This window comes from Agrobacterium sp. MA01 (assembly GCF_009650195.1).
In the GTDB taxonomy this organism is placed as follows: Bacteria; Pseudomonadota; Alphaproteobacteria; order Rhizobiales; family Rhizobiaceae; genus Allorhizobium.
In genome coordinates this window covers 3388843-3500000 of the sequence record NZ_CP045854.1, presented here as the reverse complement: position 1 = coordinate 3500000, position 111158 = coordinate 3388843, and the positions used below count along the sequence as shown (strand labels likewise).

The following is a 111158-nucleotide window of genomic DNA, read 5'->3' as shown; positions in this document are numbered from 1 at the left end:
AACTGGAGGGCCGAACCCATATCTGTTGCAATAGATCGGGATGACTTGTGGCTAGGGGTGAAAGGCCAATCAAACTCGGAGATAGCTGGTTCTCCGCGAAATCTATTTAGGTAGAGCGTCGACCGAATACCCCAGGGGGTAGAGCACTGGATGGGCTATGGGGACTCACCGTCTTACTGATCCTAACCAAACTCCGAATACCTGGGAGTACTAGTCGGCAGACACACGGCGGGTGCTAACGTCCGTCGTGAAGAGGGCAACAACCCTGACCTCCAGCTAAGGTCCCCAAGTCATGGCTAAGTGGGAAAGGATGTGAGGATCCCAAAACAACCAGGATGTTGGCTTAGAAGCAGCCATCATTTAAAGAAAGCGTAACAGCTCACTGGTCTAAATAAGGGTCTTTGCGCCGAAAATGTAACGGGGCTAAAGCCATGCACCGAAGCTGAGGATTTGCAGTTTACTGCAAGTGGTAGCGGAGCGTTCCGTAAGCCTGTGAAGGGGTACCCGTGAGGGGCCCTGGAGGTATCGGAAGTGCGAATGTTGACATGAGTAACGATAAAGGGGGTGAGAGACCCCCTCGCCGAAAGACCAAGGGTTCCTGCTTAAAGTTAATCTGAGCAGGGTTAGCCGGCCCCTAAGATGAGGCAGAAATGCGTAGTCGATGGGAACCACGTTAATATTCGTGGGCCTGGTGGTAGTGACGGATCGCGTAACTTGTTCATTCTTATTGGATTGAATGGGCGAGGAAGCGGTTCCAGGAAATAGCTCCACCGTACAGACCGTACCCGAAACCGACACAGGTGGTCAGGTAGAGTATACCAAGGCGCTTGAGAGAACTATGTTGAAGGAACTCGGCAAATTGCACGCGTAACTTCGGAAGAAGCGTGACCCCTTTATACGCAAGTGTAATGGGGTGGCACAGACCAGGGGGTAGCGACTGTTTATCAAAAACACAGGGCTCTGCGAAGTCGCAAGACGACGTATAGGGTCTGACGCCTGCCCGGTGCTGGAAGGTTAAGAGGAGAGGTGCAAGCTTTGAATCGAAGCCCCAGTAAACGGCGGCCGTAACTATAACGGTCCTAAGGTAGCGAAATTCCTTGTCGGGTAAGTTCCGACCTGCACGAATGGCGTAACGACTTCCCCGCTGTCTCCAACATAGACTCAGTGAAATTGAATTCCCCGTGAAGATGCGGGGTTCCTGCGGTCAGACGGAAAGACCCCGTGCACCTTTACTATAGCTTTACACTGGCATTCGTGTCGGCATGTGTAGGATAGGTGGTAGGCTTTGAAGCAGGGACGCCAGTTTCTGTGGAGCCATCCTTGAAATACCACCCTTATCGTCATGGATGTCTAACCGCGGTCCGTCATCCGGATCCGGGACAGTGTATGGTGGGTAGTTTGACTGGGGCGGTCGCCTCCGAAAGAGTAACGGAGGCGCGCGATGGTGGGCTCAGACCGGTCGGAAATCGGTCGTCGAGTGCAATGGCATAAGCCCGCCTGACTGCGAGACTGACAAGTCGAGCAGAGACGAAAGTCGGTCATAGTGATCCGGTGGTCCCGTGTGGAAGGGCCATCGCTCAACGGATAAAAGGTACGCCGGGGATAACAGGCTGATGACCCCCAAGAGTCCATATCGACGGGGTTGTTTGGCACCTCGATGTCGGCTCATCGCATCCTGGGGCTGGAGCAGGTCCCAAGGGTTTGGCTGTTCGCCAATTAAAGCGGTACGTGAGCTGGGTTCAGAACGTCGTGAGACAGTTCGGTCCCTATCTGCCGTGGGTGTAGGAATATTGACAGGATCTGTCCCTAGTACGAGAGGACCGGGATGGACATATCTCTGGTGGACCTGTTGTCCTGCCAAGGGCATAGCAGGGTAGCTATATATGGAAGGGATAACCGCTGAAGGCATCTAAGCGGGAAACCCACCTGAAAACGAGTATTCCCTATCAGAGCCGTGGAAGACGACCACGTTGATAGGACGGGTGTGGAAGTGCAGTAATGCATGAAGCTTACCGTTACTAATAGCTCGATTGGCTTGATCGTTCTCATTGACCATGCTCATCGGCCCGGACATCCGGGCGATGATGCCAAATACGTGTTCAAAAAGACAAACAGGTAATCCCTGTGCCAGCTTCTCAACAACATTGCCCTTAGCCGACCTGGTGGTCATGGCGGGGTGGCTGCACCCGTTCCCATTCCGAACACGGCCGTGAAACGCCCCAGCGCCAATGGTACTTCGTCTCAAGACGCGGGAGAGTAGGTCGCTGCCAGGTCTGCTAAAGGCAATGTTGTCAGGTTTTGTAAAAGCAAATACCTCACGTTTTGCTCACCGCAGAACCACAATCTTCTCAACACACAATCGGCCCAAGCCGAAAACATCGGGCCGCATAAAGCGGCCCTTTTTGCTTGGTAAGAACTCTCAAGCGCAACAATCATAGTTGCGCTCTTGGCGCGGGGTGGAGCAGCCCGGTAGCTCGTCAGGCTCATAACCTGAAGGCCGCAGGTTCAAATCCTGCCCCCGCAACCAGTTTGTTCACTTATCTCTCAGATCGGACAGATCAAACGTCTTACCGCCTCCATGCGATGGGGGCGGTTTCTGGCGTTTAGAGCGCGTCCACTGAACGCGGAATCGCGTTGAGGACTCCCTTGGTCGCCGAATTCTGATTCCATCGCTCCGACTGGTGATTTGGTCGGAGGCAATATGACCCGGGCTTTCAGTGATGATCTGCGTAGCCGCGTTCTGGCTGCGTCACGGGATGGCATGTCGGCGCGTTCAGCGGCAGCCCGATTTGGGATTGGGGTTTCGACAGCTATCGCCTGGATTGCGAGTGCGCGAGCTGGTCTGTTGACCCCGGCGAAGCAGGGCCGACGCGGCGGCTCACGCCTGGATAGTCACGAGCACTTCATCTTCGGCATGATCGAAGAGGAAAAGGACATCACGCTCAATGAGATGGTCCGGCGATTGCATGAGGAAAGAGCCGTATCGATCGGCCGCAGTGCGCTTGATGTCTGGCTGCGAAAGCGCGGCTGGACTTTCAAAAAAAGACCGCACATGCACTGGAGCAGGAGCGTCCCGACCTCCTGAAACGTCGCGAGGAGTGGTTCGACGGCCAGCTCGATCTCGATCCGGCGCGCCTCGTCTTCATCGATGAAACCGGCCTGAGCACGAAGATGTCACGGCTTCGCGGACGCGCTCTTTGTGGAGAACGATGCCGCTCCCCGATCCCGGACGGCCATTGGAAAACAACGACATTTACCGGAGCGCTCAGGCTATCCGGCATGACAGCGCCCATGGCCCTCGACGGCGCGATGAACGGCGTCGCATTCCAAGCCTATGTCGAACAGGTTCTCATTCCAACCTTGGTGCCGGGCGACATCGTCATCATGGACAACCTGCCGGCACACAAAACGGAGGGGGTGCGTCTCGCAATCGAAGGCGCAGGGTGCCGGTTACTCTACCTTCCGCCCTACAGTCCAGACTTCAACCCCATCGAGAAAGCCTTCGCCAAGCTCAAAGCAGTCTTGCGCGCCAAAGCCGAGCGGACCGTCGAGGGCTTATGGAATACCGTTGGCCAGATCGTAACAATGTTCGAGCCGCAAGAATGCGCCAACTACTTCAAATCCTGCGGATATGACCCCGAGTAAAGTGGACACGCTCTAGACTGTCATCCCGAAATCAGATGCGTGAGCTGCGATTTCGTTTCGGCAGGCCCCTGAACATCTGGGGTAGTCGAACCGCGCTTTCGAATTTTGTGATGGTCGATGCACGTTTCAGAGATCTATGACGAGGCACAAGAAACTCTGGGTGGACACGTTTGAGGTCGGACCGGACTGTGCAGATGATCGCCTTTAGGTGATCTCCCTGGGATCCAGTTCTTCAGGTCCCACCCTCTCGCGTGGCGCAGTCGGGAAACCGTCGTCTCTCCTCAATTGGTCTGAACCGCATGGATAACCTCACGGAACCGGCAAGCCAAAGGGTCGTCGGTTTTAGCGACGGCGCCATTTCCCAAGTGGGTGGACGGGGCGCCGTGTTCGACAGAAATCCCTGCGCTGAAAGCGTCGCCACGCATTTTGGCCAGACGACGCGGCTAGCGGGTCCGATCCTGATGGGCCATCTCTCGAACTTCGCCATGACGACGACGACTTTGCTTCTCTTCGGCTGGCTGGGCAGTGCCTCCCTCGCCGCGGCAGGTCTAGCGATCCGTGTGGCTGTCAGCACGAATATTCTGGCGGGAATCCTTCTTGTCGCCGGCGTCGCCGCCTCCGGCGCCAATGGCGGACGGGACGCCAAGCGCGTTTCCGGTTTCTACTGGAACGGTCTCTATCTGGCGCTGGCACTGTCGGTCCTGTCCTTCGCGTGGATGACCGTAGCGCCCGGCCTGCTTGCCGTGCTCGGCCAACCTCCAGAGGTCGTGGCCGAAGCCGAAAGGATACTTCACGTCTTGCGTTGGGGCGAACCGGCAAATCTTCTGCGTCTCGGGTTGATGCGCACCATGCTTCCAGCGCTAGGCATGACGTGGATCCTGTATGCGCTCACGCCTCTCTCCCTCGTGCTCTATGTCGTCGCGGGGTTTGGTCTCGTTTTTGGCTTTTCTGGTCTGCCGCCAATGGGTGCAATCGGAATTCCCGTCGCTCTGGTCGGCGTGACGTGGCTGACGGCGCCGGTCATGCTGGCCGCCGTTCATTGCGGGCGCAGTCGTTCTCTCATTCCCTTCACACGGATCCGACTGTCGCTATTGCGGGAGCTTATCCGGGCTGGCCTGCCGATCGGGACTTTGCAGGGCGTCGACGGGATCTTCTTCCTTATCGCGACAGTCGTGGTTGGCCAGTTCGGAGCTGCTGCGCTTGCCGCACACCAGATCGCGTTGAATTTCGGCACAATCGCCTATTCGCTGGCGGTTTCATTTGGTGACGCCGCAGCATTGCGGATCAGCTATCGGCGAGGTGCACTGGCCTTCCAGGACGCGCGGGTGGCCGGCTTCGTCGGCGTCACCATGGGCACTGTCTCGATGGCCGCTGCGGCTCTGGTCGTCCTCGCCTTCCCGAACGTCTTTATCGGCCTGTTCATTGACATCAATGATCCGGGCAATGCCGCAACGCTGGCAGCGTCGCAGTCACTGGTGCTCTTTGCCAGTCTCTTCATCTTCGCCGACGGCGTTTACGGTACCGGGATGGGCGTGCTGCGGGGGCTTGGAGATAACCGCTATGCGATGTTGGTCGTGATCATCGCCTATTGGGGAATTGGGCTCCCTGTCGGCGCTGCTTATCACCTACTCGTCGGGTTCGGTATTGAAGAGGTCTGGCTGGGGCTTGCGACTTTGCAGGGGTTTATTGGACTGGTTCTCATACAGCGCTATGCCAAGGTCACACGGCAGGATCCAATATGAGCAAACAGGAACTGGGCTCTGGGAGAACCTCGCTGCATCACAGTGAAGCGTGCAGCGGTCCGGGACAATTGCCGTCCCTTGATGCGTCGGATCTTGCCAGCGTGACGGCTGCGGCAATGCCGATCGTCACCGGACACGAGCCGGTTGCGGCTATCCCGCGCTTTGCGCTTCCGTTGTATAGGCCGATCAACCGTCTCGCTGTGCTGCACAGCCAGGGTAGGCAGAAATGGATCGCCGTGCCTGACAACATGCGCGGCTCAATTCTCTTCATACTGTCGGTCGTGATGTTTTGCATCATGATGGTGGCCATCAAGAAAATTGGTGCCGGGTTGCCGCTTCCACAGATATTGCTGATCCGGCAGGTGATCCTGACCATGATACTTCTGCCGCTGTTGCTCGGCGATCTCTCGCGCGCGCTCAGCACCCAATACCTGGGAAGACACATCGTACGAGGGCTCGTCTGCCTTGGCTCGCAGTACACCTATTTTCTGGCGCTTCTGTATCTGCCACTCGCAGACATGACGGCGCTCGGCTTCAGTCAGGTCATTTTCATGACCATTGCCGCCGTCGTTATTCTCAAGGAGAAGGTGGGCTGGCGACGGTGGCTGGCAACGATGGTCGGCTTCGCCGGTGTCCTCATTATGCTGAGACCGTCTGGCGGGACTGTCGACGTCTATAGTCTGGTCGCAGTCTTGAGCGCGCTGCTTTTGTGCGGCGTGACCGTATCGATCCGGTTGATGGCACGCACCGAGTCGACTGAAACCGTCATGCTCTACCAGTCTTTCGTGCTCTGCGCGGCCTATGCGGTGCCGACCTTTCTGTGGTGGCAGTGGCCAACCAGGGAAGAATGGGTCCTTCTGGCCGTAATTGGCATAGTCGGGACGCTGGGACAGTATCTCTTCACACTTGCATTCCGGGTGGCGGAGGCTTCAGCGCTGGCGCCTCTTGAATTCACCCGGCTTCTGATTGCTATCATCCTCGGCTTTTTGGTCTTCAGCGAAATCCCCGAGATGTCGACCATGCTGGGTGCGGTGATCGTCATGGGCTCAACGATCTACACGGTTCGACGAAATTCTCGGCCCGAAAACGCAGATCGAGCGAACGCGTTGAACCGATCAGGCCCGTAGGAACAGGACGCTTGTCAGGACGCGACCATAGCCAGCTTGCTGGTCATCGGAATGCTTTCCATATGGGTGTCGATGAGACAATCGACGAACCGGCGTGCAAGCTTGAATTCGCTGGAACTTGGCCCCGTCACCGCTGCGATGGCATGCACCTTTCGGGTGAGGTCCTGGCGCAGCACCCGCAGCCTGCCGGTTTCGACATGTGGCTGAGCGACGTGATCGGGCAGATAGCCGATATTGCGCCCCGACAGGATCAGGGTCATATGGGCGTGAGCGCCGTATCCGATGTCGCCACGGGTCGCAGCATTCCGGATCCGTTCGGGATGGAAGTGTTCGAGATGGCCGCGGTTGGCATAGACAGCACTTTCGATCTGCTGCAGCGTGATGTCTGAATCGCGAATGTGAAACAGCGGATGCGCCCGACCGCAATAGATCGCTGCCGTTTCCGGAAACAGCGGTTCGAATGTCAGTTGGCTGAAGTGGTCGTCGGTCAGGCCGATGCCGACGTGAATGAGGCCGTCGGCCACATGACCTGTCATCTGAAATCCCAGCATGACTTCCAGCTTGAAGCGCGCATTGGGGTAGTACTCGGCCAGCCGGCTGATGGCTTCCGCAATGCGCGAACGCGGATTGTCGACGATGTGGTCCTGGACTCCGATGATCAGTTCATGTCCGGCACTGTCATTGAGATTGGACGCCCGCTGCTTGAAGTTCTCCACCGAGGCGAACAACTCCTTTGCCGCCTGATAGACGACCTCGCCCTCATGATAGAGCTTGAAGCCTTTCGGGCCGCGCTGGCAGAGCCGAACGCCGAGGCGAATTTCCAGCGATTTCAGATATTCGCTCAGCATGGATTGCGAGAGGTTCAATACCGACTGGGCAGCCGTAAAACTACCCTCCTCGACGATCGTGCAGAAGCATCGCAGCAACTTGAGGTCTACATCATAGATCTGGGACAAATTGGACATTGTAAACCAGTTCTGACTGTTTGAGCCGCCCTAGTACGTTCCTCAGCAAAGATTGTGCCAACACAAGAAACGCATTTGCGATCTTTGATAAAAGTCAACTTTTCAAGGGCTTGGAATCCGTCGCACTCAGGGGCGACGCAAACGAGCCGTTGCCGGACATGCGCAAACTGCTCATGTAAATGGCATGGCTTGACCGGAATGGTGCACCGCAACAGTTTTCGGGCGCGGAATGACAGCTTGCGCAGCTTTTTCACTAAAGCGGAAAGTTGCAGATTTTCCAGGGGAGTTGCTCCCGACACAAGCAAGATCCTATGATTGCAGGGTAACGGCCTGTTCGAAAAGCATCCATCCTGACCAATCAAAGCATCGAGCTTTGCCGATGGTCACTCATGCTGCACTGCGATTAACGTTCCTTCACCCCCCTTTACCTGCGGGCCGTTCTACGGCTGCGGCAGGTACGATGGATGCAAGGACACAGCGTAAAATGCCCAAGAGCTTTCACCTCGCCTGGTTCATGAATTTCTCGGTCGATGACTGGAATGCTCCCTTCTCTGCCGGTGGAAAACCCTGGGACGGAAACTTCTATGTCGACATGGCGAAGGCCATGGAGCGTGCCTGTTTCGACTATATCATGCTTGAAGACACACTGATGATTTCGGAGGCCTATGGCCACAGCATGGAGGTCTACCTCAAGCATGCTCTGATGGGGCCGAAGAGCGATCCCATGCCGCTTGCGGCACTGATCGCCAGCAAGACAAGCAATCTCGGCGTTGTCGCCACCATGTCGACCATGGCCTATCCACCCTTCATGCTCGCCCGTCTCTGTGCGACCGTCGACAGCATTTCCGGCGGGCGGTTCGGGTGGAATATCGTGACCAGCGGCGAGAATCTCGCCGCCCAGAACTTCGGCATGGATGAACTGCCGCCCCGGCAGGACCGCTATGACATGGCGGATGAATATGTCGAACTCTGCAAGCAGCTGTGGGGCAGCTGGGACCAGGATGCCGTCGTGCTCGACCGTGAGACCGGCACCTATGCCGACTTCCGCAAGGTCAGACCCATCAATTTCGTTGGCAAATACTATAAATGCCGCGGGCCGCTGAATTGCGTGCCCGGCCCGCAGGGTCGTCCGACCTTCGTGCAGGCAGGGGGATCGCCACGTGGTCGCCAGTTCGCGGCGATGACCGCCGACAGCATTATTGCAGCCGCATCCGGGAACGAAGCGATGAAGGAATATCGCGATGATATTCGCGCTCGTGCGGCAGCCGGCGGGCGTGATCCGGACGAGGTGAAGGTCTTCTTCATCGTCACCCCCGTCTTGGCGGAGACCGAAGCCGCTGCCAAGGCCAAGCTCGACGACTATGTCAGTTCGCCCGAATATCAGGTGAAGACGCTGGCCTCCATCAGCTCGGTCACCGATATCGACTTTTCGCAATTCGAGCTTGACGAGGAACTGCCCCGGCTGACCACCAATGGCGAGCAGGGCTCACTCGACGCCTTTGCCCAATGGGGTCGCGGCAAGACGCTGCGGCAGCTGATCAGCGATAGGGCGACGCGCGGTCTCGACGGCGTCGTGGGCACGCCCGATCAGGTGGCAAAACGGCTGGGCGAGGTGATGGAGGCCGTCGGAGGTGATGGTTTCCTGATCAGTTCGCCCTTTCAGAAAGTCAGCCGCCAGTATGTCACCGAGATTTGTGAAGGCCTCGTGCCGGCCCTGCAGCGCCGTGGCCTGACCCGCACGGCATACACAAAGCCGACACTGCGCGAGACCCTTCGCGAGTTCTAGGAACCCGCGCCGGGAGTGAATGACCGATCTGCATCAGACAAGAGGACCTCAGACATGCCAAAGCGCTTTCACCTCGGTTGGTTCATGAACTTCGCCGTCAGCGAGTGGAACCATCCCTTTGGCGCCGGCGGGCGGCCATGGGACGGCAATTTCTACATCGACATGGCAAAGGCCATGGAGCGCGCCTGCTTCGACTATATCATGCTCGAAGACACCTTGATGATATCGGAAGCCTATGGCCACAGCACCGAGGTCTATCTGAAGCATGCGATCATGGGCCCGAAGGCGGATCCCGCACCGATGGCGGCCTTGATCGGCGCCAACACGAAGCATCTCGGCGTCGTCGCGACCATGTCGACCATGGCCTATCCGCCCTTCATGCTCGCCCGTTTATGTTCGACACTCGACAGCATTTCTGGCGGACGTTTTGGTTGGAATATCGTGACCAGCGGCGAGAATCTCGCCGCCCAGAACTTCGGCATGGATGAACTGCCGCCCCGCCAGGACCGCTATGACATGGCGGATGAATATGTCGAACTCTGCAAGCAACTCTGGGGCAGCTGGGACAAGGATGCCGTCGTGCTCGATCGTGAGAGCGGCACCTATGCCGACTACAGCAAGGTGCGACCGATCGATTTCGTCGGCAAATACTACAAATGCCGCGGGCCGCTGAACTGCGTGCCTGGCCCGCAGGGGCGTCCGACCTTCGTACAGGCGGGGGGCTCGCCGCGCGGGCGCCAGTTTGCGGCCATGACCGCCGACAGTATCATCGCGCCCTCGTCAGGTGTGGATGGCATCAAGGCCTATCGGGACGATGTCCGCGCCCGTGCGCGCGCCGGTGGGCGCGATCCGGACGAAATCAAGGTTCTGTTCGTCATTGCCCCCGTGCTAGGCGAAACCGAAGCGGAAGCGCATGCAAAGTTTGACCGGATATCGGCACATCCCGACTATATCGAGAAAGTCCTCGCCTCGATCAGCTCGATCACCGATATCGATTTCTCGCAGTTCGATCTCGACGCCGAACTGCCGCACCTGACCACCAATGGCGAACAGGGGTCGCTTGATGCCTTTGCGCAATGGGGCAGTGGCAAGACATTGCGCGAGATTTGCATGGAGCAGGTATCGCGTGGAATCGACGGACTCGTCGGTACGCCCGATCAGGTTGCCGACCGTCTCGGGCAGATCATGGAGGAGGTTGGCGGTGACGGTTTCCTTATCACACGCCCGTTCACGACGACGATCAGCCGCCAATACATCCTCGAAATCTGCGAGGGCCTCGTACCAGCGCTGCAGCGCCGGGGTCTAACCCGGACCGAATACACCAAGTCAACCCTGCGCGAAACGCTGCGAGAATTCTGATCACCTTCTGAGGCCACGATCAGGTGCCAACATCCGAAAAGAGGTCCCCGATGACACAAGCAATCAATGAGATCATCCCCCCGACGACAGAACCAGATGTTGCTTTGACATTGCGGCTTCCCGTCGAAGCTCAGGACTACCGGAACGCAATGGCCAAGCTCGCGGCGGCAGTGAACATCATCACCAGCACAGGCGAGAACGGTTGGTGTGGCTTTACCGCCTCGGCGGTGTCGAGCGTGACGGACAGCCCGCCGACACTGCTTGTTTGCATCAAGCGCACCGTCCAGGCACACGGGACGATTGCTGCATCGGGCGTCCTTTGCGTCAACACGGTCGCCGGACCGCAGGAGGAACTGGCGATGACCTTTGCAGGATCGGGCGGCAACAAGGATATGGCACAGCGTTTCGCCGGCGGAGACTGGACCCAGCTCGTCACCGGCGCGCCTGTATTGACCGGTGCCATCGTCAATTTCGATTGTCGCGTGACCAGCGTCAGTACAATCGGCACGCATGATGTCTTCTTTTGCGAGGTTCTGGCCGTGGCCGGCCGGGACACTGTGGAAAGTGGGGCTCTCATCTATTTCGATCGGAAATTCCACGCCGTCGCCTGAATGTGGTCCGGCGTAGCTTCAAGCAAATGGCATGGCGAACGATAGGAGACAGCAGTGAACATCATGACCCCGGAATTCCAGAGGACGAAGACGCGACCGGATGGGACAGTCGCGAGTGCTGCGGAGATCATAGAGGAGGCGCGGCAGGGGCGGATGTTCATTCTCGTCGATGACGAGGATAGAGAAAACGAAGGTGACATTATCATCCCCGCATGTTTCGCCGACGCCGATGTCATCAACTTCATGGCGCGGAACGCCTGCGGCCTGATCTGCCTCGCCATCACGCGGGAACGCGCAGAAGCACTGGCATTGCCACCTATGGCTCCTGTTACTACCGCACCATTGAAGACTGCATTCACCGTTTCCATCGAAGCCCGTCAGGGTGTGACTACGGGGATTTCATCCCATGACAGAGCACACACCATCGCAGTCGCGATCGATCCCGCGGCTGGGCCGTCAGATCTGGTTATGCCAGGCCATGTCTTTCCGATTGTTGCCCGCGATGGCGGGACGATCACGAGACCGGGTCACACCGAAGCGGCGGTGGATGTGGCCCGTCTCGCCGGACTGCCGCCGTCCGGCGTCATCTGCGAGGTCATGAACGAGGACGGGACCATGGCGCGCCTACCGGACTTGATGACCTTTGCCAGGCGTCATGGAATGAAGGTCGGAACCATTGCCGATCTCATCGCCCACCGCTTCGCCATCGGCGATCATCCCTTCCCAGATGCAGGCGCGGCCACCTGTCATGCTGCAATGCGTTGACATCGCTGGCACCTCCACCAGGAGGATTCCACTTTCCGTCCTAGATCAATCGCTGGTCACCGCCGGACATGTGCCGGCGCAGGCAATTCGTGACAGCGTCACGCTTGCCCGCGCCTGCGAAGGTTTCGGCTATCACCGCTATTGGGTTTCGGAGCATCACGGCAATGCGGCCATGGCCGGATCCGCGCCCGAAGTCCTTTTGGGTGCACTTGCCATGGCGACGCGCACGATGAGGATCGGTAGTGCTGGAGTTATACTCCCGCATTATGCACCCTTGAAGGTTGCCGAACAATTCCGTGTGCTTGAAGCGCTCGCACCTGGGCGGATCGATCTCGGGCTTGGTCGCGGTCCCGGTGCCGATCGTCAGACCGCCTATGCCTTGAGACCCGATGCTCTGGATAATCCCGTCTCCATGTCTGCGATGGACAGCTTTCCCGCCAATGTCGAGGACACACTTGCCTTGGTTCGCGGTGAGCCACTCGGTGATGACCATGTCTTCGCCGGAGTTTTCGCACAACCCCGAGGGCCAACGGCACCTCAGCCCTGGATCCTCGGGTCAGGCAAATACTCCGCACGTCTCGCAGGCCATCTCGGGCTGCCCTTCTGCCAAGCGCATTTTTTTGGCAGCGACAGCGAAGCCTCCCAGGCAATCGGCGCGTATCGCGCAGGCTTTCGCGCCTCGCCGACCCTGACAGAACCCCTTGTCGGCCTGTGCCTCATTGCTATGGCGGCGCCAACCAGTGCCGAGGCCGAGCGCCTTTTCCTCTCGTATGTCCCCTGGCGTCTCTCGAGAGATGCCGGACGCATGGTGCCGTTGCAGCAGCCCGAACACGCAATCGCAGCGGCTGTCGGCCTTGATCAGGACACGATCCAGCGTCTGCGCAAAACGGCGGTGTTCGGTACCCCCGACGAGGTTTTCGCCAGAATTGCGGGGCTCAAGACCGGTTACGAAATAGACGAGATGGTGATCCTCGCGCCGGCATATGAGCTCTCTGTTCGCATGGCCTCCTATGGCCTGATTGCGGGGATCAATCAAACACAGGCAACAGATGACCGACCGGCTCGAGCGTCCGAATTCTGGCTATGACCGTCCACAAACCATCGGAGACTTCGTGATGATAGAGATCGGCGCCATTCCACCAGCAACCCCCGAGCTGCCGACGATTGATCAAGGCACTTTCTGGCGCACCCTTGGCACACGTGCCACCGGAATGACGATCGTCACAGCCAGGAGCGACGAGGGACCTGTCGGATTTCTCGGCCTGTCTGCGACACACGTGGCGGCCGACCCCGCAACCATGATGGTCTCAATTGATCGCAAAACCAGCGCGCTTGCAGGCGTCCTGTCTCAGAGACACTTTGCAGTCAACTTTCTCGATGCAGCCGCTGCTCATGTCGCGACCGCGTTCGGAGGTAAGTCCGGACTGTAGAATGCCGACCGTTTCGTCGACGACGAATGGGCGACGCTTGCAACCGGCGCCCCAGTCTATTGTCGGGCTCTTGGCGTCTTCGATTGTCTCGTGGAGACCGTTGTTGAGCACGGCAACGTGTCCATCGTTATAGGAAGGGTGGTCGCGGCCTCCTCCCGCGCCGATGGCGAACCCCTCCTTTTTTTCCGCGGCAAGACGATCGAGGGCCTACGCCGGCCAGATTGATTGGCTGGAAGGGCGCCTGACAGACTTTCTGTGTCAAAGTCATGCTGCGGGCAAACTGCCGTGAACGACGTCGGTTGCAGAACTTACTGCGGCATCAGCAGCACTATCGATCTATTTGGTTTCTACTTGCGGACGTTCTGAAAGGGACGATGCAATCCTGCATGATGTGACTATGCAGATTCTAGCAATGACACTCTATCTGCGTGCTGTTCGTTGATTAAAAAAACATCATCGCGATGCAATAAGATGCGCCAAAAGCTTCGGTTCAGCCGGAGTTCATTTTCAGTTTTCACCATGTTTATCAGCAGGAAACGTCGCTACGGTCCTCATACTGCGATGCAGCAAAGCAACATCCTCAAGGGAGGTAGGTAGCGGCTGCGAAGGAGCGCGCGTTTCATGCCAACGAATATGTTTCATCTTGGATGGTTTCTGCAGGGCTCAAGCATTGGTGGCTGGGGCGATAAATGGTCCGGAAATATTGCCAGAGAATGGATGCATCCTGGCGCCTATCTGGATCTCGCTCGTGCGATGGAGCGCGCTTGCTTTGACTATATCCTCATTGAAGACTCGATCTATGTTGGACAAAATTGGCAGGACTCCCGCGAAATATTTCTCACCAATGGCATCAGCGTCCCACGTCAGGAACCCTCTGTCGTTGCAACCCTGATGGCGGCTGCGACCACACGGCTTGGCATTGTTCCGACTTTGTCGACATTTGCCTACCACCCCTATCTCACCTCTCGGATCGTCGGCACGCTCGACCAGATCTCGCTTGGACGTGGCGGCTGGAATGTGGTGACCGGCAGCTCGGATCTGTCTGCTCAGAACTTCGGAATGGACAAGCTCGCAGACCATGATGAGCGCTATGTCATGGCCGAAGAATACATGCAGATCTGTCAGGGACTCTGGGGGTCCTGGGAGCCGGGGGCGATCGTCGGTGATCGCGACACTGGGGTGCTCATCGATCATAACAAGGTCCATACGATCGATTACAAGGGCAAATACTACGCCTCGCGCGGTCCACTGAATTCCGGCCCTCTCCCCCAGGGCCAACCTGTCATCGCCCAGGCCGGCGGCTCGAAGAGCGGCAAGGGATTTGCCGCGCGCTATGCCGACACCATTGTCGCGGCGCCGAAGGGCGTGGAAGCGATGAAGCAGTATCGCAATGACGTCCGCACCGAGATGGCAGCCATCGGGCGCGACCCGGACAAATGTAAGGTTCTCTTCCTCGTCCAGCCGATTGTGACAGAGACGATGACGGAAGCCGCTGAACGTATAGCCGAGCGCAAGGCCGCATCCGAGAAATACATCGACCAGCGTCTGGCGCGATTCGGCTGGAGCACCAATCTTGACCTTTCTGGCTGCGATCTCGACGCCCCGATCGGCGAACTTACCACCAATGGCCATCAGTCCAGTCTGGCCCAGTTCCTTGCGCGCTCATCCGGCAAGACCCTGCGTGAGGCAATCATCGAGCATACCACCAGCGGCTATTGCGTCGACATGGTCGGCACGCCCGACAGCATTGCTAGCCAGATGGCAGAGGTCATGCAGGAGGTCGGAGGTGACGGTTTTCTCATCGAACAACCGAATGTCAACCGGCGCACGATCGCCTCGATCACCGACGGCCTCGTCCCGGTCTTGCAGCATCGCGGACTGACACGAAAAGCCTACGCGCATGAGCAGCTACGCGACAATCTTCTGGACTTTTAGCATCCGCAGACACGGCTCGATCCGACATCGCCTTCCCCATCTTCATTTCCAGGGAGTTCTCTCATGTCCATGCATTCGAAAACCGTATTGACTGTCGCTTCCATGCTCTTGGGAGCATTGACACTCACGGCGCGCCCGGCTTCGGCGGAAAAACTTCTCCTTGGCAACGAGGGCGTCTATCCGCCCTTCAGCATCGTTGCGTCCGACGGTTCACTCACCGGATTCGAACCGGCACTCGCACGCGAGATGTGCAAGCGAATGAATGTCGAGTGCGATTTTGTCGTCATGGATTTCAAGGCGCTGATCCCATCCATTCTGCAAGGCAAATTCAACATCCTCGCAAGCCAGCTTTCGCCGACCCCCGAGCGCTTGGAAAAGCTCACATACGCACTGCCGATCGTCTATAATCCGGCGACCTTCGTCGTGCGCAAGGACAGCAATCTCACCTTCACCCCGGAAGGACTTGCCGGCAAATCGCTGAAGCTTGGCCTTCAGCGGGGCGCATCCTCGATCCCTTACGTCGAAAAGAACTTCTCAGGCCTGTTCACGCCTGTCCTCTACGACAACCCCGACCAGATGCAACTCGATCTGCTTGCCGGTCGCGTTGACCTCGTCTTCGATTCCAAGATCAACTGGACGCTCGAACTGATCAACAAGCCTGAAGGCAAGGACTACATGCTTGCTGGCGGCGACCACTGGCTCGGCGATCCGGCGATCCCGGCGAACGAGCGCGGCTATAGCTGGGCCGTGCGCAAGGGTGACGAGGCGATTGCCGAGCGCATGAACGTTGCCCTGAAAGCGATCATCGAGGACTGCACCTACACCAAGATCCGCAAGGAATATCTCGACATCACGATCCTGGCCGGCGAGGAGGCCTGTGCAGCAGCGTCCGAATAGGGCGGTGCAACAGGCGCTCACCTCCGCTTTTCTCCTGTCTCCAACCAATAGGAATGAAGTCCATGGGCATGCTCTCAATACAAGGCATCAGCAGGTTTTCTTCCTCCAACCGGGTCGGTGCTCGGCGACAGGCTAAGGTGCGCCGCCGAATGGGTGTCGTAGCGGGCATGATGGCCGTTCTTCTGGGCCATCTGCCAGCCGCGGCTGAAACCCTCAAGCTCGGGAACGAGGGGGTTTATCCCCCGTTCAGCATGGTCGACGCCGCTGGAAACCTGACCGGCATCGAAGCCGATCTGGCGCGTGAGATGTGCAAGCGCATGGACGTCGAATGCGAAATCATCGTCATGGATTTCAAGGCGCTGATCCCGTCACTGCTGCAGGGCAAGTTCGACATTCTCGTGTCGCAAGTCACGCCGACGGCCGAGCGCAAGGAGAAGATGTTGTTCAGCACCCGGATCGTCGCCAATCCGATGGTGTTTGTTCTTCCCGCGAACGGTAACTACACGATGACCAAGGAAGGGCTCACCGACAAGGGCCTGAAAATGGGGCTGCAACGGGGCGGCGCGCACATCAAGGTGGCGCAGGATCTGTTCGGCGATGCCGTCGAATATGTCCTTTATGACAATCCCGACCAGATTCATCTCGATATGGTCGCAGGCCGCATCAACATGTCCTTCGAGGCCAAGCTGAACGTCGTTGTCGATTTTCTTGGCAAGCCGGAGGGCAAGGCCTTCGAGATCGTTGGCGAAGAATACTGGATCGGCGAGGCCTCTGTGCCTGAAGATGAACGCGGCCTGTCCTGGGTGGCCCGAAAGGGCGAGGAAGCTCTGGTGGCCCGCATGGACACCGCCATCAAGGCGATCATGGCAGACTGCACCTACACGGCCATCCGCAAGAAATACATGGATATCGCCATTCTTCCCGAAGACGAGGCCTGCGAAGGCAAGACCAACTGAACACAGCCTCTTTGCTGCTCTCACGGATGAAAGGGTTCCGACATGGAAATATCATCAGCGGAGTTTTGGGGATATGTGCGCCAGATCGGCGGTGGCGCCATCGTGACGATGCAACTCTTCGTCGCCGGATTTTCCCTGGCGCTGGTGCTGGGGACAGTGATCGGGATCATTACCCTGTCGCGGAATGTGGTGATCCAGGCCGTCTGGCGGGTGTATTCCTCGATCATCATGGGTGTCCCGTCCTTGCTTGTCATCTTCCTCCTCTATTATGGAGGAAGCGCGATCCTGACCGGCCTGTTCGGCATGTCGCGCTCCATTGATGTCACCCCGTTCGGAGCGGGCCTCACGGCGCTCACCATCGTCTACGCGGCTTATGTCGCCGAACTGCTGCACGGCGCCGTGCGCAATCTTCCCAAGGGACAATTCGAAGCCTGCGCGGCACTCAACCTGAGTGCATTCCGGGCGTGGCGACACGTAATCCTGCCGCAGGTGGCCCGCCTTGCCTTCCCGGGGCTGGTGAACATCTGGCTGATCGTTCTCAAGGATACCCCGCTGGTGTCTCTCGCGGGTTTGAACGACCTTGTCGCCAATGCGAAAATCGCCGCCGGCGCGACCAATGAGCCTTTCGTCTTCTTCATCGCGGCGTCGCTGTTCTTCATCGTCTTCAGCGCGCTGACCATGCCACTCGCCGCCCGTATTGAAGTTCGCTTCAACCGCGGCCTAGCCAGGGTGAACACATGAACGCGCTCGTGATCGACTTCGCCCTCGTCTGGGAGTCTCTGCCCGCCATGCTCAACGGGCTTTGGACGACGATGCTGGTGACCATCATCGTCCTGGTCCTCGGCCTGATCTTCTGTATCCCGCTGACGCTGGCGAGAATGTCGTCGAACCGGGTCTTCGCTCTGCCGGCGGCCTTTTTCGTGATGTTCTTCCGCGGTGCGCCGCTGCTGATCCTTCTCTATCTTGTCTATTATGGCTTTGGTCAGATCGAGGCGCTGCGCGACGGGCCGCTTTGGTTCATCTTCGGAAGCGCATTTGCCTGCGCCGTGATCGGGCTGACGCTCAACCACCTTGCCTTCATGGTCGACGTCGTGAGGGGAAGTCTTGAGGCGGTTCCTGCCGGGCTTAGCGAAGCCTCGAATTCCCTCGGAATCGCGCCACGCGACACCTTCCGCTATATCCAGCTACCGCTGGCGATGCGGTACGGGATCAAGGCCTACCAGAACGAAGTCGTCATGCTGACCAAAGGCACGGCCGTCATCAGCGTGATCACCATCATCGACCTGACAGCAGTCGCCAATGAGGTCTTCGAGAGAACCTACGACCCGTTTACCCCGATGCTGACAGTCGCAGCCTTCTACTGGGTTCTGGTCAACGTGATGCGGCTTGGTTTCCGCCGGCTTGAATCACACCTGAACCGTCATCACGCGGCCGAGGATGCCCGTCGCAATGAAAAGCCGGTCAAGACCATCGGCTCTCTCCTGTTCCACCCCTCCAGCTGGCTGAAAGCCAAGCGCTCGATGCTGGTGGCCCGCAAGGAGCATGCCCTATGACCGGGGTTGCCCCTCCCCAGAACGAGCCGTCCCTGTCCTCCTCCATTGCCGTCAGCATGAAGGGCGTCGAGAAATGGTACGGCAAGTTCCGAGCGCTGAACGGAATTGATCTTGAGGTGCGACGCGGCGAGAAGATTGTGGTGTGCGGTCCCTCGGGATCCGGCAAATCCACCCTCATCCGCTGCATTAACCGCCTGGAGCCGCACGATGAGGGGTCGATCATTGTCAACGGCATCGAGCTCGACGGATCACCAACGACCACGCAGGATGTGCGCATCGAAGTCGGTATGGTGTTTCAGCAGTTCAATCTGTTTCCCCATCTGACCATCATGGAAAACTGTACGCTTGCGCCGCGCCTGGCGCGTGGCGCGACCGGCGAAGCGGCGGAGCGCCTTGCCCGACGCTTTCTTGACCGCGTGCAGATCGGGGATCAGGCGCATAAATATCCGAGCCAGCTCTCGGGCGGACAGCAGCAGAGGGTCGCGATCGCCCGGGCCTTGTGCATGGAGCCGCGGATCATGCTGTTCGACGAACCGACCTCGTCGCTGGACCCCGAAATGATCAAGGAGGTTCTGCAGGTCATGGAGGACCTGACCGACGACGGACTGACCATGATCTGCGTGACGCATGAAATGGGCTTTGCCCGTCGGGTCGCCAATCGATGCATCTTCATGGATAAAGGCGAAATTGTCGAAGCGGGGCCGGCCGACAGCTTTTTCGAGGCCCCGCGAAGCGAAAGGTTGAAAACCTTCCTGTCACAGGTTCTGCATTGACAGTCGTCCTTTGAATGCACTGTTTGACTGCGGTCTCTTTCAAGTGTGGCTTGAGAGATTTGTACCGCACCTGAAAACGCGAGATCAGTTTGACATCAAGACGCTTACGCCGCAGGACTGGGCTGCCGAAAGACGGTTTAGACATGGGTGGCAGAATGAGCGGTAATCATTATTTTTCGCAGGCTGGCGGTCTTCCGCCGCAGACACAGACACTCTCCAGCAAGGCGGTCTTCAAGACAGCCTATGCGGTAATCCCGAAGACGGTGATGAGCGACATCGTCACCAGCGTCCTGCCGCATTGGGATGGAACCAGGGCATGGATCATCGCGCGCCCGTTAAGCGGCTTTGCTGAAACTTTCGCCCAGTACATCATGGAGGTCGCGTCCGGTGGCGGCAGCGTCAGGCCGGAACCGGATGCACGGGCTTCGGCGGCGATTTTCGTCGTCGAGGGCGAGGGCAAGATCGCTTATGACGGCCACGAGCATCCGCTGCGCGCCGGTTCGTTCGCCTACCTGCCCGCGGGGGCGAAATGGACCTTCAAGAACGAAAGCGCAGCGCCGGTCCGGTTTCACTGGGTCCGCAAGGCGTTCAAGGTCGTTGATGGCTTGGAACCGCCGCCGGCCATCTTCACCCACGAAGACGATTGCGTTATGCACGCCATGCCCGATACCGAGGGCCGCTGGGCAACCACCCGGTTCATCGATCCGTCCGACGTGCGCTACGATATGCATCTCAACATCGTTACCTTCGAGCCGGGCGCCATCATTCCTTTCATGGAAACGCACATCATGGAGCACGGGCTCTATGTGCTGGAAGGCAAGGCCGTGTATCGATTGAACGAGGACTGGGTGGAGGTCGAGGCTGGCGACTATATGTGGCTCCGCTCCTTTTGCCCCCAGGCCTGTTATGCCGGCGGCCCGGGACGCTTCCGCTATCTGCTCTACAAGGACGTCAATCGCCATCCTGATTTGTGAGGTGTGCCGAGCGTCCCACCTCACAAATGAAGGGGCGGGCTTGTTCCGAACCTCGTTCGGGTGACCCAGCATGACGGAGCCAACGCATCCCATATCGGTCACCCGAATGTCCGCTGTTATCCTGAGCCCCCCAGCTGCGAGCATCCTCCTTTCAGCCCCAAAACGGTATCGCTAGGCGCAAGACACTCAATACCCGAGACTCCATCTATCGCGGGTTGTTATGCAGAAGCATTGGGCGACGCATCCAAAGACGCAGATATTGCAAGTCTCTGTGCAATCAGGCCCCCGCAACCACTTTCACCGAACTCCCTTCAAGATCCTTTCCAGTTTTAGGTTGGGCCAACGCAATCATCGCAGTGATGGCACCTTAAAGCCGATCGTAGTTCGGCCATCGACCTCGCGGATGGTCACTGATGAGATCAGGCTGCGAATGTTCTCCAGAGCCGAGGTGCGTATCGCGGTGTCATTGAGTGTCTCGGCCAATGCTGCCACCTTGCGACGATAGACTTCGCCAAGATTAGGATGAAGGCGGACGCGAGAGGGGGGCAGCGGCCGACAATCGCGCGTCCAGTTCCGCAGCTTGCGCTTCCATATTCTCCAGCTTCTCTTTGAGGCCCGGTGTGCGAAGTCCATCGGCGATAGCATCATAAAGCCCATCGAGCCGGCGCGCGATTTGTCCGCGTTGGTTGTCAATGCGCTGTCGTTCCGCATCTTGGGAAGCCCCACCGGCGTTCGCCTCGTTCGCATACTCCTTGATGAACTGCGCAACGGCTTCGGGCTGCATCAAACGCCGACGCAGCAGGTCGAGAATGACCTCTTCCAGTTCACGACGCTTGAAGGAGCGTTTCTGCGAGCAAGTTCCAAGCTTACGCACAGGGGAGCAAGCGATATAGTCACGGCCGACCGCTGCGAAACCACCGCCACAGTGGCCGCAGCGCAGAAGGCCAAAACGCGGAGATGCGCAGGAACGCAACCGCTTGCCTCAACAAGAGCGAAGCCGAGAACACCTTTGCTCGCGCACTGTTCTTCAACCGCCTCGGAGAACTGCGCGACCGGACTTTCGCGAGCCAGTTCTACCGAGAATCCGGACATAACCTGGTGACCAACGCCATAGTCTATTGGAACACGCTCTATCTTGAACCAGCGTTGGCCGTGCTAAACCGGGAAGGTGTCGCAACGCCGCCCGACGTGATCAAACACATCACTCCGCTTGGATGGCAGCATATCAGTCTCACTGGCGATTACATCTGGACCCCGACGGACGGCGCCGATCTCAGACCATTGCGGCAGGAAACCTCCATCCCCGCAGCATGAGCACCCTATGTTCTCAAAATTCGGACAGGTCTGCCACTTTCGTGTCGTGACGCCAACAAGGCGAAAACGCCGTAGGGCTTGTCCCCCGTGACTGGCCCGCGTTAAGGCTCTGGTATTCTGACCGGTGTGGTGGCCTTGATGTCCGGATCGGTCGTCGCGGCTACGGATACCGCTCCAGTTTTAGGTGACTTAACTGCGTCTTGGTCGATGGTGGCAGGATGGATGACCTGCTTTGATGCTGCAGCGAAAGCGGGATAACCATAGGCCACGGTTGCAGTGGACGCGGCGAACCCCGGGTCTCTCACCGACAGCCCGGTGAGGAGATCTGCGAGCACGTCCGGGCCAAGCGCCTGATGGCAGTATCGCAGTCGGATCTCTCTCGGCTCGTTGCGGCCAAGCTCGACGTCGCGGCCGATGATCTGCCACGCGTAAACGCAGCCGCCTTTGTCGCCCAGTTTGCCGGTCGCTGCGCCATAGGCGCCGTAAGCGTTGCGGCGGATGACCGGATCGATACTCATTGATACACCCGGGAACTCGCCCCGCAGCGTTCGGATGATCTCGGCACGGTCAGGCCCTTTCCTGAGCGTCGATCTTGAGGCGGCTGAGGTTGATATCGTCAGCGCGTTTTCGCCCTGCAGTGTTGTTGTGTTCGCCCAGACCATAGTTTGCCTGGTCACTCCATCCGTAAATGTCTGGCGAAGGCCGATCGGCATCTCGCCTAGCCCGGTCAGTGAAGCAGAGGCGAGATGAACGGGCAGTTCGCGGTTGCCTGTCGCGACGGGCATATTGCCGGTCATGCCATCAAGGAAGGGATCCTCGACGGTCGTGCAGCCGTGCAGCGCAAGCAGAGTCAGGATCGCAAGGATGTTTGGCTTCACTAGTTGATCCCCATGCGTTCGTTGATGGCCGCGATGCCCCTGCTGTTTGCCGGGTCTGCCATGACCTGATTGAGCTGGGCGAAGATCGCGCGCGACTGGGCCAGATTGCCAAGGTGGTAATGACTCCAGGCGCGCATCTGGCTGATCCCCACCGGCTCCGGCATGATCTGCAGGCGGGTGTTCAGCGCTTCGAGCGTGACGCGATATTGCTTGCGATCGAAGGCGGCGCGCGCCCGCTGCCAGAGAAGCTCGGCGCGCAGTTCCCGGTCGCGGAGCGGCGTCAGGCTGTGCTGCATCAGCAGAGCCTCTGCGTCGTCGGTCAGATTGGCGCGCAAAAGCGTGAGGCCAAGGCCATAGGCGGCATCATCCGCCTTGCCGCCACCGCCCGCGAGACCGGCCGTGAAGGCCTGACGCGCTTCGGCCAGATGGTTGAGACCCAGAAGACACCAGCCCTTGGCCACCTGTGCATCCGGCCGCAAGGCTGTCCTGGCTTCAAGCCGCCGCAACTCGGCAACACAGCCACCATAGTCCTTTTTCTGCAGTCGCGAGAGATAGCCGGCCTGAACGCCTGCGGGTGCCGAGACCGATTTCCCGGCCCGCTGGCGCGGTTCCGCTGCTGATTTCAGCTCGGCGAAAACCGTTTGATAGGCGTCGCCATGCTGTTCCCGCAGGTTTGCAAGGGTTTTCTTCTCGCCCAGTCGCGTCAGAGTGAGGGCCAGGCCCTTCAGACTGTCTGCCTCGGCCTTCCATTCGAAGGCCTTCGCAAACCAGGCACGCGCCGGCTCGAACTGGCGCGAGTTATAGGCATACCAGCCGATGAGGCGGGCGTGATCGGACGATTCCGTCTTCTGGATCGCTTCCGCATAGCGGGTCACGACACGTTCATCGATGTCGGTCTTCCCCTCGCCCTTGAAAGGGAAGGATAGCTGATCGAGGAGGAAGGCGTCCTGCCCGGCAAGCATGTCGAGGTGCTCCGTGACAAACGCATAGGCCTCCTCGTCCTTCGATTGGTGGGAAAAACTGAGCGCCATGCCGCGGACGGCTTCCGGCGTCGCCTTGTTCTGCAGCATGCGCTGGAAGAAGTTTGCTGCCTGGTCCGGCTGCTCGATCTTCAGCATGTACCAGCCCATGAGGGCGAGGTCTTCGGGCGCTTGACCGCTCTCGGCAACCGTCCTGACGGCGGCAATTGCCTCGGGGCCTGGTTGAGGTGCGCCCGCAACGCCGGACGCGAAGTCTCCCATTTCGCGGCGCATGAGATCAAGGTTGAGCGATCGCATCGAGAGAGCGAGTTCGGGATCCGCAGAGAGCACACGGATCGCCTCGCGCAGATCGGCTGCCGGAATGTCCTCCATCGCCTTTTGCAGGGTGGTCAGCACCAGTTCATCGGAAAACGCCTTCTCCGGCGTCCGGAAAAGGATGCTGCGATAGACCGCCGTCAGTGCCTCCTGCATCTCATTTGCCCGGTAAGCGTCAAGCATCATCCAGAGCAGGTCGATCTCGGTTTCCTGCGCAGGGTCGAGCTTTGCACCAAGACGAATGACGGTCACAAAGTCCTTCGCCTCGTTTGCCTGCGTCATGGCAAATCTCAGCTTGCGCCGCTCGAGCTTGCTGACGAAATCCTCTGACGGTTCCCAGCCCACATGGCTTGCGGCGATCCGGCTGATTTCCTGCTCGATACCGGCATAGTCATCGCGCTCGTAAAGTTGCCAGAGCGTTGTCTCATCGACATGGTCGCCGGCATCGGGGGCATAGAGGTCGGCCGGGGGCATGAAGCCGGGATACTTCAGTTCCAGGCGGCGGGTCTCTGCTTCGACGCGCTCTGCCTCGCCATTGCGTGCATAGTAATAGAGTGCGGCAAGATCGACCGTGTCAGGCGCCGGCGCTTTGCGCGTGTCAGCTTCAACGGCTTTCGCGCTGTCCGATGGATGCGCCATGATGGCGGTCGCTTCAGGTGCTAGAAGCGAGGTCGCGCCGGCGGGCAGTGCGACGATCAGTGTGGCGAGGATGGTGCCGGCCGAGAGTCTTGTCTTGATTGTCTTCTTCATTCGACTGTCCTCACGCCCTTGCGCGGCACGACATAACCAACCCACCAGCCGAAGCCGCCCATCAGTGCGAGAACAAGACCGACATAGATGATAAAGTTGTCGGAGAGCCAGGCAGCCGCAAGGCGTCTGAGATTGGCGGGGCTCGTATCGGTGATCGGAAAGAAGCTGTAGCTTTCGGGATAGCGGTTCACGAGTTCGAGGTCAGAACGCCGGATCACCGATTCCCCTCCTTCGAGGGCCGTCCAGGTTGCCGGCTTGGTCAGGGCTGCGACGCCCTGCTGAAGCATGGTTTCATCCACCGCGTTGACATAGGTCCAGACGGCAGCGCCGTCAGCGGATGCAACCTGCTTCAGACTGATCAGGCGATCGCGCGGATCGATCTTGACGTCTTCGCGTCCGATATCCTTGTAGGCCAGCCAGCGGTTGACGGTTGTAGAGGCCGTTGCCACCCAGTCAGAGGCTCGGCTCTTCAGTGACAGCTGATCGCGCTCAAGCCGCGTTTCGACCTGGAAAGCATCGAGCAGCGCCTGGGAGTCCGACAATTGACCGCCCGCCTTTACCGAAGCTGTGATCAGATCGTCGGTCGAAGACGGCTGCAGTCGATCTCCCTTTTGACCGGCAAGAGCGGCAAGCTCCAGCGGCTCGCCACCGGCGCCGACAATCAGGGCATTCGTCGTCTTGCGCGGGTCTGGACGGCCGATCTTGAGCTCGGCTGGCAGGGGATGCCCCGCCGACATGGCGAGCCGGGTGAGAAGGGTTAGTGCCGAGCCCAGCCGTGCGGGTGTCGCCGCATCGACATAGAAATCGAAAGCAGCTGGGCCCTTGAAGGGGAAGGACGTTCCAGCAAAGGCCGCAAGGTCGGGAAGACGACCGGCGCGCGCCAGTGGCGGTATCGTCACCGTGGTTTCCTCGAGCAGCAGGAAGCGAGATCGCGCTTCGTCGCGGGCGGCCGGATCACAGACGAGATCGGAGGCGAGCGGCACTTCGGCCAGAACACGAACATGGTTCACGCCGGGATGGAAGGCGCGGAGCGGAAGTTCCAGCGGCTTGTTCTCAAGCGTCTTGCCCTCGGGATCGTAGAGCACGAGGCTTGCGACGGCGCGTTCATTGACGCGGACCAGCAACTGCGTTCCGGGTGCCAGGCCGGGCGCAGTGGCCGCATTCAGGTTGAGATCAACCGTGGCATAGTCGCCCGGATAAAAATCGGCGGGCATGACGACATCGAAGCTCGTCTGGAAGAGACGGCCGGCGAAAGGTGTCGTCTGATAACCGATGCTCGACAGCGGGTGTGTGCCCGGGCTCTCGCCATCGATCCGCGTCTTGGTCATGGCGAACTTGTTTGCGCGGATCAACGGAAGCAGGGGGCCGTTGACGGCGGCAACCAGGAGCGACTGAAGCTCACTCTTGTTCGAACCACGCATGGTGACGATCTGGCGGCCGTGTTCGCCCTGCCGGACGAATAGGCCACGCGGTGCGGCGGCAAGGGCGTCGCGGGCGGGTTGCGGCAGGTTCGCGTCTGCGGGGTCACCGAGATAGAGGTCGATGCCCGGTCCGCTGCCTCCGACGTCGCCGACGGTGATGCTCAGGTCCTCACGACCGAGCACAAGTGCCAGGGTCTGCACGAGGGGCAGGCTGTCTCTCAATGTCGTCTGGGGAGCATCGTTTCCGGCAATCACGCGGATTTCCGTGGCGCCATCGCCATTTCGCCCGACGGACAGAAGGCCTGCGAGATCGCCGTCCTTCGGACGTGCGCTGGTCAGGAAGCCGCTGATCAGCGGATCGACCTGCGTCCACAATTCATAGGTTGCTTGAACGCTGCAGTCGATGCGGTGGTGCTGTTTTGCACGCAGCCGGACCTGATTCCAGCCGACCGTCAGATCCTTGGCGGCGACCGGAATGTCATGGGTCGCCGGACCATTGGGCGAGCGGATGGGTAAGGCCGCGAGAGGCTTACCGTTCAACTCGATGTCGAGCACGGCGTCATCAGGCATGACCGAGACCGCATTGGTGTAACTCAGTCTCAACAGACCTGCTGTCGCGACCTGCTCCGCTGAGAGATAGAAGCTGAGTTCTCTCGCCGCGTCTTCGCCTTCCAGGCGCATGGCGGTTGCCGTCTGGCGGAAAGCGACCATCTGGCGGGGGATGTCCGGCACGGCCTGACCCGCGCTCTGGACACTTGCCGCACCAAGGTCTGCGGGCACGAAATCACCAGCATGAGAGGCGTTTGCCGACAGACAAATGAGGATCGCTGCTGCTGAGAGCCGGCGCAGGACTTCAAGGTTATGCATAGGCCGGCCCTTTCACGGCTGCCGGATAGGTTGCGCCCGGCTCCGAAACGCTGCTCGATGTGTTGATGATCAGCGGCGCGTCGGGATGCGAGATTTCCGTCGTTTCGCGAACCAGACGCAAGGCGTAGGTGAAGCCGCGCAGCGTTTCGGTGATCGTCCAGAGGGCAAATCGGAAGGTGCCGGTGAAGAAGCCCTTGTGTTTCTGAACACGGTTCCAGCGCTCCTGAAGCGGCTGCTGTTCGCAATACATCATCTCGGCAATCGCGATGAAGGTTTCGGGTGTGCGCTCGGCAAAGGCAAAGCCGAAGCTCGTCTCGTCCTGCCGGCGCAGCATGCTGCGGCAAACAAGGGGTACGCGCATTCCGCGGCCGTGGCGGCGGATTTCGATTGTGGCCTCTTCGCCCGTCTCCAGCCCGTTCACCGGATGTCCGTCGATGAACTGCAGTGCGAGGCCACCGCTCGAGACATCCGCGATGATGACGGCGTGGCTTGTGCCGCCGGAATGCAGGATCGCATGACGCCGAACGCTGAGGCGCTGGTTGCGCCGACGTTCGCGCCGTTCCGAGACGGAGCCCAGGGCGGCGCCGGCGATGCCCATGTTGATGATGTTCCAGCCGGCGACGATCAGCAGCAGTTCGGAGGGCATTGCTTCCGTCGTGTAACGCCAGATCGCATAGCAGGTGGCGGCAAAGAGCAGGAAGAATATCACAAAGTATGGGCGCGCCAGCGGTGACAGCTTGCTCTCATCCAGTGTCTGTCCCTTCGACGTGACGTTGAAGGTCGGCTTGCGCGGGTTCTTCACGACGCTCAGGATCGCGCCGAAAAGCATCACCGACTGCACATATTCATAGAGCTCGGAGACCCAGGGCCAGCGCACGCGACCGAAGAGGTAGCTCTGCATGGCGAAGGATGAGATGAGATAGGTCACCGAATAGCAGATGAATTCGGTGATGTTGGCTTCGAAGATCTGCAGCGAAAAGAAGATGTAGAGCAGCGGCGAGAACATGAAGGTCAACCGCGTCAGGGGAAAGAGCCAGAAGAGGTTCGTGCCGGCGTAGCAGATGCGCTGCGCCGTCGAGAGACCGCGCTGAAGGAAGGGGCGGTTCAGCGTCAGGATCTGCAGCATGCCCTGGGCCCAGCGAACGCGCTGACCAATGAAGGAGACGAGCGTTTCGGGCTGCAGGCCGGCGATCAGCGGCTTGTCGACGTAAAGGCTGTGCCAGCCGCGGCAGTGGAGCGCGAGCGCGCTTTCGCAGTCTTCGGTGATCGACTGGCCCGAAAAGCCGCCGGTTTCCTTCAATGCCTTGCGTCGCAGAACGGCAGCGGAACCGCAGAAGAACGAGGCATTCCACTTGTCGAGGCCGCGTTGGACGACGGAATAGAACATCTCGTTTTCCGACGGCATCTTGCCGAAGGTCTGGAGGTTCTTCTCCACCGGGTCCGGATTGAGGAAGTAGTGGGGGGTCTGGACGAGGAAGAGCTTCTCGTCGTTTCTGAAGTGGCCCACTGTCTCGTTGAGGAATTCGCGGACAGGTGCATGGTCGGCATCGAATACGACCACAAGCTCGCTGGTCGAGATCGAGAGACCCGCGTTCAGATTGCCGGCCTTGGCATGGCTGTTTTCGGCGCGGGCGTGATAGCGAACGCCCAGCGCCGCCGACAGCGCCTGCAGTTCCTCGCGACGTCGACGGGCAGCGATTGCAGCGCGCGGATCGGACTGTCTGCACTTGGCATCGGTGCCGCCATCGTCGAGCAGATAGACGGTAAGCTTGTCGGCCGGATAGTTCATCGACTTGGCCGCAGCAAGTGTCAGCGCCAGAAGGTCGGCCGACTCGTTGTAGGACGGAACGAAGACGTCGACGGTCGGCTTGTCGTCATCGGCCAGCTGCGGCGCCGGCTTGCGGTCCAGCGGGTCGGCGACGATGAAGAAATTGATTGCCAGCATGACCAGGCAATACATTTCCGCCGCATAGAGAATGATGCCCGGGATGAAGTTCCAGGGCTCGTTGATGTCGGGAAGCGTCTCCGTCGTGCGCCAGAACGCATAGCGCAGAGCGAGCACGGCCGAGAACACGAAAGTCATCACGCGGAATGTCTTGTTCTGCGGACGCATCATGAACAGGAGCATCAGGGCCAGGATGGCCAGGCTGAGCACCAGTTGCGCCTGGAGGCTGATCGGCAGCCACAGCAGAAACACACCAAAAAGGCCCGCAATGATTGCAGGCAACGCAGCGCACATCATGTGCAGAACCCCATCTTTCACTCACCCGCAGCTTCATCTGCGGCGACCCCTCGAAAGGAATGGCCGGAAATTAGGGGTGATTTCTTAGCAAATTGCTAAGACATGAAGGGGCGAAAACAACCTGGATAGGCGCTATTCCAAATTCATCACGGATATTAAAATTATGAAATTGCTAGTCTTTTCTGATGACACATTTCGGAAATTCGGCATAAAAGAATAATCAAACCCCTAAGCCTGTTCTAATCGATATAGTTTACGATTACTGAAGGTGGGCGCCTTTTCGGTCATGTCGCGTCAGTGTTGGATCAATTTGGACCGGAAAAGCTCCGCTGGCAGGGCAAACGCCTAAGGTCACGACGCCCGTGTCGCGCCTGGAGCTTGGGCGCTCGCTCCTCCATGAGACTCCCTGACAAGGATCGGACACAAGCCATATACGGCCAAGCCATTCAATCGTCGTGCCAGTGTATCAAGAGCTGAAGATATGTTGGTTACCGCGTACCCGCAATCCGCCCGGTCCGCTGCTATCGGCGACCGGTTCCGTCTCGATGGCCTCGCTGATCTCACGGCTGTCGGTGCAGGCTTCGATCGTGAAGGAAGGATGCGAGATCGGGCGCTTTTTGATCTTGCCATCGACCGCAAGCTCCGTGGCTGCGATCTGGTAAAGCTGAAAATCGGACACTCGTCACCGGCCACGACATTCGAACTCGAGCGATGGTCGTCCAGCAGAAGACTGGACGACCCGTGCAGTTCGAAATTACGACCGAGGTCAGAGCCAGTCTGCTTGCCTGGCTTCAGCGAAGGGGAGGAACAGTCGATGACTATGCCTTTCCCAGTCGCGTCGACCACGCTGATCATCTCAGCACTCGGCAATACGCCAGACTGGTTGATGAGTGGGTGACGGCGATCTGGCTTCGTCGGCAGGATTACGGGACGCATTCCCTGTGGCGAACGAAGGCTACCATGATCTACAAGGCCACCGGCAATCTTCGAGCGATCCAGATCCTGCTTGGCCATAACCAAGATCGAGAACACAGTCAGATATCTCTGCGTCGACATTGAGGACGCACTAGAACTGGCCGAGCGGACCGAAATCTGAATGAGGACGGCCCCGCACGTTGTGGGGCCGCGCCCTTTCGCTGCGAGAGCCTCTCGAAGGATTCGATCCGCTTTGCTGCTTCAAAGAAGCCATACGGTTCTGATGGTTTCGTGCTACTGGCGTGCGCGTGCAACACTAGCACCATCCTCGGGAACAGCATCCGGGGTCTACAACAGGAAAGACCGAGCGTTGGCCCGCAAGAACAGAGATGAGTTAGCTTCATGGGACGAGCCTACGCCAGAGCCGGTGTTCTGTCCGCTGTGCGAGCGCGTAATCCCAGAAGATCAGCGAGACGAGCATCATCTCGTTCCTAAGAGCAAGGGTGGCAAGAAAACCGTCCTCCTGCACCGTATCTGCCACGACCAGATACATTCGATCTTTACCGATGCTCAACTCGCCAAGAAGTTTTCCACGATCGAAACCATCGTGGAAGACCCTGCGGTGCGGACATTCGTCACCTGGGTGAGAAACAAGCCTCCGGGCTTTTCGGATTCTGCAAAAGAATCACGGCAGTCATTCCGTCGAGGCCGCTAACCGTAACAGGCGAAAGTTCCAGCTGGAAGCGAACGCTGCCGTGGCGGGAACGCGCCTTCAAGTCGGCCGTTCGGGCGGTCGAAAGCGTACTCCAAACCGGGCATACTGGCCACCGTGGGACCCTTCCGTCTATCGTTCAGCATTCGCCGAAAGGAGCCCCCGAAGCACCAGATCAAGATGTCGCTCCAAAAACGCGTCGCGGTCACCATGCGACTGGGCACCAAACACCTTCCCGCCGATTGCCAGGATGGCGATCGGGGCCACGATCATTCTTGGGTCAATGTCGTCGGCTGCCACGCGCAACTCTCCTCGCGCTTCGGCTCGCTTCAGAATGCTCTTCATTGTCGCCATGCCCTTGGCCAAGGCGATCTCCCGATACATCTTAACAAGATCCGGGAAACGGTCGCCTTCGCCGATCAGGATGCGCAACAGCACGCCAGCATCGCCTTCGATCATCTGTCCGTAGATCCGCGCGAGAACGAGCCTAAGGAGTTCCTCAGTCGATCCCGCAAAAGATGCAGTCAGTTCGCCGACACCCTCCATCGTCGAGACCATGCGATCCTTGAGCGCCGCCTCAAACAAGCTCTCCTTCGAGGAGAAGTACAGATAGACGGTTCCCTTGGCGATGCCCGCACGCTTGGCGACGTCGTCAAGCCTCGTCGCGGCGAACCCGCGTTCTGCAAACAGCGCCAATCCCGCCTCAAGAATCTCTGAGGGACGCGCGTCTTTACGTCGCTGACGTTTCTGCTGGGGTTGGCCCGCTTGCATCTTGCAGTCTTTCTCCGTTTCCCATATTAATGACCCGGTGGTCATTAAATTGAAAGCCTGTCACGGATGCAAACCGAAATCTCGCCGCCAGCACTCCCCATGCCGCGAGCAGGCCTCGTTGAGGAGGCTGGCTCTGGCAAGTCAAGATGGTCGCTGCGAGGCTTGTTCACCCGCGTCGTCGTTGTCTTGCTTATCTTCGTCATTGGGGCATTTCTAGGCGCATATCTTGGCCGGCCAATCTCCTCAGGATTTTTCGGCATCGACGGGAAAAACCTGCCTACAGCTGAAATGGATGCTCAAGCAACGTCAGCGACGAATGACGATGGAGCTGCCAGCCAAAGTGAAAGCGCGGTTGTCGCCCTTGGCCGGCTGCAGCCAAAGGGAAAGACGATCACCCTGGCTGCACCCTTTGGCGCCTCGGACGCCCGGATTGCATCGCTACTCGTCGACGAAGGTGATCATGTGACAATTGGCCAGACGGTGGCCGAGCTCGACAGTCTACCGTCTCTGCAGCTTGCGGTCGAAAGCGCCTTCGTCAACATCTCCGCCAAAGAGGCCGCGCTTGCTCAGACCCGAGCCATGGTTGCCGCAAGCCTGTCGGAGGCCGAGGCGAACCGCGATAGGGCGCTTGCCGCTGTCCAGCTGGCGCGGCAGGCGTTGGAACGGGAGCGCAGCCTGAGCCTCGGTGGCGCCTCTTCACGGTCCACTCTGCAATCTGCTGAGGCCACTTTGGCGCAATCGACTAGCGATCTTGCCAAGGCAGATGCCTCGATTGTTCGATACCAGTCTGCGCCAGGAACGCTGCAGTCCGATATAGAAGTGGCCGAGCGAAACCTGGATCTAGCCAAGGCCGAACTTGCGACTGCACGTGACAATCTGAGCAAAGGCGTGGTTATCAGTCCGATTTCGGGGACGGTGATTGCAATCAATAGCCGTCCGGGAGAGCGCCCTGCGTCTCCAGGAATCATGACGCTTGCTGATACCGACCACATGCAGGTCGAGCTTGAGGTTTATCAAACCGATATCAGACGGATCGCAATTGGACAGACGGTCATTGTCTCCAGTCCAGCACTGTCTCAGGAATTGGAAGGCTCGGTGACCTTGATTGGTTATGAAGTCGAGCAGCAAACGGTGCTCTCCGCCGATCCTGCAGCCAATACCGACGCACGGGTGGTGCGTGTCACGACTGATCTGGATCCTCCCTCCAGCGCTTTGGCCACCAAACTGACCGGGCTCGAAGTCATGGGGCGTGTCGCGGTAGGCAAAGATCATGAGTAGGCTGCTTTCACTTCTATTCGGCAGGCTGCCGATCGGTTGGCTTCAGCTCAGACACAACCGTGGACGTCTTTTAGCGGCGCTGGCCGGTGTCGCCTTCGCGACCATGCTCGTCTTCGTTCAGTTGGGCATCATGGGCGCGCTGAACGGAACCATCCGTACGTCCTACACCCCATTCACGGGTGACATCATCATCTCGTCGAATGATGGAAACACATTGGCCGACGGATCTCCGCTGGCGCGTCGAACCCTCTACCGTGCTCTGGCAATAGACGGTGTTGTTGCCGCGGCCCCTCTCTATGTTGGCAAGCTCGACTGGCGGCGTCCCGATGGGTCTGTAGCCAGCCTCCAGGTCATTGGACTTCCGATTGAGGCTGAGAAATTTACGGGTCCGCAGGTTACCCCTCTGATAAGGAACCTTGCCGTCGCAGACACGGCTTTGATTGATCGGCAGACACGCGGCGTCGATGCTACCGCTCTTGCGGGTGTCGGTCCATCAAAGCCACTCCAGTTCGAGGTAAATGACCGCACGATCAGTGGCATCGGGACAATCTCTATCGGGGGAGGCTTTTCTGCCGACGGCATCATGGTTGTGTCGGACCAGACCTTTCTTAGTCTGTTCCCGAACCGGATCAGCGGGACGCCGTCGCATCTTCTGCTGAAAGTCAGCGATCTTGCACAGTCAGTGGCGCTGGTGCGGCAATTGCAGGATAGGTTCACTGGAGAGCCGATCGAAGTCCACACACTTGATGAGATGATTGCCAAGGATGTCCGGTATCAGACGACCCAGCGTCCAACGGGTGTCATCTTCGGCTTCGGCGTGTTCATGGGTGTCCTTGTCGGCATTGTGATCGTCTATCAGGTCCTGTCGACTGATGTCGCTGATCACCTGCGCGAATACGCGACCTTAAAGGCTGTGGGGTATCCGCATCGTTTCTTCCTCAGCATCGTCTTTGAGGAGGCGCTGGTGTTGGCGGCCATGGGCTTCATACCGGGTCTGATCCTTGCGATGGGCATCTACCAGGTGATGTCTCAAGCGACCGGTCTTCCCGTACTTATGTCACCGGAGCGGGCGCTCATGGTTTTTGCAGGCACCCTCTTAGCCTCCACCCTCTCTGGCGCGCTCGCTGCCAGACGCCTAAAGGGCGCTGATCCGGCGGACTTGTTTTGATGAGTGACCTTCCAATTTCCGTCCGCAATCTCAATCACTGGTTCGGCCGCGGCGAAGCCAGCAAGCAGGCGATCTTCGATCTCTCCCTTGATATCGCTCCCGGGAGCCTCACAGTGATGGTTGGCCCGTCGGGTTCCGGCAAGACTACGGTTCTCACACTGATGGGATGCCTACGACAGGTCGAGGACGGGTCAGTCCGGCTTCTAGGTCACGAGCTTCGTGGCGCCGACGAGCCCACACTTGAGGTTTTGCGCCGGCAGTTGGGCTTCATTTTCCAGGCCCATAATCTTCACGAAAGCCTCACTGCCCGCCAGAATGTGATGATGGGCTTGCAAGTACACGGCACGGGAGATGAAAACCGTCGTGCTCAGGCCGTCGAGCACATGCTTGAGCTGGTCGGTCTGGGGCATCGGCTGGATTATCTCCCCGGCAATCTGTCGGGTGGCCAAAAGCAGCGTGTGGCGATCGCCCGCGCGCTGATTGCGGGCCCGCAGATTGTGTTTGCCGACGAGCCGACAGCAGCGCTCGACAAGGCTAGCGGCCATCAGGTCGTTGCCATGTTGAAGGCCCTGGGGCGGGAGCGCGGCACGACGACCGTCATGGTAACCCACGACAGCCGTATCCTCGATATGGCGGACAGGATCATCACGCTGGAAGACGGTCGGCTTGTAAGAGACCAAGGGGCGGCTGTTGGAGTGTCCAGTTGAATAGCGAAGTAATGCATGCTTGCTGTCAGGTGGGCCCGGCAAAACCTCTTTGCGCCTTCACTTCAGACGTTGCATGGCCAGCCGCCCCACAGCAGAAGCAGCCGTTTCGTCGCCATCATCAGTCAGCCGCTGGACGCCTTGCCCTAGAAACCTGCGGCCCTGGGTAAGACGCTTGCCGCAAGACCCTCAGTGATCGGCAAGGTTGTCTCGGGCTACCCGGCAAGCCTGTCTGCATTCGGAAGGACGCAAGACGACGGTCTGCTGCAGCGTGCAGCCGATTTTGGCGCATAGTTTCAATATCTCTGGCGACGAATGTCCGAGATGGAGGGCAAGGAGATTACATCTCCGACGTGATTTCCTTGTCCCTTCAGCCCTTCCGGTCCCTCATGCAGAGAATGAGACACGTCGCCACCTTCACCCGCGAATGGCTGCGCGCACCGCTTCGAACGGCGTCGGTCGTGCCATCCAGTTCCTCTCTCGCAAGAGCAATGGTGGAAGGTCTTGATCTTCACGATACCGCCGTGCTGGAACTGGGTCCGGGCACGGGCGCGTTCACCGAGCACCTTGTCACAATGCCTGCGGGGCCGTCCCGGATCTATACAATCGAGAACAATCCAGCCTTTGCGGACCTGATGCGGACACGGTTTGCAACCGTTGAGACCTTTACCGTCGATGCATGCCGGATGCGCAGCCTCCTGCCTTGCAGCCCCCGTTCGGTGAAAGCCGTGCTCTGTGGTCTGCCGCTTCTGTCGATGAGCCTTTCATCAGTCCACCGGATCATGAAGTCGGCTTTCGAGCTCATTCAAGATGACGGCGAGTTTCGCTGCTTTACCTATGGTCCCCGCTGTCCGATCCCTTTCGCGGTTCATGAAAGACTGCTGATTGAAAGCGCACGTGTCAGGTTCTGCCCGGTAAATTTCCCGCCAGCGAGCGTCTACCGTGTCTTCCGCGCTTGAGATCCCCGATATCACTGTCGTTTAGTGCCAGGAGCGTCGTTTCCGGAACGAAATTGATCGCGATAGATTCCGGGCGTCATCCCGACCTTCTGGGAAAACAGCCGAGTGAAATGCGGCTGATCGGAGAAGCCGTTGAGGAAGCCGATCTGGGCGAGGCTGGCCTGCCGCTCGTTGCAGAGCTGCTCTGCCGCAAGCTCCAGCCTGACATCCAGAACCACGTTGCTGAAAGATGTCTGCCGCTCTTCCAGGCGTCGCTGGAGCGTCCGCCTGCTGGTTGCCAGCAGGTCTGCCAGACGATTGATAGACCAGCGGCGGCAGGGATCATCTGCAACAAGACGGCGCAGATTTTCAAGTACACGTTCTGATGTGCATACGAGCGGCTTGTCGAGTGAAACGGTCGCCGGCTTAACCTCGACAATCACTGACTTCAGCGCGAGGTCGCGATCGACCGTGTGCCACTTCTGTTCGGAGCGGAGGAGGGTTCCATCCTCCGTCATGAGAACCAGATCGTCGCCGGACAGCTCAATGAGCACGGCAAGCAGAGCGAGAATCAAAAGGCTCTCTGCTCTGGAAGGGCCCGGCCCATCCGCTCTGGCCCGATGCTCGAGTCTGTAGAGAGATGGCTCAAGCGCGAATTGTGAGACCACGTGTCGACCGTGGCTGAAGCGCTCCAGCCGGCTCCAGCGATCCAGAAGATCCTGTGCGCCGACGGCCTGACGCAAGGCGCGGACAACCGGTTCGAGCGGCATCAGAGAGGCACAGTCCGCGATCCTGAAGATTGCCTGGACACCGTGGTCGGCAACAACCCTTTCAAGGAGATCATGTTTCTGCGCGCGTGGAACATGCGCTCCTTGCGCCCTCGGCACGGCGATGGTGATTTCCTGCGACCGAAGGCCGAGCCCGATCAGTCGCATGATCGCTGCCGAAGCGAAATCGGATGTGTTCAGTTCCTCCAATCGGGTTGCTCCGGGTGTCATGTAAGTCCCTCGGCCTCGTTCATGAAGTCCTGACCGGAAAGCGAGTCGGCCTTATGCCGGTGGCGGCGCGGATCGCATTTGCTACTGCGCCGGGTCCACACGCCATGATCGTTTCTCCGGCTCCGGTGGGGGAATCCGTCCCCTCTATCAGCTTGATGGTCATCTTCGGCGTATCTTCCATACGTGGGATGGGAGCATCGATGAAGGTTTCCGCCACAATACGTGAGCTTTCCATCGGCAGATGATCATGCAGCACGAAACCGATGCTCCACATCAGGTTCCCCTCGCATTGGGCCTTGACCTGATCCGGGTTGATGACGAGCCCGCAGTCATGGGCGCACCAGAGCTCGCGCAGACCTATGCGCCCGTCTGGCGCTACCTCCACTTCGGCGACCACGGCGGCATAACTCACGTCCTTGTAGATGCCGCAGGCCACGCCGCGGCCGACCTTGGGCGCGGATGCCGGGCTTCTCCACGTCGTCCATGCTGACATGTCTGCGACAGCCTCAAGGACCGCTGCCAGTCTTTCGTCCTTGATGTGGGCAAGGCGGAAGGCGAGGGGGTCGGCGCCGATTGCCAGCGCTGCCTCGTCCATCGCGCTTTCGATCACGAGGCCGTTTGGACCAGCGCCGAGACCTCTCCATGGGCCGGTATGAACGGGCAGACGAACAAGATCATAGGCAGCTTTCGCTCTGGGGATGATGTACGGCGCCGACATGCCGCGTGCGACACCGCCATCGCCGATCAATGCATCCGTTGCCTGCTGCATAAGGCTGGGGACCACCGCCGCCGTGAAGAGAATATGGGACGAGACCTGCCGATGATCCCAGTCGCTGATCTGTCCATCCTCAACGCGGGCGCGGATGCGGTGGGAAGAGGATGGGCGGTGAAAGGCGAAAGCCAGTTCCTGGGCGCGCGTCCACTGTACCTTGACTGGTGCCTCTGCCACTCGCGACAGAGCTGCGGCCTCCGCCTCGACTGTGCATGTCGTCTTGCCGCCGAAGCTGCCTCCGACCCGGCAAGACTGCACCGTGACGGCCTCCGTCGAAACACCGAAGGCATCTGCCAGACAGTCTCGAATGAAGAAGGCATCCTGTGTGCCCGCCCAGACGGTGAGCTTTCCTTGCGTCCATTCCGCAACGGCTGCCCGTGGTTCGATGGCACCATGGGCGGCAAACGGGATGTCGAGCTTGATGTCGACGTCCCACGAACCGGCTTGCGGGCTCCCGTCCATGACGGTGTTTGAAGGCGTCTCTTCCAGCGGACGTCGGTCGACATCTACGGGGGCATCCGGGGAAAATCCGGTTGACGGTTCCTCGGTCTGCCAGACGACGTCGAGTGCTTCGGCGACCCGGTCGAGTACGCCGGGCCGTTCGGCGATGATGCCCAGTCCCTTGGCATTGCCGATATCAGGACCGCAGTCTTCGACGATGGCGATAAAACCCGGGATGGCTCGCGCCGCCTCGGCATTCCAGGATCGAGGTTTCGACACATATTCGGCCATGGCGGGCGCGCGAAGGACCCGTCCGAAGAGCGTGCCGGGCCGGCGTATGTCGGAGGCATAGAGTGCCTTGCCGGTAACAATTTCCCGACCCTGCACAATCTCGGCAGTTCGACCGATTTCTCCATGTCTGGCAAATGTCCTCAATTGCTCCCTGGGCCGGGGTTCGACCGACACCAGTCCCTGCCGCTCCCCCCTCATCAAGGCGTCACGCAGGCTGGCGCAGGCCTGCGCCAGCGGCTCGGCAAACAGCATGATGGATTCACTGCCCACCGTTGATCTCACCCTGGCGCGACCAGTGTCATGGAAGGATACGTCGACCGTCTCCCAGCCCACATTGAGTTCGGTGCAGGCAATCTGCTTCAAAGCAGTCGCAATGTTCTGACCCATCTCGATGCGCGGAAGCGTGAGAACGAACCGCCCCTCATGGTGGGCGATCCACCCCAACGCATCGTCCGTGCCGGGTGTCGGGCGTTTGGGAATGACTGGGAGTGTTGCATAGACGGCAGTCCCCGCGCCGATCAGCGCGACCAAAGTGCCGAAACTGCCGAGGAGAAAGCTACGACGTCTCATCAGCGGTTCTCAATCAGGGTGCTGATGGCGTCCCTGATCCTCTGGTAGGTACCACATCGGCAGAGATTGTCGTTCATCGCGGGCACGATTGCATCCAAGCTCATTGTCGAGCCGGCACGGTTGCTATCGACCAGAAGCGCAACGGCGGACATGATCTGCCCGGACTGACAATAGCCGCATTGCGGCACTGCCTTTGCCAGCCAAGCGTCTTGGACCGGATGGAGCTTTCCGTTCCGCTCCAGGCCTTCGATGGTCAAGACTTGCGTCGTTGGCGTCAGGTCTGCCGTGCGGACCTGGCATGACCGCGTCGCCATCCCGTCGATGATCACCGTGCAAGCACCGCAGATCCCGACGCCGCACCCGAACTTTGCTCCGACAAGGCCGTGGTGTTCACGGAGGGTGAAGAGAAGGCTCTCATCGTACCACTCGCTCGGCACGTTCGCGATCACACCATTCAAGACATACTTCATTTGCTGTCCTAGATTTACAGATGGAAGCCGCAGGTTAGATCTCGATCTGGCCTCGGTCTTGAATGATTGCGCCAGACACGCGCGACTCGGGCACACCGAGGCAGGCTCACGCGGCGCTAAAAAGAGGGAGGCAATCCGGTGCCGGAACGCTTCGCCGATTTTGCAGGCGCGGTCCTGACAGCCGAGGGGCACTGGACCGCTGTTCGTCAAGATTAGCTGGCTTGCTCGTTCCGCCCGCTCGGTCATCGGGATCCCGATCAATTGGCCGAGCACAAACGTCACGCATTTGGGCGAGGTGTTGGCGAACTGCCGAGGGTCAGCCAAGTCGGTGCAAGGACCGCAGAGAGACTTTGGCCCCTCTGCGGTCAAACAGGTGAGGGCGGCTGCCTGACCTGTTTGCGCTGGCTGCCACTAGGCTCGCTGTCTGAAAAACATATGGCTATTGGCTTACACTGCCCAACCGGAGTTCGTTCAGCCAGCAAAGGGCTGATCGGCCTAGGTCCCGTGGTGCCTTGGGCCTAATAGAAGCCGATTTCGCGGACGCTGATATCCGCATCGTGGTTGCGACCATAAGCGGCTATCCCGATCGATGTCAGGCTGCTTGCGCGCGGAATGTTGCGCAAGATCGATCCAGACGCTTTGAATTCAGTAAGGGGAAGTCGCACCTCGGTCCAAGTCCGCGTCACATCAAATCCGGCCTGATAGAATTGCCAGGGCAAGATCGTGCCTCCTGTGCGCAGGTGCACGAAGTACCTCTGATCGTTTCCACGGACCAGCAAGCGTATTCCGATCGTGTTTTCTGGTGCTGCATGCTGCAACTTCATGCGGATCTGAATGAAGCCGCCATTGTTGGCGGTGCTAACGTTACCGGTCATACGCGCATGCGCATGTCCTTCTTCGTTTTCGAATTGCACCTGCCCCGATGATTTTCCGCCCATCACGGTGTCTGCGAAAAAGCGCCAGCGCGTTTCGGGTTGCAGCTTGAAATCGTCTATCAACATGTCGCCCGCCAGCGCCGGTGTGTAAGCCGACAGTATCAGCGTGATCACTGTCGCAAGCCCAATTTTGAAACGCATCAGGTTGTCCTATATCCTCTCTGCAGGCGGAAGCGAAGTCACAGGTCACGTCTCAGGCTTACGCGCGACGATGTAGGGGTTTTGCGGATACTTGCCGAAGATCCGCTCGTCTGTGATTTCAAAACCAGCATCTATGATCGACTGCCGAAGCTCGGGGATACTGTGCGGCTTGACCGCAGGAAATAGGCCTACGAACTGCAGCGCACGAAACAGAAGACGAAACTTGAACTTCAGGTCGGCGAAACACCAGGTTTTTGAGATAAGCAGACCGCCAGGTTTTAGATTGGCGATTATCTGCGCCAAGGTGGCTGGTTGGTTTTCCACCAGATGCAGAACGTTGAAGGCGCAGATGACGTCGAACGGACTACCATCATAGGCATTCTCAGCGTCCGCAATCTTGAAGGTCAGGTTGGCGCCCGCAAGTTTGTCCTGAGCGATCTTGATCATCTCAGCCGAGAAATCTGTCGCTGTCCAGTGTGACACATGGGGCGCAAGCCGGATTGCCGTGCCGCCGGTACCACAGCCGAGCTCAAGGACGTGATCTCCGGGTTTGAGACGTGACGCGACATCGCCGATCATGGCGTCATAGGCTGCCACGTCTTTCAGCGGGCGCGCGGCATAGCGTCCGGCGATTCGGTTCCAGAATTTCTGCTGCTTAGACAAAGACATTTCAAAACCTTTCGTCAGAGCGGCAGGATCGCAGCGCTGCTTTTGTACAGGACATAAAATGCGACGACGATGATCAGCACAGCGAAGATCCGGTTGAGGAGGTTTCGCTTCGTCGACAGACGAGTTGCCAGCAGCATGCCGCCGACGCCGCCGATCACGCCGCCACCGATAAACTCGGCCGCGATCGCCCAGTCGATCAGGCCCGAGGCCGCGTAGTTGATCGCAGTGGCGAGGCCGAAGGTGCCAACGGCGAGAAGCGACGATCCGACCGCGTTGATCATCGGCATGCCGGTCGCGAGCATCAGGCCCGGCACGATCAGGAACCCTCCGCCAATTCCGAAGAAGCCGGATGCTGCTCCTGCCGCTATGGCAACAGCCGCCGTTTTCCAGCATGTCAGGCCATCTGTCCTGACGACGTCTGACGCTATGGTCCTCCGGGGCCGGAGCATCAGGGCTGCAACGACCAGCATCAGAAGGCCAAACAGGAAAAGCAGCTTCTGCCCGTCGAAAGCTTTCCCGAGTGTTGAGCCCGCGAGTGCGCCAACCGTCCCGGTGGCGGCAAAAACGAAGGCGCAACGCCACCAGACATGCCCTTTGCGGGCATGGCCGATAAGATTGACATAGGCATTGATCGATACGGCCAGAGCGCCGGTGCCGATGGCGATATGCGGCTGCGAGATGCCAACCGCGTAGAGCAACAGAGGTGTCGCCAGGATGGAGCCCCCGCCACCGATCAGTCCAAGCGTAAAGCCCACGAGACCGCCCGAACCGATCGCCGTCAGAGCCTGGGTGACCAGATCGTTCATTCCCACGCAGCCCCTGCGAGTGCATCCAGCGGGATCTTCAGATAGCGCTTGCCGTTCGCTTCCGGTTCTGGGAGGCGTCCTCCACGGATGTTAACCTGTAGTGCATGCAGAATGAGCTTCGGCATGGGAAGGGTTTTGTCGCGTGCGTCGCGCAGCGCGACGAAGGCCGCCTCGTCCTTGCCGGCAATATGCGGATTGCAGCGCTTCTGCTCGGCGACGGTGCTTTCCCAGAGGGGTTCGCGCCCGTCCGGCTGATAATCATGGCCTGTGAACAGACGCGTTTCATCCGGCAGCGACAGGATTTCTTTGATCGAGGCCCAGAGGCGTTTGGAGCTGCCGCCGGGAAAATCAGCGCGCGCCGTGCCGCTGTCGGGCATGAACAGTGTATCATGCACAAAGGCTGCGTCGCCGATCACATAGCTGATCGATGCGAGCGTGTGGCCGGGCGAGAAGAGGACGCGGCCCTTGAGATCACCCACCGAGAAGGTGTCGCCTGCCTCAAGCAGCCTGTCCCATTGCGAGCCATCGGTTGGTAGATCCGGCCAGTTGTAGATCTCCTTCCAGAGCTTTTGCACTTCGACGACACGCGCGCCGATGGCGGTCGGAGCGCCGGTCTTGTCCTTGAGATACCTGGCAGCGGAAAAGTGGTCTGCATGGGGATGTGTATCGAGGATCCACTCGACGCTGAGCCCCTTTTCCTTGATGTAATCCAGTATCGCATCGGCATTGCGGGTTGCGGTTGTTCCCGACTTTTCATCATAGTCGAGGACCGGGTCGATGATTGCACATTTTCCCGTTGCCGGATCACTCACGACATACTGGATGCTGAATGTGCGTTGATCGAAGAAGCCTTTTACATCGGGTTTGCCTGTCATTCGTGTCGAACCTCCTATGGATCATGCAGTCGGGGACGCTGTCCCTTCGTCCTGCCGTGACAAAATATATGCAAACATATATATCTTCATAGTATCGAAATAAAGGCTTGAACCTTCGTGCCTCTGTCTTTCTGCAGCCTTTGGGACAGGTCTGACGAGTGCTTTGGCGGTTGCCCCTCTGACGGCGCCTGTATCTTCACTTCGGCCCCAGAAGCACTTCCATCTGGGCGTCACTCGGAAGGCCGGGAACGGTATCGACGGTGCCGTCCGCGCCCTTGAAGACGATCGCTGGCGTGCCGCCGAAACCAAGTTCCGTCATCAGAGCGGCATTCCGCTCAAGCTGTCTTGTCGTATGGTCATCGACCCTATCGAGCGGGGCAATGCCGCCATCGGCATGTTTGCGCTTGTTTTCCATCCGCGCGTCTTCCGGAGACTTGGCTTGAAGAATGGCCGCAGCCTTGGCCGGCGAATCCTGACGGATCACGCCGACCATCACGTGGCGTAACTGAACTTTACCGCTTTCGATCCAGGGTCGCGCCGCGAGCCAGAAGCGATTTCAATAGGGGCAGTTCGGGTCGGTGAACGTGTAGATGACACGAGGCGCATTCGGATTGCCGTCCCGCACCCAGGTCGCTGCCTCGAGCTTGGTCCAAGTGGCTTCGCTCAACGGTTGTTCGACCATCTTTTTAAGCTGATCTTCCGCCATGTCCTGCCCATAGGCATCGACGAGCGTACCGACGACCACATGTTGATTATCGGGTGTCAGATAGATGGCCAGAGGCTGTGCACCGGCTTTGGCGGCGAAGGCTCTGAGGCCACCCGGAACCTGCATTTCGCCGAGGATTCGGATGCCCTGCTGCTCGATTGTCTTGAGGATCTCTGGATAGGGCTTGTCTTCGGCCTCGGCGCCGGTGGCCATTACGGCACCTATCACAAGCGCAAGGAAGAGTGCCGGAATTGCACTCGAACGTCGCAACGCTTGTCTGTGGGGGTGCTTGCGCCAGACGAGGCCCAGTGACGGGAACCGAATAGCTGCCTTCGCCGTGAGCGAGGGGGTTTTGATGCGATGATGGCTATCGGATAATGTGGGGAGTGGCGAAGAAAAACGGTACATGTCGAGCAGGGCTCCTTGCAAGGGTGGCTCTTGTCCGCCTCGCCTTGTCACCTTAAGGCTCGCTTAGGGTGGATATCCGACCTCGCCACGATGCGATCTGCTGCTCACTGTCTCGTTGTCGGCAGTTCCAGACAAACGCAGAAACCCGCCTTCCTCTTGAATGACATCCGACCACCAAGCTTTGTCAGAGCCATTTCAACAATCGAAAGGCCGAGGCCGCTTCCGAGCGCGTTTGCGCTGTTGCCGCGCTGGAATCGGGCCTTGAGACGCTGCTCGTCCTTCTCATCGATCCCGGCTCCGGTGTCGGACACGGCTATCGTCGTGCCTGTCTCGGTCTGCGTGCCGATGATCCTGACGGATGAATTGCGCGGCGCATATTGCAGGGCGTTTTCGATGACATTGCGCAAGGCAAGCCGCAAAAGGGTCTTGCCTGGCACGCTGATCATCAGATCCTCTGCAATGTCCGTCTCAACGGTGATCTCCCTCGACGAAACGAGTATCGCCATTTCGCCGCGCAGCTCTTCGACCATTGCTTTGACCACCACAGTTTCTGATGTCGAAGAGCTGTCCAATGAGTCGACGGCTGCGAGGTCTATCAACTGGCGAACGAGGCGCCCGGTGCGGTCGACGCTGAGCGAGATCTGGTTGAGGGCATTGGCGCGGACCTCATCGCTATCGCTGCGAAGGGCGACCTGGGCCTGGGTCTTCAAACCGGATAGCGGCGTCCTCAGCTCATGGGCTGCATACGCGATAAAGGTCTTTTCCCGTTCGCGGGCCTCCTCCACGCGTTGGAACAAGGCGTTAAGAGAGCCCAGCAAAGGCCTGATCTCGCGGGGCGCTCCGCTATCGTCGACGGGGTGGAGTTCGTCGGCTGAGCGCAGAGACAAGGCGTCTGCAACTTGCCGGAGTGGGGAGAGACCGCGCCCGACACTCAGCCAGATCAGACCGGCGAGGATGGGCAGGATCGCCAGTGCAGGAACGAGCTGGCCCTTGATGACGTCACCGACCAGCTTTTCGCGGATCTCGATGCTATCGCCGACGAGGACCCTGACACCGAGCTCGGGATTGACGACAGCGTATACACGCCAGCGTTCGCCGTTGACGAGCTTTTCGGCGAACCCGCTTTCGTGATCGGCGAGCGATGTATTGGGCGCGCTCTCCGACCGGCTGACAAGATCACCCTGAAGGGACCAGATCTGACAGGACAATTGCCGGCTATAGTCTCCTTCATGCAGGCCGAAGCCTTCGGGTATCCCAGCGGCCTGCGCGGCATCGACCGCTGCTGCGACGTCGATATGGTGGTCGGTGATCAGTGAGCTCACCATACGCGCCGCTTCCGTCAGGCGCGCGTCGAGCACACGCTCGACTTCGCGCTGCGTGCTGAGATAGGTCCAAAGCACGGCGAGGAGCCATACGGCACCCGTTGCCGCAAGCAGGATGAGAAAAAGCCTGAGCCGGATCGATCGCATCAGGGTTTCCCCATGCGGTAGCCGACACCGCGCACGGTTTCGATGGAGCTGGCGCCCAATTTGTTGCGCAGCTTATGCACGTGGACCTCGATCGTGTTGCTTTCGATCTCTTCCTGCCAGCCATAAAGCCTGGTTTCCAAGATCTGCTTGGAGTGAACCATGGTCGGATTTTCCATCAATGCCAGGAGGACGGCAAATTCCCGCCGCGACAGGCCAGTGATTTCGCCGTTTTTAAGAACCTCCATGCTCGCCGGGTCGAGGGTTAATTCTTCCCAGGTGAGCTTGGGTGTGGCGCGTCCCTCGGCACGCCGGGTAATGGCGCGCAGCCGTGCCGCGACTTCATCGAGATCGAAGGGTTTGCCGAGATAGTCGTCGGCGCCGGCGTCGAGACCATCGATGCGATCGGTGACCGCATCCTTGGCCGTCAACAGAAGAACGGGCGTGCGGTTGCCGGCGGCGCGCATCGTGCGAATCAGATCCAGACCGGATCCATCCGGCAGCATGCGATCGAGCACGAGGGCATCGAAGCTATCGCTTTCAATCGCGGCCTTCGCGTCGGCAAGCGTGCTGACGGTGTCCGCCGAGAAGCCGGCGAGACCCAGCCCTACCTTCAAGCCGTCGATCAGAACCGCGTCGTCTTCGATGACTAGGATACGCATCACACCTCCGTGAGAAAAATGTCGTTTCACGCCATGGCCTGCCCAGCTTAAGCCTGCCTTAAGCTGCCCCGCAGAAACGGCCGCACATTCGATGCGTAACAAGGAATGATGGAATGCAACTCTTGAGGCACCTGGCGATTTTCTTCTCCGTTTTGCTCTTCTCCGGCATCGCCATTGCCCAGACCGCGCCGCTCCAGATGGACGAGGCGTTTCGGCCTTCCCTGTCACGGATCTCCGCCACCGAAGTTGCCGTCACGTGGGAGATCGAGCCAGGCTACTATCTCTACCGGGAGTATCTTTCCGCCAAAAGTGACGATGGCAGTCCGCTGAAGCTGGAGACGCCTGATGGAAAGATCAAGGAGGATCCGGGCTTTGGATCGACCGAGGTCTACTATGACACCGCCCGGGCCACGCTTGTCAGTGACGCTTCGACGATCGAGTTGACCTATCAAGGCTGCCAGGATGGCGGGCTCTGTTATCCGCCTGTGACGAAAACGATCGACATGGCCAGCCTGCAGTTCAGCAATTCCGAGCACGGAGGCCCAATATCTGCCCCGGCATCGATTGCATCGCAAAGCGAATGGTCGGCCTTCAGCTCCCAAAAGCCGGATTTCGCACTCGCACAGGATGAAGTGACAACCGGTGTCGATGGACTCCTGGCGCGCGGCGGCCTGCCTCTGCTTCTGGTTGGCTTTGTTGGTTTTGGCGTGCTTCTGGCGTTCACCCCCTGCGTCTTTCCCATGTATCCGATCGTTGCCGCCATGCTGTCACGGCAGGGCGGGGCCCTTTCGCCGAGCCGCAGCTTCATCCTTTCCAGCGTCTATGTTGGAGCGCTGGCACTGGCGTTTGGACTGTTCGGTATGGTCGCGGCATGGTCTGGGCAGAACCTGCAATTTGCCTTGCAGTCGACAACGGCCACCATGGTCATCGCAAGCCTGTTTGTGATCCTCGCCCTGTCCAACTTCGGGCTCTTCGAGATCCAGCTGCCGGCGGGGTTCAGCAATCGCCTGTCGTCCGGGGGGCGCCGTGGCGGATCTCTCGGTGGGGCTGCGGTGCTGGGCTTTACCTCCGCATTTCTCATCGGTCCCTGTGTCACCGCGCCACTTGCGGGGGCGCTGCTCTACATTGCCCGCACCGGAGATGTCCTCATCGGGGCGGCCGCGTTGTTCGCGCTCGGGCTTGGTAAAGGCCTCCCCTTGATCCTGATGGCAACTCTCGGCGGTAAGGCACTGCCGCGTGCGGGGGCGTGGATGGCAAGCATCCGCTCCGCTTTCGGCTTCGGTTTCATCGGAACGGCGATCTGGATGGTCAGCCCTCTTCTGCCTGATACGCTGGTGCTGTTTGCCTGGGCGTGCCTAGCCGTGTCGGTCGGAGTGTTCCTCTGGCAAATGCGGGTTGCAAATGCTTCTCCTGGCGCGGCTGTCATCTCGCGATCTGTGGCCACTGTTTCGATCGCCTGGGGAGCCCTCATGCTCGTCGGCGTCGGGCTCGGTGCCCGCGATCCGCTGGCCCCTCTGGAGCCGCTCACAATGAAGACCGAGGTTGGACAGTCGGCGCGCGAAATCGCGAAATCGGACTTTGAAGCCGTCGCCTCGCTGCAAGCGTTGACTTCGATGCTGGGCGAAGCTTCGGCCGAGAACAGGCCGAGCCTAGTCTACGTCACCGCGGACTGGTGCGTCACCTGCCGCGCCATAGAGCGGACCGTTCTGCCGGACGACAGCGTCTCGGCGGCTCTCGATGGTGCGCGCCTGCTGACCATCGACATGAGCGCGACCTCTTCAGAGACCAATGAACTCCTGAAGTCCCTCAATGCTATTGGCCCGCCGACGATGATCTTCTTCGATCACGAAGGGCAGGAAGTGGCGGGCACGCGTATGGTGGGCGACGTAACGATCGACAAGCTTGCTGCCTCCGCCCGGGCGGCAAAGGGTACGCCCTGATGGACGTCGTGACACTAGGGCCGCTTGCCTTTGCATCCGACAGGCTGGCGGCGATCATCGGGATCTTCGTGTTCCTCGGGCTAGGCTCATTTCTGGCGCGTCGCTATGACAAGCGGCTCGCGCCCTGGACGACCGCGGCGCTGATGTCGGGTCTCATCGCTGCGCGGGCACTGCATGTCCTTATGCATCTCGACAGCTTTCTCAGCGAGCCGTGGCGCGTCCTGTATCTCTGGCAGGGCGGCTTTTCGATGGTTGGCGGCGCGATCGGTGTTGCGATCACGCTCATCTTTCTGATGCGTGAATCCCGGCAGACGCTTCCATTCGCCATGGTGCCGCTCGCCGCAGGATGCTTTGTCTGGTTCGCGCTGACCATGCTCTGGCAGGCAGCCGAGGAACCTGCAGCACCCCGCTTCACGCTGGCAAATCTTGATGGATCTCAGTTTGTCGCTTTGTCAGAGCGCGGTGGACGCCCCGCCGTCGTCAACCTCTGGGCAACCTGGTGCCCGCCTTGCCGCCGTGAAATGCCACTTCTGGCGGAAGTGGCCGCGGGACGCACCGACGTCGATTTCATCTTCGCCAATCAGGGCGAAGGGCCAGCGGCGATCAAGGCCTATCTGGAGGATCAAAACCTCCGGCTCGAAACCATCCTGCTTGATCCGGCCCGTTCCCTTTCGCGCCACTACGCAGCGCCTGGAATGCCGGTGACCCTCTTTCTTGGCGCTGACGGCCAAGTTGTCACGACCCATTTCGGAGAGATTTCGCGCGAGGCTTTGAATGCCGCCATCGCCCGACTGATCCCCGCAGACAAGGAATAACAGAGAATGAGACTTGCAGATTTGCGGCCGGTTATCGGCATCCTGAAGAAACTAGGCGTAGGGGCGGGGCTCGCTCTCCTGCTTGCCGCCTGCTCGCAGACGACGGGCACGCCGTCTCAGCCATCTCCACCGCCTATCGATCCGGCGCTGCAGGCCATGTATGGCGAGGTGCAGGACGGTAAGGAAACCATTCCTGCGGTGGATGTGTCGAAGATGGATCCGCGCAATGTTCGCCAGGTCGTCAACTATCGCACCTCCTATGCGCCCGGCACGATCGTCGTCGACCCCCATGCCCGATTCCTCTATCTCGTCATGGAAGGTGACAAGGCGATGCGCTACGGCGTCGGCGTCGCCAAGGCCGGTTTGGAGTTTGAGGGCGAGGGCGATATCAAGCGCAAGGCCCGCTGGCCGGGCTGGGTGCCGACACCCAACATGATCGCCCGCGAACCTGACCGTTATGGCCCACTCGCCCAGGGTTTGCCGGGCGGCATAGACAATCCGCTCGGTGCGCGTGCGCTCTATCTCTATCAGGGCGGAAAAGACACGCTCTACCGGATCCATGGCACCAACGAGGCTTGGTCGATCGGCCAGTCCGTCTCGTCGGGTTGCATTCGCCTTCTCAACCAGGACATCATCGATCTGCACGCCCGTGTTCCGGAAGGGTCAAAGATGGTTGTCCTCACTGCCGAAGAGTCCGGAAAGGGAGAATTCTGATGATGAAGCGTCGCACCATCCTGACATCAGGGCTCGCCCTTGGCACGTTCGCCGTCTGCGGCAGTCGCCTGGCCTTCGGGCAAGAACTGACGAAGGACGAGGTCTTCAACGACAAGGACGCACCGTTTCTCGGCAATCCGAAGGGCGACGTCACGGTTGTCGAGTTCTTCGACTATCAGTGCCCCTACTGCAAAAAGGCGCATCCCATGGTGAAAAAGGTCATCGAAAGGGACGGCAATGTGAAGCTTGTCATGAAGGATTGGCCGATCTTCGGCGATGCCTCGATCTTCGCTGCCCAGGCGGTGCTGGGTGCAGCGCAGATCGGCAAATATGAAATTGCCATGGGTGCCCTGATGAAGACAAAGGGGAAGCTGACACATGATGACATCGAGAGCACGCTGACCGCTGCGGGCTTGTCCATGGATGAAATCGCTGTTGCCGTGAACAAACACGTCGAAAAGATTTCAGGCCTGCTTGACCGCAATTACGCGCAGGCCACCGCCTTCAACTTCGCGGGCACTCCGGCCTATGTTATCGGATGGAGCCTCTATCCCGGAGTGTTGGACGAAAAGGGGCTCGTTGATGCGATCGCGCGCGCCCGGCAGGGCTGAGCGCATGCGTTCTATTGAAAGAGTGAACCGGCGGCGTTTTCTCTTCGGGACCCTTGCCGTCGTCCTCGCGCCTCCCGTGCAGGTGCAGGCGGCGTCGACAGTGATCGGCCCGATACGATCCGTCCGGGATTATACCGAACCAATTGCATTTGCCAGCATGCGTAACAAGCATGCTCTTGTCGATGTTGCAGCGGAGTGGTGCGCCTTTTGCAAGACGATCGATGGAACGATCCTCGTGCATCCGAGCGTGCGGTCGCGGATGAAAGACTTTGCGCTGCTGAAAATCGACGTGACCGCATGGACCGCAGAGAATGCAGAATTGCTTCGCTATCTGAATGTGCAGGGTCCCCCGACGGTCTTCATCGCAGAAACAGGGCAGGGAAAAGAAGTTCCGGGTTCACGGACTGTCGGCGAATTCGACGTCGACAATCTGGTCGGCCGGCTGGAGAGTGTCAGTTGATCCGCAGGTGGAGGTTCGCGCGCCGCCCCGGCGCGAGGCGACCATCAAGTCCGACGTCAAACCGCCTGAAAGCCGCCGATCAATTGCCGCAGTCCTACCAGGGCACCGACCACGATGCATAATAGGGTGACCGGGCCTGACCAGGAGAGGGCTGCAAAACCAGACACGCCCTGACCGATTGAACAGCCCATGGCAATGATGCCGCCAACGCCCATAAGGGCCGCGCCGCCGACCTGTCGCCCAAGTTCGCGGGGGTCTTCGCATGCTTCCCAGACAAAGGTGCCCTTGATCATCGAGCCGATGAAGGCACCGAGGGCGACACCGACCACTGAACCGACAGAAAAGGTGATGCCTCCGGCCGTTGCCGTCATCAGATAGATCAATGTCCGGCCGATCGGCGCGGTGAAGGATGGGCCTTCGGGCGCGACGGCACCGAGACTTGCGTCGGACAGGAAGCTTGTTCCCGCGAAACACCAGGTGACGGCGAGCCCCGCGGCGATGCCCCAGGCGATCATCTTTCGGTCTGCCCGAAGACGCTCGTTGGACAGCGCCCATGCGAAGCAGGCTATCGCAATCGCAATCACCGTCAGCAAGGCAGGGATGCCCAGTGACGTCTCGAGGTCATACACGATGCCACCGGGACCGTCGGCCTCGGGCTGCGGAAACAGGGATGTCCGCAAGGGTGCCAGAGGACCGGAGAGCGCCATGAAGCCAGTAATGCCCATGACAACGAGCAGAACGAGCGAACGAAGGTCGCCGCCGCCGAAACGTGCGAGAGCGCCAAATCCGCAATTGCCGGCCATGGCCATGCCATAGCCAAACATCAGCCCTCCCACGACCGAGGCTAGTGGGTTCCAGGCGATCGCGTGATAAAGAGTACCTTCGAGATTGATCCAACCGATACGCGCGCCGAACTGAGTTCCGAGTATCGCGACTCCCAGCACGATGCCCCACAACCTCAACCGCTTCTGATCGGTGCCATATACCGCTGTTTCAAGAGCCGCGAGCGTGCACAAACCGCCCAAACGCCAGCCGAGGCCCAATATCAGCCCCCCCGCCAGCCCGACCAGTGCAGCCAGAAATCCGATAGGCAAGCTTTCCATGTCTTTCGCCTCCCAACGAATCTACATGTACGCCCCGTCCTCGAACAGGTTTGCCAAGAATACGACTGTCTTGCGGACTTTGTCATCCTCAATGGAGTAGAAGATGGCATTGCCGTCGCGACGGGCCGCCACAAGCCTTTCGAGGCGCAATCGGGCAAGTTGCTGACTGACCACCGCCTGGCGTGCCGAAAGTAGGTTTTCGAGCTCTGTCACGCTCTTCGGGCCGCTGAGAAGATGGCACAGGATCGTCAGGCGTCCGTCGTGTCCCAGTGCCTTAAGGAATTTCGAAGCGGAGTCAGCCCTCTGAATGAGTTTATCAACGGCACCATCCTTTGGTACTGTCTCAGTATCAGCGTTCACAATCTCAGGTCCCTAGCGCAATCCCAGCGTTCCGACGCAGCCCAAGCCGCCTCCGGCGAAGGCCGGCTGCCCCAAATCCTGGCCAACCGACTCCCATGGCAGCTATACTGCGGCTTTCGAATATAAGATACATGCCGCCTCAATCCGAGGTGATGCCGCCGGCCTCGGTGGTCAGTTCGGTGAGCAGACCCCAGAAGAACTCATCGCCAGGATAGCCCTCAATCCGCCCAGTCTCCCGGCCATCGACGACAAGAACAAAGGTGGGCGTGAAAGTGACCGGGCGATCGAGTCGGAGATCTGCCGGTACCGGAGCATGAAGGTTGAGCCTGCGAAGTGGCGCTGCCTGTCCTTCGGCGGTCCTGGGATAGGCCGGGGCGATCTCGGCATCCCATCGCGCGCAATAGACACAGCCTGCCTGCTCGAACATCAACAGCTCCATCGCCGCGCCCGGCGATGGGAGCAGCGTGATCAGAAACATGAAAATCGGCATCCAGTGGGCGCGCATATTGACAGCCTACATATAAATATAGAGATATTCTAATTGGAAACGCTCGCGAGCGCAATTGTCGGCGCGGGAGAAGCCGAACGGTCAGGTAAGGCGCTTGGGAGGGGCCATGCTGGAGATCAGTTATGGCGGTGCCATTCTCGCAGGACTTCTGTCTTTCCTTTCGCCCTGCATACTGCCGATGGTTCCGTTCTACCTTTCATATATGGCAGGCCTTTCGGTTCAGGAGTTGCGGCAAGGCGATGGAATATCGCCTGTCGCGCAGCGACGTCTGCTTATCCAATCCGTCGCCTTCGCCGCCGGGGTCACCACAATCTTTGTCTTGCTCGGAATGGGCGCCACCGCTGCCGGGCATCTCTTCATCCAATGGAAGCAGCCATTGTCATGGCTGGCGGCTGGCATCCTCATCCTGTTCGGTTTGCATTTCCTTGGCGTCCTGCGCATCGGCTTCCTCTATCGCGAGGCAAGGGTGCAGTCGTCCGCTGATCCAACCACCCTTGCCGGCGCCTATCTGATGGGATTGGCCTTCGGGTTCGGCTGGACCCCCTGTGTTGGGCCGGCTCTTGCGGCGATCCTCATGGTGGCGAGCGGCATGGGCGATGTCTGGCGTGGCGGGCTACTGCTGCTCGCCTATGGGATCGGTATGACCGCGCCCTTCGTCGTCGCCGGGTTGTTTGCCCGCCCTTTCCTGTCCTTCGTCGGCAGACATCGGGCACTCATGGGCTATGTCGAAAAGCTGATGGGGGTAATGCTGATCGTTTTCGGCATCCTGATCGCGACGAATACCGTCAATCTGATTGCCGACTTTCTCGTTCGCAACTTCGATTGGTCTGCGACGCTGAAATAATCTGGAGGAGAGCTAATGTCCCGGTGGAAATTTTTCCTGGCCTGCGTCTTGCTGATGACAGGTCCCATGCTGGCAGCGTCTTCGTTGGCGGCCGAACTGGGCGATGATGGACTTCATAAGCCGTCATGGCTTCGCGAGACGTTCAAGGATCTGAGGGAAGACCTCAGTGATGCCAATTCTGAAAACAAGCGCCTGCTCCTCATCGTCGAGCAACGCGGCTGCATCTACTGCACCAAGATGCATGAAGAGGTTTTCTCCGATCCTGGCATCGAGGCCTTTATCCGTGAAAACTATTATGCCGTGCAGCTCAACCTCTTCGGCGATATCGAGGTGACCGATTTCGACGGCACGGTGTTGCCTGAAAAAGAGATGGCCATCCGCTGGGGCGTGATGTTCACGCCGACCCTGATTTTTCTGCCCGAGGACGTTGGCTCAGGCCTGTCCGCGCAACAGGCGGCCGTCGCGGCCATGCCGGGTGCATTCGGCAAGGGGACAACCTCGGCATTGCTCAACTGGATCGTTGATCACGGGTATCAATCGGGCGAGCATTTTCAGAAATTCCTTGCCAGACAAATGGCGATTGAAAATTAACTCGATTAAACAATCAGATACTGGTTATTCAAAAATATATATATAGGTATTGTTATACGCTTCGTTTGGCGCTAACCTGTCTTCAGGAGAGAAGTGGGAGGAGTCGATGAACTGGCAGCTTTGTCTGGCAGCACTGGTCGCGGGAGCGAGCGTCACGCCGGCGCTCGGCGAAACGGCGCCTGGTGCAATCGTGTTTCAGGAGGGGGCTGTTGCGGCCTCGCTTTCCGGCGCGCCGGGGGACGCAGAATCCGGTATCAAGATCATGACGACGAATGCGCTCGGCAACTGCGTGGCCTGCCATACCGTCGCAGCCCTGCCTGACGTGCAGTTTCCGGGGGATATCGCGCCGCCGCTTGACGGTGTTGCGGATCGCTACAGCGAGGCGGAGATCCGCGGCATCGTGGCCAATGCGAAGAACACCTTCGAAGACAGCTTCATGCCGGCCTTCTACAAGATCGACGGGTTCATCCGTCCCGGTGAAGGCTTTACGGGCAAGGCGCCCAAGGGTCCGCTTTCGCCTGTCCTCTCGGCGCAGCAAATCGAGGATGTCGTCGCCTATCTGATGACTCTCAAGGAATAGGATTGAGGAGAACCGAAATGAGTTTCACAAGACGCGACATGCTGTTCATCGGGCTTGGAGGCGTGGTCGCGGCCACTTTGCCAAGTCTGGCAGCTGCGGCAACAACTGAGGAACTGGTCAAGGCCTTCACTGGCGGGGCAACGCCCGGAACCGACGGTATCACGCTGACGGCGCCCGAGATTGCCGAGAACGGCAATACAGTCCCAGTCTCGGTCGATGCCCCCGGTGCTGTCTCGATCATGCTGCTCGCCACCGGAAATCCGGAGCCTGCAGTTGCGACGTTCACGTTCGGTCCCGCAGCTGGAAATCATATGGCCGCAACGCGGATCCGCTTGGCCAAGACACAGGACGTCGTCGCGCTGGCGAAAATGGCGGACGGGTCCATCAGGCAGGCACAAGCAACAGTGAAGGTCACCATCGGCGGATGCGGCGGCTGAATTCGGAGGAGGAATAACAATGGCAGACGATGCAAAACCACGCGTGAAGGTACCGAAGTCGGCGAAGGCTGGCGAGTCGGTGACCATCAAGGCGCTGATCAGTCACAAGATGGAATCCGGCCAGCGCAAGGACGCTCAGGGCGCTATCATTCCCCGGTCGATCATCAACCGCTTCACCTGTGATTTCAACGGCGTCAACGTCATTGACGTTGCCATCGATCCAGCGGTTTCGACAAACCCCTATTTCGAATTCGAAGCGAAAGTCGACGCCGCCGGCGAATTCGTCTTCACCTGGTATGACGACGACGGCTCTGTTTACACGGACAAGAAGCCGATCGAAGTTGCCTGATCACTGACGCGCAACGATCTCGGGGAGGGAGTTCTCATGCACGGCAAGTCCAAACTAGTTGCAGTTCTGGCGGCCATCGGCCTTGTTGCCTCCGCTGCTGCGCATGCGGATCCGGTCGAGGATACGCTCACGGTCGAGACGGATGATGGCACGATCGAGCTCGTGACCAAGACGGCTGCACCCGCATTTCTCAAGGATACATTTGATACCATCTATTCGGGTTGGTTGTTCCGTGAGGCCGAAACACGCGACCTGCAGAAGGACGACTTCGACAATCCGGGCATGGTCTTCGTTGATCGTGGTCTCGATGCCTGGAACGAAACCATGGGCAAGAATGGCGAGTCCTGTGCAGGCTGTCACGAGGGGCCGGAAAGCATGAAGGGGCTGCGCACGGTTCTGCCCCGGGTTGATGCCAAGTCCGGCAAGCTGATGATCATGGAAGACTACATCAATTCCTGTGTCACCAAGGAGATGGGCCTGGAAGCCTGGGGTGTCACGTCCGACAAAATGAAGGACATGATGGCCCTGATCTCCGTCCAGTCGCGCGGTGAGGTGGTGAATGTCGCCATCGATGGCCCGGCCCAGTCCTTCTGGGAGCACGGCAAGGAGATCTACTACACGCGCTACGGTCAGTTGGAGATGTCTTGCGCAAACTGTCATGAGAACAATTACGGCCGGATGATCCGTGCCGACCATCTTTCGCAGGGGCAGGTCAACGGGTTCCCGACCTATCGCCTGAAGGACGCCGGTATTCTGAGCGCGCAGCAGCGGTTCGTCGGGTGTGTGCGCGACACGCGTGCCGAAACCTTCAAGGCAGGATCGGACGAGTTCAAGGCGCTTGAGCTTTATGTGGCCTCGCGCGGGAATGGTCTGTCGATCGAGGGCGTCTCCGTCCGACACTGAACAAGATGGCGCGGCCGGGAAAGCCCGACCGCCCAAACACTTTGAACGAACATTATTGGCAAGCAGGACCACGTCTTCGGCGTGGATGGATTTCCTGTGCTTGCTGGAGGGAATGCGGGATGATTACCCGTCGTGAGTTTCTGCAGGCATCCATGGCAACCTCGGCAATCGTGGGGTTGTCCGGCTTTGGCAATTTTTCGCGGCTCGCCGCGCAACAGGCGCTGACGCAGGAGCAACTTCTCGAATTCGAGGATTTTGGCAACGTCACGCTCATCCACATCACGGATATCCATGCGCAATTGAAGCCGATCTGGTTTCGCGAGCCGGAGGTCAACCTTGGGGTTGGCGACGCCAAGGGTCATGTGCCGCACCTGACCGGCTCCGAATTCCTGAAGACCTTCGACATCGCAGCGGGTTCGCGTGATGCCTATGCTCTGACCCATGAGGATTTCGGCGCGCTCGCCAAGGCCTATGGCCGCATGGGTGGCATGGACCGCGTCGCGACGGTCGTGAAGTCGATCCGGGCTGCCCGACCCCAGTCGCTCCTGCTCGACGGTGGCGATACATGGCATGGTTCCATGACCAGTCTGCTGACGAAGGGCCAGGACATGGTCAACGTCATGAACGCACTCGGCGTCGAAGCCATGACCAGCCATTGGGAGTGGACCTACGGAACCGAGCGGGTGAAGGAAATTGTCGATGGGCTGCCGTTCCCGTTCCTCGGAGCCAACATCTTCGATGCAGAATGGGACGAGCCGGCTTTCGAACCCTACAAAATCTTCGAAAAGGGCGGCGTTCGTATTGCTGTTATCGGCCAGGCATTCCCTTACATGCCGATCGCAAATCCGAAATGGATGTTCCCCGAATACTCCTTCGGCATTCGCGAGGAACGCATGCAGGAGCTCGTAGACGAAGTCCGCGGCGAGGGCGTGGATCTGGTGGTGTGCCTCTCGCATAACGGGTTTGACGTCGACCGCAAGATGGCGGGTCGCGTCAAGGGCATCGATGTGATCCTGACCGGGCATACCCATGACGCCGTGCCGGAACCGGTTCTGATCGGTGAAACGATCCTGATCGCCTCCGGTTCGAACGGCAAATTTGTCAGCCGGCTCGATCTCGATGTCCGCGACGGCAAGATGATGGGCTTCCGCCACAAGCTGATCCCGATCTTCTCCGATGTCATTGCACCAGATGCCGAGATGGCGGACCTGATCGACCAGGAGCGCGCCCCCTACAAGGCACAGCTTGAGGAGAAGATCGGCACGACCGAAAGCCTTCTCTACCGACGCGGCAACTTCAACGGCACCTGGGACGACCTGATCTGCGACGCAGTGCGCAGTGAACGCGATGCGCAGATCGCTATGTCTCCCGGTGTACGATGGGGGCCCTCGCTTCTCGCCGGTGATGCGATCACCCGGGAAGACATCCATAATGTGACCTCAATGACCTATGGCGCCTGCTATCGCACCGAGATGACGGGCGAGACCATCAAGACCATCCTCGAGGACGTGGCCGACAACATCTTCAACCCGGATCCCTACTACCAGCAGGGTGGGGACATGGTGCGCGTCGGCGGGCTTTCCTATGCCATCGACGTCAGCAAACCCATCGGCGAGCGGATCACCGATATCGCACTGGTTGATGGTGGCGCCGCTATCGAAGCGGGCAAATCCTACACCGTGGCGGGCTGGGCAAGCGTCAACGAAGGCACGGAAGGTCCGCAGATCTGGGACGTGATCGAAGCCCATGTCCGCAAGATCGGAACCGTCAAGCTCGACCCCAACACATCGGTCCGTGTGACCGGAATCTGACAGGAAGCAAGGAGCGTTCGCCATGTCCGACGAACCCGAAAACGTCTCGTCCCGCAGGACATTCCTGAGGCAGGCCGCGATGACAGGAGCCGGCCTTGTCGCAGGCGCCTCGGTCGCGCGTGCCAGTGGCCCGGATCCGAAGATCACCGAGGTGCAGCCCTGGGCTTCATCCTTCGGCGATCCTGTCGATGCGTCGCCCTATGGATCACCGATCCGGTTCGAGTCGCACGTGGTCCGGCGCAATGTGGAGTGGCTCACCGAGAGCCCCGTATCGTCGATCAACTTCACGCCGATCCATGCGCTGGAAGGCACGATCACGCCGCAGGGCTGCGCTTTCGAACGCCATCATTCCGGGGCGATTGAACTGAGCAAGCAGGACTACCGGCTGATGATCAACGGCCTTGTCGAAACGCCGCTTGTCTTCACCTTCGAGGATCTTCTTCGCTTTCCGAGATCGGTGACAACCGCCTTCCTCGAATGTGCGGCCAATGGTGGCATGGAATGGGGGGGCGCGCAGCTCGAAGGCTGCCAGTTCACCCAGGGCATGATTCACAACATGGAATATACCGGCGTGCCCTTACGCCTCCTTCTCGAGGAGGCCGGCGTCAAGCCCGAAGGAAAGTGGGTCTATGTCGAAGGAGCCGATGCGAGCTCCAATGGTCGGTCCATCCCGCTCGACAAGGCTCTCGATGACGTCCTGGTTGCGTTCTTCGCCAATGGCGAGGCCCTGCGCAAGGAGCATGGCTATCCGGTTCGTCTCGTCGTGCCGGGTTGGGAAGGCAATATGTGGGTGAAATGGGTCCGGCGCATCGGCATCTATGACCAAGCTGTCGAGAGCCGTGAAGAAACCTCCAAGTACACCGATCTTATGCCGGATGGTCGGGCGCGGAAGTGGACCTGGGTGATGGATGCAAAATCCGTGATCACATCTCCCAGCCCGCAGGTCCCGATCCGTCACGGCAAGGGGCCGCTGGTCATTTCGGGGCTTGCATGGTCCGGCAATGGCAAGATCACCCGCGTCGATGTCTCCACGGATGGTGGCGTGAACTGGCAGGAGGCCCGGATCTCCGGAGACGCCAAATCGAAGGCGCTGACCCGCTTCCATCTCGACATCAACTGGGATGGCAGCGAACTGCTCCTGCAGTCGAGGGCCATCGACGAGACCGGCTATGTCCAGCCGACAAAGGATGCGCTGCGTGAAATCCGCGGACTTAACAATGTCTACCACAACAACGGAATTCAAACCTGGTGGGTCAAGGCCGACGGGGAGGTCGAAAATGTCGAAGTTGCGTAATCGTCTCCTTCTGTCGCTCGGGCTGGTCCTGCTTTCCACGCCAGCGATGTCGGAAAAGCTGGGGCTTGGACGTCCGGCTCTTCCAGAAGAATTGGCCGCCTGGGATGTCGCAGTGCTCCCCGATGGCAAGGGGTTGAAGCCGGGTTCGGGTGACGTGCTCACCGGTGAAGAAGTCTTCGGCGAGAAATGTGCAGTCTGCCATGGAGAATTCGCGGAAGGCATCGACAGTTGGCCTGTACTCGCCGGAGGCGATGGCACGCTGACCGATCGGCGGCCCGTCAAGACGATCGGCAGCTACTGGCCGCATTTGTCGACCGTCTGGGACTATGTGCATCGCTCGATGCCGTTTGGCGAGGCGCAGACGGTGACGGTCGACGAGACCTATGCGATCACCGCCTTCCTGCTCTATTCCAACGGGCTGGTCGACGAAGACTTCACACTGTCCGACAAGAATTTCACTGAGGTGACCTTGCCGAATGCAGACGGCTTCTATCCCGACGATCGCGCGGAGAGTGAGTATCCGCGGTTCAAGGGAGAACCCTGCATGAAGGATTGCGGTGCGCCGGTCAAAGTGACCAAGCGCGCCATCGAGTTGAATGTGACGCCAGAAGATCCCGACGGCAGGCCCGCCGGTACCTTGCCTCCCCTCGACACCTCGGCTGCGTCAGCGCCCGCTCCCCCGGCGGCTCCCGCACCGGCCGAGGTGGCCGAGGCGGCGAGCGACCCGGCCCCCGTACCTGCGGCAACTGTGCCAGCAGCCGATGTTCCTGCTGTCGCTCCGGCTGCCGCGCCAATTGAAACTGCGGCCCTGGATCCGGCCCTTGTCGGGCAAGGCGAAGCCGCTTTCAAGAAGTGCTCGGCCTGCCACAAGGTCGGCGAGGGTGCAAAGAATGGAACCGGGCCCGTGCTCAACGGCATCTTCGGAGCCGCCGCCGGTCATGCCGACGAGTTCAAGTATTCCAAGGCGCTTACGGACAAGGCGGCAGAAGGGCTGGTCTGGAACGAGGCCGAACTGGACGCCTTCCTCGAAAACCCGAAGGGCTTCATGAAGGGCACGAAGATGGCCTTTGCCGGGCTCAAGAAGCCGGATGAGCGTGCGGCGATCATCGCCTATCTGCGCAGCTTGGGGAACTGACACAATGGCAAGCCGTGGCTCGATCAGGCTTGCTCTCGTTATCGGCCTTCTGGCTTGGGAACCCGCTATCGCCCAGGAGTTGGGCAATTCGGCCGACGGCGCTCGCCTTTTCAAACGCGAGTGCTCGTCCTGCCATCACGTCGGTGCAGGCGCTCGAAATCGGGTAGGACCACAGCTCAATGGGGTTTTCGGCCGCAGAGCCGGGAGCATCGAGGGCTTCAAGTATTCCAAGTCGATCACCCGCATGGGGCAGGATGGCCTGGAGTGGCACTTGGAAACACTCGACGCCTATCTCACCAATCCGAAGAGCCTGGTTTCAGGCACTCGGATGAATTACCGCGGGATCGCGGAGACCGAAGACCGCTCGGCGATCATGGCCTATCTTCGCGAATGGTCGGACAACCCGCGCGACATTCCCGAAGCGGATCCGACGGCGAGCAAGGCGGAAGTCGATCTGGACCCGTCCATCCTCGGGATTAAGGGTGATCGCGAATATGGCGAGTACCTGTCCTCCGAATGCACGACCTGCCACCAGAGCGACGGCTCCGACAAGGGCATTCCATCGATCACCAACTGGCCCGCTGCCGATTTTGTCGTCGCCATGCATGCTTACAAGCGCAAGCTCAGGCCGCATCCGGTGATGCAGATGATGGCAGGTCGTCTGTCGGAAGAAGAGATCGCCGCCCTCGCCGCCTATTTCGAAGAGGTTCAATAACCACGGGCGGGATCAACCGCTCAGGGAACGACAAAAGGGGAGAACGCTCATGAAACTGACACGACGTACACTCATCGGATCGGGCCTGACGGCTGCAGCACTTCTCGCGGCACCCTCGGTTTTCGGTCAGGCAAAGCCGAAGATCGTTATCATCGGCGGTGGAGCGGGTGGCGCGACAGCCGCTCGCTATCTCGCCAAGGACGGTGCAGGCGCGCTGGATGTGACGCTGGTGGAAGCCAATCCTGTTTATACGACCTGCTTCTTCTCCAATCTCTATCTCGGCGGTTTCCGCGAATTCGAAAGCCTCCAGCACGGATATGACAAGATCGCAGCCGGCGGCGTCACCGTGATCAACGATCTCGCCACCGGCGTCGACCGGAATGCCCGGACTGTGACGCTGGCGGGTGGCCAGACGCTTCCCTATGATCGGCTGATCCTGTCTCCCGGTATCGACTTCAAGGATGGGTCCGTGCCGGGCTGGTCGGTCGAGGCGGCGGAAAAGATGCCGCATGCCTACAAGGCCGGGCCGCAGACGCAACTGCTGAAGTCGATGGTGGAGGCGATGCCGGCTGGTGGCGTCTTTGCGATGGTTGCGCCGCCCAATCCTTACCGTTGTCCTCCTGGGCCTTACGAGCGGATCAGCATGATCGCTCATCTGCTGAAACAGAAAAACCCGACCGCCAAGATCATGGTGCTCGACCCGAAGGACAAATACTCGAAACAGGCCCTCTTCGAAGAAGGCTGGGCGAAGCATTATGACGGCATGATCGAGTGGATCGGCCCGGATTTCGGGGGCGGTGCCGTGGAAGTTCGCCCGGACAGCATGGAAATCGTGGTCGACGGAACGGTGGAAAAGATCGATGCCTGCAACGTGATCCCCGGCCAGATTGCGGGCAAGATCGCCCAGATCGCAGCCGTCACCGACGACAAGGGATGGGCTCCCGTGCATCCGGAAAACATGAAGTCCAAGATGGACGACAATGTCTATGTGCTCGGCGATTCCAGCGCCCAGGGCGACATGCCGAAGTCCGGTTTTTCGGCGAACAGTCAGGCCAAGGTTGCGGCCATGTCCATCCGCGGCGAGCTCCTGGGATCGAAGGTGTTCCCGGCGAAATACTCGAATACCTGCTGGTCGCTGATCGCGCCCGATGACGGCGTCAAGGTCGGCGCTTCCTATCAGCCTACGCCCGAGAAGATTGCGTCCGTGGAAAGCTTCATCAGCCAGACTGGCGAGGATGCGGCTTTGCGCAAGGCGACCTACGAGGAAAGCCTCGGCTGGTACGAGGGTATCACCACAGACATGTTCGGTTGATTGAAGACAAGGGAGGCGGCCTTCAGGGCTGCCTCCATTCTTTGGAGGGAATGATGTTGCTGCGGCGTAGATTTCTGGCAGGCATGGGTGCTGTGGGTGCGACCGCACTCCTCTGGCCGCAACGTGTATGGGCGTCCGCGCAGATAGCATTCGGTGACGTCCGGATCGACACGCTTTCGGACGGAAACCTGATGCTCCCGGCTGACTTCATCCTTGGCGGCATGCCGGAGGAAGAACTCAAGGTGGTCATCGAGGCCTTCGGCTTGTCGAGGGATCAACTGACCCCGCCATGCAACGTCACCCTGTTGCGTGACGGAACCAATACCGCTCTGTTCGATGTGGGGGCCGGCCCCGATTTTCAGCCCTCAGCCGGCAAACTGGCCGAAGCCTTGAACCTGCTCGATGTGCCCGCCGAAGATGTCACGCATGTGCTGTTCACCCATGCTCATCCGGATCATCTGTGGGGCGTGCTCGACGAGTTCGATGAACCGGTCTTCGCCAATGCCTCGCACATGATCGGACGGGCCGAGTTCGACTACTGGACACATCCCGACACCGTTGCCTCCATCGATCCGGCACGCACGACGTTTGCCGTAGGTGCCGCCCGCCGCCTCTCCGCCATGGCCGACAATCTCATCTTGCTGGAGGATGGCGGTGACGTCCTACCCGGTGTCGTTGCTCATCTCACGCCGGGCCATACGCCGGGCCACATGTCGTTTCGTGTGGGGGAGGGGCAGGGCGCCGTCATGGTCGTCGGCGACGCAATCGGCAATCACCATGTAGCCTTCGTCCATCCCGAATGGAAATCGGGCTCGGATCAGGATGCCGAGATGGCCGCGCGAACACGAATGAGGCTGCTTGACGACATGGCCCGGGACAAGACAGCGATCATCGGCTTTCATCTGCCGGATGGTGGTATCGGCCGTGTCGAGAAAGAGGGTACAGGTTACCGGTTCGTTGCCGGTGCCTGAGCCATGCCGATGGCATCGGTGCTGGTCGTAGACTGGTCGATCAGGAAATCCGTCAGCATGGCTCCCACCCACATGCAGAAGAGGGCGAGCCAGGCAGTTGCTGCAAACACCGAGCCGCCCGTCACACCTGCTCCGATCGCACAGCCGCCGGCCAGCATCGCGCCGAAGCCCATGAGCACCGCGCCCAGCATCGAGCGGCGCATCTGTGTCTCGTGGGTGAAACCTTCGAATTTTAGCTGCCTGGAAAGGAGAGCGGACAGGAATGCCCCGAACACGACCCCAGGGATCAGGCCGATCTCAAAATCGAGTGCATGGTCTTCCGTCAGGAGGAACATCAGGGTGCTTGCCGAAGGGCCGGAGAAGGTAAGGGAATTGACTGTCACGGGCTCGAAAGCGGATTGTGCCAGAGAGAATGTGAAGATCCAACCAACCGCAACCGCGAAGCCCACTCCAGCGGCAAAGAACAATTTCGTCCATCCAATTTGGCGCCGAATGGCGAGAAACACGGCGAATGCGGCCGTCACCAGTCCGAGTATCAGCCCGCTTCCTGCCGGCGCGCCGATCATGGCAAGTAGATCGACATTCTGGCCGGCCGGTGTCGTCCAGAATGCAGCAAGATAGCTGCGCGCTGGAGCAAGCCAACCGTGCAGAGCCATCTGGGCAACGACAGCAAAGATCAGCCCCGAGATGAGTGAGCGCAAATTTCCAGTGGAGGCGAGGACCAGCAATCGGCCAGAACATCCCCTGGCGAGCACCATCCCGATGCCGAACATCAGCCCGCCGATGACGGCACCCGACCAACTGCCGGTGATCGACATCACCCGTGACGCGGACGGATCGAACAGGCCGGCCAAAATGGCAGCCTGCACCCAGACGACAGCGGTGGAAAAGGTCAGAAGCCAGACAGCCATTCTGGGCCCGACCTCGCGTCTGGCGACTTCAACCGTTGCTGCGCGTAGGCAGAAAGAGGATCTCTGCGCAGAAAAGCCGAAGATCGCTCCGGTGAGCGCGCCCAACAGCGCACCCAGCGCCGCCTCATCGAGGAGATCGAGCAGAGGAGCGAAATCCATTTTGAGTCCTGCCGGTGGTTGGGCAACAATATGAATATAAGAATAGTTCGAATTATATATGTCGTCAATTCATCGTCGGTTCAAATGCTGCTTGTCCTTCCCAAGCACCGTTGGCACACCGCATTACGGGTTTTCAGAACCGTCGGCGATGGGTAGGATGACGGTTGCCCGTAAGCCACCTTCTGCCCGGTTAAGAAGTGTGACATCCCCGCCCTGGGCGCGTAGAATGTCACGCGCAATCGTCAGGCCGAGACCGTGCCCACCGGTGTCGCGGGAACGGGACGCCTCGAGGCGCTCGAAGGGGCTGAACACGCGTTGTAGGTCCTGCGGTGGAATTCCGGGTCCGTCGTCATCGATATGAATGCGGGCGATGGATCCGTCCAATTCACCGCTGACGTGAACCTTCTCGCCGTATCTCTGGGCATTTTCGATGAGGTTGCGAACGGCGCGGCGCACCGGTAGCTCCCGCAGTGGTGTCGTGACGACCGGCATGCTGCCGAGTGTCACCGGGCTCGCGGTCGTGTTGAGCTCTTCTGCGAGGCGGGCGACCAGCGCGAAGGGGTCGGACGAACGCTTGTCACCTGTTTCGCTGAGCCCCCGAGCATAGGCCAGGGTCGTCTCGGTCATCTCCTGCATTTCATCGAGAATGCGTGTGATCCGCTCGCGCAGCTGATCCTCATCGACGAATTCGGCTTGCAGCCTGAGGGCCGTGATCGGGCTTCGCAGATCGTGGCCAAGCGCTGCCAGAATGCGGGTCCGCTCGTGGACTGCGTTCACAAGGCGTGCATGCAGACTGTGGAGTGCCTTCGCCAGGACCTTCACTTCGCTTGGACCGGTTTCGATGCGCTCCGGTGGGCCCCGGTCCAGATCCAGGGCGTCTGCCGTGCCGGCAAGCTGCCGCAAGGGAAGGGTGATGCGTGCCACCAGGAAACGCATGACGATCCAGACGGCGAGGGCAGAGAGGATCGCGCCGAGCAAAAGCCGCGGCGGCATGAATGCGCCGGGCCGCTCCAGGGAGGCCTCGATGTTAAGCCATTGACCGTCCGACGTCGGAAGAGACAAGCGCAGGATTGCTGGTATGAGGCCAATCCGTCGCGCGAACGCCGCCACGGGTTCATAGCCTGGATGCTCGACCGAACCGCCACGCGCTCCCAGCTCCATGCGCGCGTCTTCATCTGATGTCCCAGCGACGACGGTTGGCGTGTCGCTCAGCCGGAATATCACGCGTTCAGATCCGGCGGCCGAAAGAACGTCGTTCCTCGCCGGTTCAGGGATCGTCGGCAGGAGACCGACCAGGCGTTGACCCTGCCTTACAATATCCGCCCTTTGCTCCTCCACATGGGAGAGGCCCCGCTCGGCACCGAACAAGGCGAGGAACAGGATCTGGGTAAAGATCAGCGCGGCAAGGGTGGTCAGTCCGATCTGGGCGCTGAGATCCCTGGGCCATCCAACTCTCATGGCAAGACTGCCACGTCACAGGCGAGGCTGTAGCCTCCCGCCCGTATCGTTGTGATGATCGTCGGGTGTCCCGGATCGGGCTCGATCTTGCGACGCAGCCGGCTGATCTGGTTGTCGATCGCCCGATCAAAGACGTCTGGGGCCCGACTCTCGGTCAGATCCATCAACTGATCTCGGGACAGGACAAACCGGGGGCGTTCGAGGAAGACGATGAGAAGACGGAACTCCGTCGAGCTCAACGATATCTGCTTTTCGTCCTCGTCACGTGTCAGCTCCCGCGTATCCGTGTTCAGTGTCCATCCGGAAAAGGAAAGGCGTCGGCCGGAAAGGCTGCCGGCGAGGCTGGTCGTTCGACCGGTCCGCCGCAAGATGGCCTTGACCCTTGCCAGCAATTCTCTCGGGCTGAAGGGTTTCGGCAGGTAGTCGTCAGCTCCGACCTCAAGGCCGACAATGCGATCCGTCTCTTCGGCCAAGGCACTGAGCATCAGGATCGGTGGCCCACCTGCGCTGCTCAGCCGACGTGCGATCGAAAGGCCGTCTTCACCCGGCATCATGACGTCCAGGATCACGAGATCGAAGCGTCCGCCATGCAGGCACTTGTCCATCTCGGTTGCGTCGCGCGCAGCCGTGGTCCGGAAACCGTTCTTCTCAAGGTAACGGACCAGTCCGTCGCGGATGTCGCGATGGTCGTCGACGATCAGGATATGTGGACTTGGGTCGCTTGAGGTCATGGCACGTTTCTAGCGCATGATGGGGACCGTGTTCCACTCCTCCTTTGTCACGCCGGGTGTCAGTCCGCCGATCTGCGACAAACCGTTACAAAAGGGACCGCAGACGGCATCATCGTGCGACATGCATTCGTCATCACATGTCCATCGCAGTCGAGGCGGGGTGAAACAAACTTCGCCGCTCAAGACGCGCAAACAAGATCCGATGAAGAGGAACGCAAAATGCATAGTCTCAAGAAAACTCTGATCGCTGCCATGGCTCTGGCTGCTTCCGCCGCACCCCTGATGGCTCAGCAGCAGGGCAATCCTGGCGCCCACTTCCTAGAGAACTGGGATCTCAACGGAAATGGCGAAGCCACCCTTTCCGAATTGCAGTCCAAGCGCGGCGACGTCTTCCTCACCTTCGATTCCAACGAGGACGGGTTTATCGATGCCGATGAATACGTGTATTTCGACGAGGCGCGCGCCAACGACATGAAGGCCAATGCCGGCGGACATGGTGGGCATGGTGGCAGAGCCGACCGGGCGTCCCAGGGAATGACACTTCAGAACAACGACGCCGACCAGGACGGCAAGGTGTCGCGGGACGAATTCCTCGGGGGTGTCGTCGCCTGGATGGGCATGCTGGACCGGAACACAGACGGCGTCGTGACCACGGCTGATTTCGGTCGATAAAAGCCAGGCTTGCGTGGCTTTGTCGAATCTTTCCTCACCAGACATCCGCTTGGATGTCTGGTGAGGCTCGCAAACGCACGATATCGAACAACAAAAATATAGGTCTTTTTATATGTGTCTTGTTGCAGCCTAATCGCTGAGGCATCTTTACCGGTTGGGAAGATCGGGACGAAGGTCTTGAAGTCAACATCCCATTCAAAGATCGGCAGGAACGGGTGACCTGCAATATCAGCCACTGATGAAAAAAAGCCTCCCGATCGATCTGAACCTGTCCGAGCCAAAATTACCTCGACAGCGCAGCTGGTTTCGCAAGTGGTAACTGCTGGTGCTGCTGGTCCCAGTCTTCATGTTCTCAGGTGCTGTGCTGGGAATGTCTTTTCAGCTGACGGGATGGCAGAAGTTTCACGCGCTGGCGGGCTTCGACGCCGTCGCAATTCACGTCAAGCAAGGCCATGTCGACGAGTTTCTCGATGCTTTCCGGATCAACTATGAAGGAACCCGCCGCGAACCGGGAAACCTTCGCCTTGACGTGCTACGCAGCCCCGAGGATGACCACCGCAAGACCGCGCATTACTTGGAATGCGTCCGCCACATTGATCCCATCATCACAGGCCCGCGGACGAAAACCTTCTACAATGTGGAGATGGCCGATTTTGCGACGGACTGTCCCATTCAGTTGGCGCGGCCTTGCATATCGGATGGCAAGTCGTGCCGTGGACGAGTAAGTTTCGGACGGACATAGTGTATGTCCGCCCGTTTTGCTTAAGTCTGCTTCAGACGGATCTGATGGCACCACCATCCACGCGGATCTTGCTTCCCGTAACATAGGAGGCTGGCTCGGAGGCCAGGAAGATGGCAACGGCGGCAAATTCCTCCGGCCGGCCATAGCGTCCCGCCGGAATGCCGGCTGCGGATTCGGCGGCGACCTCCTCGACACTCTTGGCTGAGCGGCTGGCTGCGGCTGCGTCGAGTTCGTCCACCCTTTGTGTGTGAATGCGCCCCGGAAGAATCACGTTTACAGTCACGCCTTCCGCGGCCACTTCCGCAGCGAGTGTTTTCGACCAGCCGATCAGGGCCGAGCGAATGCCATTGGACAGCGCCAGCCGTGCGATCGGCTGCTCTACGCCGGAGGAGGCGATCGATATGATCCGACCCCAGCGCTTTTCCCGCATGCCAGGCAGAAGACTGGTGGTCAGATGGAAGATGTTGGCGGCCATCGTCTCGAAATGATTGAGCCAGTCCGTCCGTTTCGCATCGACGGCTGCGGCCGGTGGCGGGCCGCCAGAATTGTTGACGAGGATGTCGACCCCCCCATCTGCTACGAGCGACTGGACGGCTTTATTCACGCTGTCGATATCGGAGAGGTCGAGCTGGAGCGGGATGACGGTACCTGACGTTGGTGCGAGCTCGGAAGCCCATGCCGAGATGGCCGAGGTGTTGCGGGCGGCGGCATGGACTGTCACCCCTTCTTCCGCGAGCCCTCGGGCGATCGCGGCACCCAGTCCGCGGCTTGCACCCAGCACGAGAGCGGTTTTGTTTTTCAAGCCGAGTTCCATCAGCCGAGTTCCTTCAATCGTCTGTCCTGGCGCGCGATGAGGCGCTCGATCTCGCTGATATCGGCGGGAGACAGGGCTCCCCCCGGTTTGCGCAGTGCCGGCGTAGCGATCGCGCCGCGTTTCGCCATGATGTATTTCCGGATGGCTAGGCCGAGGCCCGGTTGCTGTTCGTAGCGCGCGAGGGGAAGATAAGCGTCGAAGATGTCCTGCGCGCGCTCCGGATTTCCCTGCTCGCTATAGTGAACGACGTCGCGCATCATCTCTGGATAGGCAAAGCCTGTCATTGCGCCGTCTGCCCCGCGCGCCATCTCCTCGGGCAGGAAGACGCCGCCATTGCCGCACAGGATTGATATGCGCCTCTTGCCGGTCGTCTCCGAGGCGGTCCTTAGTGCGGTAATCTTGGAAAGACCGGGCCAGTCCTCGTGTTTGAGGCAGACGCAGGTCGGGATCTGATCGATGATCGTCTGGATGACGGAGACGGGGATGGTGACGCTCGTGACGAGCGGGAAATCCTGCAGCACGAAAGGCGTATCGTCGATGAACTCCGCCGCCTGCTTGTAGTAGGTGACGATCTGCTGATCGTTGCGCAGGGACGAGGGCGGAGCGATCATCACACCTGCCGCGCCGTCATCCATGACCATCAAGGTCAGGGCCTGCATCTGGGCAAAGCCCGCAGCAGAGACGCCCGCCACAACCGGCACGCGGCCATCGACCCTTCGAAGGATACGGCGGACATAGGTCTGCGATTCCTCGATGGTCAGCTTTTGCGCTTCGCCCATCATCCCAAGCACGGTCAGTCCCGTTGCGCCGCGCTCGAGGTAGAAATCGACCATGCGGTCCGTGCTTTCCAGATCGAGATCACCCGTCTCCGTGAAAGGGGTGAGGGCTATGACGTAGACGCCTTTTGCCTCTTCATTCAGCCTCATCATTGGCTGTCTCCTTGATGTTTCGGATATCGTGCATGGCCAAAGAAGCCTTCGGGTTGGCCAATCATGTTTTCGAGCCCCATGCGCTCCATCAGCAACCGGGCTTGCCTGTCGGCTTCTGCGACGACCTCATCGAGGTCGGTCAGCAGAGGGCGGCCGCCTTCGAGCAGGATCTGCCCGTCGATCACAACGGTGTCGACGTCATTGCCGTTGGCGAAGTAGGCAAGGCGGAAGATCGGCATCTGGTAGGGCGCGAGGTGAGGGCGCTGCATGTCCACCACCACGATATCGGCTTTCTTGCCGACATCAAGGGAGCCAAGGTCCCGATCGAGCCCCAGGGCTGTCGCTGCATCGATCGTCACCATTTCGAGGGCCTTGCCCGGAGGCAGGACCGAGGGATCGCGAAAATGCGTGCGGTGATAGTGCATGCATTGCTGCATGTGCCGGAACATGTCCGCCGATCGGTCTGGCGCAGTTGCATCGGAGCCGATGGCCACCACAGCACCAGCCTCGATCAGTTCGATCGCCGGGCACCGGCCGAGGATGGAGGCAATGGCGCTGGGGTTATGGGCGATGCGGGTGCCGGTATCGGCAATGATCCGGATTTCTTCAGGCGTGATGTCGATGGCGTGGGACAGGAGCGCATCCGGTCCGAGGATACCGAGCTTTTCGGCGCGGGAGACGGAGCCCTTCCAGTGGCCATCCTGGGTGAACACCACGCCCGCTTCCCGCGAGAGTGCCCGCACGGCCTGGGTCTGCGTAACTGCGGCCTCATAGTCTGCAGCCGACATGTCGCGCTGATGTTCGTCACGCAGGACGGGGGCGAGCAAGGCGATCTTCAGGCGTCCGCGCCCGTGCCACAGATCAAGCAGTTTCCGGCTGACGGCAAACTGCTCCTCGAAGGTTACAGGCCGTTCTGACGCCTTGCCGTCGTGCCACGATGCATAGGTTCGCGGATGCGGAGGGCGGGTCGGTCCGACGGCGACGACCGAGCGCGTACCGATTTCAGCGACGCCCTCGCAGTGGGCGCTTCCATAGGCGACATTATCCGTCCGCATGATCGTGTCGCCGCCACCGAGAAGCGAAACGCCGGTGGTGACGCCGAAGCGCAGGCGTTCGAGGGCTGCGAGCCGCGCCTCTGCGAACCAGAATTCCGGTGTCGAGCCGACAGTATAGGCAGCGTTGCAGATCTCTTCCCAGTGATTGCCTTGCTCCATGCCCATGGTCTTGATCAGACCGTGGCCGGCATGGGCATGGACGTCGATCATGCCGGGCATCACTACCTTGCCTTGGGCGTCGATGTTGCGCTCGGCCTGGTATTCTCTGGCGATCTCTTCCTCATGCCCGACCGCGACGATACGATCGTCGAGAACTGCCAGCGCACCCTTGTCGAGAACGCGGCGACTGCCGTCCATGGTGAGGATGGTTCCGCCGCTGATGATCAGATCGACGCGCCTCATGGTGCTTTCTTCCCGGACTGGAAGTCAGGGAGCCGCGTTACGTCGAGCACGCAATCCTGTCGCATGCTCCAGTCCGGCCACGACCCGGACAGGCCTGTCACCCTTAGCGGATTGTAGAGATAGAGCCATGGGGGATCCACTTGCAGCGCGCGGAAGGCCTTCTCGAAGATCTCCGCACGTTCACGTGGATCAACAGTTGCCCGCCCCGCGTCGAGCAAGTCTTCGGCCTCGGCATTGTGAAAGCCCAGCCACCAGGAGCCTTGGGCTCTGTGATCGATCTTCTCGGCTAGGATGCGGAAGGTGCTCAAGGGGCTTGAATCGAAGACGCACATGTCGCGCACCTGCTTCAGGCGGACACCATGCGCATAGGCTTCGCGGTCTGTGTGGCGGTGAACGTTCAGCGTCACACCAATTGGGGCAAGCTGCTCCGCAAGAGCGGCCGTCAGTGCCTCGGCTTCATCGGGAAGGCGTGTCGGGCAGTCGACCTCGATGGTCAGGCCTTCGGCAAAGCCGGCCTCGGCAAGCAGCTTTTTTGCCTGATCCCGGTCAGGGCGCAGATCTTCCGATGGCTGGCTGCCGAAATGCACGGGGCTGACGAAGCCGGTCAGTGGCTTTGCTGCACCTCTCACCACCCGATCGATCAGGGCCTGGCGGTCAATCGCCAGATTGAGAGCGCGGCGGACGCGGCTATCGGTCAGCGGCCCCCTGAAGGCATTGAAGAGATAGATGATGGCGACGGGGACGAGCGATGTGACCCGCGTATGCTGGCCTGTGTCCTCGAGCGCCTTGGATGCTTCGAAATCGAGGCTGTTTGCCAACTGCGCCTGACCGGAGATCAGCATCTCCAGCCGCGCTTCCCGGTTTGGTTCCAGGCGGAACGTCAGTTCGGCATTGGCTGGTCGCTCGCCATGCCAGCTATCGAAACGCTGGAGGTGCAGGGCATGGCCGGGTTCGTAGGAAACCAGGTGGTACGGCCCTGTGCCGACCGGCTGCGACGTGTCTCCCGCCTCGTAGCGGTCCAGTGCCGAGGGAGCGACCACGTAGCCGTAAACCAGGATGTCGAGGAGATCGGCGATCGGCTTCGACAGGCGGATGGCGACTGTCAGGGGATCGACTGCCTCGATCTCCGCGTCTCCGAGATACTGATGCCAGACCCCGGGCGCGCCGAGCGTGTAGCCTTTGTCAGGGCGGGCCATGCGTATCAGCGATTGGCAGACGGCGGCCGCATCGCAGGGGCTGCCATCGTGAAAGCTCAAGCCTTCCCTCAGCCTGAATATCCAGTGTCGCGCATCCGGTGTGACATCCCAGGAGCTTGCGAGTGCTGGCACGTAGCCACCATCCTTTCCATAGCGCACAAGCCCGTCGAACAGGGCGTCGAAGAGGGCCAGCATGTCATTCGCATCGGTGCAGTCATGCGGGTCTTCGAGGGCAAGGCGCGGTTGAACAATGACGACGGGCGAACTCACTGGCTTTTCCTTTCGGCATCGTTCCGATCATGGAGGTGGCATGCAACGGCGCTGCCATCCGGCTGGGGCGTCAACACCGGACGGTCGACCGCGCATCGATCGAATGCCATGGGGCAGCGGGTCCTGAAACAGCAGCCGGAGGGCAGGCGCAGTGCGCTTGGCACTTCGCCGACGATCTCGATCTTCGGTTTTGCCAGCGACTTGTCGATGGTCGGCGCGGCCGAAAGCAGAACCTGCGTGTAGGGGTGTTTCGGCTGGCTGAACAACTGGTCGCGGCTGGCCGTCTCCACCATGAAGCCGAGATACATGACCCCGATCCGGTCGGCTATGTGGTGAACCACCGAGAGGTCGTGCGAGACGAAGAGATAGGAGAGGCCGAACTCGTCGCGCAGGTCCATCATCAGGTTGAGGATCTGCGCCTGGATCGAGACGTCGAGCGCCGAGACGGGCTCGTCGGCGATGATGATTTTTGGCCGGACCGACAATGCGCGTGCGATGCCGATCCGCTGCCGCTGACCTCCGGAAAACTGATGCGGGTAGCGTCCAGCCTGTTCGGCATTGAGGCCGACCTTCGCCAGCAGCGCGATGGCCTCGTCATGGAGTTCGCGTCGGCTGAGCTTGCCCCCGGCCTGAGCGCGCCTCGGCTCCATCACGATGTCCCTGACCCGCTGCCGCGGGTCGAGGGAGGCATAAGGGTCCTGGAAGATCATCTGCAGCTTGCGGCGGATCGGGCGCATTTCTCGAAACTGCATGCGGGAAATGTCTTCCCCGTCGATCCGGATTTCGCCTGCGGTCGGCTCGTAGATCCGGGCAATCGTCTTAGCAACGGTCGACTTGCCGCAGCCGGATTCGCCTACCAGCGCCATGACCTCGCCCGGTGCAATCGACAGGTCGACACCGTTGACCGCCCGCAATTGTTTCTGGGGAGCGAGAAGCTTTCCCTTTCCGAACTGTAGCCGATCGAAAAGCCCCCCCACGGGGAAGGCTTTGACCAGACCTCGGACCTCAAGCACTGGGGTCGTCATAACGCCGTCTCCTCCAGCGGGAAGTGGCAGGCTGCATCGAGCGAGCCGCGTACGGGGGCAAGAGCCGGCGTTTCTGCCGAGCAGATGGCCTGGGCCCGGAAGCACCGGTCCTTGAAGCTGCATCCCTGACCGAGCGTGCGGATGTCCGGCACGGTGCCGGGTATCTGGCTGAGACGTTCCCGGCGATCGGTGATCTTGGGAATGCTGTCGAGGAGCCCGCGCGTATAGGGATGGGCAGGGGACTGGATGATCTCGCTCGTGAGTCCCCGCTCGACGACCTTGCCGCAATAAAGCACGACCACCCGGTCCGCCATCTCGGAGACAACCGCGAGATCGTGGGTCACGAGGATCATGGCGGCCCCGCGATCGACGATCTGGCGGCGCATCAGCTTCAAGATCTGGGCCTGGACGGTGACATCGAGGGCCGTGGTGGGTTCGTCCGCGATGATCAGGCGGGAACCGGCGAGAAGCGCAATGGCGATGACAACGCGCTGGCGCATGCCGCCCGAGAACTGGTGCGGATAGGCGTCGAGGCGACTGGCGGCCTCCGAGATGCCGACATCTTCGAGCATCTCGATGCAGCGAGCACGTCGTGCCTTCTGGTCTAGGTCGGTATGCAGGCGCAGCATTTCGTCCATCTGGCGCCCGACCGTATAGACCGGGTTGAGAGACGTCATGGGGTCCTGGAACACCATGGCGATCTGGCCACCGCGCACAGCGCGCATCTGGTCCTCGCTCTTGCGCGTCAGATCTTCGCCGGCAAAGACAATGCTGCCTGCCTCGATCCGTCCGGGTGGGTCAATGAGGCCGAGAATGGAAAATCCGATCACGGATTTCCCGCCGCCGGACTCGCCGACAAGGCCGACCACCTCGCCCGGGCGGACGTCGAAGCTGACGCCGTCGACGGCTTTCACCACGCCGCCGAAGGTATGGAAATGTGTCTTTAAATCCCGGACTTCGAGAAGTGCTTCACCCATGGTCGCTGTCTCCCTCGTCATCTCAGCCGCGGATTGAGTTCGTCCCGCAGGAAATCGCCGAACAGGTTGATGCCGAAGACGAGGAACATGATGAACAGCCCGGGAAAGGCAGAGGTCCACCAGATGCCCGAGAACAGGACGTCGAAGCCCTCCTTGACGAGAAGGCCGAGCGAGGGCTCGGTGATGGGGACGCCGACGCCAAGGAAACTGAGCGAGGCTTCGATCAGAATGAAGGTACCAACCTGGATCGTGGCAACCACGATGAGCGGCGTCATGACGTTCGGCAGCACGTGGCGCAGGATGATCTCGCCGTTTCCAAGACCGGCCACCTTGGCTGCCTGGATGTATTCCTTCTGGATCTCGCTCAATGTCGATCCGCGAACGGTACGGGCGTAAACCACCCAGCCGACGGCGGTGAGCGCGATCAGAACCATGCCGATGCCCGTCCCGAAGGCCGACATGAGGAAGAGCGCGATCAGCATCGAGGGAAACGACAGCTGAATGTCTGCGATGCGCATGATGATGCTGTCCACCATGCCGCCGTAGTAGCCGGAGATCAGCCCGAGTGCCGTCCCGATCACGCAGGAGAAGATCATGGCGGCGAGGCCGATGAAGGCGGAGATCCGCGCGCCATAAACTATGGATGCGAGCACGTCGCGACCCTGCCCATCTGTCCCGAGCAGATACCTGCTATCACCACCCTCCAGCCATACCGGCGGCTTGAAGCTGTCCATCAGCTCCAGCTGGGATACGTCATAGGGATCCTGGGCGACAAGCAGCGGCCCGAATGTCGCAAGCAGGGCGAAGAAGGCGAGCAGTGCGCTTCCGAAGACGGCCGGCAGGTTTCGGCGGTAGTGAAAGAAGAATTCTGAAGAGAAGAACCCGGTCATGCGATCCTCACTTCGCGGTAATGCGGGGGTCGATCAGCGTGTAGACGATGTCGACGATGAAATTGATGGCAACGAAGATGAAGGCGGTCAGCATCAGGTAAACGACGATGACGGGGCGGTCGCCGCGGTAGATGGAATCGATCAGCAGCTTGCCCGTGCCGGGCCATGCGAAGATGGTTTCGGTGATCGTTGCGAAGGCGATGAGATCACCGAGCTGCAGGCCGAAGATCGTGACGACCGGAATGAGAGCGTTCTTCAGGCCGTGCCTGAACAGGATGTTCTGGCGGGATGCGCCTTTGGCACGGGCGAACCGCATATAGTCCTGCCGCATCACCTCCATCATGCCCGCACGGGTCATGCGCAGCATGATGGCAAGGGTGGCCAGCGCCAGTGTCACGGATGGCAGGATGATGTGCGACCAGCCGTCCGCCGTGAAGATCGATATGCGCAGCCCTAGGATTTCGACCGTATCGCCGCGTCCGGAGGAGGGCAGAAACTGGTAGCGGACGGAGAAGAAGAAGATCAGCATCATGCCCACCCAGAACCCGGGGAGGGAAATGCCGAGCAGTGAGCCCGCCATGATGCCGCGAGACACCGGCTTGTTCGGATTGGCCCCGGCATAGACGCCGAGCGGCACGGCGATCACCGTCGCCAGCATGATTGCCACGAGCACCATCTCGATCGTTGCCGGCAGACGCTCCAGGATGAGGTCCATGGCGGGCTGGCGGAACACATAGGAGCGCCCGAAATCGCCCTGCAGCATGTTGCCGAGGAAGATGAAATACTGGCTCAGAAGGGATCGATCGAGACCCAGCAGACGGCGGGCCTGTTCGATCTCGGCGGTGGTGGAATCGATCGGGATCACCATGAAGACGGGATCGCCGGTAAAGCTCATCATCAGGAAGACGATGACCGATACGCAAAAGAGTACCAGCACCATCTGCAGGAGCCGCTTGATCGTATAACCCAGCAAGGCAGTGTCCCGTCATGAAGAAGTGAGAAATTCGGGACTGTCTCCCTAAAGGTCGACAGTCCCGCGCTCGTTCGGGTCGGGGCTTATTCCTTGACGTCGATCTCGTAGGCCCAGAGGAACTTGTCCGCACGCGGTGTCATCTCGACATTGGTCTTTGCGGCATAGAGATCCTGCTCGTAGTGGATCGGGATCATCGGAATGTCTTCCATCAGGATCTTGGTGACTTCCTGCAGGTATCCGTCGCGCTCTTCAAGCTTGGAGGTCGCATCGGCCTTGTCGATCAATTCGTCCACCTTCGGATTGGAATAGGATCCGCGGTTGACCTGGCCATAGCCTTCCTTCTTGTCGCGCGAGTAGAACATCACGCTGTACATCGAGCCGCCGTCACCGGAGGGAACGTCCCAACCGCTCATGATCATGCTCGACTTGTCGCTCGGGACCCGGATGTAGCCGAAGAAGTTGGACTTCGGCATCAGGTTGAGCTTGAGATCGACCTTGATCTTGCCAAGCATCGACGCAAGCGCCTGCGCGATCTGCTGATCGTTGACATAGCGGTTGTTGGTGGTGTCGAGGGTCACCGTGAAGCCATCGGCGTAGCCGGCCTCCGCCATGAGAGCTGCCGCCTTCTCAAGATCGAAGGGATACATGTCTCGGAAGCTTGCGCCGTCGACATAGCCCGTGTGGGAAGCAGGGATGTATTGCTCTGACGGGGTCGACAGGCCGTTCATGATGATCTTGTTGATCGCACTGACGTCGATTGCGCGGACCATGGCTTCACGGACACGACGATCCATCATCGGGTTCTTGTCGAGCGCGATGGTCGGGCTCTTCTCACGATGGTCGATGGAGACTACGACGTTCAGCAGGCTCGGCTTGGTCATGACCTTGTAGCGGTCATCCGCCTTGACGCGGTCGACGTCGCGGACGTTGAGATCCTGGATGACATCGACTTCGCCGGTCAGCAGGGCTGCCGTGCGGGTAGCGCCATTGGTGATCGGACGGAACGTGACTTCTTCGATCTTCGGCGCACCGGCGAAGTAGTCGGGATTGGCGGCAAGCGTGATGTGATCTTCCTTGATCCATTCGACCAGCTTGTAGGGGCCGGTGCCGACAGGCTTCAAGTCCAGCTGCTCGTCGCCCACTTCCTTCGCATACTTCTCGCTGAGGATCAGGACGGCTGCCAGATCGTTCGGCAGAACCGCATAGGGCTTGGGCGTCTTGATCTCGACGGTGTAGTCATCGACAGCCGTGAAGGACGCGATGTTGGCACCGAGATTGGCCATCAGCGACTTCTTCAGCCGGTCCAGGGTGAAGACGACGTCGGACGCCTTGAAGTCTTCACCATTGTGGAACTCGACGCCCTGGCGCAGCTTGAACACCCAGGTCGTGTCATCCTTGAGCTCCCAGCTCTCTGCAAGGCCTGGTCCGAACGACAGGTCGGCATTGCGGCGGACCAGGGGATCGTAGATGTGGTAGAACATGATGTTGCTGGACAGCTCCTCGCCCGCCTGGGGGTCGAGATTGACGGCGTCCGATGTTAGGCCGACGGTCAGTTCCTTGGCATGGGCCAGGCCGCCCAGGGCCGTCGAGCTCAAGAGGACGAATGCGGCAAGGGCCGCGATACGTCCGGATTTCATGCGAAGATTCAGCATTCTTAGTTCCCCTTTTTTGGTATGCCGACACGTTTGCATGCGCGTTTTCACCGAAGTACGGATTGCACCTCGATCTGGTAGCCTTCCGGGTCTTCCAGCACGAAGGCTCGAATTCCGAGAGAGACGCTGTCCTTTGGTTCCGTCAGCCCGATCGCGTTCTGGCTCGAGAGAAAGCGATGCCAGGCGTCGACATCGGGCACGCGTATGCAAAGCTGCACGGGCTTGATCGGATTGGCGCGATGCATTCCGCGGGTCTCGTCGACAAGACCGACATAGGCATGCTCGGCAATTCTCAGGATCTTCGACCAGCCCTGATCGATCTCGAGCGGGAAGCCCATGACCTCTGTGTAGAAGTCCAACGCTCTGGGCAGGTCGACGTAGTAGAAGAAGGTGATGGCCTTCTCGACGATACCGTCATCGGGCCGGGTGGGTGCCTCAGTCATGTTGTGAGATCCTTCGGAAACCATGTGCTTTCGCTGCGGCGCAGATAGCGTCCGCTGCCGGGCTTGTTGAGGACCGATTGGCCGTCATAGGCGAGCCTGCCCGCGTGATAGGTTGCGGCCACCCGGGCGGCGAAACGCCGTCCGTCATAGGGGCTCCAGTTGAGGCCGTCCTGGGCACGGCTCGCGTCCCAGACATCGTCCCCCTCGGCGAGGATCGTGATGTCGGCATCGGCACCGGGGACGAGAGCCCCCTTGCGTGGATAAAGGCCGAAGAAGCGAGCGGGGCGTTCGGCGAGATATTTGGCGCTGTAATGCGCAGCATCGACGCCGCGCTGTTTTGCGACGGTGTAGAAGGCAGGCAGCAGCGTCTCCATTCCGGGTACGCCCGCTCCGGCATCGAAGATGCTGTCGGTGAACTTGTTGTCGATCGGCCAGCTGGAATGATCGGAGCTGACAAAGGCAATCCGGCCCTCGATCAATTCCTGCCAGAGCCGATCGATCTGGCCGGGGCGAATGGGTGGGTTGACCTTCATCCGCGCGCCGAGCTCTTCACCGTCGCGTTCGGGATCGAACCAAAGGTAATGAACACAGAGTTCGCCGGTCGCCCTGAAGCCCTCTTGCGCATAATTGTCGACCAGCTTGAAGCCGCGCGGCGTGCTGATATGGACGATGTGGGCATGTCCGCCGGCATTCGCGGCGAGTTCGAGGAAGTGCACGGTTGATGCCAGTTCCGCGACTTCAGGCCGGCTCGGCGAATGCGCGGTGATGCCGTTTCGATCCTCGGCCCTTGCGCGCGAAACCCGTGAGCGCACGATTTCCTGGTCTTCGTTGTGCAATCCAAGCGGCAGGTCGGTTGCGGAAAGGGCTTCCAGCAGGTCGAGGGCGAGGGCCGCATCGATCCTCGGAAAACGGGTGGGGCTGCTCTCGAAAGCGGAGATCTTGAAGGCAACGACGCCACCATCGGCGAGCGATTGCACTTCGTTCAGGGATTGCCCGGGCATGACCGTGCCGTAGAGCGCGACATCGCAATGGGCAAAGCGTTCCACGGCTTCGACCTTGGCGTCCAGATGCTCTCTGGCGCTCAGCGGGGTCGGGTTGTCGTAAGGCATATCGACGATGGTCGTGACCCCGCCGGCAATGGCAGATCGGGTCGTCGGTTCGATCCCGGGGAGGCCGAGATAGCTGCCCGCATGGGTCTGGCCGTCAACGATCCCCGGCAGGACGAAAGCGTCTCCAGCGTCGTGCACGGTGGCGGCTGCAGGGGCTTCGCCTTCTCCGATTGCGTGGATGATCGAGCCTGAGATCGCGACCCAGCCATTGGAGATGGTCGTTTCAGGCGTAACGATCCGCCCACGAATGATGAGATCAATGCTCAAAGCGCCCTCCTGCGATAGCCGAGTTCAGCCTGCATACAGGCAAGCGCGACGCCGGCCTGAACCGGGTCGATGACGGGCAAGCCCAGTTCTGTCTGCAAAGCCTCGCGGTAAGTCCCGAGGCCGGCGCAGCCGAGGATGACTGCCTCGGCACCATCCTTATCGCGAAGCACGGAGGCGATGCGCGTGACAGGAATGACAGCGTCTTGGGCGATGAGTTCAGCAACGGTCATGTCGATCGACCGATCGCCCGCGAGCCTGCCATCGAGTTGAAGGTCCTCAAGGTAACGCCTGTGGCGGTCAATCGAGGACGGTCCCATCGACACGATCCCGAAACGCTGTCCAAGCCCGAGCGCTGTCAGATACGCCGCTTCAGCAATGCCGACGACCGGGACATTCGTGGCGGCTCGTACGGCCGAAATGCCGGGATCCGAAAAGCATGCGATGACGATGGCGTCTGCCTTTGCCGCTTGCACAGCTTCGATCAGCATCGGCACGACTTCGGCGACATGGGCATCCGTTTCGATACCCACAGGCGCGCCCTCGAGCTCAGTGCAGCGGATTTCGTGGCCATTGCCTTCGAACGGTTTCAGGCACGCCTCCATCGAGCGTGTGACTACCTTCGAGCTGTTCGGATTGATCACCAGGATCTGTGCCACTGTTCCTCCAGGGACGGCTCTCCCAAGTCGTCATGCTGTGATATGCATCGTAGTATACTACGAAATATCTCATGTCAAAGGCCGGCCGCCTTGCGAAGTCAGAAAAAGTGGAGGAAGACAGAATGGGGCGTAAAGCCTTATGATCCACGAGTGGGTCCACAGACCCCATCGAGTTTGGAGAGAAGCCGTCTTGCAGAGCCTCAGCGTTGAAAGTGATACCTCGCCGGCCCGGCAGAAGAAAATTTCCCTGACGGAGACCGCTTATGTTTCTCTGCGTGCGCGGGTGCTTTCCGGCTCTTTGAGACCCGGGGCCGAGTTTTCTGAGCTCGAGCTGGCAGACCAGCTTGCCATGAGCAAGACGCCGGTGCGGGAAGCGCTTGGTCGATTGGTGGCGGAAGGACTGATCGAAGCCTTTCCGAGGCGCGGCTACCGGGTCACGCCCGTGACGGTAAAGGACATCAATGATCTTTTTGCGATCCGCGCGATGACCGAAGGTACGGCCGCCGCCATGGCCGCGCTCAATCTTTCAGCTGCAGACCTCGATCGGCTCGAAGCGCTGGCGGAAGCCCGCTACGACCCGCAGCAGGGCGAGAGTGTCCAGTCCTTCGTCAAGGCCAACCGCGATTTCCACCTGGCGATCGCCGAGGGCGCGAACAATCCGCGGCTGTTGGCACTGGTTGCCGCGCATCTCGACGAATGCACGCGTCTCTTCTACCTCGGTGCAGTTAGTCGCGACGTCAATCCGGAAACCAGCGCGGATCATCGACACATTGTCGATGTCTTGCGCCTGCGTGACCCCGACCTTGCCCGTGCGGCGATGGTCGAACACAGCGAGCACACACAGAAGGGCGTGCTGAAGGCCCTGATTTCTAGCGACACCACGGCGCTGACGCTATAGTGAGAGGCCGAGCATGCCGCGCCATATGTGGGGGTTTGCACAATTCTCTGCGCGATCAGGCCGCCGCAACCAAAACATCCAGACGCAGGAAACTGAACGCGGTTTTGCGTGTTTGCGCTATGGGCGGATCTCACAAGACCGTTAATCCATGCTCTGATCCCCCTGGAGTGTGCCCCGTCTGTTGTCGAAAACGGCGGAAATCATGATCGGCTCCAGGCTTGTTGGAAGGCCAGCGGGAACATCAGTCGCCGGTCGGAGAGCAGGCGTTTCGGACCGCGCGCGATCGTCAGCGGGCTACCGGCCTTTCAAGTGGCTCGCTTACTGCGCTCGACGGTGGCTGGAGTGAGAAGGCATCGGCTAGAGCGCAGGCCGCTCGAAGCGTGCGAGATCGGGCTGCCACAGGTCCTGAACCTCCAGCATGTGACGGGCCTGACAGTAAAGGGAGAAAATCGTGGTCAGTGATACGACCAGATCGGGACGATCAACAGATGCTCGGTCAAAGGCCCTGACCAGAGCGTATTCAGCCGGTCCTCGCTTCACAAGCTCCCGGGCGAGCAACGCTGTTGGCCCGGCGAAAAGCGCCTGGCGCTGGAAGTCCTTCCTTTCGCCGGAAAGAGCCACATAACGCTCAAGGCGGGTCATGAAGTGACTGGGTGCGAACAATCGGTTGAGAAGCCACGTCATTCCCGATCGCAATTGCTCCTTGCTCATCTGAGCTGGAATGATGTTCGTGCTGATAAGTGAGGCTGAGTGATCGGATCCTTCAGTCAGGCGTCCCTCTTTGAGCAAGCGCGTATGAAGCGGGGTTGTCTCGGGCGCGACGAGCACTCCTGGACTGATCAGAGGAAGAGGCATGCTCTGGATAAAGTCGAACTGCCGTTCAAAGATATCGACACCATCCTGATCGAAGCCGACGATGATGCCCCCATACACCATCATGCCATGTTGAACGATCGTTTCGACCTGAGCAATCATGTCGTGCCGCAGGTTCTGGCGCTTGCCTGCCTCGGCGAGGCTTTGTTCATTGGGTGTTTCGATGCCGACAAACAGGGTTTCGAAACCGGAATTTCGCATCAATGCGAGAATGTCGTGGTCGCGACTGATATCGATGGATACCTGCGTAGCGAAAGCTAGGCGCTCGTCCGGTGGGCGCGTATTCCAGTCCAGAAGCCGTTCAAGTAGCGCTCTGGTGCGTCGTCGCATCACCGTCAGATTGTCATCAGCGAAGAAGACACCGCGAACACCGCGATCACGCAGGATATCGAGTTCAGCGGTAATCTGGTCCGGCTCCTTCCATCTCTGCTTGCGCCCGAGATACTGGATCACGTCACAGAATTCGCAGTCGAACGGACACCCGCGAGACGTCTGGACCTGTGCAGACCAGGTCCGCTCGAGCGGATAAAGGTCCCAGCGCGGCACAGGTGAATCGACAAGCGCAGGCTTGCCTCCTTGATAGGTGGACTTGTATTTCCCTAAGGCGAGGTCTTCGAAGAGCTCTCCGGCAATCTCTTCGATCTCGCCGATGACGAGAATGTCGCAATGCTCTCTGAGGGCATCCGGCGACAAAGAGGCATAGGAGCCCCCGATCAGCACGATCTTGCCGCGGCGTCTGAACTCGGCCGCAAGCTCGATCATCCGGGCCTGTTGGGTCACTTTTCCCGTGATGCCGACGTATCGAGCCGGATGGGAGAAATCGACAGGATCGAGACGCTCCTCGCAGATCGTCACCTTCCAGTTGTCAGGGGCGAAGGCTGCGACTGTCGGGGTTGCCAGATCGGCAATCGCTGTCGCATTGACACCCGTCCATGCGCCGAGAACCTCCAGGCCAAAATAGCCCGGAGCGTTTTCTGCCGGATTGATCAGATAGATTTCGTGCATTGCGCAGGTAACCGCAGCGGGTGAGACCTCAGGAGAAGCAGACCTTGACGTTACGTCTGCCTCCCCCAAGCATTCCGGGTTTTGTTCTGTCTTCCTGCCCCGCGTTGGGGCGGACACCATGGCAAGGGTGCTACTCGCGCAAGCCCTTAACCGAAGGATATTTTCTGACCGCTCGACTGCTTGATCCTCGGCGGAGCCATGATTCCCCCTGCGACGAGTTCCAACTCGTCATCAGACAGTTCATCATTTGTGGAAGCGTGATGGGCCAATGCCACGCTTAGCTCCTCGCTGGTGAACGAGAACCCTTCGCGCTCTCCAAGGGCAACGACGGCGTCTGCACCTTCCTGCAAGGCCACAGTCGCCTGCGCCTCCAAGGCCTGGTCGCTCCGCACGTGTTCGTAGAATTTTTCCAAAGCATCGATCGACATGACATGTCCTTTCTAGTTTTCAATTGTGAGCGGGATATACGCTTGAGGGTCCATGTGATCTCAAGATGGTTTCGACCCTGTCAGCGATCGGGGCAAAGCGGCGGCGGGTCAGGTGGACCATGCGTGGCCGCGAGGTGTCGGTGTAGTAAAGGGCCAGCGACTGGGGGCCGAAGAGCTCAACCTGCTTCCTGTAGCAGTGAAAATAGGCACCCACGGCGATGGCCGTGTGCCAATAGCTCGGATCGAGAAAGGCCTCAAAATACTCGATCAAAGGATCGGTTGGAGTGCCGTTCAAGCTCTCCGAGCCCGACAAGGTTTGACAGCGCTCGCTGGAGGGGCCGGCCAGTACCCAGCCGACCAGTTCGCCCTGACGGCGCACCAGGCAACTGACTTCTGGCTCCAGTCGCGGCCACAGTCGCAATGGCCCTTGCATTTGCGCAGCATCATCGACAGCCAACAGATCCTTGACCCTTTGTTCGTCGGCGGCAGTCAGGCACAGCGGATCGAAACTGTAGACTGATTGCTTTGTCAGCTTCTCAGAGACCGGCGCCCAGCTTCCGACTGCCCCCACCATTGGGCCGGCTCTTCCGAGTACGAAAAGCCCGTCTTCGACTGGCGCGGTCCAGCCGGCCCGGACCAGCAGAGCACAAAGAGCTTTATGCCTTAGTCCGCGCTCCACAAATCGCACGGACATGGAGAGCGCGCCGCGTCCAAGCGCATCAGCCATCCAGGTTTCAAGAAGCCGCTGGCCCAGCCCCCTGCGGCGGTGCGCTGTTGCCACAATCAGTGACACCAGTTCTGCCTGTCCCTTATCGTCCACGAAGCCGAGTGCCAGGCCTACCGGTAGTCCCGCAACGACCGTGCCAATGGCAAACCAGTGGGGCGGAAGTTTCGCCATCAATGGACGCAGGCGCGGAAAGGTCAATTGAGAAAACAGGCTGGCATTGCCTTGAAGAGACAGGAGCCGAGCCTCGCCGCATGAGGCGGCCGGTAGGGAGGCTGCGTCAGCAAGCAGTGACGTTCCTCTGTGTGTCTTGTCCGTGATCATCAGCATGCACCTTTGGTCACCGGATATCTCCCGGCACCTGATTGGCCGGCAATGTGAAGCGACAGGTTGCTGATGAAAAGTGATCTGCGACGTATCTCTCCGTTGCGCCCAGATTTGGCCTCGCTGTTCGAAACCGATTGGTCGCACTTGCAATCGAGATCCGATAAGCCCTCAAATTACTGTTTTGGCTGAAGGGGCAAGCCACACCATGACGAAGATGCAGCGGGGAGACTTGGCCGATGAGCGCTGACAAGCTCTTTCGTCAGGAAGCGCTCCAGAAGCTTGCTTCCCCTGAACGGCTTGATGAAGCCGTACAAATCAATTCCAGAGGAACCTGGATTGCGGTCACGGCATTCGTAGCGCTTGCCTTACTCTTTGGGCTGTGGAGCGTGCTTGGACGAATTCCCTCGCGTGTCGAAGGACAAGGGATATTGCTCCTTTCGGGGGGGAACGTCATCGACACAGTCGCGCTCGCATCGGGCACTCTTGTCACGCAAGGTGTGGCGGCTGGTGCGGCGGTCACGCCGGAAATGACGATCGCGCGGATCGAGCAACCTGATATCGCGCTTCGGTTGGCGGACATGAACCGTCGCCTTGAAACGCTGATTGCAAACCGGCAGCAAGCATTGCTGGATGAAGAACAGCTGCGTCAGGCAAGACTTTCCAATACGAAAGCACGACGTGTTGCCTATGAAGGAAGGTCGCGAGACGCCCGACAGCGCCTCGAGGCCTATCAGGCGCAACTGAAGCGGCAGGAAAATCTGGTCGCCACGGGTGCGCTTGCTGTTGCAACCTTGCAGCAAACGCGGGAACAGATAGAGCTTGCGTCCCAGGATCTGTCCAATGTCGAAGCCAGCCTTCTGGAGATGGAGGCCTCAGGCTTTGCCTCGGATGCCGAGAGCCGGCGTCTGATCAGCACGCTTGATCAGGAAGTCAGCAAGGTTGAGGCAGAGCGGGATCAACTCGCGCAGACGCTGAGTGAATTCGGCAAGGTTCGGGCGCTTCAGTCTGGAACGCTGGTCGAATGGAAGGTCCCGTCCGGCACCTTTGTCGTGTCCGGAGCACCGGTCGCAAGCATCGCAACGGGCGATGGCGGCTTGGAAATGCGCCTTTTCTTACCACCGGCCAGTGGCAAACGGGTGCGGCCGGGCATGCGCGTCGACATCGAAATCTCCGGTCTGCCGCGCGAGCAATGGGGAACGCTGACCGGCCATGTCCACTCCGTCTCCGATTTTCCGGCGACCCGGGAGGGAATGCGCGCCATCCTGCAGAACGACACGCTGGTCTCCAGTTTCTCGTCAGATGGGGCACCTTTCACAGCGGTGATAACGCTCGATACAGATCCTTCTGCGGTGAGCGGCTATCGCTGGGTTGGAGGACCAGGCCCGGCCCAGGCGCTCAGCCATGGTGCCATCGGCAAAGCCAAGGTCACGATCGAAGAGCGCGCTCCCATCGATTTCCTGGTCCCCATGCTTCGCAGACTCACGAGTGCGTAACATGGCACCACGACCTCATGCCAAGCGGCGCAAGCCGGTGCCGACTATTCTGCAGATCGAACAGACCGAATGTGGGGTCGCTTGTCTCGCCATGATCCTGGCGTCATATGGGATGCATATCGGCCTCGAGCGACTGCGCGAAATGGCCGGTGTCTCGCGTGATGGCACGAGAGCAAGCAACCTCTTGAAGGCTGCTCGCAGAGTGGGCCTGACGGCGAAGGGGTTTCGCAAAGAGCCTGAACAACTCCACGAAGTTCCATGGCCCGCCATCCTGCACTGGAACTTCAACCACTTCGTGGTTCTTGAGGGTCTCAACGCAAGTTTCGCCTATCTCAACGATCCCGCGACTGGTCGGCGCAAGATCCCTCTGGATGAGCTCCGCCAGGCATTTACCGGTGTCGTCATTGCGTGTGAACCAGGCGCCGACTTCGAACCCTCAGGAGCGCAGCCATCCGTTCTTTCCGCTCTAGCGGAGCGGCTCGCAGGCACCCGGGCACTCTTGCCGCAGATCATCATCGCATCCGGTCTCCTGGTCCTGCCCGGGGTCGCTCTACCGGTGCTGTCCCGGGTCTTTGTCGATGACATATTGACCACCCGACAGACAGACTGGATCATCCCCTTCACTGTCCTCCTGGCGACCATCACGCTTGCGCAGGCGGCGCTCGTCCTGCTGCAACAGATGCTGTTGGCAAGGCTGGAGGTCCGCCTTGCCTTTCTTCCAGCGACGAAAATGCTCTGGCATATGCTGCGCCTTCCGATGAGCTTTTACGCTCAGCGTCATCCCGGCGAACTGGCAAATCGGCTGGACGCCAATGAAAAGCTGGCCAGTCTTCTGTCAGGACAGTTTGCAACAAGCATTTTCAACCTCTTGAGCATGATCGTCTACGCAGGCGTCATGCTGCTGCTTGACCCGGTGCTGGCTGTCGCAATCATTCTCTTGCAATGCATCTATTTCCTCACGCTCAGCGTATCAAACCGTCTTCAGTCCCGTAATGCCCGGCTGCAAGCGGCGCAGTCGGGGAAACTGATTGCGGCGACGGTTGGCGCGATCCGAGCTATCGAGACCATCAAGGCATCGGCAACGGAACGGGAGGCATTCCAGCGCTGGGCGGGGCATCAGGCCCGGCTTTTAAGCCTGCGCAGCAGCCAGGGCAGGGTGGAGGCCCTGATTGGGATCGTGCCTGGGCTTCTTTCTGCCTTGTCAGCCGCAGCAGTTTTGGGCTTGGGCGGGCTGCGTGTCATGGACGGCGCAATCTCGCTGGGAACCCTGATTGCCTTTCAGGCCCTGGCGGTCAGCTTCTACACCCCCATCGCCAGCCTCGTGCAGCTTGCCGGTCAAATACAAATGGTTAAGGCCGATATTGATCGTGCCGATGACCTTATGAGGGCGCCTGCCGCGCACTTCGAGGCTGAAGATGCAACACCGGCCAGTTTCGAACTGCGGGCCGAAGACCTGGTCTTCGGCTACAGTCCTCTCGACCCTCCCTTCGTCAATGGGTTCTCGCTGACATTAAGACCGGGTGCGCGGGTGGCACTTGTTGGCGGGTCCGGCAGCGGCAAAAGCACGGTTGGTCGCCTCCTGGCAGGTCTGTTCACTCCGTGGTCAGGCACGATTTCCATCGGGGGGATTGGGCTGAACGAATTGGATCCAGCACGTCGGGCGGCGATATGTGGCTATGTCGACCAGGAGATCTTCCTGTTCGAAGGCACGGTCGAGGATAATCTCAGCCTTTGGGACCCGGGCGTCTCGGATCGGCGCCTTATCCGGGCACTCTCTGATGCCGCCGTTCTCGATGACGTCATCATGCGTAAGGGCCAGCTCCTGTCTCAGGTCAATGAAGGGGGTACCAACTTCTCGGGAGGGCAGCGCCAAAGACTGGAAATCGCCCGCGTTCTGGCCGCCGAGCCATCCATTGTCATCCTCGACGAAGCCACCTCAGCGCTCGATCCGGCAACGGAAAAGCGGATTGACGACAACCTGCGGGCACGCGGTTGCACGACCATCATTATCGCCCATCGGCTCAGCACCATCCGAGACTGTGACGAGATCATCGTCATGAAGGACGGGCGGATCGTCGAACGCGGTGACCATGAGACCCTGATGGCGGCTGCAGGAGAATATGCCGCGCTGATTGCTGAGGGTGCGGGTCATGGCTGAACGTCAAGCGACCATTGCCGGTGGCGCCAATAGACCCCTGTTTCTTGACGAGGCCGACCGCTTCTACAGGTTGATGCGTGGTTACGCCGATCTTTTTGCGATAGGCGGAGACGGTCTCAGACGGCATCTGTTCCGTATCGAGGTCGGTGAATATCTGTTTCCAGCCGTCTCTTTCGGCCAGCATCGTCTGTGCGCCATCGGTTCTCTTGGTTCGGAGTTTGCGGTCTGCGAGGCAGGCGCCCCAAAGCCACCGCCGGAAGCCGTCATGTCTTGGGTTCAGGCGATGATCGGTGTCCTAGGCCAGACGCCGCAGGGCTGGACTGATCGCATCCTCTTGACGGGAGAGTTCGATCTGCCTCAGGGCATGACAGTCTCTGCACCTCATCGGACACTCTGCTTCGTTCGCCCCTTGGACGGAACCGCGACCTGGTGCGATCGAACCTGGCCAGTTGGCCTTGAACTGCCGATCACCTCGACGACCTCGGTGACCGCCATTTCCGATGCGACCCTGCAGGTATCAGCCGAGTGCCCCGACCCCGCGATTTTGGTAGAAGGCCTCTGCTTCATCGGTGGCGAGGTCCTGTCGCAACTAGATCGCGAGGCGGCTCAACATGGCGCCCAGCTCGAAGATCGGCTTAACATCCGCCGTCAGGCCATGGACCGAAGCCTTGGCAAAAGCCTTTCGGATCTGCTGACCTTGAGGGAGCCGAAAACCGGTCAAATGTCATCTGCCCGGCTTTCGGTTTTTGTTGCCGTCATGCAGACGAGCGGATTGGATGTATCACAAGCTCTGCGACGGGATCTCGAGGCTCTGGGCGACAAAGGCTCTTACGAGCCGCTTTTGCGATCTGCGGGCCTTTACTATCGCCAGGTGATGCTCGACCACGACTGGTGGCACCATGACGGCACTGCGATGCTCGCAACGCTGAAGGATGGATCGCCCGCAGGCCTGGTTCCGGGCAAAGGCGGCGGTTGGCTGCTGGTGACGAACGAAGGTATGCGTCGCGTAACCAAACCGCTTGCGCAAGAGGTTTCAACGGGGGCGCTGCAGATCTATCCGCCGCTTGAGGATCGCCCCATAGGCCTCCTCGAAACCATGCGGTTTGGCTTTTCCGGCACACGCTACGATGTTGTCGCCACAATCACCGTGGCGCTGGTTGCCAGTTTGGTGGTCATGGTCCCGCCGATCGCAGCCACCATGCTTTTTCAGCATGTCGTGCCAGCTGGCGACCGGGGCAATCTGCTATTCATACTGGCGTCACTGGTCGCGCTTGCCTTTGGCCAGTCTGCCTTCGAACTGATGCGCAGCCTTTGCGTCGCACGGATAGAAACGCGTCTCGATTCGTCGATACAGGCTGCGCTTTTCCAGCGCCTTCTGAGGCTTCCAGTGAATTTCTTTCGGGCCTATTCCGCAGGTGATTTGACGGAACGGGTGCTGGGCATTCAAGAGGCACGCCAGATGATCACCGGCGCGACCATGTCTGGACTCTTCGGCGCGATGGGTGTGATCGCAAGTGCCGGGGTGCTGGTGTTCCTCGACTGGCGACTGGCATTGACGGGCATCGCTGTCCTTGCCCTCTTTCTTGTCATCTCGGCAATCCTCTCCTTCAGGCAGCTTGCACAGGAAAGACGCCAAGCAGCGATCCGGGGCCAGAACCAAGGTTTCGTGCTTCAATTGCTGATCGGCATGACAAAGCTGCGCGCAGCCCATGCGGAGAAACCGGCCCTCGCCCAATGGGCCTGGAAGAGCCTTGAGCACCGAAAGGCTTTTGCCACGTCAAGATCCATCCAGTCCGTGCATGCAGCACTTCTGGCACTGATGCCGTGGCTTTCCTTGCTGATGATCTATGTCACGCTTTTGTGGCTGATGAAGTCTGATCAGCAGCAAACGGCGCTGCTTGCTCTCTTGCCGTCTGGTGGAAGCACCGCTTCCACTGCGCTGCGCGAGCCTTTGACGGCCGCAGCCTTTATCGGTTTCACGACCGCCTTCGGGCAGATGACGACCGGATTGAAGGCGACAGTCGAGGCGTTTACCCATCTGGCAAGCGTGGCCCCCTTGGCAGAACGCACAGCCCCCGTGCTGAAAGCCGTGCCAGATGATGCCTCGACCAGTCGGGGATCATCACCACAACTCACCGGCAATCTTGTGTTCCGCAATGTCAGTTTCCGCTACGGCATGGATAGCCCCCTCGTTCTGAAAAACCTCGATCTTGAGATACAGCCGGGCGACTTCATCGCGGTCACCGGCCCTTCTGGGAGTGGCAAATCCACATTACTGCGCCTCATCCTGGGCTTTGAGACACCGGATACTGGCGAGATCTTTTATGATGGTATCCCGTCGCATGGGATCGAGCTTGCGTCGCTCCGGTCCCAGATCGGCATCGTGTTGCAGAATGGGGGCTTAAGCGCGGGCTCGATCTACGACAACATCGTCGGATCCTCCGGTCTAGGCGTTGCCGATGCATGGGCTGCGGCCAGAATGGTGGGCCTGGCAGAAGAAATAGAGAGCATGCCGATGGGCATGCACACCGTCCTGAACGACGGCGCCATGACCATCTCGGGTGGGCAAAGGCAGAGGATCCTGATTGCCCGAGCGCTGGTCAGAAAACCGCGGATCCTTCTGTTCGATGAAGCAACCAGCGCCCTGGACAACCGGACCCAGGCGATCGTCACACGCAGCCTGACCAGTCTCGAGGTTACGCGCATCGTCATCGCGCATCGTCTGAGCACCATCAAAGAGGCCGACCGGATCATCGTCCTCGATCGTGGCAGCCTCGTCGAAAGTGGCACTTACAACGACCTGATTAGCGCGGGCGGCACCTTCAGTGACCTCGCCCGCCGGCAATTGCTCTAGGAGATGGTATGCGCAAGGTTCTCTACATCCTTGGCCAGTTGAACGATGAAGATGCCGAATGGCTCGCCCGAACGGGGCGTATCAGGACCTGTAAGGAAGGTGAGGTTCTCATCAACGAGGGTGTGGCAACCCAAGATCTCTACTTCGTCTTGGACGGAGAAGTGGGCGTGCAGATTAAGGGCGTCGGCGAGGTTGCCCGCCTGGGTCGCGGTGAGGTGGTGGGCGAAATGTCCTTTGTCGATTCATCGCCGCCCTCCGCAACAATCCTGGCGCATGGTGGTGCAAGAGTGCTGGCGGTGGAGAAGGCCGCGATCGACGCACGTCTGCGACGGGATAACGGATTTGCCGGACGCTTTTACAAGGCCATCGCAATTTTTCTGGCCGATCGACTGCGCTCGACCATGGGCCGCATGCGCAGCACGGAAGGCTTGCACCGCGATCAAATCATGGACGATGAGCTCGATGAGAGCATTCTCGATCAGATTTCCCTCGCCGGCTCAAGGTTCGAACACATGCTGTCAATCCTGTCCAAGGTAAACTGAAGCCCATGGGGGGCCAGCGAAGCTGACCCGCCGTAAAGACCGTCAGCGAAGTCTAAGCAATCCAGACGATGAGAGACAAAAGCAGAAGGATCACGCTCAGCAGGGCCAATGGACCCGGCAGACTGGACAGCCTCAAAGGGCTGTCGAGATCCTGGGTTGCCGAAAGCCTGCTGAGCGCTTGTGAACGAAAAAGTCGAGCCCCCTTGATCAGGGGCAAGTCGGCGTCTTTCTCTGAAGACATGACACAGTGAGTTCCCAGAAATCAAAGGGGCAGCTAAACCACTCTGGAGCAGGGCAGCAAGAGGATATTGACGCCCCAGCTTTAGGCGGGCGGCTAAAAGCCTTGATCAGGGGCAGGGGGCTGCCGATGCATACACCGCAGCTGCGCCAGTCTGCGCTCACCGAATGCGGTCTCACGGCATTGGCAATCATCTTTGCCTGGCACGGGGTCGATGTTTCACTCGAGAGATTGCGCAATGAGATCGGCTCGAGCCGACTGGGGCTCACGGCCCGCCAACTCCTCGAACTTGCCCGACGCTATGATTTCGAGACCAAGGCTTGTCGGCGTGAGATCGATCAACTGGCGACGCTTCCCCTGCCATTCATCGCCCACTACCGCTTCATACATTTCGTCGTCGTCGAGCATGTTTCAGACCAGCATGTCACGATCAACGATCCTGCAAGCGGGCCACAGCGTCTGACGATTGAAGAATTTGCCAGGGACTTCACCGGAATCGCCCTGACATTCATCCCACGCTTTGCGCCGCCGCCGCCGGTCCATCCAGCAAGGCGTGAATTCTGGCTGCAGCTGAGCGACAATCGGGTTGCGGCAACCATCATTCTCCTGCTTTGCCTGCTGCAAACATCAGCAGTCGCGTTCGGGCTCGTGAGCATGGCCAAGGCTCTGGACGGACATCAGAAACCAAGCGTTGCGCTTCTCGCGTGGATCCTGGCGGCCATCTTGCATCTATTGCTGCACTGGAGCACCGAGAGCTTTGCAGAGCGCCTTTCCAATCGGGCACGAGACCTCACATGGCAGCGTTTCAAGAGTATGCCGCCCCAATGGTTTTCTACAAAGACGGCAAACCAGCTCGCGGATATTTTGATCCTCGGTGAGCGCTGGTCTTTGTTGCTACCCATTGCCGTTTCGCTTCTACGGTCGCTGCTCTTGATCCCGGTCGTTCTGGTTGCGCCGTTGATCCAGCTGCCCAATGGACTGGTCATCACATCGTTCACGGCAATCGCCTCTTGTATTGTTCTTGCAGCATGCCTTCGTCGCGGCGAGACCCGGATGAGAAGTATGCGTGAGGCGCAGCTTCTTATCCTGCCCGATACGCATATCCTTGCAGATCTTGAGAGCCGACAGTTTGCAGGGCGCGACAGCGAGCTCACCTCTTATCTGGCAGCAGAGCACGCTCAGATGCATTCGCAAGCACAGGTCAGCCTGGGCTGGCGGGCGAAACTCGATGTCTTGGTGTCTCTGCCGATTGTCCTCGCTCTGGCGATCATCATGACCGACGGCCTAGTCAGTCAAGATTGGGGAACTGCCGCAGCACTTGGCACAGTTTGTGTCGTGATTGGCCTCTGCCTGCGAACGGCACGACGCAGTTTTCCGGTTATTTCAGAAGTGATGGGACTGCTCTCGCGTTTGCACGACCTGCGTAACACAGACGCTGATCTAACAGGATTGCAGTCGCACCCGGGATCGCCCGCAGGCCTCGCCATTCATCTTGACGATACGAACCTGTTTTTGAGCAAGGGTGATCTGCTGCAGATTACTGGACCGTCTGGAAGCGGAAAGACACGACTGGCGCGCCAGATTGCAGGCCTCGAACCAAGCCCGAATGGCACCATTACCTTTGATGGAATGGCGACCGAAACGCTCTGTCATCAGGGATCGCCGCGGGTGCTGCTTGTCGACGAGCAGGTTCTCACGATCTCCGGCAGCCTGGCGGAGAACCTCTGTCTCGGTGATCGCTGCTTCGACCGCCAGGCCTTGGACGAGGTGCTGGATCTGGTCGAGCTCAATCAGGAGCTTTGCCAGCGTGGAGGGCTGGATCTGGAGCTTTTCGCGGACAGGCGGCTGTTGAGCGGCGGCCAGCTCCGTCGCCTGGCGCTTGCCCGCGCGCTGTTGCGCCAACCTTCGGTCATCGTTCTGGATGGAGCCCTCGATGCCCTGGATTCACCGCTTGCTGGACGTATCGTCAAGCGGCTGCGGGAACGACACATACTGGTTCTGATTGGTGAGCGTGGCACGCAATCACGCCGGCCGGACGCGACTATCGATCTGGGCCGTTGCTGATGGTCGATGTCGCGCGTTGTCTGGCAATCTTGGCTCAGGGCCTTCACCATAGGCAGGAAGCAGAGCTTCTGGTTGCAGCGCAAAAGCGGGGGCTTTCGCTTCGGCGCGTCCGGATGCAAGACCGGAACTGGAGAAGGCAGGATCTTGGGATCCTGGTCGCCTGGCAGACATCGACAGAGCAATTCGTCGTGATCGATGCCACTGGCTGCGGATCACCATCTCGTGTCAGCATCGATGGCAGCCGGCATCTGATGTCTGAGGCCGATTGCGGAGCCTTACATACGGACATGCTTGCTCTGGCAAAGCCGCAGGGGCGCTCGATCCAAGCGAGCCATGCTGTTATCGCACTCCTCCTCATGGTGGCGGCGCAGTCCGTGATCCTCCTGGTGTTTTGGGGGCATCCGCCTGGAATGCGCGCGGTATTCATCTTGCTCATGGCGGGCCTTGCATGGATCCTGACGCGCGTTGCCTATTCAATTGCCGCGTCGCGGGCGTCCATCTTGCTCGGATGGCGTCGTCATTCTGATCTCTGGGCCGAAATACTCGACAGAGGAGTGACGATCCTTCAGAGTCGCACGTCTCACGACTACGCCCGGGCGATGCGTGTATTGTTGAAGAACCGGGTCAAGACCTTGCGCGGAAGAATGGCCCTTCCGATGGGGCTTGCCAGTCTGTTGCCGGGTCTTGTGGCCTTGAGCATTTCGGTTCCGCAACTTGGTCTCTACTACGCTCTCACCTGGGCACCCCTGCTGGCTGGCGCAATCGCTTCTCGCCGTTTGGTGGGACTGATCGAAAATGCGGAAGGGCAGAGTCTGGGCGAGATGGAACAGCGGCTGGATCTCGCGGCGCAAGGCAGCTTGGGTTTGCGGCCGTTGGGCGCGGAGAGTTTTGCCCTGACGCGTCTGGAGGCTGCTCTGAGACGTCAGAGAAGACTTGCCCGTCGAAGGAGGACGCTGCAGCAGGTTATCCTTGCGTGTGAAGCATTGTTATTCGTGCTTGCAGGTGCGGTATCGATCATCTCAACAATGGACACGCCCCTCATCGGTTTGGTCACTGTGGCCAGCTTTATGGTTGCGCTGGGACTTGTGGAAGTCGGTCGCGCAGCAGCCGCCATGACTGCGAGCGGGGGATCGTCACATGATAACGCGTCCAAGAGTCGGTTCACACGCGACCTGGCTGAGGAGCACGAAGCACTCGAATCCATCGAACTGATTGCGGTCTCCTTCCAGTATCCCGGAGCGTCTCGCCCCCTGTTCAAGCCGCAAGATCTCAGCATCCGGCGGGGCGAGATTGTTGCCATCACAGGACCGTCCGGTGCAGGTAAATCGACCTTACTGAGGCTCGCCCTTGGCATCTTGCCGCCGACCACGGGTGAGGTGAGGATCAACGGGAAATGCGTTTGCGCACAAAAGCAGAAGATCTGGCGAAGACAGCTTGGTGTTGTTCTCCAGGATGAGCATGTGGCCGTCGACACCCTCAAGTCCTTCCTGCTGGGGATGAGCGGCCTTTCACTCGAAACAGCGCTTCGAAGTTCCGACAGGCTTGGCCTTCTCAAGGAGATCGAGGCTTTGCCCATGGGCATTCAGACACTCGTTGCACAAGGGATGGTCCCGGCGGGTTTGCGGGAGCGCTTGTTGATTGCAAGGGTTCTCTTGCGGCAGCCGTCACTGCTGATCCTGGACGAAGCGACAACTGGTCTCGACGAAGAGTTCCAGACCAGACTTCTGGAAGAGCTGCGCACAGCCGGGATCGGTGTCCTGATCGCAACACACCGTAAAAGCGTGGTGGCAATCGCTGACAGATGTGTGACGGTGACCCCAATCTAAACAAACGAGGCCTAAGGCCGCAACACTTCACCGGGTCAACAAGCCTGGTTCTTCCACTGCGAGTTTTAGGACAATAGCGGCTCAAAGAGGCGATGCCGTTCTTCCGACCAGCTGGCGCGTGGGGTTAGGTCGCCCAACAGGGAATAGCCGGGCGACCCTGAGGCAGGTCCTTATTTCGGCTTCCTCTCCGGATATGGAGGGCCGTAGAGAATAAAGGCGCTGAAAGATGTGCCGCCGGATGCGAGATCCAGCAATTCATCTGGCAATTCATCCAGTTTGAATGGGGCCCGCAAGACGATCGTGGCTTCGCCCGGCTTTTCCTCGATCACGTTGATCTTCAGGTTCGTGAGTGGGTTTTCCCGCTCCAGCACTTCGGCCAACGCCGCATGGGGGTCCTGTTTGAGACGTTCACGGAAGGCCGTGTCGTTGTTCGCCTTTTCAACCACGGCCTTTTCAATGTGAAGTCGCAGGTCGGACATCACATCAGTTTGCGCATTTAACATGTTATCACCAGCATCTTTATAGACATCTGAATATTCAGACTTTCCAAGTATCGATTCTTAAACGGTAAGGTCAATAATCATCCTGACGTTGGATACCGTCCAAAGCTGGGCAGAAATAACTTAGGGTTTTGAAGGCGGTCGCACCACACTGTAGATAATTTCCACGCTGATATCGCAGGGGCTTTGCTTTGGAACGACTGAATGACTCCATACATTTCATTCAAATTGAAAGCATACGTGAGAAAGAATTTCTGGAAGACTGTGCCGGTCTCACCTGGAAAAGCTATCGGCCGTTTCTTGAGGCAGCGCAGTGCGACAATCGCCTGGCTCTGGCCGCATGCGTGGGAAGCGTCCCCGTGGGATTGTGGTTGTCTGCCAGAACTCCTTCTGAAGACACACCGAAAACCCACACCCTTCTATCGCTGTTTGTCGCTCCGGAATGGCGACGTCGCGGCTTGGCGACTGACCTCATGCAGGCGGCTGAGGGCGAGCTCTCAGCTCTTGGAATCTCATCCGTGACCACCAGCTATTCGTCGATATTGCCTGGCGCCGACGCGATGTCCTGCTTGTTGCGCAAACAATCATGGGCTGAACCTGTACCAGACCGCATTCGCATCTGTGGCCGTGTCGGCGATACGTTTGCCACCTCAAGGGCCTGGGATTTGCTGCTCAAGCGGCTGCAGCGCCAAGGTGTCCGCTATCTGAGTTGGGAAGAAACCGGTGAAGGCGTTCTCGAGCAAGCTGCGGCGATGGTCGACGCAGGTGAGGCACCCGCGTGGTCTGACCCGCGCCCATGGAAGGACGCCCTTTCCGCAGAATTTTCACTGGCTATCTTTGATGGGGCAGGGGGACTAGCCGGTTGGGTCATATGTGAGCGTCAGGAGAAATTGGACCGCTGGTATTTTCCCATTGGCTGGGTAACGCCGCCCGAACAGGATCGCGGGACCTTGGTTGGCGCATATCTTGAAGGCTCGATGCGCATTCAGACGGGCAACGGCGCGTCGGCACTTGCCGTACTCGAAGCCTCACCCAGACAAGGCCGCGCATGGAGATTGTTCGAGAAGCACTTCTCCACGCTCGCACTTTGGTCCGATCGCCTGCTGATCTCACAGAAAAATCTCGGCATTGAACCGACACTGCTGATTGAATAGCTGCGAGAGCCACCGCGTTGGCCCTGTTTCGCAGGCGATAACCGACCAGCCCGCGCATTTGCAATCCAGGCGGCGACCATACCCAGAAGGGTATTCTGAAGGCGCTGACCTCTGGCGATACCTCGGCGTTGACATTCTGATAGGCCGCCTCAGTGATTGGCTGAGGTTGCCTTTATCCAGCGGAACGGCGTTCGCCGGCTCACCAGCCGCGAATGCGTGTGCCCCAATGCTCTACGGTCTATGCTCGGACTGAATTGCAGCGCGACCTTGCCTCAGCGGCTGGCGACCAGCACGCCCGCCCCGACCATCAGGGCTCCAGCTCCGCGATTGAGCACGCCGATCTTTTTCGGATCAGACAGGGCCGTCTTTGCTTTGTAGCCGAGGAGCACATGCCCTCCGACTACGATCACCTCTATCAGGGCAATGATAAGCAGCAGTTCCACGGTATCGGACACGGTGAGGGGACGGATTCCGAGCACCCCCGGCAGTAAAGCCAAATAGAAGATCGGCATCTTGGGGTTGGAGATGTTGAGGAGGAAGCCCGTGAGGAACAGGCGGATCAGGCCACCTCGCATCATGCGAGGTTTGATCTCTGGCTTCGAGCGCCACATCATGATGCCCGTGTAAATCAGGTAGATAGCGCCGACATATTGGATGAAGCGCAGGTTTTCGTTCATGTATTGGGCGATGGCGTTGAAGCCGATGGCCGCAAGGATGACGAAGAGGAAGATGCTGCAAACGACGCCGACACCATAGGCGACACCATGGGCGGGGCCGCTGGACACGGTCTTCGACAAGATCGTCAGATTATCAGGACCGGGGCTCGCCGCAAACACGAAGAACGCCAGGCTAAACGTCAGGACTGTTTGTAGATCCATCATGCGCTCCTTTTCTCCGTTAACTCATCGAATTTAAAATATCCGCCTTTGAAGTAATCGGTTCCGAGCTTCTTATAACGCTCAGCAGGGCAGTATAACCGAACTCGAGGAAGAGCATTAGTGCATTCCGCACCTGCGCCGTGTGTTGAAGATCGGTGTGATAGAGCTTGTCGCTGCAAGGTCCATGACGTCATTTGCCTTTAGCAGGCGCATCTGACACCCGATGACATTTTGTGGGCGATCGCCCGCTCCGTCTGGATCAATCGACCCAGGGCAGAGTGCCCCTTGGCATACGGTGGGCGGCGGCCGTGGCGATAGCGGCGAGGATGAGGACCAGAAGCGTCGACAGGACGGCGACCGCGGCTGCTGCGGTGGAGTTGCCTTCGTATTGCAGGGCAAAGATCATGACCCCGATCGTTTCGTTGCCGGACGACCAGAGCAGGGCCGAGAGCGTCAGTTCGTTCAACGCCGTCATGACCACGAGGATCGCGCCGGCCGCCGCCGCGGGCAATACACCCGGCAGGAAGATCGCCAGGATGCGGCGCAACAGCCCGGCGCCTGTCACGCGGGCGGCTTCGTCAAGCGAGGGATCGGCTGACTGTGCCGCGGCAGCAACCGGCCGCAGGACCAGTGGCAGGAAGCGCGCCAAGTAGGCGATGACGAGGATCATCATCGTTCCATAGATCGAGATCCCGACAAGCGGCAGAGGCTTCAGGAAAGCGAGGATCATGCCAAGGGCGACGACTGTTCCGGGAACAACCCAGGGGGCTTCGATGATGATGTCCAGCAGTCGCAATACCGGGTTCTGCCGGCGCCTGGACACAAACGCCAGCGGCACGGCGACGAGCATTGAGATGGCAGCCGTGATCAACGCGAGTAAAAGCGAATTGGCAAAGGCGCGCCTTACAGTCTGATTGTCGAGGACAGCGTGGAACTGATCGAGGCTGATCGTATCTGGCCCAAATGCCACGCCTATGGCCGGCAAGAGTGCGGTCATCGTGAGAGCTGCGAGGGGCACCAAAGACAGGATCAGCACAAGGATCCAGATCAGGATCTCGATCACGGGTGCGCTGCGTCGCGCCACGAAGGGGGCGCCCGCCGGCAATGGCACGGCGAGACGGGTTGCAACGACATTGCGCATGACGATCGCGATCGCCGCCATTGCGGCGAGCACGAGGGCCAGCGTTGCCACCTGGCCAGCCGCTGCCGGACCAAAGCCGTTGAGGCGCTGGTAAATCAGAGTCGTCAGGACAGAAATGCGGCCGGGAATGCCGAGCAGTGCCGGCACGCCGAAATTGCCGATCGCGGCGGTGAAGGCGATCAGACTGCCGGCGAGAACCGAGGGCATGACGATCGGCAGCACGATGCCGGTTCCGATCCGCCCGGGCGGGATGCCGAGAATGCGCGCAGCTTCGATCAGGTCGGATGGCAGCGCCCGCAATGCGGCGCGCACGGCGATGAAGACGAGCGGCATGTGCTCGATGCCCATGACCAGTGCTATTCCGCCCACTGAATAGAGTGGATTGGTAGAACCCGGCGCTGCGGCAAGGCCAAGTGGTTTGAGGATCGGTGATTGTGAGCCGAAGAGTTCGATCCAGGCGAGCGCCATGGTTTGCGACGGCACGATCAGCGGCATCAGGATGAGGAAGGTCAGCGCTGCGCGTGTCCTGAGCTTGAGCAGGCTGACGGCAAAGGCAAGCGCCACGCCGATGAGCGTCGAGACGACGACAGACAGAAGGGCCGTCTGCAGCGTGCTGGAAAGCGCCCTGAGCGTCGAGCGGCTGGACAAGGTGGCAAGCATCAACCCGAGCGGTGTACCGTCCTCGCCGGGCTGGAAGGCGCTGGCAAACAGCCGGGCGAGCGGCCAGAGCGTCGTTGCGGCGACATAGAGAACGAGAAGGGAGACGAGCAGATGCTCGCCTCCCCAAGCCGGTATAGCCTTTCGGGTCTTGCCCCAGGCGGTGTCACGCATGCTAGGATCAGCCGCCGAAGAGCTCGGCGAACTTTTCCTTGTTCTCGGTGTCGGCCTTCAGCATGGCGTCGCTGTCGGCAGGCAGGATTTTCAGCGTGGAGAGGGCAGGATAGCCTTCCGGCTGGGTGACGCCGGGCAGGATCGGGAAGTAACCCTGGGCGGTCGCCTGTTCCTGCGCGGTCTTCGACAGCTGCCAGGCGACGAAGGTCTTGGCAGCGTCCACTGCATCCGAGCCCTTCAATACGGCAACCGGCTGGGTGATCGAGCTCACGCCTTCGGCCGGGAAGACGAAGTCGACGGGCGAGCCCTTCTTCTTTGCATTGAGCGCCATGTATTCGATAATGATGCCATAGGCCTTCTCGCCGCGCGCAACGGCCTCGATGACCGTGCCATTGCCCTGACCGGCAACGGCGCCGGCCTCTGCCAGCTTCTCATAGTATGCCCAGCCGAATTCCGGTTGCTGCGTCATGGTGCCGACATGGATGACGGCGGCACCCGAATAAAGCGGGCTCGGCATGATCAGGCTCTTGGCAGCGTCAGCCGCGAGCAGGTCGTTCCAGCTCGTCGGGGCCGTCTTCACGAGGTCGGTGTTGTAGACGATGCCCGTGGTGATCACCTTGGTGCCGAAGAAAGTCTTGTCGGCATCGATGAAGGCAGGATCGATGCCCTCGACCGCAGCGTCGGTGAAGGCGAGCAGGCGGTCGTCGTTCTTCAGCTGGGTCATCGCGACAGTGTCGGCGATCAGAATGACGTCGGCGGGGCTATTGCCGGCGGCATATTCGGCCTGCAGCTTGGCCATGACTTCGGTGGTGCCGGAGCGGAAGAGCTCCACTTTGATTTCCGGGTGGTCGGCGTTGAAGGCTTCGATGACCTGGGTCATCTGATCCTGCGGCTGCGAGGTATAGACGGTGATCGTGTCCTGGGCCTGTGCGGTGAAGGCGAGACCGGCAAGGATCGTGGTGGTGAGGAGCGTGCGGATAAACATGGAAACCTCATTGAAGGGGGCGGAGCAGGCCCGGAAATTGTCGAATGCCGGCCCTTGGGCGGCAGGAGTTGTCGCCTAGCGCAGCGAGATGACGCCCGGACGACAGGTCGATGATCTTCGTGTGACATCGCCGTTGCTGGGAGTGCCCCCGCCTTCGCCGATCACCCAGCCATCGGTGATGACAAGTTCGATCGGCGTGCCCGGCGCGATCCGCTCGTCGAGTGGCAGGCTGACGACGTCGCCGTCGATCTCGGTCGGCAGGCAATGGCTGAGAAGGCTGCCGTTCTGAAAGACCTGGCCGACGAGTTCGGTCTTCAGATGTCCGCCCTCGTTGACGCGCTTGAGATCCGAGGCATGAAAGCAGAGCCAGCCATAGCCGACGGGTGCATTTCCCGGCATGTCGAGAAGTTGCTGGCCAAGCATCACCCGGGTCCGGCCGCCTTCCGATTTGAGCACCCGGACCGGCAGTGTGCGACCGCGCCCGATGAAGCGGGCGACCATCGGCGAGGCCGGCTTCCGGTAGAGCTCCTCCGGCGTTGCCAATTGCTCCAGCCGACCGTGGTCCATGACGGCTACATGGGTCGCGACCGCCATGGCCTCGTCCTGGTCATGGGTGACGAAGACGAAGGTGGAGCCGGTCAGGCTGTGGATGCGACGGAATTCGGCAAGCATCGCCTCGCGCAGATGCGCGTCGAGGTTGGCGAGCGGCTCGTCGAGGAGGATCAGATTTGGTCGGGTCGCAAGCGAGCGGGCCAGCGCCACGCGCTGACGCTGTCCGCCGGACAGCTCATGCGGGCGTCTGTCGCCGAGACCCGCGAGGCCGACGACCTTCAGCACCTCCTCGATCCGTGCGGCGCGTTCCCGGGGTTTCAATCCGCCGACCTTCAGGCCAAATTCGATGTTGCCGCGCACGGTCATCGTCGGCCACAGCGCATAGGACTGGAATACCATGCCGATCCCACGCTTCTCTGGAGGAAGGAAGGTACCATCACCGGCGACGATCGTCTCGTTGAAGCGAATTTCGCCCCCGTCAGGCGCCTCCAGCCCCGCGATCAGCCGCAGCACGGTGGTCTTGCCTGAGCCCGAAGGACCGAGCAGGGCGAGAAATGCACCGTCGGGGATTGTGAGCGAGACGCCGTCGACAGCCTGAAAATTGTCGAATCGCTTGGTGACCGTGGAAAGAGTAAGACGCGGCAAGGCTTTGGGCTCCCGAGTTTCCCTCGTCCTTTGCCACGTTCAGATGACGTCTGGATGAAGCCGCTGGCGTAGTTGCCATCTCCTCGGTGGTGAGCTTGTGGTGACCAATTTCAGTGGCTGTCATCCGTGTATTCGAGCAGACGTTTCGCCTGTTTGAGATGCGGTGCGTCGATCATTCGGCCGGCGAAACGGAGCGCGCCTTTGCCGGGATTGGCCGCAAAAGCGTCGACGATCGCCTGGGCTTCGGCCAATTCCTTTGCGGAAGGCGTGAATGCCTGGTTGATGACGGGCACCTGCGCGGGATGGATCGCCATCATGCCGTTGAAGCCATCGAAGCGGGCGCGCCGCGCATAGGCGGCAAGCCCGTCCGCATCGGCAAGCGCGGGGTAAACGGTCTCGATCGCAGCCACGCCGGCCGCGTGGGCGCCGAACAAGGTCAGGGAGCGGGCGAGTTCGTAAGGGGCGGTGTAGCGGCCCGTCTCGTCGCGTGCGCCAAGCGCCCCGATGGCCGCCGGCAGGTCTTCCGCGCCCCAGGTCAAGCCGACAAGCCGGTCGCTGACGGATGTGTAGGAGCCCAGCTGGAAGATCGCGGCCGGGGTCTCGGTCGCGATCGGCAGGACGGGGATGCCGGGCGCTTTTGCGCTCAGGGCTTCTACCGTTGAAGCCCCCTCCGCCTTCGGCAGCACCAGCCCGTCCGGCGGCACTTCAAGGATCGCTGCGAGATCATCGTCCAGAAGGCCGCTGTCGAGCGGGTTGATACGGACGAGAAGCGGGATCCTGCCTTTGGTCAGGCGGAGGAAGTCCGCCGCCGCCCGCCGGGCCGCAGGCTTGGCGTCCAGCGTCACGGAATCCTCGAGGTCCAGGATCAGGGCATCGGCGCCGCAGCCGAGTGCCTTCTCCATGCGATTGGGTCTGTCGCCCGGCACGAAGAGCAGCGAGCGCAGCCTCATTGCGGTCTCCGCGAGACGAGTGCGGAGCGCAGGCACTGGCAGACCAGCTCGTTGCGCTGGTTGAAGAGTTCATGCCGGAAGGTGATGATGCCGGCGGTTGGGCGCGATCGACTTTCTCTCAGGTCGGCAATCTCGCTCTCTGCCCGCATCGTGTCGCCGATGAAGACCGGCTTTGGCATGACGACCTTGTCGTAGCCCAGATTGGCAACCAGTGTGCCGAGCGTGGTATCGCCGACCGACAGGCCGACCATCAGCGAAAAGGTGAAGGTGCCGTTGACGAGGATCTGGCCGAATTCGCTCGCCTTCGCCGCTTCAACATCGAGATGCAGCGGCTGCGGATTGTGGGTCATCAGTGTGAACATCAGGTTGTCCGTTTCGGTCACAGTGCGCCGGATCTCGTGAGAGATCCTGTCGCCCAGTTTCCAGTCTTCGAAATAGCGTCCGGCCATCATCCGTCTCCCTCGATCCTGACGAGCAGGCTGCCCTCGACGACCTGGCTGCCCAGGCAGGCTTTCAGTTCGGCAACTGTGCCATCGAAAGGCGCATGCAGCACCTGCTCCATTTTCATGGCCTCGATGGCGATCAGCGGCTGGCCGCGTTTGACGAGGTCACCCTTGGCAACGGAAACGGCGATGATGATACCCGGCATTGGCGCGATGATGGCGCCGTCGCTGGAGCCTCCGCCATGGCCAGCATGCCCGGCCCGCGGTGCTCCGAACTCCCAGGCCTCGCCATCATGGAAAAGAACCCCGTTTTCCATTCGCACCGTCGTTTGAGCGCCATCCACCTGAACCAGATAAGGCCTCTTTCCAACGTCGACGGCCACCTGCCGGTCGATCTCGGCATTGAGGCGAAACCCCGTCAGAGCCGTCCAGACATCCTGCGATTGTTTCGGCAACAGGGCCGTTGCAGCGGCCTGCAAAACCGCTTCAGCCGGTCCACCTGGTGGCACAAGGTCTTCGACATGTCGCTCGATGAAGCCAGTGTCGACGGCGCCAGACAGAAATTCGGGGTGCCGAAGTGCACGGGTGAGAAAGGCCGCATTGGTATGGATCGGCCAGACCTCGACCTTCTGCACGCCGTCGCAAATCTTGCGGATCGCCTCTTGCCGGCTGGCGCCGTGGCTGATGAGTTTGGCCAGCATCGGATCATAATGCGGGGTGACCTCATCTCCCCGTTCGACGCCGCTGTCGATCCGAAGCGTATCCGGCAGTCGCAGATGGTCGAGCATGCCGATCGACGGCAGGAAACCGGTTGCTGGATTTTCCGCATAGAGCCGGGCTTCCATGGCCCAGCCGGTGATGGAAAGCTGATCCTGATTCAATGGCAGAGGCTCGCCCGAGGCGATGCGCAATTGCCATTCGACCAGATCCTGTCCGGTGATCGCCTCGGTCACGGGATGCTCGACCTGGAGACGCGTGTTCATTTCCATGAACCAGATGCGATCAGCACGCAGGCCCTCGGAGGCGTCGGCGATGAACTCGATCGTACCTGCGCCGACATAATCGACCGCGCGGGCGGCCTTGACAGCCGCCTGGCAGACCGCATGCCGGGTCACGGCATCCATACCGGGCGCCGGTGCTTCCTCGATCACCTTCTGGTGGCGGCGTTGCAGCGAGCAGTCGCGTTCGAAGAGATGTACGACATTGCCCTTGGTGTCGCCAAAAACCTGCACCTCGATATGACGCGGTGAGAGGATGTATTTCTCGATCAGCACGCGGTCATCGCCGAAGGAGGACGCCGCCTCGCGCCGGCAACTGGCGAGCGCTGTTGCAAAATCCTCCGTCCGCTCGACGCGGCGCATGCCCTTGCCGCCACCGCCGGCCACCGCCTTGATCAGCACGGGATAGCCGATGGCATCGGCCTCGCGTTGCAGTCGTTCCAGGCTCTGGTCTTCCCCGAGATAACCGGGTGTGACCGGCACGCCGGCTGCGATCATCCGTTGTTTGGCGGCATCTTTCAGGCCCATGGCCCTGATGGCAACCGGTGGCGCCCCGACCCAGACCAGACCCTCGGCCATCACGGCTTCGGCAAACTCGGCATTTTCCGACAGGAAGCCATATCCGGGATGGATCGCCTCAGCGCCGCTCCTCCTCGCCGCTTCGAGAATGCGGTCCTGCCGCAGGTAGCTGTCGCGGGCCGGCGCCGGACCGATCGGCAGCGCCTCATCGGCCTCGCGCACGAACGCCATGCCAGCATCCACATCCGAATGCACCGCAATCGTTCGGATGCCGAGCCGTTTTGCCGTGCGAATGATCCGCCTTGCGATTTCACCGCGATTGGCAATCAAGAGGCTTTCCATCATCTTCGCCTCACATCCGGAAAATGCCGAACTGCGCCCGTTCTGGGATCGGGGCGTTCAGCGTTGCGGAAAGGGCGAGGCCAAGCACGTCGCGGGTCTGGGCGGGGTCGATGATGCCGTCATCCCACATCCGGGCCGTCGCGTAATAGGGGTTGCCTTCGTCCTCGTATTTCTGGCGGATCGGCGCCTTGAAGGCCTCGGCCTCCTCCGCCGTCCAGCCTTCGGCGTCGCGATGGACGGTCGCCAGGACAGAGGCGGCCTGCTCGCCTCCCATCACCGAAATGCGCGCATTGGGCCAGGAAAACAGGAAGCGTGGCTGAAAGGCGCGGCCGCACATGCCGTAATTGCCGGCCCCGAAACTGCCGCCGATCAGCACAGTGACTTTCGGCACCTGTGCGCCCGCGACTGCGGTCACCAGCTTGGCGCCGTGTTTGGCGATGCCTTCCGCCTCGTATTTCCCGCCGACCATGAAGCCGGAAATGTTCTGCAGGAAGAGCAGCGGAATGCGCCTCTGGCAGGCGAGTTCGATGAAGTGGGCGCCCTTCAGGGCACTTTCGGAAAACAGGACGCCATTGTTGGCGAGGATGGCGATGGGCATGCCCCAGAGACGGGCGAAACCGCAGACAAGCGTGGTTCCGTAAAGCGGCTTGAACTCCTGCAGTTCGGAACCATCGACGAGACGGGCGATCACCTCGCGCACGTCATAGGGTGTGCGCAGGTCCTGCGGGACCACGCCGTAGAGCTCACTCGGGTCGAACAGGGGAGGGCGCGGTTTGTCCAGCTCAATGTCCACCGTCTTCGGTCGGTTCAGTGTCGCAACGATGTCGCGCACGATCAGTAGCGCGTGTTCGTCGTTTTCGGCGACATGGTCGACAAGGCCGGACTTGCGGGCGTGGACATCAGCACCACCCAGATCTTCGGCCGAGATCACCTCGCCGGTTGCGGCCTTGACCAGAGGTGGGCCGGCGAGAAAGATGGTGCCCTGGTTGCGGACGATCACCGTCTCGTCGGACATGGCCGGGACATAGGCGCCGCCCGCCGTACAGCTTCCCATGACGCAGGCGATTTGCGGAATGCCGGCGGCAGACATCTGCGCCTGATTGTAGAAGATCCGGCCAAAATGATCGCGATCGGGGAAGACCTCGGCCTGATGCGGCAGGTTGGCGCCGCCGGAATCCACCAGATAGATGCAGGGCAGGCGGTTTTCCGAGGCAATCTCCTGTGCTCTCAGATGCTTCTTGACCGTCATTGGGAAATAGGCGCCGCCCTTTACCGTCGGGTCATGGGCAATGATCATGCATTCGCGACCCGAGACACGGCCGATACCCGTGATCATGCCCGCGCCCGGCGCCTCGTCACCATACATGCCGCCGGCCGCCAGTTGCCCGATCTCCAGGAAAGGGGAGCCGGGGTCGAGGAGCCGCAACACGCGGTCGCGGGGCAGAAGCTTGCCACGCGCGACATGACGTTGGCGATGGCTTTCAGCCCCGCCCAATGCGGCGGTGGCCACCTTCGACCGCAGTTCTTCGGCAAGCGCGGCGTTGCGGGCCGCATTGGCCTTGAAGCCTTCGCTGTCGCGGTCGAGCATGGTCGAGAGTATCGGCATCAGCTCATCCCCTCTGCACCGATGACCTCGCGGCCGATCAGCATGCGGCGTACCTCGTTGGTGCCTGCGCCGATATCGAGAAGCTTTGCGTCACGCCAGTAGCGCTCAACGGGCCAGTCTTTGGTGTAACCCGCACCACCCAGGGCCTGGATCGCCTGTTCGGCCACTTTCACCGCGTTCTCAGACGCATAGAGGATTGCGCCGGCCGCATCCTGGCGCGTTGTCTGGCCGGCATCGCAGGCACGCGCCACGGCATAGACATAGGCGCGGGCGGAGTTCAGCGCCACGACCATGTCGGCGATCTTGGCCTGCATCAGCTGGAAGCTTCCGATCGGTCGGCCAAACTGCCGGCGCTCCCTGACATAGGGCAGGACGACGTCGAGGCAGGCCTGCATGATGCCGAGCTGGATTCCCGAAAGCACGACCCGCTCGTAGTCGAGGCCGGACATCAGCACCTTCACCCCGCCGTTCAGCGGACCCATGATGTTTTCATGTGGGACAAAGCAGTCCTGGAAAACAAGTTCCGCCGTGGGAGAACCACGCATACCGACCTTGTCGATCTTCTGGCCGATCGAGAAGCCGGGGAAATCCTTTTCGATGAGAAAGGCCGTGATGCCTTTCGATCCAGCCTGCGGCTCAGTCTTCGCATAGACCACGAGCGTTTGGGCATAGGGGGCATTGGTGATCCAAAATTTGGTGCCGTTCAGGCGGAAGCCGCCCTCGACTCTGTCGGCGCGCAGCCGCATGGAGACAACGTCGGATCCGGCGCCGGCTTCGGACATGGCGAGACTGCCGACATGGTCGCCGGATATCAGGCCGGGCAGATACTTCGCTTTCTGCTCATCCGAACCCCAGCGTGCGATCTGGTTGATGCAGAGATTGGAATGTGCGCCATAGGACAGGCCCACTGAGGCCGAAGCGCGACTGATTTCCTCGCAGGCAACGACATGGTCGAGATAGCCAAGGCCAAGGCCGCCGTCCGCTTCTGCAACAGTCATGCCATGCAGGCCGAGCGCGCCCATGGCCGGCCAGAGCTCGACGGGAAAACGATCGCGTGCGTCAATCTCGGCAGCGATCGGGGCGATACGCTCACGGGCAAAGCGCGCGGTCGTGTCGCGGATCATCTCCGCTGTTTCGCCAAGCCTGAAGTCCAATTCGGTCATGGGGCTTCCTCTGCGATTTTAGATCATGCGAACCGGAAGGCCGGTCATATGTGCAGTGCGTGTCCCAGCGCCTTGAGTGCTGCTTCCTGCAGGGCTTCGCCGCGTGTGGGATGGGCATGGATGGTGGCGGCTATGTCCTCCAGCCGAGCACCCATTTCGATGGCGATCGCAAAGGTCGAGGCAAATTCGGAGACACCCGCCCCGACGGCCTGCAGACCCAGCACGGCGTGGCTATCAGCGCGCGCCACGACACGAACGAAGCCGTCTTCATCCTCCACCGTCATCGCCCGTCCATTCGCTGTGAAAGGGAACTGGCCGATTTTCACATCGAAGCCATGGCTGCGGGCTTCCTCCGGCAAGAGGCCGGCGCTGACGATTTCAGGGTCGGTGAAGCAGATGGCGGGGATGCAGCGCTTGTCCCAGGCGCGCTTGCGGCCGGCGACGATCTCGGCGACCATTTCGCCCTGCGCCATGGCCCGATGCGCCAGCATCGGCTCGCCGGTCACGTCGCCGATCGCATAGACCCCGCGCATGGATGTGTGGCAGCGGTCATCGACCTGCAGGTACGAGCCGATCCGGTCGAGATCGAGTTCTTCGAGGCCTGAGCCCGTGGTGCGCGGCCGCCGTCCGACGGCGACGAGAATGCGGTCTGCCGGCAGTTCGCGCCGTCCCTCGGCGGTCTCGACGACCAGCGCCTCGCCCGTGTCGGATAGCCCCACGGCCCTTGCGTCCGTCAGCACCTTGATGCCGCGTTCGCCAAGCCTGCGCAGAACCGGCTTGACCAGATCGGCATCGTAGAGCGGCAGGATCTGCGATGTCGCCTCGACCACGGTGACTTCAGATCCCATGCGGGCGAAGGCGGTTCCGAGTTCCAGTCCGATATAGCCGCCGCCCACGACGACGAGCTTTTTGGGCAGTTCGGTCAGTGACAGCGCCTCGGTGGAGGAAATGACCTTGCCGCCGAAAGGAAGGGCCGGGAGCTCGACGGGATCGGAGCCGGTCGCGATCACAATGGTTTCTGCGCGGATGACCTGCAGGCCGGTCTCGGTTTCCACCTCCACCGTCTTGCCGTCCCGAAAACGGGCGCGGCCGTGAACGATCTTGACCCGCGCCTTCTGCAGGAGGCCGGAGACGCCACCGGTCAGCCGGCCGACGATGGCGTCCTTCCAGGCCATGGTCTTGGACAGATCGATGGAAGCGCCTTCGACGCGGATGCCAAGCGCGTTCTCGCCGGCGGACAGCGCCCGCGCCTTGTCGAAGGTCTCTGCGGCATGGATCAGCGCCTTGGACGGGATACAGCCGATCGTCAGGCAGGTGCCGCCAGGACGGCCCTCTTCAACGATGACGGTATCGATGCCGAGCTGTCCTGCCTTGATGGCGCAGACATAGCCACCTGGACCGGCGCCGATGACGAGGAGCTTGCAAAAAATCTCTTTCATGGCTCAGCCCTCTATAAAGATCAGCGCCGGGGTCTCCATCAGCACCCGCAGGCGCTGGACGAAGGTCGCAGCATTCCAGCCATCGACGATGCGGTGATCGAAGCTGGAAGACAGGTTCATCATCTTGCGCGGCACAAACTGCGTGCCGTCCCAGATGGGGCGTATGGCGATCTTGTTGACGCCCACGATGGCGACTTCTGGGTGGTTGATCACAGGGGTCGAGACAATGCCGCCAAGTGCTCCGAGCGAGGTGATGGTGATGGTCGAGCCGGTCAGCTCGTCCCGCGTCGCCGTGCCGGCGCGGGTGGCTTCTGCAAGCCGGTTCATCTCGCTTGCGCAATCCCATATGCCCCGCGCCTCGGCATGTTTGACCACCGGCACGGCAAGACCGGCGGCGGTCTGGGTGGCGATGCCGATATGCACCGCGCCGAAACGGGTGAGCACGCCGGCATCGTCGTCGAAGGTGGCGTTGACATCAGGTTGCTCGACGACCGCCTTGACCATGGCGCGCATCAGGAAGGGCAGGAGCGTGAGCTTTGGCTGGTCAGGCCGGCGTTCGGCATTCATCTTGGCGCGCAGTTCTTCAAGCGCTGTGACGTCCACTTCCTCCACATAGGTGATGTGGGGAATGCGCGAGGTGGAGACGACCATCTTCTCGGCGATCCGGCGCCGAAGGCCGGTCAGTTTGATCTCCTCCCGCGTGGTCTTCTTGGCAAAGCCTGATACCGCTGGTGCAGGATCCGGGCCGCGGGCAAGAAACTGTTCCACATCTTCGCGCAGAATGCGTCCTGCCGGACCCGATCCGCGCAACAGGCGC

At 60.0% G+C, this 111158-nt stretch carries 97 protein-coding genes, 1 tRNA gene, 2 rRNA genes and 5 pseudogenes (2 of these 105 only partly in view); 54 read left to right on the top strand and 51 right to left on the bottom strand.

Going from position 1 to position 111158, the window contains the following annotated elements; genetic code table 11:
- The 6 genes from GH983_RS16885 to GH983_RS16860 all read left to right on the top strand — a co-directional run.
- Nucleotides 1-2043 (top strand): 23S ribosomal RNA (locus GH983_RS16885); it begins 756 nt to the left of the window's first position.
- Nucleotides 2044-2158: 115 nt separating this feature from the next.
- Nucleotides 2159-2273 (top strand): 5S ribosomal RNA (gene rrf / locus GH983_RS16880).
- Between the two features lie 177 nt (nucleotides 2274-2450).
- Nucleotides 2451-2527: transfer RNA gene (locus GH983_RS16875), tRNA-Met, on the top strand.
- Nucleotides 2528-2701: 174 nt separating this feature from the next.
- Nucleotides 2702-3645, top strand: a protein-coding gene (locus GH983_RS16870; RefSeq protein ID WP_246727419.1) for an IS630 family transposase whose coding sequence is annotated in 2 segments (ribosomal slippage) — nucleotides 2702-3026 and nucleotides 3026-3645 — 945 coding nt in all. Because the reading frame shifts where the segments join, the coding sequence is not laid out codon by codon here.
- A gap of 383 nt (nucleotides 3646-4028) precedes the next feature.
- Nucleotides 4029-5387: an MATE family efflux transporter gene (locus tag GH983_RS16865; RefSeq protein ID WP_194842740.1), complete on the top strand. Its 1359-nt coding sequence runs from the start codon at nucleotides 4029-4031 to the stop codon at nucleotides 5385-5387.
- Complete coding sequence (locus GH983_RS16860; RefSeq protein ID WP_054147624.1) at nucleotides 5384-6514, top strand: DMT family transporter; 1131 nt, start codon at nucleotides 5384-5386, stop codon at nucleotides 6512-6514. Before GH983_RS16865 ends, GH983_RS16860 begins: the two co-directional genes overlap by 4 nt.
- Before the next feature lie 14 nt (nucleotides 6515-6528).
- Here GH983_RS16860 and GH983_RS16855 read toward each other — a convergent pair whose 3' ends face one another.
- Entirely contained in the window at nucleotides 6529-7479 is a 951-nt protein-coding gene (locus GH983_RS16855; protein ID WP_153763016.1) for a LysR family transcriptional regulator, read from the bottom strand.
- A 484-nt stretch (nucleotides 7480-7963) separates the two neighbouring features.
- Between GH983_RS16855 and GH983_RS16850 the strand changes: the two genes are divergently transcribed.
- From GH983_RS16850 to GH983_RS16790, 13 genes and pseudogenes are all read left to right on the top strand, one after another.
- Nucleotides 7964-9265 (top strand): NtaA/DmoA family FMN-dependent monooxygenase, encoded by a 1302-nt coding sequence (locus GH983_RS16850; protein ID WP_153763015.1) that lies wholly within the window; start codon nucleotides 7964-7966, stop codon nucleotides 9263-9265.
- A gap of 54 nt (nucleotides 9266-9319) precedes the next feature.
- Nucleotides 9320-10624, top strand: coding sequence for an NtaA/DmoA family FMN-dependent monooxygenase (locus tag GH983_RS16845; protein WP_153763014.1), 1305 nt, complete (start codon nucleotides 9320-9322; stop codon nucleotides 10622-10624).
- 50 nt (nucleotides 10625-10674) lie between these two features.
- Nucleotides 10675-11235, top strand: a complete 561-nt coding sequence (locus GH983_RS16840; RefSeq protein WP_153763013.1) for a flavin reductase — start codon at nucleotides 10675-10677, stop codon at nucleotides 11233-11235.
- Between the two features lie 63 nt (nucleotides 11236-11298).
- Nucleotides 11299-12000, top strand: a complete 702-nt coding sequence (gene ribB, locus GH983_RS16835) for a 3,4-dihydroxy-2-butanone-4-phosphate synthase (RefSeq protein ID WP_153763633.1) — start codon at nucleotides 11299-11301, stop codon at nucleotides 11998-12000.
- Entirely contained in the window at nucleotides 11984-13087 is a 1104-nt protein-coding gene (locus GH983_RS16830; RefSeq protein ID WP_194842739.1) for an LLM class flavin-dependent oxidoreductase, read from the top strand. The genes ribB and GH983_RS16830 overlap by 17 nt, the downstream gene beginning before the upstream one ends.
- A pseudogene (locus GH983_RS24360) lies at nucleotides 13050-13655 on the top strand (flavin reductase family protein). The gene GH983_RS16830 and the pseudogene GH983_RS24360 overlap by 38 nt, the downstream one beginning before the upstream one ends.
- Nucleotides 13656-14147: 492 nt before the next feature.
- Complete coding sequence (locus GH983_RS16820; protein WP_246727417.1) at nucleotides 14148-15365, top strand: NtaA/DmoA family FMN-dependent monooxygenase; 1218 nt, start codon at nucleotides 14148-14150, stop codon at nucleotides 15363-15365.
- Between the two features lie 63 nt (nucleotides 15366-15428).
- A complete protein-coding gene (locus GH983_RS16815) occupies nucleotides 15429-16262 on the top strand; it encodes a transporter substrate-binding domain-containing protein (RefSeq protein WP_210251757.1) in 834 nt (277 codons plus the stop codon).
- Between the two features lie 149 nt (nucleotides 16263-16411).
- Nucleotides 16412-17218 (top strand): transporter substrate-binding domain-containing protein, encoded by an 807-nt coding sequence (locus GH983_RS16810; protein WP_153763010.1) that lies wholly within the window; start codon nucleotides 16412-16414, stop codon nucleotides 17216-17218.
- Between the two features lie 75 nt (nucleotides 17219-17293).
- Nucleotides 17294-17959 carry an ABC transporter permease subunit gene (locus GH983_RS16805; protein ID WP_246727416.1) on the top strand — a complete coding sequence of 222 codons (666 nt, stop codon included), beginning with the start codon at nucleotides 17294-17296 and terminating at the stop codon, nucleotides 17957-17959.
- Nucleotides 17956-18771: an ABC transporter permease gene (locus GH983_RS16800; RefSeq protein WP_069043098.1), complete on the top strand. Its 816-nt coding sequence runs from the start codon at nucleotides 17956-17958 to the stop codon at nucleotides 18769-18771. Before GH983_RS16805 ends, GH983_RS16800 begins: the two co-directional genes overlap by 4 nt.
- Nucleotides 18768-19544, top strand: coding sequence for an amino acid ABC transporter ATP-binding protein (locus GH983_RS16795; protein WP_153763008.1), 777 nt, complete (start codon nucleotides 18768-18770; stop codon nucleotides 19542-19544). Before GH983_RS16800 ends, GH983_RS16795 begins: the two co-directional genes overlap by 4 nt.
- 155 nt (nucleotides 19545-19699) lie before the next feature.
- Nucleotides 19700-20518: a bifunctional allantoicase/(S)-ureidoglycine aminohydrolase gene (locus tag GH983_RS16790; RefSeq protein WP_153763007.1), complete on the top strand. Its 819-nt coding sequence runs from the start codon at nucleotides 19700-19702 to the stop codon at nucleotides 20516-20518.
- 348 nt (nucleotides 20519-20866) lie between these two features.
- Here the strand turns inward: GH983_RS16790 and GH983_RS24480 are convergent, their stop codons facing one another.
- The gene (locus GH983_RS24480) at nucleotides 20867-21001 is read right to left on the bottom strand and encodes a hypothetical protein (protein ID WP_256367273.1); all 135 of its coding nucleotides are present in this window, start codon (nucleotides 20999-21001) and stop codon (nucleotides 20867-20869) included.
- A 34-nt stretch (nucleotides 21002-21035) separates the two neighbouring features.
- Nucleotides 21036-21491 (bottom strand): zinc ribbon domain-containing protein, encoded by a 456-nt coding sequence (locus GH983_RS16785; RefSeq protein ID WP_153763006.1) that lies wholly within the window; start codon nucleotides 21489-21491, stop codon nucleotides 21036-21038.
- On the opposite strand from GH983_RS16785, the gene GH983_RS16780 reads away from it, so the two are divergent.
- Nucleotides 21476-21832, top strand: a complete 357-nt coding sequence (locus GH983_RS16780; RefSeq protein WP_246727415.1) for a transposase — start codon at nucleotides 21476-21478, stop codon at nucleotides 21830-21832. The genes GH983_RS16785 and GH983_RS16780 overlap by 16 nt on opposite strands.
- Before the next feature lie 101 nt (nucleotides 21833-21933).
- Here the strand turns inward: GH983_RS16780 and bcsN are convergent, their stop codons facing one another.
- The 4 genes from bcsN to bcsA are packed head-to-tail and all read right to left on the bottom strand — an operon-like array spanning nucleotide 21934 to nucleotide 29270.
- Nucleotides 21934-22710: a cellulose biosynthesis protein BcsN gene (gene bcsN, locus GH983_RS16775; protein WP_069043102.1), complete on the bottom strand. Its 777-nt coding sequence runs from the start codon at nucleotides 22708-22710 to the stop codon at nucleotides 21934-21936.
- Nucleotides 22710-24755 carry a lipopolysaccharide assembly protein LapB gene (locus GH983_RS16770; protein ID WP_069043103.1) on the bottom strand — a complete coding sequence of 682 codons (2046 nt, stop codon included), beginning with the start codon at nucleotides 24753-24755 and terminating at the stop codon, nucleotides 22710-22712. The genes bcsN and GH983_RS16770 overlap by 1 nt, the downstream gene beginning before the upstream one ends.
- Nucleotides 24752-27043: a cellulose biosynthesis cyclic di-GMP-binding regulatory protein BcsB gene (locus GH983_RS16765; RefSeq protein WP_153763005.1), complete on the bottom strand. Its 2292-nt coding sequence runs from the start codon at nucleotides 27041-27043 to the stop codon at nucleotides 24752-24754. The genes GH983_RS16770 and GH983_RS16765 overlap by 4 nt, the downstream gene beginning before the upstream one ends.
- The gene (gene bcsA, locus GH983_RS16760) at nucleotides 27036-29270 is read right to left on the bottom strand and encodes a UDP-forming cellulose synthase catalytic subunit (RefSeq protein WP_246727414.1); all 2235 of its coding nucleotides are present in this window, start codon (nucleotides 29268-29270) and stop codon (nucleotides 27036-27038) included. The genes GH983_RS16765 and bcsA overlap by 8 nt, the downstream gene beginning before the upstream one ends.
- Nucleotides 29271-29547: 277 nt before the next feature.
- Here bcsA and GH983_RS24570 point away from each other — a divergent pair, with 277 nt between their 5' ends.
- The 3 genes and pseudogenes from GH983_RS24570 to GH983_RS16750 all read left to right on the top strand — a co-directional run bounded on the left by GH983_RS24570 (nucleotide 29548) and on the right by GH983_RS16750 (nucleotide 30915).
- Nucleotides 29548-29634 (top strand): hypothetical protein, encoded by an 87-nt coding sequence (locus GH983_RS24570; RefSeq protein WP_371418493.1) that lies wholly within the window; start codon nucleotides 29548-29550, stop codon nucleotides 29632-29634.
- Between the two features lie 174 nt (nucleotides 29635-29808).
- A pseudogene (locus GH983_RS16755) lies at nucleotides 29809-30381 on the top strand (tyrosine-type recombinase/integrase).
- A 189-nt stretch (nucleotides 30382-30570) separates the two neighbouring features.
- Nucleotides 30571-30915, top strand: a complete 345-nt coding sequence (locus GH983_RS16750; RefSeq protein WP_083229657.1) for an HNH endonuclease — start codon at nucleotides 30571-30573, stop codon at nucleotides 30913-30915.
- Nucleotides 30916-31044: 129 nt separating this feature from the next.
- Here the strand turns inward: GH983_RS16750 and GH983_RS24135 are convergent, their stop codons facing one another.
- Nucleotides 31045-31683 (bottom strand): TetR/AcrR family transcriptional regulator, encoded by a 639-nt coding sequence (locus tag GH983_RS24135; protein ID WP_054147990.1) that lies wholly within the window; start codon nucleotides 31681-31683, stop codon nucleotides 31045-31047.
- Nucleotides 31684-31845: 162 nt separating this feature from the next.
- On the opposite strand from GH983_RS24135, the gene GH983_RS16740 reads away from it, so the two are divergent.
- The 4 genes from GH983_RS16740 to GH983_RS16725 all read left to right on the top strand — a co-directional run bounded on the left by GH983_RS16740 (nucleotide 31846) and on the right by GH983_RS16725 (nucleotide 35792).
- A complete protein-coding gene (locus GH983_RS16740; RefSeq protein WP_194842737.1) occupies nucleotides 31846-32961 on the top strand; it encodes an HlyD family efflux transporter periplasmic adaptor subunit in 1116 nt (371 codons plus the stop codon).
- Nucleotides 32954-34129, top strand: a complete 1176-nt coding sequence (gene devC, locus GH983_RS16735; RefSeq protein ID WP_153763002.1) for an ABC transporter permease DevC — start codon at nucleotides 32954-32956, stop codon at nucleotides 34127-34129. Before GH983_RS16740 ends, devC begins: the two co-directional genes overlap by 8 nt.
- A complete protein-coding gene (locus tag GH983_RS16730; protein WP_153763001.1) occupies nucleotides 34129-34836 on the top strand; it encodes an ATP-binding cassette domain-containing protein in 708 nt (235 codons plus the stop codon). The genes devC and GH983_RS16730 overlap by 1 nt, the downstream gene beginning before the upstream one ends.
- Before the next feature lie 395 nt (nucleotides 34837-35231).
- Nucleotides 35232-35792 (top strand): class I SAM-dependent methyltransferase, encoded by a 561-nt coding sequence (locus GH983_RS16725; protein ID WP_194842736.1) that lies wholly within the window; start codon nucleotides 35232-35234, stop codon nucleotides 35790-35792.
- A gap of 11 nt (nucleotides 35793-35803) precedes the next feature.
- On the opposite strand, the gene GH983_RS16720 is transcribed toward GH983_RS16725, so the two are convergent.
- From GH983_RS16720 to GH983_RS16670, 10 genes and pseudogenes are all read right to left on the bottom strand, one after another.
- Nucleotides 35804-36541, bottom strand: coding sequence for a helix-turn-helix transcriptional regulator (locus GH983_RS16720; protein ID WP_194842735.1), 738 nt, complete (start codon nucleotides 36539-36541; stop codon nucleotides 35804-35806).
- Nucleotides 36542-36788: 247 nt separating this feature from the next.
- The gene (locus GH983_RS16715) at nucleotides 36789-38843 is read right to left on the bottom strand and encodes a xanthine dehydrogenase family protein molybdopterin-binding subunit (protein ID WP_153762998.1); all 2055 of its coding nucleotides are present in this window, start codon (nucleotides 38841-38843) and stop codon (nucleotides 36789-36791) included.
- Complete coding sequence (locus tag GH983_RS16710; RefSeq protein ID WP_153762997.1) at nucleotides 38843-39313, bottom strand: (2Fe-2S)-binding protein; 471 nt, start codon at nucleotides 39311-39313, stop codon at nucleotides 38843-38845. The genes GH983_RS16715 and GH983_RS16710 overlap by 1 nt, the downstream gene beginning before the upstream one ends.
- Nucleotides 39314-39831: 518 nt before the next feature.
- Nucleotides 39832-40389, bottom strand: coding sequence for a CIA30 family protein (locus GH983_RS16705; protein ID WP_069043109.1), 558 nt, complete (start codon nucleotides 40387-40389; stop codon nucleotides 39832-39834).
- Nucleotides 40390-40434: 45 nt separating this feature from the next.
- Complete coding sequence (locus GH983_RS16700; protein ID WP_153762996.1) at nucleotides 40435-41058, bottom strand: class I SAM-dependent methyltransferase; 624 nt, start codon at nucleotides 41056-41058, stop codon at nucleotides 40435-40437.
- Nucleotides 41059-41072: 14 nt separating this feature from the next.
- On the bottom strand, nucleotides 41073-41864 hold the full coding sequence (locus tag GH983_RS16695) for a sulfite exporter TauE/SafE family protein (protein ID WP_069043111.1): 792 nt from the start codon (nucleotides 41862-41864) through the stop codon (nucleotides 41073-41075).
- Nucleotides 41861-42730: pseudogene (locus tag GH983_RS16690) on the bottom strand (MBL fold metallo-hydrolase); the annotation flags it as partial. The gene GH983_RS16695 and the pseudogene GH983_RS16690, both read right to left, overlap by 4 nt.
- Nucleotides 42731-42935: 205 nt before the next feature.
- Nucleotides 42936-43658, bottom strand: a pseudogene (dsbG, locus tag GH983_RS24355) (thiol:disulfide interchange protein DsbG).
- A 299-nt stretch (nucleotides 43659-43957) separates the two neighbouring features.
- Entirely contained in the window at nucleotides 43958-45322 is a 1365-nt protein-coding gene (locus GH983_RS16675; protein ID WP_069043114.1) for a sensor histidine kinase, read from the bottom strand.
- A complete protein-coding gene (locus GH983_RS16670; protein ID WP_153762993.1) occupies nucleotides 45322-45981 on the bottom strand; it encodes a response regulator transcription factor in 660 nt (219 codons plus the stop codon). Before GH983_RS16670 ends, GH983_RS16675 begins: the two co-directional genes overlap by 1 nt.
- A 113-nt stretch (nucleotides 45982-46094) precedes the next feature.
- Here GH983_RS16670 and dsbD point away from each other — a divergent pair, with 113 nt between their 5' ends.
- Genes dsbD through GH983_RS16645 form a run of 5 tightly spaced genes read left to right on the top strand, consistent with a single transcriptional unit; the run spans nucleotide 46095 to nucleotide 50521 of the window.
- Entirely contained in the window at nucleotides 46095-47921 is a 1827-nt protein-coding gene (gene dsbD, locus GH983_RS16665; protein ID WP_153762992.1) for a protein-disulfide reductase DsbD, read from the top strand.
- A complete protein-coding gene (locus GH983_RS16660; protein ID WP_153762991.1) occupies nucleotides 47921-48736 on the top strand; it encodes a TlpA disulfide reductase family protein in 816 nt (271 codons plus the stop codon). The genes dsbD and GH983_RS16660 overlap by 1 nt, the downstream gene beginning before the upstream one ends.
- Before the next feature lie 6 nt (nucleotides 48737-48742).
- Nucleotides 48743-49450: a L,D-transpeptidase gene (locus tag GH983_RS16655; RefSeq protein WP_153762990.1), complete on the top strand. Its 708-nt coding sequence runs from the start codon at nucleotides 48743-48745 to the stop codon at nucleotides 49448-49450.
- A complete protein-coding gene (locus GH983_RS16650) occupies nucleotides 49450-50061 on the top strand; it encodes a DsbA family protein (protein ID WP_153762989.1) in 612 nt (203 codons plus the stop codon). Before GH983_RS16655 ends, GH983_RS16650 begins: the two co-directional genes overlap by 1 nt.
- A 4-nt stretch (nucleotides 50062-50065) precedes the next feature.
- Entirely contained in the window at nucleotides 50066-50521 is a 456-nt protein-coding gene (locus GH983_RS16645; protein ID WP_194842733.1) for a thioredoxin domain-containing protein, read from the top strand.
- Between the two features lie 56 nt (nucleotides 50522-50577).
- Here GH983_RS16645 and GH983_RS16640 read toward each other — a convergent pair whose 3' ends face one another.
- The 3 genes from GH983_RS16640 to GH983_RS16630 form a co-directional block, all read right to left on the bottom strand.
- On the bottom strand, nucleotides 50578-51624 hold the full coding sequence (locus tag GH983_RS16640) for a YeeE/YedE family protein (protein ID WP_153762987.1): 1047 nt from the start codon (nucleotides 51622-51624) through the stop codon (nucleotides 50578-50580).
- Nucleotides 51625-51645: 21 nt separating this feature from the next.
- Nucleotides 51646-51984 carry a helix-turn-helix transcriptional regulator gene (locus tag GH983_RS16635; protein WP_054147660.1) on the bottom strand — a complete coding sequence of 113 codons (339 nt, stop codon included), beginning with the start codon at nucleotides 51982-51984 and terminating at the stop codon, nucleotides 51646-51648.
- Nucleotides 51985-52123: 139 nt separating this feature from the next.
- Nucleotides 52124-52462 (bottom strand): hypothetical protein, encoded by a 339-nt coding sequence (locus tag GH983_RS16630; RefSeq protein ID WP_246727413.1) that lies wholly within the window; start codon nucleotides 52460-52462, stop codon nucleotides 52124-52126.
- Between the two features lie 136 nt (nucleotides 52463-52598).
- Here GH983_RS16630 and GH983_RS16625 point away from each other — a divergent pair, with 136 nt between their 5' ends.
- The 12 genes from GH983_RS16625 to GH983_RS16570 all read left to right on the top strand — a co-directional run bounded on the left by GH983_RS16625 (nucleotide 52599) and on the right by GH983_RS16570 (nucleotide 63434).
- The gene (locus GH983_RS16625; protein ID WP_054147662.1) at nucleotides 52599-53336 is read left to right on the top strand and encodes a cytochrome c biogenesis CcdA family protein; all 738 of its coding nucleotides are present in this window, start codon (nucleotides 52599-52601) and stop codon (nucleotides 53334-53336) included.
- Between the two features lie 66 nt (nucleotides 53337-53402).
- Nucleotides 53403-53927 carry a thioredoxin family protein gene (locus tag GH983_RS16620; protein WP_246727412.1) on the top strand — a complete coding sequence of 175 codons (525 nt, stop codon included), beginning with the start codon at nucleotides 53403-53405 and terminating at the stop codon, nucleotides 53925-53927.
- 106 nt (nucleotides 53928-54033) lie between these two features.
- Nucleotides 54034-54507, top strand: coding sequence for a sulfur oxidation c-type cytochrome SoxX (gene soxX, locus GH983_RS16615; protein ID WP_054147664.1), 474 nt, complete (start codon nucleotides 54034-54036; stop codon nucleotides 54505-54507).
- Nucleotides 54508-54524: 17 nt separating this feature from the next.
- Complete coding sequence (soxY, locus tag GH983_RS16610; protein WP_054147665.1) at nucleotides 54525-54944, top strand: thiosulfate oxidation carrier protein SoxY; 420 nt, start codon at nucleotides 54525-54527, stop codon at nucleotides 54942-54944.
- A 19-nt stretch (nucleotides 54945-54963) separates the two neighbouring features.
- Nucleotides 54964-55293, top strand: a complete 330-nt coding sequence (gene soxZ / locus GH983_RS16605) for a thiosulfate oxidation carrier complex protein SoxZ (protein WP_054147666.1) — start codon at nucleotides 54964-54966, stop codon at nucleotides 55291-55293.
- 36 nt (nucleotides 55294-55329) lie between these two features.
- A complete protein-coding gene (gene soxA, locus GH983_RS16600; RefSeq protein ID WP_069043124.1) occupies nucleotides 55330-56196 on the top strand; it encodes a sulfur oxidation c-type cytochrome SoxA in 867 nt (288 codons plus the stop codon).
- A gap of 119 nt (nucleotides 56197-56315) precedes the next feature.
- Nucleotides 56316-58007 carry a thiosulfohydrolase SoxB gene (gene soxB, locus GH983_RS16595; RefSeq protein WP_153762985.1) on the top strand — a complete coding sequence of 564 codons (1692 nt, stop codon included), beginning with the start codon at nucleotides 56316-56318 and terminating at the stop codon, nucleotides 58005-58007.
- A 22-nt stretch (nucleotides 58008-58029) separates the two neighbouring features.
- Nucleotides 58030-59301 (top strand): sulfite dehydrogenase, encoded by a 1272-nt coding sequence (gene soxC, locus GH983_RS16590; protein ID WP_153762984.1) that lies wholly within the window; start codon nucleotides 58030-58032, stop codon nucleotides 59299-59301.
- Complete coding sequence (locus tag GH983_RS24565; RefSeq protein WP_153762983.1) at nucleotides 59285-60436, top strand: c-type cytochrome; 1152 nt, start codon at nucleotides 59285-59287, stop codon at nucleotides 60434-60436. Before soxC ends, GH983_RS24565 begins: the two co-directional genes overlap by 17 nt.
- A 4-nt stretch (nucleotides 60437-60440) precedes the next feature.
- Complete coding sequence (locus GH983_RS16580) at nucleotides 60441-61151, top strand: c-type cytochrome (protein ID WP_153762982.1); 711 nt, start codon at nucleotides 60441-60443, stop codon at nucleotides 61149-61151.
- A gap of 49 nt (nucleotides 61152-61200) precedes the next feature.
- Nucleotides 61201-62463, top strand: a complete 1263-nt coding sequence (locus GH983_RS16575; RefSeq protein ID WP_153762981.1) for an NAD(P)/FAD-dependent oxidoreductase — start codon at nucleotides 61201-61203, stop codon at nucleotides 62461-62463.
- A gap of 53 nt (nucleotides 62464-62516) precedes the next feature.
- The gene (locus tag GH983_RS16570; RefSeq protein ID WP_210251756.1) at nucleotides 62517-63434 is read left to right on the top strand and encodes an MBL fold metallo-hydrolase; all 918 of its coding nucleotides are present in this window, start codon (nucleotides 62517-62519) and stop codon (nucleotides 63432-63434) included.
- Here the strand turns inward: GH983_RS16570 and GH983_RS16565 are convergent.
- The 3 genes from GH983_RS16565 to GH983_RS16555 all read right to left on the bottom strand — a co-directional run bounded on the left by GH983_RS16565 (nucleotide 63410) and on the right by GH983_RS16555 (nucleotide 66693).
- Nucleotides 63410-64504, bottom strand: a complete 1095-nt coding sequence (locus GH983_RS16565; protein ID WP_153762979.1) for a YeeE/YedE family protein — start codon at nucleotides 64502-64504, stop codon at nucleotides 63410-63412. The two genes, GH983_RS16570 and GH983_RS16565, sit on opposite strands and share 25 nt — an antisense overlap.
- A 123-nt stretch (nucleotides 64505-64627) precedes the next feature.
- Nucleotides 64628-65962, bottom strand: a complete 1335-nt coding sequence (locus GH983_RS16560; RefSeq protein WP_069043132.1) for a sensor histidine kinase KdpD — start codon at nucleotides 65960-65962, stop codon at nucleotides 64628-64630.
- Nucleotides 65959-66693: a response regulator gene (locus tag GH983_RS16555; RefSeq protein WP_069043133.1), complete on the bottom strand. Its 735-nt coding sequence runs from the start codon at nucleotides 66691-66693 to the stop codon at nucleotides 65959-65961. The genes GH983_RS16560 and GH983_RS16555 overlap by 4 nt, the downstream gene beginning before the upstream one ends.
- A gap of 219 nt (nucleotides 66694-66912) precedes the next feature.
- On the opposite strand from GH983_RS16555, the gene GH983_RS16550 reads away from it, so the two are divergent.
- Nucleotides 66913-67365 (top strand): calcium-binding protein, encoded by a 453-nt coding sequence (locus GH983_RS16550; RefSeq protein WP_054147677.1) that lies wholly within the window; start codon nucleotides 66913-66915, stop codon nucleotides 67363-67365.
- A 370-nt stretch (nucleotides 67366-67735) separates the two neighbouring features.
- Nucleotides 67736-68020, top strand: a pseudogene (locus GH983_RS16545) (antibiotic biosynthesis monooxygenase); the annotation flags it as partial.
- Nucleotides 68021-68138: 118 nt separating this feature from the next.
- Here GH983_RS16545 and GH983_RS16540 read toward each other — a convergent pair.
- From GH983_RS16540 to GH983_RS16485, 12 genes are all read right to left on the bottom strand, one after another.
- Complete coding sequence (locus GH983_RS16540) at nucleotides 68139-68921, bottom strand: SDR family oxidoreductase (RefSeq protein ID WP_153762978.1); 783 nt, start codon at nucleotides 68919-68921, stop codon at nucleotides 68139-68141.
- The gene (locus GH983_RS16535) at nucleotides 68921-69850 is read right to left on the bottom strand and encodes a dihydrodipicolinate synthase family protein (protein ID WP_153762977.1); all 930 of its coding nucleotides are present in this window, start codon (nucleotides 69848-69850) and stop codon (nucleotides 68921-68923) included. The genes GH983_RS16540 and GH983_RS16535 overlap by 1 nt, the downstream gene beginning before the upstream one ends.
- Entirely contained in the window at nucleotides 69847-71307 is a 1461-nt protein-coding gene (locus GH983_RS16530) for an amidohydrolase family protein (RefSeq protein WP_153762976.1), read from the bottom strand. Before GH983_RS16530 ends, GH983_RS16535 begins: the two co-directional genes overlap by 4 nt.
- Complete coding sequence (locus GH983_RS16525; protein ID WP_153762975.1) at nucleotides 71304-72773, bottom strand: ABC transporter substrate-binding protein; 1470 nt, start codon at nucleotides 72771-72773, stop codon at nucleotides 71304-71306. The genes GH983_RS16530 and GH983_RS16525 overlap by 4 nt, the downstream gene beginning before the upstream one ends.
- Nucleotides 72770-73798, bottom strand: a complete 1029-nt coding sequence (locus GH983_RS16520; RefSeq protein WP_153762974.1) for an ABC transporter ATP-binding protein — start codon at nucleotides 73796-73798, stop codon at nucleotides 72770-72772. The genes GH983_RS16525 and GH983_RS16520 overlap by 4 nt, the downstream gene beginning before the upstream one ends.
- Complete coding sequence (locus tag GH983_RS16515) at nucleotides 73795-74775, bottom strand: ABC transporter ATP-binding protein (RefSeq protein WP_153762973.1); 981 nt, start codon at nucleotides 74773-74775, stop codon at nucleotides 73795-73797. The genes GH983_RS16520 and GH983_RS16515 overlap by 4 nt, the downstream gene beginning before the upstream one ends.
- 17 nt (nucleotides 74776-74792) lie before the next feature.
- On the bottom strand, nucleotides 74793-75665 hold the full coding sequence (locus GH983_RS16510) for an ABC transporter permease (protein WP_153762972.1): 873 nt from the start codon (nucleotides 75663-75665) through the stop codon (nucleotides 74793-74795).
- Nucleotides 75666-75672: 7 nt separating this feature from the next.
- Nucleotides 75673-76638 (bottom strand): ABC transporter permease, encoded by a 966-nt coding sequence (locus tag GH983_RS16505; protein WP_153762971.1) that lies wholly within the window; start codon nucleotides 76636-76638, stop codon nucleotides 75673-75675.
- Between the two features lie 83 nt (nucleotides 76639-76721).
- Nucleotides 76722-78290, bottom strand: a complete 1569-nt coding sequence (locus tag GH983_RS16500; protein WP_153762970.1) for an ABC transporter substrate-binding protein — start codon at nucleotides 78288-78290, stop codon at nucleotides 76722-76724.
- 47 nt (nucleotides 78291-78337) lie between these two features.
- Complete coding sequence (locus tag GH983_RS16495; protein ID WP_054147687.1) at nucleotides 78338-78733, bottom strand: VOC family protein; 396 nt, start codon at nucleotides 78731-78733, stop codon at nucleotides 78338-78340.
- A complete protein-coding gene (locus tag GH983_RS16490; RefSeq protein ID WP_153762969.1) occupies nucleotides 78730-80109 on the bottom strand; it encodes a dihydroorotase family protein in 1380 nt (459 codons plus the stop codon). The genes GH983_RS16495 and GH983_RS16490 overlap by 4 nt, the downstream gene beginning before the upstream one ends.
- The gene (locus GH983_RS16485) at nucleotides 80106-80765 is read right to left on the bottom strand and encodes an aspartate/glutamate racemase family protein (protein WP_054147689.1); all 660 of its coding nucleotides are present in this window, start codon (nucleotides 80763-80765) and stop codon (nucleotides 80106-80108) included. The genes GH983_RS16490 and GH983_RS16485 overlap by 4 nt, the downstream gene beginning before the upstream one ends.
- A 190-nt stretch (nucleotides 80766-80955) precedes the next feature.
- Between GH983_RS16485 and GH983_RS16480 the strand changes: the two genes are divergently transcribed.
- Nucleotides 80956-81663, top strand: coding sequence for a GntR family transcriptional regulator (locus GH983_RS16480; RefSeq protein WP_153762968.1), 708 nt, complete (start codon nucleotides 80956-80958; stop codon nucleotides 81661-81663).
- A 357-nt stretch (nucleotides 81664-82020) separates the two neighbouring features.
- Here the strand turns inward: GH983_RS16480 and GH983_RS16475 are convergent, their stop codons facing one another.
- The 3 genes from GH983_RS16475 to GH983_RS16465 all read right to left on the bottom strand — a co-directional run bounded on the left by GH983_RS16475 (nucleotide 82021) and on the right by GH983_RS16465 (nucleotide 85023).
- Nucleotides 82021-83541 carry a radical SAM protein gene (locus GH983_RS16475; protein WP_194842732.1) on the bottom strand — a complete coding sequence of 507 codons (1521 nt, stop codon included), beginning with the start codon at nucleotides 83539-83541 and terminating at the stop codon, nucleotides 82021-82023.
- A gap of 146 nt (nucleotides 83542-83687) precedes the next feature.
- Complete coding sequence (locus tag GH983_RS16470; RefSeq protein ID WP_153762966.1) at nucleotides 83688-83969, bottom strand: Nif11-like leader peptide family RiPP precursor; 282 nt, start codon at nucleotides 83967-83969, stop codon at nucleotides 83688-83690.
- Between the two features lie 19 nt (nucleotides 83970-83988).
- Nucleotides 83989-85023 carry a GNAT family N-acetyltransferase gene (locus GH983_RS16465; RefSeq protein WP_153762965.1) on the bottom strand — a complete coding sequence of 345 codons (1035 nt, stop codon included), beginning with the start codon at nucleotides 85021-85023 and terminating at the stop codon, nucleotides 83989-83991.
- Nucleotides 85024-85256: 233 nt separating this feature from the next.
- On the opposite strand from GH983_RS16465, the gene GH983_RS16460 reads away from it, so the two are divergent.
- From GH983_RS16460 to GH983_RS16435, 6 genes are all read left to right on the top strand, one after another.
- Nucleotides 85257-86513, top strand: coding sequence for an NHLP bacteriocin system secretion protein (locus GH983_RS16460; protein WP_153762964.1), 1257 nt, complete (start codon nucleotides 85257-85259; stop codon nucleotides 86511-86513).
- Nucleotide 86514: 1 nt separating this feature from the next.
- Nucleotides 86515-88671: an NHLP family bacteriocin export ABC transporter peptidase/permease/ATPase subunit gene (locus GH983_RS16455; RefSeq protein ID WP_153762963.1), complete on the top strand. Its 2157-nt coding sequence runs from the start codon at nucleotides 86515-86517 to the stop codon at nucleotides 88669-88671.
- The gene (locus GH983_RS16450) at nucleotides 88664-91525 is read left to right on the top strand and encodes an NHLP bacteriocin export ABC transporter permease/ATPase subunit (RefSeq protein WP_153762962.1); all 2862 of its coding nucleotides are present in this window, start codon (nucleotides 88664-88666) and stop codon (nucleotides 91523-91525) included. The genes GH983_RS16455 and GH983_RS16450 overlap by 8 nt, the downstream gene beginning before the upstream one ends.
- Before the next feature lie 8 nt (nucleotides 91526-91533).
- Nucleotides 91534-92067, top strand: a complete 534-nt coding sequence (locus GH983_RS16445; RefSeq protein ID WP_069043152.1) for a cyclic nucleotide-binding domain-containing protein — start codon at nucleotides 91534-91536, stop codon at nucleotides 92065-92067.
- A 247-nt stretch (nucleotides 92068-92314) separates the two neighbouring features.
- Nucleotides 92315-94369 carry a cysteine peptidase family C39 domain-containing protein gene (locus GH983_RS16440; protein ID WP_153762961.1) on the top strand — a complete coding sequence of 685 codons (2055 nt, stop codon included), beginning with the start codon at nucleotides 92315-92317 and terminating at the stop codon, nucleotides 94367-94369.
- The gene (locus GH983_RS16435; RefSeq protein ID WP_153762960.1) at nucleotides 94369-96195 is read left to right on the top strand and encodes an ATP-binding cassette domain-containing protein; all 1827 of its coding nucleotides are present in this window, start codon (nucleotides 94369-94371) and stop codon (nucleotides 96193-96195) included. The genes GH983_RS16440 and GH983_RS16435 overlap by 1 nt, the downstream gene beginning before the upstream one ends.
- A gap of 170 nt (nucleotides 96196-96365) precedes the next feature.
- Here GH983_RS16435 and GH983_RS16430 read toward each other — a convergent pair whose 3' ends face one another.
- Nucleotides 96366-96698 (bottom strand): NHLP leader peptide family natural product precursor, encoded by a 333-nt coding sequence (locus GH983_RS16430; protein ID WP_082347527.1) that lies wholly within the window; start codon nucleotides 96696-96698, stop codon nucleotides 96366-96368.
- Nucleotides 96699-96886: 188 nt separating this feature from the next.
- Here GH983_RS16430 and GH983_RS16425 point away from each other — a divergent pair, with 188 nt between their 5' ends.
- Nucleotides 96887-97849, top strand: coding sequence for a GNAT family N-acetyltransferase (locus GH983_RS16425; RefSeq protein ID WP_153762959.1), 963 nt, complete (start codon nucleotides 96887-96889; stop codon nucleotides 97847-97849).
- A gap of 272 nt (nucleotides 97850-98121) precedes the next feature.
- On the opposite strand, the gene GH983_RS16420 is transcribed toward GH983_RS16425, so the two are convergent.
- From GH983_RS16420 to GH983_RS16370, 11 genes are all read right to left on the bottom strand, one after another.
- Nucleotides 98122-98730: a LysE family translocator gene (locus GH983_RS16420; RefSeq protein ID WP_210251755.1), complete on the bottom strand. Its 609-nt coding sequence runs from the start codon at nucleotides 98728-98730 to the stop codon at nucleotides 98122-98124.
- A 256-nt stretch (nucleotides 98731-98986) separates the two neighbouring features.
- Nucleotides 98987-100699 carry an iron ABC transporter permease gene (locus GH983_RS16415; protein ID WP_069043157.1) on the bottom strand — a complete coding sequence of 571 codons (1713 nt, stop codon included), beginning with the start codon at nucleotides 100697-100699 and terminating at the stop codon, nucleotides 98987-98989.
- A 7-nt stretch (nucleotides 100700-100706) separates the two neighbouring features.
- Entirely contained in the window at nucleotides 100707-101684 is a 978-nt protein-coding gene (locus GH983_RS16410; RefSeq protein WP_153762958.1) for an ABC transporter substrate-binding protein, read from the bottom strand.
- 75 nt (nucleotides 101685-101759) lie between these two features.
- Nucleotides 101760-102881: an ABC transporter ATP-binding protein gene (locus GH983_RS16405; RefSeq protein WP_153762957.1), complete on the bottom strand. Its 1122-nt coding sequence runs from the start codon at nucleotides 102879-102881 to the stop codon at nucleotides 101760-101762.
- Nucleotides 102882-102991: 110 nt separating this feature from the next.
- Nucleotides 102992-103831, bottom strand: coding sequence for a CoA ester lyase (locus GH983_RS16400; protein ID WP_153762956.1), 840 nt, complete (start codon nucleotides 103829-103831; stop codon nucleotides 102992-102994).
- Nucleotides 103828-104280 (bottom strand): MaoC family dehydratase, encoded by a 453-nt coding sequence (locus GH983_RS16395; protein WP_153762955.1) that lies wholly within the window; start codon nucleotides 104278-104280, stop codon nucleotides 103828-103830. The genes GH983_RS16400 and GH983_RS16395 overlap by 4 nt, the downstream gene beginning before the upstream one ends.
- On the bottom strand, nucleotides 104280-106136 hold the full coding sequence (locus tag GH983_RS16390; RefSeq protein WP_153762954.1) for an acetyl/propionyl/methylcrotonyl-CoA carboxylase subunit alpha: 1857 nt from the start codon (nucleotides 106134-106136) through the stop codon (nucleotides 104280-104282). Before GH983_RS16390 ends, GH983_RS16395 begins: the two co-directional genes overlap by 1 nt.
- Nucleotides 106137-106143: 7 nt before the next feature.
- Nucleotides 106144-107739 carry a carboxyl transferase domain-containing protein gene (locus GH983_RS16385; protein ID WP_153762953.1) on the bottom strand — a complete coding sequence of 532 codons (1596 nt, stop codon included), beginning with the start codon at nucleotides 107737-107739 and terminating at the stop codon, nucleotides 106144-106146.
- Nucleotides 107739-108902 (bottom strand): isovaleryl-CoA dehydrogenase, encoded by a 1164-nt coding sequence (locus GH983_RS16380; RefSeq protein ID WP_153762952.1) that lies wholly within the window; start codon nucleotides 108900-108902, stop codon nucleotides 107739-107741. The genes GH983_RS16385 and GH983_RS16380 overlap by 1 nt, the downstream gene beginning before the upstream one ends.
- Nucleotides 108903-108946: 44 nt before the next feature.
- A complete protein-coding gene (lpdA, locus tag GH983_RS16375) occupies nucleotides 108947-110341 on the bottom strand; it encodes a dihydrolipoyl dehydrogenase (RefSeq protein WP_153762951.1) in 1395 nt (464 codons plus the stop codon).
- A gap of 3 nt (nucleotides 110342-110344) precedes the next feature.
- A protein-coding gene (locus tag GH983_RS16370; RefSeq protein ID WP_153762950.1) for a dihydrolipoamide acetyltransferase family protein crosses the window boundary here: on the bottom strand, nucleotides 110345-111158 show its 3' portion. It continues 458 nt past the right edge of the window; 814 of the gene's 1272 nt are visible here — the last part of the coding sequence; its start codon lies beyond the right edge, outside the window; the stop codon is at nucleotides 110345-110347.

Excerpts from the sequence above, each read along its gene's own strand:
- GH983_RS16860 (WP_054147624.1), top strand. The coding sequence starts at position 5,384 with ATGAGCAAACAGGAACTGGGCTCTGGGAGAACCTCGCTGCATCACAGT.
- GH983_RS16855 (WP_153763016.1), bottom strand. The coding sequence starts at position 7,479 with ATGTCCAATTTGTCCCAGATCTATGATGTAGACCTCAAGTTGCTGCGA.
- GH983_RS16850 (WP_153763015.1), top strand. The coding sequence starts at position 7,964 with ATGCCCAAGAGCTTTCACCTCGCCTGGTTCATGAATTTCTCGGTCGAT.
- GH983_RS16845 (WP_153763014.1), top strand. The coding sequence starts at position 9,320 with ATGCCAAAGCGCTTTCACCTCGGTTGGTTCATGAACTTCGCCGTCAGC.
- GH983_RS16840 (WP_153763013.1), top strand. The coding sequence starts at position 10,675 with ATGACACAAGCAATCAATGAGATCATCCCCCCGACGACAGAACCAGAT.
- ribB (WP_153763633.1), top strand. The coding sequence starts at position 11,299 with ATGACCCCGGAATTCCAGAGGACGAAGACGCGACCGGATGGGACAGTC.
- GH983_RS16830 (WP_194842739.1), top strand. The coding sequence starts at position 11,984 with ATGCTGCAATGCGTTGACATCGCTGGCACCTCCACCAGGAGGATTCCA.
- GH983_RS16820 (WP_246727417.1), top strand. The coding sequence starts at position 14,148 with ATGCATCCTGGCGCCTATCTGGATCTCGCTCGTGCGATGGAGCGCGCT.
- GH983_RS16815 (WP_210251757.1), top strand. The coding sequence starts at position 15,429 with ATGTCCATGCATTCGAAAACCGTATTGACTGTCGCTTCCATGCTCTTG.
- GH983_RS16810 (WP_153763010.1), top strand. The coding sequence starts at position 16,412 with ATGGGTGTCGTAGCGGGCATGATGGCCGTTCTTCTGGGCCATCTGCCA.
- GH983_RS16800 (WP_069043098.1), top strand. The coding sequence starts at position 17,956 with ATGAACGCGCTCGTGATCGACTTCGCCCTCGTCTGGGAGTCTCTGCCC.
- GH983_RS16795 (WP_153763008.1), top strand. The coding sequence starts at position 18,768 with ATGACCGGGGTTGCCCCTCCCCAGAACGAGCCGTCCCTGTCCTCCTCC.
- GH983_RS16790 (WP_153763007.1), top strand. The coding sequence starts at position 19,700 with ATGAGCGGTAATCATTATTTTTCGCAGGCTGGCGGTCTTCCGCCGCAG.
- GH983_RS16780 (WP_246727415.1), top strand. The coding sequence starts at position 21,476 with ATGCGCAGGAACGCAACCGCTTGCCTCAACAAGAGCGAAGCCGAGAAC.
- GH983_RS16770 (WP_069043103.1), bottom strand. The coding sequence starts at position 24,755 with ATGAAGAAGACAATCAAGACAAGACTCTCGGCCGGCACCATCCTCGCC.
- GH983_RS16765 (WP_153763005.1), bottom strand. The coding sequence starts at position 27,043 with ATGCATAACCTTGAAGTCCTGCGCCGGCTCTCAGCAGCAGCGATCCTC.
- GH983_RS24135 (WP_054147990.1), bottom strand. The coding sequence starts at position 31,683 with ATGCAAGCGGGCCAACCCCAGCAGAAACGTCAGCGACGTAAAGACGCG.
- devC (WP_153763002.1), top strand. The coding sequence starts at position 32,954 with ATGAGTAGGCTGCTTTCACTTCTATTCGGCAGGCTGCCGATCGGTTGG.
- GH983_RS16730 (WP_153763001.1), top strand. The coding sequence starts at position 34,129 with ATGAGTGACCTTCCAATTTCCGTCCGCAATCTCAATCACTGGTTCGGC.
- GH983_RS16725 (WP_194842736.1), top strand. The coding sequence starts at position 35,232 with ATGAGACACGTCGCCACCTTCACCCGCGAATGGCTGCGCGCACCGCTT.
- GH983_RS16720 (WP_194842735.1), bottom strand. The coding sequence starts at position 36,541 with ATGCCGCTCGAACCGGTTGTCCGCGCCTTGCGTCAGGCCGTCGGCGCA.
- GH983_RS16715 (WP_153762998.1), bottom strand. The coding sequence starts at position 38,843 with ATGAGACGTCGTAGCTTTCTCCTCGGCAGTTTCGGCACTTTGGTCGCG.
- GH983_RS16710 (WP_153762997.1), bottom strand. The coding sequence starts at position 39,313 with ATGAAGTATGTCTTGAATGGTGTGATCGCGAACGTGCCGAGCGAGTGG.
- GH983_RS16705 (WP_069043109.1), bottom strand. The coding sequence starts at position 40,389 with ATGCGTTTCAAAATTGGGCTTGCGACAGTGATCACGCTGATACTGTCG.
- GH983_RS16700 (WP_153762996.1), bottom strand. The coding sequence starts at position 41,058 with ATGTCTTTGTCTAAGCAGCAGAAATTCTGGAACCGAATCGCCGGACGC.
- GH983_RS16695 (WP_069043111.1), bottom strand. The coding sequence starts at position 41,864 with ATGAACGATCTGGTCACCCAGGCTCTGACGGCGATCGGTTCGGGCGGT.
- GH983_RS16675 (WP_069043114.1), bottom strand. The coding sequence starts at position 45,322 with ATGCGATCGATCCGGCTCAGGCTTTTTCTCATCCTGCTTGCGGCAACG.
- GH983_RS16670 (WP_153762993.1), bottom strand. The coding sequence starts at position 45,981 with ATGCGTATCCTAGTCATCGAAGACGACGCGGTTCTGATCGACGGCTTG.
- dsbD (WP_153762992.1), top strand. The coding sequence starts at position 46,095 with ATGCAACTCTTGAGGCACCTGGCGATTTTCTTCTCCGTTTTGCTCTTC.
- GH983_RS16660 (WP_153762991.1), top strand. The coding sequence starts at position 47,921 with ATGGACGTCGTGACACTAGGGCCGCTTGCCTTTGCATCCGACAGGCTG.
- GH983_RS16655 (WP_153762990.1), top strand. The coding sequence starts at position 48,743 with ATGAGACTTGCAGATTTGCGGCCGGTTATCGGCATCCTGAAGAAACTA.
- GH983_RS16650 (WP_153762989.1), top strand. The coding sequence starts at position 49,450 with ATGATGAAGCGTCGCACCATCCTGACATCAGGGCTCGCCCTTGGCACG.
- GH983_RS16645 (WP_194842733.1), top strand. The coding sequence starts at position 50,066 with ATGCGTTCTATTGAAAGAGTGAACCGGCGGCGTTTTCTCTTCGGGACC.
- GH983_RS16640 (WP_153762987.1), bottom strand. The coding sequence starts at position 51,624 with ATGGAAAGCTTGCCTATCGGATTTCTGGCTGCACTGGTCGGGCTGGCG.
- GH983_RS16630 (WP_246727413.1), bottom strand. The coding sequence starts at position 52,462 with ATGTTTCTGATCACGCTGCTCCCATCGCCGGGCGCGGCGATGGAGCTG.
- GH983_RS16625 (WP_054147662.1), top strand. The coding sequence starts at position 52,599 with ATGCTGGAGATCAGTTATGGCGGTGCCATTCTCGCAGGACTTCTGTCT.
- GH983_RS16620 (WP_246727412.1), top strand. The coding sequence starts at position 53,403 with ATGCTGGCAGCGTCTTCGTTGGCGGCCGAACTGGGCGATGATGGACTT.
- soxX (WP_054147664.1), top strand. The coding sequence starts at position 54,034 with ATGAACTGGCAGCTTTGTCTGGCAGCACTGGTCGCGGGAGCGAGCGTC.
- soxY (WP_054147665.1), top strand. The coding sequence starts at position 54,525 with ATGAGTTTCACAAGACGCGACATGCTGTTCATCGGGCTTGGAGGCGTG.
- soxZ (WP_054147666.1), top strand. The coding sequence starts at position 54,964 with ATGGCAGACGATGCAAAACCACGCGTGAAGGTACCGAAGTCGGCGAAG.
- soxA (WP_069043124.1), top strand. The coding sequence starts at position 55,330 with ATGCACGGCAAGTCCAAACTAGTTGCAGTTCTGGCGGCCATCGGCCTT.
- soxB (WP_153762985.1), top strand. The coding sequence starts at position 56,316 with ATGATTACCCGTCGTGAGTTTCTGCAGGCATCCATGGCAACCTCGGCA.
- soxC (WP_153762984.1), top strand. The coding sequence starts at position 58,030 with ATGTCCGACGAACCCGAAAACGTCTCGTCCCGCAGGACATTCCTGAGG.
- GH983_RS24565 (WP_153762983.1), top strand. The coding sequence starts at position 59,285 with ATGTCGAAGTTGCGTAATCGTCTCCTTCTGTCGCTCGGGCTGGTCCTG.
- GH983_RS16580 (WP_153762982.1), top strand. The coding sequence starts at position 60,441 with ATGGCAAGCCGTGGCTCGATCAGGCTTGCTCTCGTTATCGGCCTTCTG.
- GH983_RS16575 (WP_153762981.1), top strand. The coding sequence starts at position 61,201 with ATGAAACTGACACGACGTACACTCATCGGATCGGGCCTGACGGCTGCA.
- GH983_RS16570 (WP_210251756.1), top strand. The coding sequence starts at position 62,517 with ATGTTGCTGCGGCGTAGATTTCTGGCAGGCATGGGTGCTGTGGGTGCG.
- GH983_RS16565 (WP_153762979.1), bottom strand. The coding sequence starts at position 64,504 with ATGGATTTCGCTCCTCTGCTCGATCTCCTCGATGAGGCGGCGCTGGGT.
- GH983_RS16560 (WP_069043132.1), bottom strand. The coding sequence starts at position 65,962 with ATGAGAGTTGGATGGCCCAGGGATCTCAGCGCCCAGATCGGACTGACC.
- GH983_RS16555 (WP_069043133.1), bottom strand. The coding sequence starts at position 66,693 with ATGACCTCAAGCGACCCAAGTCCACATATCCTGATCGTCGACGACCAT.
- GH983_RS16550 (WP_054147677.1), top strand. The coding sequence starts at position 66,913 with ATGCATAGTCTCAAGAAAACTCTGATCGCTGCCATGGCTCTGGCTGCT.
- GH983_RS16540 (WP_153762978.1), bottom strand. The coding sequence starts at position 68,921 with ATGGAACTCGGCTTGAAAAACAAAACCGCTCTCGTGCTGGGTGCAAGC.
- GH983_RS16535 (WP_153762977.1), bottom strand. The coding sequence starts at position 69,850 with ATGATGAGGCTGAATGAAGAGGCAAAAGGCGTCTACGTCATAGCCCTC.
- GH983_RS16530 (WP_153762976.1), bottom strand. The coding sequence starts at position 71,307 with ATGAGGCGCGTCGATCTGATCATCAGCGGCGGAACCATCCTCACCATG.
- GH983_RS16520 (WP_153762974.1), bottom strand. The coding sequence starts at position 73,798 with ATGACGACCCCAGTGCTTGAGGTCCGAGGTCTGGTCAAAGCCTTCCCC.
- GH983_RS16515 (WP_153762973.1), bottom strand. The coding sequence starts at position 74,775 with ATGGGTGAAGCACTTCTCGAAGTCCGGGATTTAAAGACACATTTCCAT.
- GH983_RS16510 (WP_153762972.1), bottom strand. The coding sequence starts at position 75,665 with ATGACCGGGTTCTTCTCTTCAGAATTCTTCTTTCACTACCGCCGAAAC.
- GH983_RS16500 (WP_153762970.1), bottom strand. The coding sequence starts at position 78,290 with ATGCTGAATCTTCGCATGAAATCCGGACGTATCGCGGCCCTTGCCGCA.
- GH983_RS16495 (WP_054147687.1), bottom strand. The coding sequence starts at position 78,733 with ATGACTGAGGCACCCACCCGGCCCGATGACGGTATCGTCGAGAAGGCC.
- GH983_RS16475 (WP_194842732.1), bottom strand. The coding sequence starts at position 83,541 with ATGCACGAAATCTATCTGATCAATCCGGCAGAAAACGCTCCGGGCTAT.
- GH983_RS16470 (WP_153762966.1), bottom strand. The coding sequence starts at position 83,969 with ATGTCGATCGATGCTTTGGAAAAATTCTACGAACACGTGCGGAGCGAC.
- GH983_RS16465 (WP_153762965.1), bottom strand. The coding sequence starts at position 85,023 with ATGCTGATGATCACGGACAAGACACACAGAGGAACGTCACTGCTTGCT.
- GH983_RS16460 (WP_153762964.1), top strand. The coding sequence starts at position 85,257 with ATGAGCGCTGACAAGCTCTTTCGTCAGGAAGCGCTCCAGAAGCTTGCT.
- GH983_RS16455 (WP_153762963.1), top strand. The coding sequence starts at position 86,515 with ATGGCACCACGACCTCATGCCAAGCGGCGCAAGCCGGTGCCGACTATT.
- GH983_RS16450 (WP_153762962.1), top strand. The coding sequence starts at position 88,664 with ATGGCTGAACGTCAAGCGACCATTGCCGGTGGCGCCAATAGACCCCTG.
- GH983_RS16445 (WP_069043152.1), top strand. The coding sequence starts at position 91,534 with ATGCGCAAGGTTCTCTACATCCTTGGCCAGTTGAACGATGAAGATGCC.
- GH983_RS16435 (WP_153762960.1), top strand. The coding sequence starts at position 94,369 with ATGGTCGATGTCGCGCGTTGTCTGGCAATCTTGGCTCAGGGCCTTCAC.
- GH983_RS16430 (WP_082347527.1), bottom strand. The coding sequence starts at position 96,698 with ATGTTAAATGCGCAAACTGATGTGATGTCCGACCTGCGACTTCACATT.
- GH983_RS16420 (WP_210251755.1), bottom strand. The coding sequence starts at position 98,730 with ATGATGGATCTACAAACAGTCCTGACGTTTAGCCTGGCGTTCTTCGTG.
- GH983_RS16415 (WP_069043157.1), bottom strand. The coding sequence starts at position 100,699 with ATGCGTGACACCGCCTGGGGCAAGACCCGAAAGGCTATACCGGCTTGG.
- GH983_RS16410 (WP_153762958.1), bottom strand. The coding sequence starts at position 101,684 with ATGTTTATCCGCACGCTCCTCACCACCACGATCCTTGCCGGTCTCGCC.
- GH983_RS16400 (WP_153762956.1), bottom strand. The coding sequence starts at position 103,831 with ATGAGGCTGCGCTCGCTGCTCTTCGTGCCGGGCGACAGACCCAATCGC.
- GH983_RS16395 (WP_153762955.1), bottom strand. The coding sequence starts at position 104,280 with ATGGCCGGACGCTATTTCGAAGACTGGAAACTGGGCGACAGGATCTCT.
- GH983_RS16390 (WP_153762954.1), bottom strand. The coding sequence starts at position 106,136 with ATGATGGAAAGCCTCTTGATTGCCAATCGCGGTGAAATCGCAAGGCGG.
- GH983_RS16385 (WP_153762953.1), bottom strand. The coding sequence starts at position 107,739 with ATGCCGATACTCTCGACCATGCTCGACCGCGACAGCGAAGGCTTCAAG.
- GH983_RS16380 (WP_153762952.1), bottom strand. The coding sequence starts at position 108,902 with ATGACCGAATTGGACTTCAGGCTTGGCGAAACAGCGGAGATGATCCGC.
- lpdA (WP_153762951.1), bottom strand. The coding sequence starts at position 110,341 with ATGAAAGAGATTTTTTGCAAGCTCCTCGTCATCGGCGCCGGTCCAGGT.